Raw genomic sequence first — 115343 nt, 5'->3', positions numbered from 1 at the left:
GATCACCGGGCGGCCGGCGGCGAGGGCGGCGTCGAACAGTTCGGTGCCGTCGGCCTCGGAGAGCTCGGGCAGGCCGTTGCGGGCGATGCGGGCGACGTCCACGTCGGCCAGCGTGCCGATCATGCCGCCGTCGCGCGCCCACGGTCCCCAGGCGAGGGACGTGGCGGGCAGGCCGAGCCCGTGGCGGTGCTCCGCGAGCGCGTCGAGGAAGACGTTGCCGGCGGCGTAGCTGCCCTGCCCCGCCCCGCCGAAGACGCCGGCGACCGAGGAGAACAGCACGAACGCGTCCAGGTCCAGGTCCTTGGTCGCCTCGTGCAGATACCACGCCGCGTCGACCTTCGGCCGCAACACCGCGGCAAGACGATCCGGCGTCAACGACTCGATCACACCGTCGTCCAGAACACCGGCCGAATGCACCACCGCACGCAGATCCGGGATACCCGCGACCAACGCCTCGACCGCCGCCCGATCGCTCACATCACACGCCACCACCCGGCCGGGCAGCCCGTCGGCGCCGGGCGCCTCCGGGCCACGACGGCTGACCAGCACCAGATCGGTCACGCCCAGCCCGGCCAGGTGCCGGGCGATCACCGCACCGATACCGCCGGTGCCGCCGGTGATCAGCACGGTGCCCTCGACAGGCCAGACGAACGGCACGGGACTACCCGCGACGCGGGCCAGGCGCGGCGCGAAGACCTCACCATCACGCACGACCAGCTCGGGCTCCTCCGACGCCAACACCGCGGCAGCCGGCACACCCTCCACCAGCGCGAAACGGCCCGGATGCTCCGACTGCGCCGAACGCACCAGACCACGCACCGCCGCACCCGCCAGATCACCCGGACGCGTCACCACCACCAGCCTCGCCGCGGTGAGACGATCGCCGGAGAGCCGGTCCCGCAGCAGGTCCAGGGCCCAGACGGTCGCCGCGTGCACCGCGGCGACCACGTCGCCGCCGAACTCGGGAACGTGCTCGACGTCCACGTCCGGGACATCCGCGACGGGCAGCGGCACCGGGGTCCACCGCGGCTCGAACAGGTCGTCGCGGGCCGGGCCGGCGGCGCGGCGCAGGGTGAGCGAGCGGACCGCGGCGACCGGGGCGCCGGCCTGGTCGGTGACGGCGACCGCGACCTGGTCGTCGCCGGTGCGCCGGACGTGGACACGTACCGCGGACGCGCCGGTCGCGTACAGGGAGACGCCCTGCCAGGCGAAGGGGACGACGCCGCGGTCGAGGCCGTTGAACGCCGACACGTGCAGGGCGGCGTCGAGCAGCGCGGGGTGCAGGCCGTACGCGGCGGCGTCGGCGCCCTCCGGCAGGGACACCTCCGCCCACACGTCGTCGCCGCGCTGCCAGGCGGCGCGCAGGCCCTGGAAGGTGGGCCCGTACGCGAAGCCGGCCGCCGCCATCCGCTCGTACATGCCGTCCAGTGCGACCGGCTCGCCACCGGACGGCGGCCAGGACTCGGGAGCGGGCGGCGGCGTGCCGGTGCCGGGTACGAGGTGGCCGGTGGCGTGCTCGGACCACGTGCCGCCGGACCCCTCGGGCCGGGAGCGGACACCGACCGGGCGGCGGCCGTCCGCGGCCGCCGCGCCGACCCGGATCTGCAGTTGGACTCCGCCGTGCGCGGGCAGCACGAGGGGCGCGGCGAGCATCAGCTCGTCGATGCGGTCGCAGCCGGCCTCCTCGCCGGCGCGCAGCACCAACTCCACGAAGGCGGTGCCCGGCAGCAGCACCGAGCCGAGGATGGCGTGCTCGGCCAGCCAGGGCTGGGAGCCGACCGCCAGGCGGCCGGTGAGCAGCAGGTCGCCGCCGTCCAGCTCGACGCAGGCGCCCAGCAGCGGATGGTGGGCGCTCTCCAGGCCGGCCGCGCCGACGCCAGCGCCGGCCGGCCTCGGCCAGTAGCGCCTGCGCTGGAAGGCGTAGGTGGGCAGGTCGACCGGGTGCCCGGCGGGTACGGGCCAGTCGACGTGCCGACCCTCGGTGAAGAGCGCGGCGACGGCGGCCAGGAAGGTGGCGACCTCGTCGGCGTCCCGGCGCATGGTGGCGGCGCCGCCGGCCAGCGCCGACAGCACGGCGTCGGGGCCGATCTCGATGAGGCTGCCGGCGTCCGCGGCGGCGACACCGTCGGCGAAGCGGACGGTCTCGCGGGCGTGCCGGACCCAGTAGGCGGGGTCGGTGAACAGGTCGCTCTCGGGGCGGCCCGTGACGGTGGAGATCAGTGACAGGCTCGGCCGGTTCAGCGTCAGCCCGTCGACGACCTGCCGGAAGGCGTCCAGCATCGGGTCCATCAGCGACGAGTGGAAGGCGTGGCTCACCCGCAGCCGGCGGTTCCGTTCGAAGCCGGCGGCGGCCGCCCGTACGGCGTCCCCGGGTCCCGACAGCACGACGGACCGGGGGCCGTTGACGGCGGCGACGGAGACACCCTCGGCCGGCGGGACCTCCGACTCCGCGGCCTGCACCGCGATCATCACGCCGCCCTCCGGCAGCGCCTGCATAAGCCGGCCGCGGGCCGTGATCAGCGTGCACGCGTCCGGCAGGGACAGCACGCCGGCGACGTGCGCCGCGGCGATCTCGCCGACCGAGTGGCCGAGCAGCACGTCCGGGCGGATGCCGAAGGACTCGAGGAGGCGGTAGAGCGCGACTTCGACGGCGAAGATGGCCGGCTGCGCGTTGCCGGTCCGGTCCAGGTCGTCCCAGTCGATGTCCAGGTGTGCGGCGACCTGGTCGAAGGCCGCGCGGTACACCGGGAACCGGGCGTACAGGTCGCGGCCCATGCCGAGGCGCTGCGAACCCTGCCCGGTGAACATGGCGGCGGTGCGCCCCGGCCGTGCCGTGCCGGTGACGACCGCGGCGGCGGGCTCGCCGGCGGCCAGCGCGCGCAGCGCGGTGGCCGCCTCGTCGCGGTCGGCGGCGAACACCACAGCTCGCTCGGCGAGCAGGGTCCGGGTGGTGAGCAGCGAGCGCACCACGTCGACCGGCCGCGGCCCGGCGCTCTCGACGTGGTCGGCGAGCCGGGCCGCCTGCGCGCGCAGGCCGGCCGCCGACCTGGCGGAGAGCACCCACGGCAGGACGCCCTCGGGTTCCGGGCCGGGCTCGGGCGCCTCGCTGGTGGCGCCCTCGAGGATGACGTGTGCGTTGGTGCCGCTGATGCCGAAGGCGGAGACGCCCGCCCGCCGCGGCCGGTCCAGCTCCGGCCAGTCCGCCCGCTCGGTGAGCAGGGACACCGCGCCGGAGGTCCAGTCCACCTCGGACGTGGGCTGCTCGGCGTGCAGGGTCCGCGGCATGACGCCGTGCCGCATCGCCATGACCATCTTGATGATGCCGGCGACGCCGGCGGCGGCCTGCGGGTGGCCGATGTTGGACTTGATGCCGCCCAGCCGCAGCGGCCGGTCCGCCGGACGGTCCGCGCCGTACGTGGCGAGCAGCGCCTGCGCCTCGATCGGGTCGCCCAGCTGGGTGCCGGTGCCGTGCGCCTCGACCACGTCCACGTCGGCGGCGGCGACCTGCGCGTTGGCCAGCGCCGCGCGGATCACGCGCTGCTGCGAGGGGCCGTTCGGGGCGGTCAGGCCGCTGCTCGCGCCGTCGGAGTTGACCGCGGTGCCGCGGACGACGGCGAGCACCTCGTGGCCGAGCCGGCGGGCGTCGCTGAGCCGTTCGACGAGCAGGATGCCGACGCCCTCGGCCCAGCCGGTGCCGTCGGCGCCCTCGGCGAACGGCTTGCACCGCCCGTCCGGCGACAGGCCGCGCTGGCGGGAGAACTCGACGTACAGGTCGGTGGTCGGCATGACGGCTACGCCGCCGGCCAGGGCCATCGAGCACTCGCCGGAGCGCAGCGCGCGTACCGCGAGGTGCAGCGCGACCAGCGACGAAGAGCAGGCGGTGTCGATGGTGACCGCGGGACCCTCGAGGCCCAGCGCGTACGCGATTCGGCCGGAGAGCACGCTGACCGCGCCGCCGGTGAGCAGGTGCCCCTCGGCCTCCTCGGCCTGCCGGGCCAGCTCGCCGTAGTGCGTGTCGGTGCCGCCCACGAAGACGCCGGTCGAGCTGCCGCGCAGCGACGCCGGGTCGATCCGCGCGCGCTCGACGGCCTCCCACGCGGACTCGAGCAGCAGCCGCTGCTGCGGGTCCATGGCCAGGGCCTCGCGCGGCGAGATGCCGAACAGGTCCGCGTCGAAGTCGCCTGCCGAGTCGAGGAAGCCGCCGCGCTTGACGTAGCTCTTGCCCGGCTTTCCGGGCTCCGGGTCGTACAGGTTCCCCACGTCCCAGCCGCGGTCGTCCGGCAGGTCGCCGATCGCGTCGGCGCCGTCGAAGACCAGCTGCCACAGCTGCTCGGGCGTGTGCACGCCGCCGGGGAACCGGCAGGCCATGCCGACGATGGCGATCGGCTCGGCGTCCCGGGCCTCGACGGACTCCAGCCGCTGCCGGGTGCGCCGCAGGTCGGCGGTCACCAGCTTCAGGTAGTCGCGAAGCTTGTCCTCGGAGCTGGGCATGTCGGGGAACCTTCCGTTGAGCTGTTCGGCCGCGGCGCGTGCGGGAGCTACGCGCGGCCGAGTTCCCGGTCGATGAGGTCGAACATCTCGTCGTCGGTCGAGACGTCGAGGTCGTCGTCGGCCTCGGGCGTATTCAGGCCGTCGAGCTTCCACTGCAGGGCCTTGAGCCGGGCGACGAGCTGTGCGCGGCCGGCCGCGTCCAGCTCCGCCCGGCCGACCGCCGACTCCAGGCCGGCGAGCTCGGTGAACACCGGCTCGCCTGATCCGGGCCGCAGCTGGGCCCGCAACTGCCGGGCCAGGCCGATCGGCGTGGGGTGGTCGAAGATGAGCGTGGTGGGCAGCCGCAGGCCGGTGTCCGCGTTGAGCCGGTTGCGCAGCTCGACGGCGGTCACCGACGACATGCCGAGGTCGAGGAAGCCGCGCTCGGCCTCGACCGCGTCCGCGGCGGCGTGCCCGAGCACCGTCGCGACGTGCCCGGCGACCAGCCGCAGCAGCGTCTTCTCCTGCTCGGCCGGACTGAGCGCGTCGAGCCGGTCGGCGAGGCTGTCCGCACCGGCCGCCCGCGCGTCGGCGGCGGCGGGCCGGGTGACGCGGACCAGGCGGCTCAGCAACGGCGGCACGTCGCCGGACGGGCGCAGCAGGACCGGCACGAGCAGGGCCTCGCCGGAGGCGACCGCCGCGTCGAGCATCGCGAGTCCCCGGCCGGTCGGGATCGGCAGCAGGCCGGCCCGGGTCATCCGGGACAGGTCGGCCGCGTCCAGGTCGCCGGTCAGGCCGCTGCGCTGCTCCCAGAAGCCCCACGCGAGCGAGGTGCCGGGCAGCCCGTCCACCCGGCGGCGCTCGGCCAGGTCGTCCAGGACCGCGTTGGCCGCGGAGTATCCGGCCTGCGCCATGGCGCCGGCCACACCGGCGAACGACGAGAACAGCACGAACTGCTTCAGGTCCCGGTCGCGTGTGAGCTCGTGCAGGTGGAACGCGGCGTCCGCCTTGGGCCGCAGCACCGCGTCGAGGCGCGCCGGGGTGAGCGTCTCGATCAGGGCGTCGTCCAGGATGCCGGCCGCGTGCACGACCGCGGTCAGGTCCTCGATGCCGGCCAGCACCTCGGCGAGGCGGTCGCGGTCCGCGGCGTCGCAGGCGGCCAAGGTGACCTCGGCGCCGAGGGACTCCAGTCGGTCGCGCAGCCCGGTCGCGCCGGGCGCGTCCGGGCCGCGGCGCCCGGTCAGCACCAGCCGCGGTATGCCGTGCCGGGTGACCAGGTGCTCGGCGACGAGCGCGCCGAGCGTGCCGGTTCCTCCGGTGATCAGAACGGTGCCGCTCCCCCAGTCCGCGGTGCCGGACGGGGTGGGCGCCCGGTCGAGTCGCGGCAGGAGGGCCCGGCCGCCGCGCAGCCGGATCTGCGGCTCGTCCGACGCGGTGGCGGCGGCGACCAGGTCGTCGGCGGGGTCGGCGTCGATCAGCTGGAAGCGGCCGGGGTGCTCGGACTGCGCGGACCTGATCAGGCCGTGCACGCCGGCCTGGTCGGAGACGATGACGAGCTTGCCGTCCCGGTCGGCGGCGAGCCATTCGCGGACGGCGTCGAGGGCCTCCCCGGTGGCCGCGTGCGCGGCGGCGACCGGGTCGCCGCCGGCGGTGATACGCCGGATCGTGCCGGCCGGCTCGCCCGCCAGGGTCAGCGGTTCCCATTCGACGTGGTAGATCGGCGCGGCACCGCCGGCGCCGAGGACGATCCGGTCGGCCGGGGTGACCGTGACGGCCGCGGCGGTGACCACCGGGGCGCCGGCCGCGTCCACCGCGACCACGGCGATCGTCCCGTCGCCGTTGCGGGCGGTGCGCACGGTGAGCCGGGTGGCCCCGGTGGCGTGCACGGTGACCCCGCGCCACGCGGTCGGCAGGCCGTCGGCGGCCAGCGCGCCTTGTAGCAGGTCGGGGTGCAGCCGGAAGCCGCCGGCCGCGGGCACCGACACCGCGACCGGCGCGCCGTCGGCGGTCACCGGGGCCGGGTCCGCGGCGAGGCGCCCGGTGGCGTGCCGGGTCCACGGATGCCCGGCGTCCGGGCGGGCGTGCACGGTGAACCCGCCGTCGGCGGCGACGACGACCTGCAGGTCCAGGTCGGTGTCCAGGACCATCGGGGCGAGCTCGTCCAGCTCGGCCACCACCGGCAGCCCGGCCTCGTCGCCGGCCCGGACGGCCCACTCCAGGTAGGCGGTGCCGGGCACGACGACCCGGTCGCCGAGGCGGTGGGCGGCGAGCCACGGCTGGGCGGCGACGCCGATCCGTCCGGTCAGTACGGTGCCCGCGCCGCCGGCCAGGTGCACGACCGAGTCGAGGCCGGACGGATCGCGCCGGGCGGCGGGTTCGAGCCAGTAGCGCTCGCGCTGAAAGGCGTACGTGGGCAGGCCGACGATCCGGCCGCCGGCGACCGCCGGTGTCCAGTCGACGGCGACGCCGCGGACGTGCGCCTCGGCGAGCGAGACGAGCAGGCGCTCGCGGCCGCCGTCGTCGCGGCGCAGCGTGCCGATCACCACGGCGTCGGCGCCGGCGGCGGCCGCGGTGTCCTCGATGCTGCCGGTGAGCACCGGGTGCGGGCTGCACTCCACGAACACGTCGTGGCCCTGCTCGATCAGCGCGGCCAGCGACTCCTCGAGGCGGACCGTGCGGCGCAGGTTCTCGTACCAGTACCCGGCGTCGAGTCCGGTGGTGTCCGCCCAGTCGGCCGTGACGGTGGAGAGGAACGCGATGTCGCCGGCGCGCGGCGCGAGGTCCTTCAGCTCGACCAGCAGCAGATCACGGATCCGTTCGACGTGCGCGGAGTGCGAGGCGTAGTCGACCGGGATCCGCCTGGCGCGCAGGCCGTCCGCGACGCAGGCGGCGACCAGTTCGTCGAGGGCGTCCGGATCGCCGGAGACGGCGACCGTGCCCGGGCCGTTCACCGCGGCGACCGACAGCCGGCCGCCGAACCCGGCCAGGCGGGCGTCCACGTCGGCGCGCGGTGCGGCGATCGAGGCCATGCCGCCGAGGCCGGAGAGGGCGCCGGCGATGGCCCGGCTGCGCAGCGCCACCACCCGGGCGCCGTCGGCGAGGGACAGGGCGCCGCTGACGCAGGCAGCGGCTATCTCGCCCTGTGAGTGGCCGAGCACGGCCGCCGGGCGTACGCCGTGTGCCTGCCAGACCGCGGCCAGCGAGACCATCACGGCCCAGAGCGCGGGCTGCACGACGTCGACCCGCTCCAGCAGGTCGGAATCGCCGAGGGCCTCGGTCAGCGACCAGTCGGTGTACGGTGCCAGCGCCTCCGCGCACTCGTGCAGGCGGCCCGCGAAGACGGGGTCGCCGAGCAGGTCACGGCCCATGCCGGCCCACTGTGCGCCCTGTCCGGGGAAGACGAGGACGACGCGGCGCTCGCGGCCGGACGCGGAGCCGGTGACCACGCGCGGTCCTGGTGCGTCCGCGAGGTACGCCCGCAGCGCCTCGGCGGGGTTCTCCCCGACGACCACGAGACGCCTTTCGTGCAGCGACCGGGTCTCCACGAGGGACCGGGCGATGTCGGCCGGCTCGCCCGTGACGCCGAGCAGCGCCTCCGCCTGGCCGCGCAGCGCCGGCGCGGAGCGGGCGGACAGCAGCCACGGAACCGGACCGGTGGCGGCGGTGGCCGGCGACCCGGCGGGCGCGGTGGGCGCCTCCTCGAGGATGACGTGTGCGTTCGTGCCGCTGATGCCGAAGGAGGACACGCCGGCGCGGCGGGTGCGTTCCCCGGCCGGCCACGGTGTCGCCTCGTCGAGCAGGCTCACCGCGGGTGTCCATTCCACGTGCGGGGTGGGCGCGTCGACGTGCAGGCTTCGCGGCAGCACACCGTGGCGCAGGGCCAGGACCATCCTCATGATCCCGGCGACGCCCGCCGCCGCCTGGGTGTGGCCGATGTTCGACTTCACCGAGCCCAGCCGCAGCGGCCGGTCCGCGTCGCGGTCGCGCCCGTACGTGGCGAGCAGCGCCTGCGCCTCGATCGGGTCGCCGAGCCGGGTGCCGGTGCCGTGCGCCTCGACCGCGTCGACGTCCTGAGCGGACAGCCCGGCCGCGGCCAGCGCGGCCAGGATGACCCGCTGCTGCGACGGGCCGTTCGGGGCGCTGAGCCCGTTGGAGGCGCCGTCGGAGTTGACCGCGGAGCCGCGTACCAGGGCGAGGACCCGGTGGCCGTTGGCCTGCGCGTCGGAGAGCCGCTCGACCAGCAGCAGGCCGGCGCCCTCGGAGAATCCGGCGCCGTCGGCCGCCGCGGCGAACGGCTTGCACCGGCCGTTCATGGCCAGGCCGCGCTGGCGGGCGAAGTCGACGACGATGCGCGGGGAGGTCATCACCGTCACGCCGCCGGCGATGGCCAGCTCGCACTCGCCGGCGCGCAGCGCGTTCACCGCCAGGTGCAGGGCGACCAGCGACGACGAGCAGGCGGTGTCGACCGTGACGGCCGGGCCCTCCAGCCCGAAGGCGTAGGCGACGCGGCCGGAGACGACGCTCATCGCGTTGCCGTTGTTGATGTACGGCGCCAGCTCCTCCGGCACGTCCGGCACGCGGGACAGGTAGTCGCTGGAGGAGACGCCGGCGAACACGCCGACCGGGCGCCCGCGTACGGCGTGCGGGTCGATGCCGCCGCGTTCAAAGAGCTCCCACGCGGTCTCCAGCAGGATCCGCTGCTGCGGGTCCATCGCCAGGGCCTCACGCGGCGAGATGCCGAAGAACCCGGCGTCGAAGTCGGCCACCGCGTCCAGGAAGCCGCCCTCGCGGGTGCGCGACGAGCCGGGGCCGTCCGGCACCGCGTCGTAGAGGCCGGCGAGGTCCCAGCCGCGGTCGGCCGGGAAGTCGCCGACGCCGTCGCGGCCGGCGTCCAGCATGGCCCAGAGCTCCTCCGGCGAGCGGACCCCGCCGGGCAGCCGGCAGGCCATCGCGACGATGGCGATCGGCTCGTCGTCGCCGGTGGCGGCCGAGGTGCGCGCGGGCGCGGCGGCGACGCCGTCGGTGAGCTCGGCGAGCAGGTGGGTGGCGAGGGCCTGCGGTGTCGGGTGGTCGAAGACCAGGGTGGCGCTCAGCCGCAGCCCGGTGGCGGTGGACAGCCGGTTGCGCAGCTCGACCGCGGTGAGCGAGTCGAAGCCGAGGTCGCGGAACGCCTGCCCGGCGTCGACCGCGGCGCCACCGGCGTGACCGAGCACCGCCGCGGCGTACGAGATGACCAGGTCCAGCAGCGTTTCCCGGCGGTCCGCGGCGGGCAGCCCAGCGAGGCGCTGCCGCAGGTCGGTGCCGCCGCCGGTCTCGGCGCGGCGGCGGGTGACCGCGCCGAACAGGCCGCGCAGCATCGGCGGCAGCTCCGCCCGCGACCGGCCGCGCAGGCCCGCGGTGTCGAGCCGGACCGGGACGAGCAGGGCCCGCCGGGCGGACAGGGCCGCGTCGAACAGGGCCAGGCCGTCCGCGGTGGACAGCGCCAGGCCCCCGCCGCCCTGCCGGGAGCGGGACCGGTCGGCGTCGCCGAGGTGCCGGGTCATGCCGCTGGCCTGCGCCCACAGGCCCCAGGCAAGCGAGACGCCGGGCAGGCCGGCGGCGCGGCGCCGCTGGGCGAGGCCGTCCAGGAAGGCGTTGGCGGCGGCGTAGTTGCCCTGGCCGGGCGAGCCGAGCACGCCCGCGGCCGAGGAGAAGAGGACCAGCTCCGCGAGGTCGTGCCCGCGGGTGAGTTCGTCCAGGTGCCGGGCGGCGTCGGCCTTGGGCCGCAGCACCGCGCGGATCCGCTCGCCGGTGAGCGCGTCGACGGTGCCGTCGTCGAGCAGGCCGGCCGCGTGCACCACGGCGGTGAGCGGATGTGCGGCGTCGACCAGGGACAGCAGGGCGGCCACGTCGTCGCGTTCCGACACGTCGGCGACGGCCACGGTGACCCGGGCACCGGCCGCGGTCAGCTCGTCGGACAGCGCGCGGGCGCCGGGGGTGTCCAGGCCGCGGCGGCCCGCGAGCAGCAGGTGCCGGACGCCGTGCTCGGCGACCAGGTGGCGGGCCAGGAGGCCGCCCAGCTCGCCGGTGCCGCCGGTGATCAGCACGGTGCCGGCGGGGTCCCAGGGGCGCGGGATGGTGAGCACGATCTTTCCGGTGTGCCGGGCCTGTGCCATGAACCGGAACGCGTCGGTGGCGTGCTCGACGTCCCAGGCGGTGAGCGGCAGGTGGTGCAGTACGCCGGACTCGAAGAGCGCGACCAGCTCGGTGAGCATCTCGCCGATGCGTGCCGGGCCGGCCTCGACGAGGTCGAACGCGCGGTAGGCGACGCCCCGGCCGGCGCGGATCTCCGCCGCGTCGCGGACGTCGGTCTTGCCCATCTCGATGAACCGGCCGCCGTCGCTCAGCAGCCGCAGCGACGCGTCCACGAACTCGCCGGCCAGGGAGTTGAGCACGACGTCGAAGCCGTCCGCGAAGACCTGCCCGAAGTCCGGCGTGCGGGAGTCGGCGATGTGGTCGTCGGCGAAGCCGTCGGCGCGCAGCAGGTGCTGCTTGGGCTCGCTCGCGGTGCCGTAGACGTCGGCGCCCAGGTGCCGGGCGATCTGGGTGGCGGCCATGCCGACGCCGCCGGTGGCGGCGTGCACCAGGATCCGCTCGCCGACGGACAGGCCGGCCAGGTCGTGCAGCGCGTAGTAGGCGGTGAGGAACACCACCGGCACCGCCGCGGCCTGCGCGAAGGTCCAGTGTGCCGGGAACGTGGTGAGCAGGCGGTGGTCGGCGACCGCGTGGGTGCCGATACCGCCGGTGATCATGCCCGTCACCCGGTCGCCGGGTGCCAGCCCGGTGACGTCCCCGGCGACCTCAAGAACCACGCCGGCCGCCTCCGAGCCGAGGAACCGCGCACCCCCGGGGTACATGCCGAGGACGTTCAGCACGTCCCGGAAGTTCAGGCCCGCGGCGCGGACGGCGATCCGGACCTCGCCCGGCCCGAGCGGCTCGGCCGTGTCCGGTGCGGGGACGATGGCGAGGTTGTCGACGGTGCCCTTGGCCGGGATGTCCAGGCGCCACGGCCGCGCCGGGTCGTCGATCGTGAGGCGGGCGCCGACGCGTTCCAGGCGCGGCACGAACCCCTCGCCGCGGCGGACCACGAGCTGCGGCTCGCCGGTGGCGATCAGGCCCGGCAGCGCCGCCAGCGAGGCCGGGGAGCCGTCCAGGTCGGCGATCGTGATCCGGTCCGGGTTCTCCGACTGTGCGGAGCGGACCAGGCCCCAGACCGCGGCGGCGTCGAGGTCGGTGACGGCGTCGCCGGCTCCGCCCTCGGTGACCACGACCAGCCGGTCGTGGCCGGCCTGCAGGTCGGCGAGCACGCCCACCGGGTCGGTGCCGCGGACCAGGGTGTAGTCGCCGGCGGCGGTGCCGGCCGGCGGCACGGGCGTCCAGGCGACCTCGAACAGGGCCTCGCGCTCGATCGCCCGTGCGGTGGTCGCGCCGACCGGGCGTACGGCCAAGGCGTCGATCGTGGCGACCGGGTTCCCGGCGGTGTCGGCCAGGGTGACGGCGACGGTGTCCGGGCCGGTTCCGGTGATCCGCACGCGCAGCGCGGTCGCGCCGGTGGCGTGCAGCGCGACGCCGGTCCAGGAGAACGGCATCCCGGCCCCGCGCTCGGTGGACAGCGGGCCGAGCGTCGCCGGGTGCAGGGCGGCGTCGAGCAGCGCGGGGTGCAGGCCGAAGGCGCCGGCGTCCGGGTCCGGCAGGGCCACGTCGGCGAGGATGTCGCCGCCGAGCCGCCAGGCGGCGCGGACACCCCGGAACGCGGGCCCGTAGCCGTATCCGGCCGCGGCGAGCCGATCGTAGAGGTCGCTGACGTCCAGGGCCTCGGCGCCGGCCGGCGGCCACTCGGTGCGGGCCCCGGCCGCGGGCGCCGGGCCGGTGGGCGCGAGGCTGCCGGTGGCGTGCGCGGTCCAGCCGTCGCCGGTGCTGGAGTGCAGGGTCACCGCGCGCAGGCCGGCGCCGTCCGGCGCGTCGACGGCGATCTGGATCCGCACCTCGCCGCGCGGCGGTACGAGCACCGGCGCGTGCAGGGTCAACTCGTCCACGCGGCCACAGCCGACCTCGTCGCCGACCCGGATGACCGCCTCGAGCAGGGCGGTGCCGGGCACCACGACGGTGCCGGCGACGGCGTGGTCGGCGAGCCACGGGTGGGTGCGCAGCGACCAGTTCGCGGTGACGACCAGGCCGTCGGCGCGGGCGAGCCGCACGGCTGAGCCGAGCATCGGGTGGTTCAGCGCGTCCCGGCCGGCCGGCTCGGTGACCCGCGGCCAGAACCGCTGGTGCTCGAACGCGTACGTGGGCAGGGCGACCCGGGCGGCGCCGGGGAACAGCGTCCCGGCCTCGACGAGGCAGCCGTGGTCGCGCGCCTCGGCGAGCGCGGCGCGGAACCGGGTCAGGCCGCCCTCGTCGCGGCGCAGGGTGACCAGGGCGGCCGCGGCGGCGCCGGAGTCCTCGATGGTCTCGCGCAGTCCGGGCGTGACCACCGGGTGCGCGCTGATCTCGAGGAAGAGGCGGTGGCCGGCGTCGAGCAGCGCCCGGGTGGTGCGCTCGAACTCCACGGTCCGCCGCAGGTTGCGGTACCAGTAGGCGGCGTCCAGCCCGGCGGTGTCGGCGGGCTCGCCGGTCACGGTGGACCAGAACGGCACGTCGGCGCCGCGCGGGGTGATCGGTGCGAGCACGTCGAGGACCTCGGCCTCGATCAGCTCGACGTCCGCGGAGTGCGAGGCGTAGTCGACGTCGATGCGCCTGGCGCGGACGCCGTCGGCGGCGCAGGCGGCGATCAGCTCGTCCAGCGCGCCCGGAACACCCGCGACGACGGTGGAGTGCGGGCCGTTGACAGCGGCCACCGACAGCCGGTCTTGCAAGGGTGCGATCCGCTCGCGGACCTCGGCGACCGGGAGGCCGACGGAGGCCATGCCGCCCCGGCCGGCCAGCGCGGTGAGGGCCCGGCTGCGCAGGGCGACGATGCGGGCGGCGTCGTCGAGGCTCAGCGCACCGGCGACGCAGGCGGCGGCGATCTCGCCCTGCGAGTGCCCGACCACCGCGGCCGGCTCGACGCCGTGGGAGCGCCACAGCTCGGCGAGGGACACCATCACCGCCCAGAGGGCGGGCTGCACCACGTCGACGCGGTCGAACTCGCCGCGGCGCAGCACGTCGACGAGGTCCCAGTCGCAGTGCGGGCGCAGCGCCCCGGCGCAATCGCCGAGCCGGGCGGCGAAGACCGGCGAGGAGTCGAGCAGGTCGAGGGCCATGCCGGCCCACTGCGAGCCCTGGCCGGGGAAGACGAAGACGGGCCGGGTGTCGGTCCGCGCGTACGCGGCCCCGGTCATCGTCTCGAGCGCCGCGATCAGGTCGTCCCGGCCGGTCGCCACCACCGAGCCCCGGTACGGCAGCGCGGCGCGGGCGGTGAGCAGCGAGTACGCGACGTCGCGCGGGTTGTCGCCGCCGTCCCTCAGGTGCGCGGCGAGCCGGAGCGCCTGTGCGCGCACACCCTCGGCGCTGCGGGCGGAGAGCATCAGCGCGACGGGGCCGGACTCCCGCGGGGTGGCCGGCGCGTGCGCGGCCGGGGCCTCTTCGAGGATGACGTGCGCGTTCGTGCCGCTGATGCCGAACGACGAGACACCGGCGCGCCGGGTCCGCGCGCCGGTCGGCCACGGCGTCGCCTCCGCGAGCAACGCGATGCCGTCGCCCCAGTCCACATGCGGGGTGGGCCGGTCCAGGTGCAGGGTCCGCGGCAGCAGGCCGTGCCGCATGGCGAGGACCATCTTCAGCACGCCGGCCACGCCCGCGGCGGCCTGCGTGTGCCCGATGTTCGACTTCACCGCGCCCAGGCGCAGCGGCTCGGGCCGGCCCCGCCCGTACGCGGCGAGCAGCGCCTGCGCTTCGATCGGGTCGCCGAGCCGGGTGCCGGTGCCGTGCGCCTCGACCGCGTCGACGTCCTGTGCGTTCAGGCCGGCGTTGGCCAGGGCCCGCCGGATGACCCGCTGCTGTGCGGGGCCGTTCGGGGCGGTCAGCCCGTTGGAGGCGCCGTCCTGATTGACCGCGGTGCCGCGTACCAGGGCGAGGATCTCGTGGCCGTTGCGGCGCGCGTCGGAGAGCCGCTCGACCAGGACCAGCCCGATGCCCTCGGCCCAGCCGGTGCCGTCGGCGGCCGCGGCGAACGGCTTGCACCGCCCGTCCGGGGCGAGGCCGCGCTGGCGGGAGAACTCGATGAACGCGTACGGCGTGGACATCACGGTGACGCCGCCGGCCAGGGCCAGGTCGCACTCGCCGGTGCGCAGCGAGTTGACCGCCAGGTGCAGGGCGACCAGCGACGACGAGCAGGCGGTGTCGACCGAGACGGCCGGGCCCTCGAGTCCGAACGTGTATGCGACGCGGCCGGACAGCACGCTCATCGCGTTGCCGGTGAGCAGGTGCCCGGCGACCTCGCCGGCGGAGCCCGCCATGATGCTCTGGTAGTCGTTGGAGTTGACACCGGCGAAGACTCCGGTCGCGCTGCCGCGTACCGATTCCGGGTCGATGCCCGCCCGCTCGAACAGCTCCCAGGAGGTCTCCAGCAGCAGCCGCTGCTGCGGGTCCATGGCGAGGGCCTCGCGCGGCGAGATGCCGAAGAAGCCGTGGTCGAAGCCGGCCACGTCGGTGAGGAAGCCGCCCTCGGTGCAGTACGTGGTCCCCGGGTGGTCGGGGTCCGGGTCGTAGAGCCGGTCGAGGTCCCAGCCGCGGTCGTCCGGGAACCCGCCGACGCCGTCCGTGCCGCACTCGAGCAGGTCCCAGAACTCCTCGGGGGAGCTGACGCCGCCGGGGAACCGGCAGGCCATGGAGACGATCGCGATCGGCTCGTCGGAGGCGGCGGGCATCGCGGTGACCGGGTTGGCGCCGGCGTCGCCGGTCGTACCGGCGCGCAGATACGCGGCGACCGCGGACGCGGTCGGGTGGTCGAACAGCAGGGTGGCGGGAAGACGGAGCCCGGTCGCCGCGGCCAGCCGGTTGCGCAGCTCGACCGCGGTGAGCGAGTCGAACCCGAGGTCGCGGAAGGCGCGCCCGGCATCCACGCCGTCCGGGGTGCCGTGGCCGAGCACCGCGGCCACCTGCTCACGGACCAGGGCCAGCAGGTCGCGGTCCGGCCCGGCGGTGTCGGCCCGGCGTGGAGCGGGCGCCCACAGGTCGGCCAGCAGCGGGCTGGGGCGGGCCGCGGTCATCGTGGTGCCGTAGGCGGGCCAGTCGATATCCGCCACGGTGAGCGTGGTTCGGTCGGCGGCGAGCGCGTTCTCCAGCGCGGCGAGCGCCTGCCGCGGGTCGAGCGGGCGCAGGCCGGCGCGGCGTGCCGCGGCACCGGCGGCGTCGCGGGAGGCCATTCCGGCCGCCCACGGGCCCCAGGCCACCGAGGTGGCCGGTCTTCCGGCGGCGCGGCGCCGCTCGGCGAGCGCGTCCAGGGCGGCGTTGGCGGCGGCGTAACCCGCCTGGCCGTGGTTGCCGACGGTGCCGGCGATGGAGGAGAACGTGACGAACATGCTCAGGTCGCCGGTCAGCTCGCTGAGGTTCTCGGCGGCCCGCGCCTTGGCGCGCAGGACCACGTCCAGCCTCGCGGGGGTCAGCGAGGTGAGCAGGCCGTCGTCCAGCACGCCGGCGGCGTGCACCACGCCGTCCAGGTCGAGGCCGTCGAGCAGCGCGGCGAGGGCGTCGCGGTCGGCGACGTCGCAGGCCACCACGCTGACCCGGTCGCCGAGCTCGGCGGCCAGCTCGGCCGCGCCGGGCGCGTCCGGGCCGCGGCGTCCCGCCAGGATCAGCCGCCGGGCGCCGGCGCCGAGCAGCCAGCGTGCCACGTGCGCGCCGAGCGCGCCGGTGCCGCCGGTGACCAGCACGGTCGCCGGGGCTGTCCAGTCGCCCGCCGGGCGCGGCGCGGTGCGGTGCAGGCGGCGGCCGAGCACGCCCTCGGCGCGGACCGCGACCTGGTCCTCTCCCCCGCCCAGCAGGCCGGCCAGGGCGTCCAGGGCCCGGGCGTCCGGGGTGGCGGGCAGGTCGACCAGGCCGCCCCAGCGCTGCGGGAGTTCGAGGGCGGCGACCCGGCCGAGGCCCCAGATCTGTGCCTGCGTGGGGTCGGTGACCGGGTCGGTGCGGCTGGTGGAGACGGCGCCGCGGGTGACGCACCACAATGGCGCGTGCACGTCGAGGGCGTCCAGGCCCTGCAGCAGCTCGGCGGTGTGCCACAGGGCCTCCGGGTCGCCTTCCGCGGCGAGCAGCGACAGCACGCCGTCGAGCGGGCCGGCCGCCGAGATCCGCGCGGCCAGGTCTTCGCCGTGGTTCACCGCGACGACCTCGATGCCGCGGGCCGCGAGGTCGTCGGCGAGACCGCCGTCCTCGTGCCGCACGACCAACCAGCGGCCTCCGGCGGTGGCGGCGATGGCGACCGGTGTCCAGCCGATGTCGTAGGTCAGGATGTCGCCGGCGGGTGCGTCGCGCGGCGGTCCGAGCCAGAACGGCTCCTCCTGGAACGCGTACGTGGGGAGGTCGACGGTCCGGTGCCGGCCGAGGATGGCCGTCCAGTCCATCCGGACGCCGGCGACGTGCAGGGCGCCGACGCCGTCGAAGAGCGCGGTGACCTCGTCGTCGCGGTCGCGGCGCTGCAGGGCGGCGACGGCCGGGGAGCCGGCGGCCGACTCGGCGATCATCGAGACGAGCGTGCCGGCCGGGCCGACCTCGGCGAACGCGGTCGCGCCGAGGTCCTCGGCGGCGCGGACGGCGTCGCGGAACAGCACCGGCTGCCGCACCTGCCGTACCCAGTACTCCGGGGTGCCGAACTCGGGACCGGCAGGCGCGCCCGTGACGCTCGAGACCACCGGCAGGGCCGGCGGCGAGAAGGTGAGCTCGCCGACGACCGCGGCGAAGTCGGCCAGTATCGGCTCCATCAGCGCCGAGTGGAAGGCGTGGCTGACCGCGAGGCGCCGGGTGCGCCCGAAGCGGGACGCGATCGCGATCACGGCCGCCTCGGGTCCGGACAGGACGACCGACTCGGGACCGTTGACCGCCGCGATGGACACGTCGTCCGGCAGGTCGAGGGATTCGGGCGCGGCCCGGACCGCGATCATCGCGCCGCCCGCCGGCAGCGCCTGCATGAGCCGCCCCCGCGCGGCGACCAGCTTCGCGGCGTCGGCCAGGCTGAGCACGCCGGCGACGTGCGCGGCGGCGATCTCGCCGATCGAGTGGCCGCCGACCAGGGCCGGGCGGATCCCCCACGACTCCAGCAGGCGGTAGAGGGCGACCTCGAAGGCGAACAGGGCGGGCTGGGCGTTGCCGGTCCGGTCCAGGTCGTCCCAGTCGACGTCGCCGAGCAGCGCGGCGGCCTCGTCGAAGGCGCGGCGGAAGGCCGGGAACCGGGCGCGCAGGTCGCGGCCCATGCCGGCGCGCTGCGAGCCCTGACCGGCGAAGAGGAACGCGGTGGTCCGCTCGGCGGCGGCGCCGACGCCGCCGCCCCCGGCGGCCAGGGCGGTCAGGGCGGCCCGGCGGTCACCGGTGACGACGGCCCGGTGCTCCATCAGGGCGCGGGTGGTGGCCAGCGAGTAGGCGACGTCGTCGCCGCCGTCGGCGTGCCCGGTGAGCCGGGCGGCCTGTGCGCGCAGCGCCGCCTCGGTGCGGGCCGAGAGCAGCCACGGCAGGCCGGTGTCCGCGGACGGCTCGGCCGGGTCCGGCGCCTCGGCGCTCTCGATGACGACGTGTGCGTTGGTGCCGCTGACGCCGAAGGACGAGACCGCCGCCCGGCGCGGACGGTCGGTGGCGGGCCACGGCGCGGGCCGGGTGAGCAGCCGTGCGTCGCCGGCGGTCCAGTCCACGTGCGGGGTGGGTGCGTCGGTGTGCAGGGTGGCGGGCAGCCGTCCCCGCTGCATGGCGAGGACCATCTTGATCACGCCGGCGACGCCGGCCGCGGCCTGGGTGTGGCCGATGTTGGACTTGAGCGAGCCGATCAGCACCGGCCGGTCCGGGCGCTGCTGCCCGTACGTGGCCAGCAGCGCGGTCGCCTCGATCGGGTCGCCGAGCCGGGTGCCGGTGCCGTGCGCCTCGACCGCCTCGATGTCCGCAGGGCGGAGCCCGGCGTCGGCGAGCGCGGCCCGGATGACCCGCTGCTGTGAGGGGCCGTTCGGCGCGGTCAGGCCGTTCGAGGCGCCGTCGGAGTTGACCGCGGTTCCGCGGATCACGGCGAGCACCGGGTGCCCGTTGCGGCGGGCGTCGCCGAGGCGCTCGACGAGCAGCAGGCCGACGCCCTCGGCCCAGCCGGTGCCGTCGGCGGCAGCGGCGAACGGCTTGCACCGCCCGTCCGGCGCGAGGCCCTGCTGGCGGGAGAACTCGAGGAACATCTGCGGGGTCGACATGACGGTGGCGCCGCCGGCCAGGGCCAGGTCGCTCTCGCCGCTGCGCAGCGAGCGCACCGCCAGATGCAGGGCGACCAGCGAGGACGAGCAGGCTGTGTCGACGGAGATGGCCGGGCCTTCCAGGCCGAGCACGTAGGAGATGCGTCCGGAGGAGACGCTGACCGCGTTGCCGGTCAGCAGGTGGCCGCCGGCCTCCTCGTGGCCGTGGCCGCCGGTGGTGTCGTACCCGCCGTGGCCGGTGCCGACGAAGACGCCGGTGGCCGAGCCGGCGAGCGAGGTCGGGTCGAGCCCGCCGCGTTCCAGGGTCTCCCAGGCGACCTCGAGCAGCAGCCGCTGCTGGGGGTCCATGGCGAGCGCCTCGCGCGGCGAGATGCCGAAGACCGCGGGGTCGAAGCGGTCCGCCTCGTGCAGGAAGCCGCCCTCGGTGGCGTACGTGGTTCCGGGGTGGGCCGGGTCCGGGTGGTACAGGGAGCCGAGGTCCCAGCCGCGGTTGCGGGGAAAGCCGGACACCGCGTCAACGCCCGAGTCGATGAGGTCCCACAGGTCCTCGGGAGTGCGCACGCCGCCGGGGAACCGGCAGCCGGCCGCCACGATGGCGATCGGCTCCCGGTTGCGCTCGGTGGCCTCCCGCAGCTGCTCGCGGCTGTCCTGCAGGTCCGCGACAGCCCGCTTGAGGTATTCGCGGAGCTTGTCCTCGTTCGACATCGGCAGCCTCTCGAGTGCGGAACATCAGGCGGGCCGGGCCCCGCCTGACCACTCTGCAAGATCTGCACTGCGGAATTCCCTAAGGCTTGTCCGCGAGGCCGCCCAGCCACTGGAGCATCAGGGCGGCGGTCTGCTTCGAGTCCTCGCGTACCAGGGACAGGTGGTCGGCGTCGATCGGCCGGACGACCGCGCCGTCGACGATCGGGGTGAGGTCCGCGACGCTGCCCGCGACGCTTTCCCGGGTACACCGGATGGACAGCACCGGCGCGGTGGTGTGCGCGACCTCCATCCGGTTGAGCAGCACCATCCAGCGGCCCATCGCGGACAGCCGGGAGTTGGTCAGCCGCACCGGGGCGGCGTCGCCACCGCCGGCGAAGTTGAGCCGCATCATGCCGCCGTAGTCGACGCCCTCGTCGTCGTTGTGCTGGAAGCTGAGCGTGTCCAGCAGGATGACCGCGCTGGGCCGCACGCCCCAGGTGCTCTCCAGCACGCCCGCCGCGGCGTACGCCAGCGACCCGCCGGAGGAGTGTCCGACCAGGACGAACGGCTTGCCGTCGCTGGCCCTCAGCGCACTCTCCGCGATCACCCGCACGGCGACGTCGGCGTTGTCCGGCAGTCGCTCGCCGGTGGCGAAGCCGATCAGCGGCAGCGCGGACACGTCGCTCTCGCCGCGGAAGTGCGCGGCCAGCCGGGAGTACTGGTGCGGGCCGGAGTTCGCGGTCGGCGCGGGGATGCAGATCAGCTTCGGCGAGCCGGCGCCCTCGGCCAGGTTCACCGGCAGCGGCAGGTCCTCAAGCTCCGAGGCGTACTCGAAGGCCGGGCGCAGCGCGGCGAGGGTGGCCAGCATCCGCTGCGCCTCGCGCACCTTGCCGTCGGCGAGCGCGTCCAGGAACAGCCGCTCCAGCGAGTCGCGTTCCGGCTCGCCGCCGGCCGCCGCGGCCAGGTCCGGGTCGGCGCCCTCCTGGGTGGCCAGCTCGGCGCGGATCCAGCCGGCCAGTTCCGCCGGGGTCTTGCTGTCGAAGATGACCGTCGCGGGCAGCCGCAGTCCGGTGGCCACGCTGAGCCGGTTGCGCAGCTCCACCGCGGTCAGCGAGTCGAAGCCCAGCTCGTAGAAGTTGCGCTCGGCGTCGACCGCGTCGGACGTGGCGTGCCCGAGCACCGCGGCGGCCTCGGTGCGCACGATGTCCACCAGCATCCGGGCCCGGTCGGCGCCGTCCAGCCGGGACAGCTGCCTGGTCAGCGCCGCGCCGCCGGCCTCGGCGGTGGCGGCGGCGCGGCGGGCCGTCCGGACCAGGCCGCGGAACAGCGGCGGCACGAACGCACCTGGGGCGGCGGGGCCCGAGACCATGGCCAGCGGGGCGACGTACGGGCTGTACGAGCCGATCGCCGTGTCGTACAGGTCGAGGCCCTCGTCCACCCCCAGCGGCGGCATGCCGCTGGCCCGCATCCGCTGCAGGTCGGTGTCGGTCATCGCGCCGGTCATGCCGTCCGTGTCGTCCCACGGCCCCCAGGCGAGGGTCAGGCCGGCCAGCCCCTCGCCCTGGCGGTAGTGCGCCAGCGCGTCCAGGAACGCGTTCGCCGCGGCGTAGTTTCCCTGGCCGGGGTTGCCCATCATGGCGGCGCCGGAGGAGAACGACACGAACGCGGCCACGCCCATGTCGCGGGTCAGCTCGTGCAGATTCCACGCCGCGTCCACCTTGGGGCGCAGCACCCGCTCCATCCGCCGCGGGGTCAGCGAGGTGAGGATCGCGTCGTCGAGCACGCCGGCGATGTTGAAGACCGCGGTGAGCGGCTGCGTCGGCGGGATGCCGGCGACGAGCGCGGCGGCCTGCTCCCGGTCGGCCGGGTCGCAGGCCACGATCCGCACCGAGGCGCCCAGCGCGTCCAGCTCTGCCTCCAGCTCGCTCGCGCCCGGCGCGTGCGGGCCGCGGCGGCTGGTGAGCAGCAGGTTGCGTGCGCCGTTGGCGACAAGCCGGCGGGCGAAGTGCCGGCCGAGCGCGCCGGTGCCGCCGGTGATCAGCACGGTGCCCTCCCGGTGCCAGCGGCGGGGCATCTCCAGCACCAGCGGGCCGGCCGCGGGCGTGCGCAGCGCGGCGCGGGCCCGGCGCACGTCCCAGGCGTTCACGACGGCCGGGCGGGCCGGATCCGGGTCGGTGGCGGCGGCCGCCGCCTCGGCCCAGGACCACTGCTGCGGCATCGCGACCAGGGAACCGGCGTCGGCCACCGCGATCGGGCCCACGCCGCCGGCCACCAGGCCCATCACCCGGTCGCCGGGGTTGAAGCCGCACCGGCCGGCGCCGACCTCGGTGACGATGCCGGCCACCGTGCGGCCCAGCGGCCCCTCGGTGTCCTGCTGCGCCGGGCCCAGCGCCGCGGCGAAGACGTCGATGCGGACCATGGACGCGTCCAGCGGCTCCCACACCTCGGGGCACGGGGTCAGCGCCACGTCGTCACCGTGGCGGACCAGCCGCCAGGCGCCGCCCGCCGGGGGCAGCAGGGCGTCGGCCGAGGCGAGGCGTGCCATCCGGCCCACCCTCACCACGCCGCCGCGGACCGCGAACTGCTGGTCGCCGTCGGCGGTGACGCCTGCGAGCAGCGGCAGGAACGCGGCCGGGTCGGCGGTGTCCACGATGAGGAAACGGTCGGGGTTCTCCGCGTACGCGGAACGGACTAGTCCCCACACCGCGGCGGCCGGCACGTCCCGGATCGGCTCGCCCTCGTCGGCGGCGATTGCGCCGTCGGTGACGAACAGCATCCGGGCGTTCATCAGCCGGGTGTCCGCGAGGAATGCCTGTGCCGCGTCGAGCACCCGCCCGGTCACCCGGTGGGTGGAGGCGATCACGTCGGCCAGGTCGCCGGTCACCGGCACCACGACCACCTCGACGTCGGACGGCAGCTCGGCCACCGAGTCGCCGAGCACGGCGTGCCGGACGGACGACGGGGTCGGCGCCTCCACGGCCGGCCAGTCCATCCGGAACAGCGGCAGCCGCGCGGCGGCCGCTACGGTGCGCGGCCGGTGCAGGGTGAGCTCCCGCACCGACAGCACGGGTGCGCCGGTCGGGTCCACGGCGGCGATCTCGACCCGGTCGGCGCCCCGCCGCACGATCCGGGCGCGCAGCGTGGTGGCGCCGGCCGCGTGCAGGGTGACCCCGCCCCAGCGGCCCGGCTGAAGCTCGTCGTCGAGGCCGAGCAGCCCGGTCACGTGGGTGATCGACGCGAGCAGGGCGGGGTGGACGCCGAAGTACTGCGCGTCGCCGGCCACCGGCTCGGGGAGGGCGACCTCGGCGTACGCCTCGTCAGCGTGCAGCCAGACCGCGCGCAGGCCGGTGAAGGCCGGCCCGTGGCCGTGCACCTCGTGGAATCCGTCCAGGTCCGCCTCGGTGGCGTACGGGGGCGGCCAGGCCGGCACCTCGAAGTCGATGCGGTCCCGGCCGGTGGCGAGGCTGCCCCGGGCGTGAAGCACCCACGGGTCGTCGCCGTTCTCCGGCCGCGAGTGCATCGACACCGTGCGCACGCCGGAGGCGTCGGGCGCGCCGACGCGCACCTGCAGGGCGGCGGAGCCGCCGATCGCCAGCGGCGCGTGCAGCTCCAGATCCTGTACGCGTTCCGCGCCGACCTGGTCTCCGGCCCGCACCGCGAGCTCCAGCCAGGCGGAGCCGGGCAGCGTGACCTGCCCGGCGACCCGGTGGTCGGCCAGCCACGGGTGCACGCGCAGCGACAGCAGCCCGGTGAAGACCACCTCGCCGGTGTCGGCCAGGGTCATTGCGGCGCCGAGCAGCGGGTGCATGGCGGCGGTGAGCCCGACCGAGCCGACGTCGCCCGAGTGTGCGAGCGGGCGCGGCCAGAAGCGTTCGTGGTCGAAGGCGTAGGTGGGCAGCGGCACCCGCCGCGCACCCGGGAACCATGCACCCAGATCGAGCTCCACACCCGCGGTCCACAACGCCGCCACCGCACCCAGCAACGCCACGTCCTCGTCACGATCACGGCGCAGCGTCGGCACCACCAGCTCGGCGTCGATCAACGAGGAGAGCACCGCATCCGGGCCCACCTCGACCACCGCGTCCGCGCCCATCGCCGCCACACCGTCGGCGAACCGCACCGTCTCCCGCACATGCCGCACCCAGTACTCCGGGTCGGTCACCTGATCCGCCACCGTCCCGGTCATCGTGGACACCATCGAGATGACCGGCTCCCGGAAGGTCAGCTCCCGCACCACCTCGCGGAAGGCATCCAACATCGGATCCATCAACGACGAATGGAACGCATGACTGACCGCCAACCGCCGGGACCGCTCGAACCCGGCCGCATACGCGAGGACCGGCTCCTCCGGGCCCGACAACACCACCGAATCCGGGCCGTTCACCGCCGCGATCGACACACCGGCCGGCAGATCGATCTCGTCCTCCCCGGCCTGCACCGCGACCATCACACCGCCGGCGGGCAGCGCCTGCATCAACCGGCCCCGCGCCGCGACCAACGCGCACGCGTCCTCCAGCGACAGCACGCCCGCGACATGCGCAGCCGCGATCTCACCCACCGAATGACCACCCACGATGTCCGGCCGAACACCCCACGACTCCAACAGCCGGTACAGAGCCACCTCGACCGCGAAAATCGCCGGCTGGGCGTTACCCGTCTGGTCCAGGTCATCCCAGTCGACATCACCCAGATGCGCGGTCACCGCGTCGAACGCCGCAGCGAACCCGGGGAACCGCTCATACAGGCCCCGGCCCATCCCGGCACGCTGCGAACCCTGACCGGAGAACATCACACCGATCCGGTGCGGGCCGGCGGTGCCGCGGGCCAGCTCGGTGCCGTCGGCGTCGAGGACCGCACGCCGCGCGAACGGCGTGCGGCCGGTGAGCGAGAACGCGACGTCGGCCGGCGCCTGGTGCGGATGCTCGTCGCGCCAGGTGCGCAGCCGGTCGAGCTGCGCGTCAAGGGCGCGGCCGGACCTGGCCGACACCACCAGCGGCACCGGCCTGATGTCCGCTGCCGCCGCCGGAGTCGCCGGAGCTGCGGCCGGCGCCTGCTCGAGGATCACGTGGGTGTTGGTACCGGAGATACCGAACGAGGAGACGCCCGCGCGCCACGGCCGGTCGGTGTGTGGCCAGGCGGCCGGCTCCCGCAGCAGCCGGATGTTGCCCGCCTGCCAGTCGACGTGCGAGGACGGCTCGGCGAGGTGCAGCGAGCGCGGCACCAGCGCGTGCCGCATCGCCATGACCATCTTGATGATCCCGGCGACGCCGGACGCGGCCTGGGTGTGCCCGATGTTCGACTTGATCGACCCGAGCAGCAGCGGAACGTCCCGGTCCCGGCCGTACGTGGCCAGCAGCGCCTGCGCCTCGATGGGGTCGCCGAGCGGGGTGCCGGTGCCGTGTCCCTCGACCACGTCCACGTCCGCGAAGGTCAGGCCGGCCGACGCGAGCGCCTGGCGGATGACCCGCTGCTGGGAGGGGCCGTTCGGGGCGGTGATGCCGTTCGAGGCGCCGTCGGAGTTGACCGCGGTGCCGCGTACGACGGCGAGGATCTCGTGGCCGTTGGCGATGGCGTCGGACTGCCGCTCCACGACCAGCACGCCGACGCCCTCGGCCCAGCTGGTGCCGTCGGCCGCGTCCGAGTAGGACTTGCACCGCCCGTCAGCGGACAGGCCACCGTCGACGCTGAAGCCGGTGAAGCTGACCGGCGTGGCCATGACGGTGACACCGCCGGCGAGGGCCAGCGAGCACTCGGAGTTGCGCAGCGCCGCGACGGCGGAGTGCAGCGCCACCAGCGACGACGAGCAGGCCGTGTCGACGGTGAAGGACGGGCCCTCGAGCCCGAAGTTGTATGACAGCCGGCCGGAGATGACGCTGCTCGCCAGCCCGGTGCCGGAGAGACTGCCGACGTCCTCGCGGGACTGTGCGATGAGCGTGGAGTAGTCCAGGCCGTTGGTGCCCATGAAGACGCCGGTCGGGCTGCCGGCCAGGGTCGCGGGATCGATGCCGGCCGACTCGAACGCCTCCCAGGAGGTCTCCAGCAGCAGGCGCTGCTGCGGGTCCATGGCCATCGCCTCGCGTGGTGAGATGCCGAAGAAGGCCGCGTCGAAGTCGGCGAGGCCGGACAGGAAGCCGCCCTCGAGCGAGGCGCTGCGGCCCTGGCCGTCCGCGCCGCCGGCGGCCAGCTTGTGCAGGTCCCAGCCGCGGTCGGTGGGGAACGCGCTGATGCCGTCGCGCTCCCCCGCGACCAGGCGCCAGAGGTCGTCCGGCGACTGCACGCCGCCGGGCAATCGGCAGGCCATGCCGACGATGACGATCGGATCGGCGGAGGTGCCCCGGGTCGCGCCGAGCGGGACGACCGCTTCCGGCTCCGTGCCGAGGATCTCGGCGAGCAGGTACCCGGCCAGGGCGGTCGGCGTCGGGTAGTCGTAGACCATGGTGGCGCTCAGCCGCAGCCCGGTGACGGCGGAGAGCCGGTTGCGCAGCTCCACCGCGGTGAGCGAGTCGAAGCCGAGGTCGCGGAACTCCGCCCTGGGGCCGACCGCCTCCGGTGAGCCGTGCGCGAGCACCGCGGCGGCCTCGGCACGCACCAGGTCGAGCACCAGGGCGTCGCGGCCATCGGCGGCCATCGGCAGCAGCCGCTCGCGCAGCCGGCCGGTCGCCGTCGCGGTCTGCAGGCGGGCCACGATGGCGGCCTCGACGGCCTCCCCGGCCCGCGGCAGTTCGCGCAGCGCGGCGTTGCCGCGGAGCCCGACGAGCGAGTCCAGGATGTCGGCCTGCGCCAGGTCGAGGACGGTCAGCAGGGGCTCGGCCGCGGTGACCGCCTGCCGCATCGCGGCGACGGCCAGGTCCGGGTGCACCGCGGGCAGCGGGGTGCCGGCCCGCGCGGCGGGGCCGTCCTGCTCGCCCATCCAGGCGCCCCAGGACATCGAGGTGGCCGGCAGGCCGCGGGCGTGCCGGCGCTGCGCGATCGCGTCGAGGGCGGCGCCGGCCGCTGCGCCGGTGGCCCGTCCGGGGCTGCCGACGCTGCCGGCGACCGAGGAGAACAGCACGAACGCGTCGAGGTCGAGGCCGGCGGTGAGCTCGTCGAGCAGCAGCGCGGGTCGCACCCGGGCCGCGGCGACCGCCGCGAAACGCGCCGCGGTGAGGTCGCCGAGCACACCGTCGTCCACGTCGGAGGCGGCGTGCACCACGGCGGTCAGGCCGGGCTCGGCGAGCAGCGCGGCGAGCGTGTCCCGGTCGCCGGCATCACCCGCGATCACGCGGACGTCGGCGCCCAGCGCCCGCAGCTCCGCCTCGAGGGCGGGCACGCCGGGTGCGCCGGGTCCGCGGCGGCTGAGCAGCACCAGCCTCGCGGCGCCGTGTTCGGCCAACCAGCGGGCGACGTGCGAGCCGCGGCCGCCGGTGCCGCCGGTGACCAGGACGGTGCCGCGTGGACGCCAGCCCGCGTCGGCGGGCCCGGCCGGGGCCGGGGTGAGGCGGCGGGCGAGCACGCCGTCCGGGCGCACGGCGAGCTGGTCCTCGCCGTCGGTGCCGGCGAGCGCCGCGCGCAGGTGTCCCGCGGAGGCGTCGTCGAGGGTGGCGGGCAGGTCGATCATGCCGCCCCAGTGCTGCGGGTATTCGAGGGCGGCGACCCGGCCGAGGCCCCACACGGCCGCCTGCGCCGGGTCGGCCGGGGTTTCGCCGATACCGGCGGCCTCGCGGGTGACGCACCACAGCGGGGCCGCGATGCCGGCGTCCTGCAGGGCCTGGAGCAGCACCAGGTTGGCGCCGACCGGATCGTCGCCGGCGGCGAGCACGGAGACGATGCCGGCCGGTTCGCCGGTCACCTCGCGCAGCTGGGCGGCGAGGGCCGCCCGGTCGGCGGCCGGGTGGGTCAGGCTGGTTCCGCCCAGCGCGGCGGCGACGTCGGCGGCGTCGCCCACGACGATCCAGGCGCCGGCGGCGGATCCGGCGGTGCGGCCGGCGAGCGGCCGCCAGGCCTCGTGGAAGCGCAGCGTGTCGAGCAGGGACTGGTCGCGCCGGTGGCGGCGCCAGGTGGCGAGAGCGGGCAGCACCCGGCCGAGGGCGTCGGTGTCGACGGCCATGGCGTCGGCGAGGGTGCGCAGGTCGGCGTTCTCGACGGTGGCCCAGAACTCGGCGTCCATCTCGTCGCGGGGGCGTTCGCGCGGCTCGGGCCAGTAGCGCCGGTGGTCGAAGGCGTAGGTGGGCAGCGGCACCCGCCGCGCACCCGGGAACCAGCCACCCAGATCGAGCTCCACACCCGCGGTCCACAACGCCGCCACCGCACCCAGCAACGCGACGTCCTCTTCACGATCACGGCGCAGCGTCGGCACCACCAGCTCGGCGTCGATCAACGCGGAGAGCACCGAGTCCGGGCCCACCTCGACCACCGCGTCCGCGCCCATCGCGGCCACACCGTCGGCGAACCGGACCGTCTCCCGCACATGCCGCACCCAATACTCCGGGTCCGTGATCAGGCCGGGCTCGACCGGCGCTCCGGTCACGGTCGACACCATCGCAATCGCCGGCTCGTGGCAGGCCAGCCCCCGCACCACCTCGGCGAATTCGGCAAGCATCGGATCCATCAGCGCCGAGTGGAACGCGTGGCTCACCGCGAGCTTCCTGGACCGCTCGAAACGCGACGCCAGCGTCATGACCGGCTCCTCAAGGCCGGACAACACCACCGAGTCCGGACCGTTCACCGCCGCGATCGACACACCGGCCGGCAGCACGATCTCGTCCTCCGCGGCCTGCACCGCGACCATCACCCCACCGGCGGGCAGCACCTGCATCAACCGGCCCCGCGCCGTGACGAGGGTGCACGCATCCTCCAGGGAGAGAACCCCGGCGATGTGCGCGGCCGCGATCTCGCCCACCGAGTGACCACCCACAACGTCCGGCCGGACACCCCACGACTCCAACAGCCGGTACAGAGCCACCTCGACCGCGAAGATCGCCGGCTGGGCATTACCCGTCTGATCCAGGTCGTCCCAGTCGACATCACCCAGGTACGCGGCCGCCGCGTCGAACGCCGCCGCGAACACCGGGAACCGGGCGTACAGGCCCCGGCCCATCCCGGCACGCTGCGAACCCTGACCGGAGAACATCACGCCGACGCGTCGGGGCGCGGCCTCGCCGCGGACGATCGTGTCGCCGGTCAGCACGGCCCGGTGGGCGAACGGTGACCGGGTCACCGCGAGGGAGTGGCCCAGGTCGGCGGGCGAGGCGTCGGGCCGGGCGGCGAGCCAGGCCTGGAGCCGCTCGATCTGCAGGTCGAGCGCGCGCGCCGACTTCGCGGAGACCGGCAGCGGGACCGGTCCGGGTGCCGGCGTGGCCGGCGCGAGCTCGGCCGGAGCCGCCTGCTCGATGATGACGTGCGCGTTCGTCCCGGAGATACCGAACGACGACACACCCGCACGCCACGGCCGATCCACCACCGGCCACGGCAGCGGTTCGGTGACCAACCGCACCGCGCCCGCCGACCAGTCCACGTGCGTCGACGGCCGGTCCACGTGCAACGTTCGGGGAACGACACCGTGGCGCATCGCCATGACCATCTTGATGACCCCGGCCACGCCCGAGGCCGCCTGCGTGTGCCCGATGTTCGACTTCAGCGCGCCCAACAGCAGCGGAACCTCCCGATCCCGGCCATACGTCGCCAGCAACGCCTGCGCCTCGATCGGATCACCCAGAGTCGTACCGGTGCCGTGCCCCTCGACCACGTCCACGTCGCCGGGGGCGAGCCGGGCGGCGTGCAGGGCGCGGCGGATGACCCGCTGCTGGGACGGGCCGTTCGGGGCGGTCAGGCCGTTGGACGCGCCATCGGAGTTGACCGCGCTGCCACGGACCACCGCGAGGATCTCGTGACCGTTGGCGATCGCGTCGGAGAGCCGCTCGACCACCAGCACGCCGACGCCCTCGGCCCAGCCGGTGCCGTCTGCGGCGTCGGCGAACGCCTTGCAGCGCCCGTCCTCGGCCAGGCCGCCCTGCTTGGTGAAGCCGGAGAAGCCCATCGGCGTGGACATCACCGTGACGCCGGCGGCCAGGGCCAGGTCACACTCCCCCGCCCGCAGCGCCTGCGCGGCCAGGTGCAACGCGACAAGCGAGGACGAACACGCCGTGTCCACGGTCACCGCCGGGCCCTCAAGACCCAGCACGTAGGAGACCCGGCCCGAGACGACGCTGGCGGCCAGGCCGGTGCTGGCGTGACCCTCGACGTCCTCCCGCGAGTTCATCACCAGCTGCGTGTAGTCCTGCCCGCCCGCGCCGGCGAAGACGCCGGTCTGGCTGCCGCGCAGGCCGGCCGGGGAGATGCCGGCGTGCTCGAACGCCTCCCAGCTCGTCTCGAGCAGCAGGCGCTGCTGCGGGTCCATGGCCAGGGCCTCGCGCGGCGAGATGCCGAAGAAGCCGGCGTCGAAGTCGGCCACCCGCTCCAGGAAACCGCCGTGGCCGGTGGCGCTGCGGCCGCGCCCGCCGTCGCCACCGTCGCGCAGCGTCGCCAGGTCCCAGCCGCGGTCCGCGGGGAACCCGGTGATCCCGTCGCGGCCGCCGGCGACCAGGTCCCACAGCTCGTCCGGCGAGGTGACGCCGCCGGGTAGCCGGCAGGCCATGCCGACGATGACGATCGGATCGTCGTCGCCGGCGCCGGCCGGTGCCGGGCCGGGGAGGTCCGCCGCCGGCCGCTCGTCGAGCAGTTCGCCGAGCAGGAAGCCGGCCAGGGCCTCCGGGGTCGGGTAGTCGAAGACCATGGTGGCCGGCAGGCGCAGGCCGCTCACGGCGGCCAGTCGGTTGCGCAGCTCGACCGCGGTGAGCGAGTCGAAACCGAGGTCACGGAACTCGCGCCGGGCGTCGACCGCGGCCGCGGCCGCGTGACCGAGCACGGCCGCGGCCTCGGTGCGGACCAGGCCCAGCAGGAACGCGTGACGCTCGGCGCCGGTACGGGACAGCAGTTCCCGGGTGATGCCGGCGATGGTCGCCGCGCCGCCCGGGCTCGTCGCGGCCGCGCGCCGCCCGGAGCGGACCAGGCCGCGCAGGACCGCGGGCACATCGCCGGGCAGCCGCGTGCCGGTGGAGGTCAGGCTGACCGGCACCAGGTACGGCTCATCGACGGTGGTGGCGGCGTCGAAGAGGGCGAGTCCCTGCTCGACGGTGAGCGGCGGCATGCCGGAGGAGGCGCGCTTCAGGTCGTTGTCGCCCAGCGTCGCGGTCATGCCGGCGCCGGGCGCCCACGCGGACCACGCGAGGGACTGTGCGGGCAGTCCGGCGGCGCGGCGGTGCGCGGCGAGGGCGTCCAGGAAGACGTTGCCGGCCGCGTAGTTGGCCTGCCCCGCGGTGCCCATCACGCCGGAGATCGAGGAGAACAGCACGAACGCGTCGAGGCCACGGTCCCGGGTCGCCTCGTGCAGGTTCCAGGCGGCGTCCACCTTGGGCGCCAACACGGCGTCCATACGCTGCGGGTTGAGCGAGGTGACGACGGCGTCGTCCAGCACACCGGCGGTATGGATCACCGCGCTCAGCTCCGGGATGCCCGCTACCAGCGTATCGACGGCGGCCCGGTCGGTGAGATCGCAGGCGACGACTCGGCCCGGCAGCTGATCCGCGCCGGGCGCGTCCGGACCGCGACGGCTGGCCAGTACCAGATCGACACCCTTCGCCGCCAGATGACGGGCCAGCTCGGAGCCGAGGCCACCGGTGCCGCCGGTGATCAGGACCGTGCCGCCACCGGCCCATGGGGACGGGCCGGTGCTGACATCGGCGGGCACGCGATCGAGCCGGCCCACCCGCAGTGCGCCGTCACGCACCACGAACTGCTCGTCGCCGGCGGCGATCAGGGCGGGCAACAGCGGCAGGACGGCGTCCACCTCGGTGTCCGTCTCGGCGTCCAGCAGGGCGAACCGGCCGGGGTTCTCCGTCTGCGCCGATCGGACCAGGCCCCAGACCGCGGCGGCCGCCGGGTCCGCGCCGGTGGTCGCGCCGCAGGTGACGAAGACCAGCGTCGCGTCGCGCGGGCCGGCCAGCCGGCGCTGCACCGTGTCCAGCGTGACCGCCGTGTGCCGGTGCGTCTGGGCGACGACGCCGCCGTCACCGCCGGTGTGGACTCGAACCAGTGCAAGATCGGTCTCCCGCGGGCGGCCGGGCACCGGTTCGGTTTGCGGCGCCACCCACCGCAGGGTGAGCAGGGAGCCGGGGTAGGCGCGGCCGTCCGCCACGGCGAGGGGCGCGCGCACGGTGACCGCGTCGATGGTGAGCACCGGCGCGTCGGCCGGGTCGACGGCCGCGATCCGGATCTGGTCGCCGGCGCGCCGCAGCCGGGCGTGCAGCGTGTTCGCGCCGGCCGAGTGCAGGACGACACCGCTGAACGAGGCCGGCTCGAGGTCGTCGTCGAACAGCGCGGTGAGCAGTGCCGGGTGCAACCCGTAGCTCTGGGCGTCGGCGGTGTCCTCCTCGCGCAGCGACACCTCGGCGCCCTCGCCGGCCGGGTCGGCTGGACGGCCGGCCGCGTTGTCCAGGATGCCGGAGGCGTGCCGCGACCACTTGTCGCCGTCGGCGCGGGCGTGCATGGTGATCCGGCGGGCGCCGTCGGCGTCCGGCGCGTGCACCCGGACCTGTACCGCCACCGGCCGGTCCCCGAGCACGAGCGCGGCGTCGAGGTCGAGGATGCGGACGTGGTCGCAGCCGACCTGGTCGCCGGCGCGGATGGCGATTTCCAGCCAGGCGGCGCCGGGCAGGGTGGCGCGGCCGGCGAGCCAGGGTTGTGCCCGCGGGTCGAGCAGGCCGGTGAGGATGACCTCGTCCGCGTCGGCCACCGAGACGGTCGCGCCGAGCAGCGGGTGGTGTGCGGCGGCCAGGCCGGCACCGGAGACGTCGCCGCCGACGGCGGGGCGCGGCCAGTAGCGCTCGTGGTCGAACGCGTAGGTGGGCAGCGGCACCGCGCCCGCGTCCGGGTACCAGGCGGCGAAGTCGACGTCGACGCCGCCGACGTGCAGGGCGGTCGCGGCGGCCAGCATCGACTCGTTCTCGTCGCGGCCCCTGCGCAGGGTCGGCACCACCAGGTCCGCCTCGATCAGTGATGCGAGGACCGAGTCGGGGCCGGCCTCCAGGAACGCGTCCACGCCGCCGGCGCGCATCGCCGCCACGCCGTCGGCGAACCGGACGGTCTCGCGGACGTGCCGCACCCAGTAGTCCGGGTCGGTGAACAGGTCCGACTCGATCCGCCCGGTGACGTTGGAGACCAGGTCGCGGTCCGGCGGGCTGAGGGTGAGGCCGCGGACGACGGCGGCGAACTCGGCCAGCATCGGCTCCATCAGCGCGGAGTGGAAGGCGTGGCTGACGGTCAGGCGCCGGGTGCGCTCGAAGCGGCCCGCCGCGGCCTCGACTGCTGCCTGGGGCCCGGACAGGACGACGGAGTCCGGGCCGTTGACGGCCGCGATCGACACGCCCTCGGGCAGGTCGATGTCGCTCTCCGGCGCCCGCACGGCGATCATCGCGCCGCCGGCCGGCAGCGCCTGCATGAGCCGGGCCCGGGCGCCGACGAGCGTGCAGGCGTCCGCCAGGGAGAGCACGCCGGCGACGTGCGCGGCGGTGATCTCACCGACGGAGTGGCCGCCGAGCGCGTCCGCGCGCACCCCCCAGGATTCCAGGAGGCGGTAGAGGGCGACTTCGACGGCGAAGATGGCCGGCTGCGCGGTGCCGGTCTGGTCCAGGTCGCCCCGGTCGAGGTCGCCGAGGTGCGCGGCGACCTCGTCGTAGGCCGCGCGGTATACCGGGAACCGCTCGTACAGGTCCCGGCCCATGCCGGCGCGCTGCGAGCCCTGGCCGGAGAAGACCACACCGAGGCGGCGACCGGCGGCGACGCCGCGGACGACCGTGTCACCGGTGAGCACGGCGCGGTGCGGCATCCGGGCCCGGGAGACGGCCAGGGAGCGGCCGACGTCGGCCGGGGAGAGCCCGGGTCGCTCGGCGACCCACGCGCGCAGCCGGGCGATCTGTTCGTCCAGCGCCGCCTCGCTGCGGGCCGAGACCGGCCAGGGTGCGACGGCGGGCGCCGGGGACGGCCGGTACGCGGCGGTGTCACCCTGCTCGAGGATGACGTGCGCGTTGGTGCCGCTGATGCCGAACGACGAGACGCCGGCGCGGGCCGGGCGTTCGGCCGCGGGCCACGGCAGCGGTTCGGTGAGCAGCCGGACCGCGCCCGCCTCCCAGTCCACGTGGGAGGTCGGCGCGTCCACGTGCAGGGTGCGCGGCACGGTGCGGTGGCGCATCGCCATGACCATCTTGATCACCCCGGCCACGCCGGCGGCCGCCTGGGTGTGCCCGATGTTGGACTTGACCGAGCCCAGGTACAGCGGCGTCGCACGGTCCTGCCCGTACGTGGCGAGCAGCGCCTGCGCCTCGATCGGGTCACCGAGCGTGGTGCCGGTGCCGTGCGCCTCGACCACGTCGACGTCCCGTGCCGCCAGGCCGGCCGACGCGAGGGCCTGGCGGATGACGCGCTGCTGCGACGGGCCGTTCGGGGCGGTCAGCCCGTTGGACGCGCCGTCGGAGTTGACCGCCGAACCCCGGACCACCGCCAGCACGTTGTGGCCGTTCCTCCTCGCGTCGGAGAGCTTCTCGACGACCAGCACACCGACGCCCTCGGCCCAGCCTGTGCCGTCCGCGGCGTCGGCGAACGCCTTGCAGCGCCCGTCCGGGGCCAGGCCGCCCTGCCGGGTGAAGCCGGAGAAGCCCATCGGGGTCGCCATCACGGTGACGCCGCCGGCCAGCGCGAGCGAGCACTCGCCGTTGCGCAGCGCCTGCGCGGCCAGGTGCAGCGCGACCAGCGACGACGAGCACGCTGTGTCGACCGTCAGCGCGGGGCCCTCCAGCCCGAGGGCGTATGACACCCGGCCGGAGATGACGCTCGCGGTGAGGCCGGTGGTGGCGTGGCCCTCGGCGTCCTCGCGGGAGCCCATCACCACGCCGATGTAGTCGACGCCGGACGCGCCGGTGAACACGCCGGTGCGGGTGCCGCGCAGGCTCGCCGGGTCGATGCCGGCGTGCTCGAACGCCTCCCAGCTGGTCTCCAGCAGCAGCCGCTGCTGCGGGTCCATGGCGACCGCCTCGCGCGGCGAGATGCCGAAGAAGGCGGCGTCGAAGTCGCCCGCGGCGATGAAGCCGCCCTCGCCGGTGGCGCTGCCGCCCCCGCCGACCAGCGCTGCCACGTCCCAGCCGCGGTCGTCCGGGAACGGGGTGATGCCGTCGCGACCCTCGTCGACCAGCCGCCACAGCGCGTCCGGGCCGTGCACGCCGCCGGGCAGGCGGCACGCCATGCCGACGATCGCGATCGGCTCCTGCCGGCCCGATTCCACCTCTTCCAGGCGGCGGCGGGTCTCGTGCAGGTCGGCCGTGACCCACTTGAGGTAGTCAACGAGCTTGCTGTCGTCGGACATGCGAGCAACCTTCCGTGTCCGGGTAGCGAGTAACGCGACTCAGCGATCGCCGTGGCGGCCGAGTTCGGCGTCGATGAAGGCGAACAGGTCGTCGGCGGACGCGGTACCGAGCCGTTCGGCGACGGCGCCGGTGCCGGGTTCCGTCGCGCGCCAGGCGTCCAGCATTCGGCGCAGGCGCGTGGCGACCGCGGCCCGGGTGACCTCGTCGGGTTCGCTGGCGCTCAGCGCGGCGCCGAGCCGGTCCAGGTCCGCGATCAGGGAGGGGCCCTGGTTCGCGGCGTGCTCGCTGACGAGTTGTTTGGTGAGGTGTTCGGCGAGCCCGGCCGGGGTGGGGTGGTCGAAGACCATGGTGGCGGGCAGGCGCAGGCCGGTCACCGCGGAGATCCGGTTACGCAGTTCGACCGCGGTGAGCGAGTCGAAGCCGAGGTCACGGAATTCGCGCCGGGCGTCGATCGCGGCCGCGGAGGCGTGGCCGAGCACGCCGGCGGCCTCGGTGCGGATCAGGTCGGCGACGTAGCGGGTCCGCTCGTCGTCGCGGCGCCCGGCCAGGTGCTGGGTGAGCACGGCCAGGGTGGCCGCTCCCCCGGCGCTGCCCGCCGCCGTGCGCCGGGCGCCCCTGACAAGGTCCCGCAGCACGGCCGGTACCCCGCCGGGCATCCGGACCCGGGTGGAGGACATGCTGACCGGCATCAGGTAGGGCCGGTCGCGCACCGCGGTGGCGGCGTCGAAGAGGGCGAGTCCCTGCTCGACGGTGAGCGGCGGCATGCCGGAGGAGGCGCGCTTCAGGTCGCTGTCGCCCAGCGTCGCGGTCATGCCGGCGCCGGGCGCCCACGCGGACCAGGCCAGCGACTGCGCGGGCAGGCCCCGCGACTGCCGGTACCCGGCGAGCGCGTCGAGGAAGACGTTGCCGGCCGCGTAGTTACCCTGCCCGGCGCTGCCCATCACGCCCGAGATCGACGAGAACAGCACGAACGCGTCGAGGCCACGGTCTCGGGTCGCCTCGTGCAGGTTCCAGGCGGCGTCCACCTTCGGCGCCAGGACCGCGGCAAGGCGCTGCGGGGTCAGCGCGGTGACCACGCCGTCGTCCAGCACACCCGCGGTGTGCACGATCGCGCTCAGCTCCGGGATGCCCGCTACCAGAGCGTCGACGGCCGCCCGATCGGTCATATCGCAGGCCACGACCCGGCCGGGAAGCAGATCGGCGCCGGGAGCATCCGGCCCGCGACGGCTCACCAGAACCAGGTCGACACCCTTCGCCGCCAGATGACGGGCCAGCTCGGACCCGAGACCACCGGTACCGCCGGTGATCAGGACCGTGCCGCGCGGCGCCCACCGGGCGGATCCGCGCGCGTCGCAGCGGGCCAGACGGGGCACGAGGGTCACCCCGTCGCGGACCGCGAACTGTGCCTCGTCGTCTGGCACCGAGTCCAGCCCGGCGGCGGTGTCGACCAGCAGGAACCGGTCCGGGTGCTCGGACTGTGCGGCGCGGACCAGGCCCCAGACGGCGGCCGCCGCGACGTCGCGGATCGGGTCGTCGTCGCCGGTGCTGACCGCGCCGTCGGTGACGAAGGCGAGCCTGGCGTCGCCGAACCGGTCGGTGGCGAGCCACCGCTGCACCAGTTCCAGGGCGCGGGCGGTGAGCGCGTGCGCGGAGGCGGCTACGTCGCCGGTGTCCCCGGTGACCGGCGCGAGAACCAGGTCGACGTCACCGGGCAGGTCGTCCAGGGTGGTCGCGAGGGTGACCCGTCGTCCGGCGGGTGCCGTGCCGGCGGCGTTCCAGCGCAGGTCGAGCAGGGATCCGCGCGGCGCCTCGGCGCCGGAGACGGCGGCGGGCTCACGCAGGGTCACCGACTCGACGGTGAGCACCGGCGCGCCGGCCGGGTCGGCGGCGGCGATCCGGTAGCCGTTCGCGGCGCGCCTGGTCAGCGTGGCCGACAGCGTGCTGGCGCCGGTGGCGTGCAGGGTGACGCCTGCGAACCCGGCGGGCTCGAGGTCGGGGTCGAGCAGGGCGGACAGCAGCTCCGGGTGCAGGCAGAAGTACCCGGCGTCGCCGGCCAGGCCGTCCGGCAGGGTCGCCTCGACCGGGTCGGGTCCGAGTTCGCCGGGTTCGCCGCCGTCCGGTGCCAACGCGCCGCGGGCGCGCTCGACCCACGGGCCGTCGTCGGCGCGGGAGTGTACGGCGACCGGCCGGACACCGTCGTCGCCGGGCTCGCCGACACGGACCTGCAGCGCCACCGCGGACTGCTCGGTCAGCGCGAGCGGCGCGCCGATCTCCAGGCGTTCGACGCGGTCGCAGCCGACCTGGTCCCCCGCCCGGAGCGCGAGCTCCAGCCAGGTGGCGCCGGGTACCGTCTCGTGCTCGGCGAGCCAGGGGTGCACCCGCAGCGAGAGCAGGCCGGTGAGGATGACCTCGTCCGCGCCGGCCACCGGCACCGCCGCGCCGAGCAGCGGGTGATGTGCGGCGCTCTGGCCGACCGAGGTGACGTCGCCGCCGGTGGAGGCGGGGCGCGGCCAGTAGCGCTCGTGCTGGAACGCGTAGGTGGGCAGGGCGATCCGGCGGGCGCCCGGATACCAGGGTGTCCAGTCGATGTCGACGCCGTTCACGTGCAGGGCTGCCGCGGCGGCCAGCATCGCGTCGGCCTCGTCGCGGTCGCGGCGCAGCGTCGGCACCACAATGTCGGCCTCGATCAGCGACGCGAGGACCGAGTCGGGCCCGGCCTCGACGAACGTGTCGACGCCGAGGCCGCGCATCGCCGCCACGCCGTCGGCGAAGCGGACCGTGCCGCGCACGTGCCGTACCCAGTAGTCGGGGTCGGTGACCAGGCTTGCCGTGACCGGCCCGCCGGTCACGTTGGAGACCATCGGCAGGGTCGGCTCGTGGAACGTCAGCCCCCGCGCGACCTCGCGGAAGGCGTCCAGCATCGGGTCCATCAGCGCGGAGTGGAAGGCGTGGCTGACGGTGAGCCGCCTGGTGCGCGCGAAGCGCGCGGCGGCCGCCTCGACCGCCGCCGTCTCCCCCGACAGGACGACGGCGTCCGGGCCGTTTACCGCCGCGATCGACACGCCGTCGCCGGGCGCGACGTCGGCCTCGCAGGCCTGAACGGCGATCATGGCGCCGCCGGCGGGCAGGGCGGCCATCAGCCGGGCGCGCGCCGCGATCAGGGTGCACGCGTCCTTCAGGGACAGGACCCCGGCGACGTGCGCGGCCGTGATCTCACCCACCGAATGCCCGCCCACGACGTCCGGGCGCACGCCCCACGACTCCAGCAGCCGATACAACGCGACCTCGACCGCGAAGATCGCCGGCTGAGCGTTGCCCGTCTGATCCAGGTCGTCCCAGTCGACATCACCCAGGTACGCGGCCGCCGCGTCGAACGCCGCAGCGAACACCGGGAACCGCCTATACAGGCCCCGGCCCATCCCGGCGCGCTGCGAACCCTGACCGGAGAACATCACGCCGACCGTGTGATCGGCGGCCACCCCCCGAGTGACCGTGTCGCCGGCCAGCACCGCGCGGTGCGGCAGGGCGGCCCGGGTGGTGGCGAGCGAGTATCCGACGTCGGACGGCTCGCCGGCGGCAGCGCGCACGCGGGCGATCTGCGCGTCGAGCCCGGCCGCGCTGCGCGCCGAGACCGGCAGCGGGGCGGGTCCCGGCACCGGAGTGGTCGGCGCGAGCTCGACCGGAGCCGCCTGCTCGATGATCACGTGCGCGTTCGTCCCGGAGATACCGAACGACGACACACCCGCACGCCACGGCCGATCCACCACCGGCCACGGCTCCGGCGAGGTCACCAACCGCACCGCGCCCGCCGACCAGTCCACGTGCGTCGACGGCCGGTCCACGTGCAACGTTCGGGGAACGACACCGTGGCGCATCGCCATGACCATCTTGATGACCCCGGCCACGCCCGAGGCCGCCTGCGTGTGCCCGATGTTCGACTTCAGCGCGCCCAACAGCAGCGGAACCTCCCGATCCCGGCCATACGTCGCCAGCAACGCCTGCGCCTCGATCGGATCACCCAAAGTCGTGCCCGTGCCGTGCCCCTCGACCACGTCCACCTCGGCGGCGGAGAGTCCCCCGCTTGCCAGCGCCTGCCGGATGACACGCTGCTGGGACGGGCCGTTCGGGGCGGTCAGGCCGTTGGACGCGCCATCGGAGTTGACCGCCGATCCGCGCACGACCGCGAGGATCTCGTGGCCGTTGGCCCGCGCGTCGGAGAGCCGCTCGACCACGAGCACGCCGACGCCCTCGGCCCAGCCGGTGCCGTCCGCGGCGTCGGCGAACGCCTTGCAGCGCCCGTCCGGGGCCAGGCCGCCCTGCCGGGTGAAGCCGGAGAAGCTGGTCGGCGTGGACATCACGGTGACGCCGCCGGCCAAGGCCAGGTCGCACTCCCCCGCCCGCAGCGCCTGCGCGGCCAGGTGCAACGCGACAAGCGACGACGAGCACGCCGTGTCCACGGTCACCGCCGGACCTTCGAGGCCGAGCGTGTAGGAGATCCGACCCGAGATGACGCTGGTGGCCAGGCCGGTGCTGGCGTGACCCTCGACGTCCTCCCGCGAGTTCATCACCAGCTGCGTGTAATCCTGCCCGCCCGCGCCGGCGAAGACGCCGGTGCGGCTGCCGGCGAGGCGTTCCGGGTCGATGCCGGCCCGCTCGACGGCCTCCCAGCTCGTTTCGAGCAGAAGCCGCTGCTGCGGGTCCATGGCGAGCGCCTCGCGCGGGGAGACGCCGAAGAAGCCGGCGTCGAAGTCCCCGACGGCGTGCAGGAATCCGCCGTACCTGGTGGCGCTCGTGCTGCGCCGGTCCAGGCCGGCGGCGAACAGCGACCGCAGGTCCCAGCCGCGGTCCTCGGGGAACCCGGTGATCCCGTCGCGGCCGCCGGCGACCAGGTCCCACAGCTCGTCCGGCGAGGCGACGCCGCCGGGCAGCCGGCAGGCCATGCCGACGATGACGACCGGGTCGTCGGCGGCGACGGCGCGGACCGTGGCGGGCTCGTCGGCGTGCTCGTCCATGAGGTCCGCGACGATCCGGCCGGCCAGCGCGGCCGGGGTCGGGTGGTCGAAGACCATGGTGGCCGGCAGGCGCAGGCCGCTCACCGCGGAGATCCGGTTACGCAGTTCGACCGCGGTGAGCGAGTCGAAGCCGAGGTCACGGAACTCGCGCCGGGCCTCGATCGCGGCAGCGGAGGCGTGGCCGAGCACGGCCGCGGCCTCGGTGCGGACGAGGTCGGTGACGAACCGCTGCCGCTCATCGGGTCTCCGGGCGAGCAGCTGCCCGGCGAGGGCGGCGAGGGCCGCGTCACCGCCGGGGCCGGCGGCAGCGACCCGGCGGCCGACCCGGATCAGGTTGCGCAGCACCGGCGGCACGGCCGGCATCGGCGCGCCGGACGACGGCATGCTGACCGGCATCAGGTACGACTCGTCGACGGCGACGGCCGCGTCGAACAGGGCGAGTCCCCGCTCGACCGTGAGCGGCGGCATGCCGGACGCGGAGATGCGGCGCAGCTCCGCGTCGCTCAGAGTAGCCGTCATGCCGGCGCCGGACGCCCAGGCCGGCCACGCCAGGGACTGCCCAGCCAGGCCCCGGGACCGCCGGTACCCGGCGAGCGCGTCCAGGAAGACGTTGCCCGCCGCATAGTTGGCCTGCCCGGCGCTGCCCATCACGCCGGAGGTGGAGGAGAACAGCACGAACGCGTCCAGGTTCGCGGTGGCCGCGTGCAGGTTCCAGGCGGCGTCGACCTTCGGCGCGAGAACCGCGTCGAGACGCTCGGGAGTCAGCGCGCTGACGACACCGTCGTCCAGGACCCCGGCGGTGTGAATGACCGCGCTCAGCTCCGGGATGTCGGCCACCAGGGCGTCGACCGCGGCCCGGTCGGTCAGATCGCAGGCGACGACCCGGCCCGGTAGCCGGTCCGCGCCGGGAGCGTCGGGACCGCGGCGGCTGACCAGGACCAGATCAACACCCTTCGCGGCCAGATGGCGGGCGAGTTCGGAACCGAGCCCCCCGGTGCCGCCGGTGATCAGCACCGTCCCGCGCGGCGTCCACGGTTCGGCACCCGCCGCGTCGGCACGGACGAGACGCGGCACCAGGACCCGGCCGTCGCGGACCCGGAACTCGGTGTCACCGGCGGCCAGGAAGCCCGCGAGCGGTGGCAGTTCGCCGTCCGTCTCGGCGAGCACGAACCGGCCCGGATTCTCCGCCTCGGCGGAGCGGACCAGGCCGTGCACCGCGGCGGCGGCCAGGTCGCCGGCGCGGGTGACGACCAGCAGGCGATCGTCGCTCTCCTCGTTCAGCCACTGCTGGACCGTCGCGAGCGCGGCGGCGGCGAGGCGGCGGGTCTCGGCGGGAACGTCGTCGCCCTCGGACGCGAAGGTCGCGGCGACGAGCGTGGCCTCCGGGCCCTCGACCGGCTCGGCGGCAACCCAGTCCAGGCGCAGCAGCGAACCGGCCGCCTTCGCCACGCCGGCGCGCGCACCGAGGGTGACACCGCGCGCGGTGAGAACGGGCCCGCCGGCCGGGTCGACGGCGGCGATCTCCACGGTGTCGTCGCCGGTCGGGGTGATCCGGGCGTGGATCGTGGTGGCGGCCGAGGCGTGCAGCGTGACGTCGCGCCAGGCGATCGGTCGCCGGTCGCCGGCGAAGAGCTGGTCGAGCAGGTCGGGGCTGACGCCGTACGTCCCGGGCTCAGCGACGGTGAACTCGGCGGTGTCGTCGCCGGCCGGCAGGGCGCCGCTGCGGTGGTCGTCCAGGGTGCCGTGCGCGTTGCGGACCCACTCGCCGCCGGCCACCCGCGACGAGCACGTGATCGGCCGGCGGCCGTCGACGGCCGCGCCGACGCGGACCTGAATCGCGGCCGGCCCGTCCAGCGCGGCGGTGATCTCGAGGTCGCGCACGTGCGGCATGCCGACCTCGTCGCCGGCCCGGAAGGCGAGCTCCAGCCAGGCGGTGTCGCGCAGGGCGGGTACGAGGCCGGTGAAGACCGTCTCGTCGGTGCCGGCCAGGGCGACCGCGGCGCTGAGCAGCGGGTGCCGGGCGGCGGTGAGCCCGGCCGAGGCCACGTCGGCGGCTCCCGCCGGTGCGGGCCAGTAGTGCTCGTGCTGGAACGCGTACGTCGGCAGGGTCACCCGGTGGCCGCCGGCGAACCAAGGGCTCAGGTCCACCGGGACGCCCGCGGTCCAGAGCCGCCCGATCGCGATCGCGGCGGCGGTCTGCTCGTCGCGGTCGCGGCGCAGCGTCGGCACCACGACGTCGGCGTCGATCAGCGAGGCGAGCACCGAGTCGGGCCCGGCCTCGACGAAGGTGTCGACACCCGCCGCGCGCATGGCCTCGATGCCGTCGGCGAACCGGACCGTCTCGCGGACGTGCCGCACCCAGTACCCCGGGTCGGTGAACAGGTCGGTCTCGACCCGGCCGGTGACGTTCGAGACCAGCGGCGTGGCCGGCCGATGGAACGCGATCCCGGCGAGGGCGGCGCGGAAGTCCGCCAGCATCGGATCCATCAACGCGGAGTGGAACGCGTGGCTGACGTTGAGGCGCCGGCTGCGCCCGAAACGGGACGCCGCGGCCGCCACCGCGGCCTCCGTACCGGAAAGGACGACGGAGTCGGGGCCGTTGATCGCCGCGACCGAGACGCCGTCGGCGGGCTCCACCGACGACGGGTCGGCCCGCACGGCGATCATCGCACCGCCCGCGGGCAGCGCGGCCATCAGCCGGGCACGCGCGGTGATCAGCGCACACGCGTCCTGAAGGGACAGGACCCCGGCGACGTGCGCGGCGGTGATCTCGCCGACGGAGTGGCCGCCGAGGATCGCCGGACGCACCCCCCACGACTCGAGGAGCCGGTACAGGGCGACTTCGACGGCGAAGATGGCCGGCTGGGCGTTGCCGGTCTGATCGAGGTCGTCCCAGTCGACGTTCAGGTGCGCGCTCGCCGCGTCGAAGGCGTCCCGGAAGACCGGGAACCGCGCGTACAGGCCGCGTCCCATCCCGGCGTGCTGCGAGCCCTGCCCGGAGAAGACCAGGCCGACGGTGCGGACGGCGGCCTCGCCGCGGACGACCGCGTCGCCGATCAGCGCGGCCCGGTACGGGAACGCGGTACGCCGGCCGAGCGAGAACCCCACGTCCACCGACGAGGCGTCGACGGCGCGCACGGCCGCGATCTGCGCCTCAAGGGCGGCCGCGGTACGCGCGGACACCGGAAGCGGGACGATCGCCGGCGCCGACGGCGCGGGCGTCTCGGCGCTCACCTGCTCGACGATGACGTGCGCGTTGGTGCCGCTGATGCCGAACGAGGAGACACCCGCCCGCCACGGCCGGTCGTGCCGGGGCAGCGGCGTCGCGGCGGTGGCCAGCCGCACCGCGCCGGACGCCCAGTTCACCCGGGACGACGGCCGCGCCGCGTGCAGGGTCGCCGGTACCACGCCGTGCCGCAGGGCGAGCACCATCTTGATCACGCCGGCGACGCCGGCGGCCGCCTGGGTGTGCCCGATGTTCGACTTGATCGAGCCGAGCAGCAGCGGCACGTCCCGGTTCTGGCCGTACGCGGCCAGCAGCGCGTTCGCCTCGATCGGGTCGCCGAGCGGGGTACCGGTGCCGTGCCCCTCGACCACGTCGACGTCGGCCGGCCGCAGTCCGGCGCTGCGCAGCGCCTGCTGGATCGCGCGCTGCTGCGCGGGCCCGTTCGGCGCGGTGAACCCGTTGGAGGCGCCGTCGGAGTTGACCGCCGATCCGCGGATCACCGCGAGGACCTCGTGCCCGTTGCGCTCGGCGTCGGAGAGCCGCTCCAATACCAGCAGGCCGATGCCCTCGGCCCAGCCGGTGCCGTCCGCGCCGTCCGCGTAGGCCTTGCAGCGCCCGTCGCGGGCCAGGCCGCCCTGCCGGCTGAACTCCATCAGGGAACCCGGGGTCGACATCACGTTCACGCCGCCGGCCAGGGCCAGGGTGCACTCGGAGTTGCGCAGCGCCTGCACCGCCAGGTGCAGCGCGACCAGCGACGACGAGCACGCCGTGTCCACGGTCAGCGACGGCCCCTCCAGGCCCAGGGTGTAGGACACCCGGCCGGAGACCGCGCCGGCCGCGATGCCGGTGCCGATGTCGCCGGTGGCGTCGCCGACGTCGCGGACCAGCAGGTACGCGTAGTCCTGCCCGTTGGTGCCCACGTAGACGCCGGTCGGGCTGCGCCGCAACGACGCCGGGTCGATGCCGGCCGACTCGAAGGCCTCCCAGGACGTCTCCAGCAACAGCCGCTGCTGCGGGTCCATGGTGACCACCTCGCGCGGCGAGATGCCGAAGAAACCGGCGTCGAAGCCGGACACGCCGTCCAGGAAGCCGCCCTCCTGGCTGACCTGCGTGCCGCGGGCGTCCACCCCCGCCTCGCGCAGGGCGCCCAGGTCCCAGCCGCGGTCGTCCGGGAACCCGCCGATGGCGTCGCCGCCGTCGATCAGCAGCCGCCACAGGTCCTCGGGCGACCGGACCCCGCCCGGGTACCGGCAGCTCATCCCGACGATCGCGATCGGCTCGGTGCGGTCGGCGACCAGCTGCTGGTTCTGCCGGCGCAGCCGCTCGGTCTCCTTGACCGACGAGCGCAGGGCCTCGACGACCCGGTCACTGGGCGAGGTCATGAGTCTCCCTGCTCCTTGAGCGCCGCCTGGACGAGACTGTCGACGTCCATCGCGTCGATCGAGTCGTCGTCCAGGGACGCCGCTGCGTCGGTGGCGCGGCCGGCCAGCCTCATCAGCGGCTCGAGGACGCCGATCTCGCGCAGCCGGTCCAGCGGGACGGTGGCGAGAACGGCCCGGAGCGCGGACTCGTCGTCGCCCGCGCCGCCGTCCGGCGGGCCCGCGAACAACGACTCGAGGACGTGCTCCGCGAGCGCGGCCGGCGTGGGGTGGTCGAAGACCAGCGTGGACGGCAGGTCCAGCCCGGTCGCCGCGTTCAGCTGGTTGCGCAGCTCGACCGCGCTGAGCGAGTCCAGGCCGTAGTCCCGGAACGCCTTCTCCTCGCCGACCGCGGTGACGTCGGACAGGCCGAGCGTCTCGGCGGCGAGCCGGCGGACCAGCCCGACCACCTCGGCGAGCCGTTCCCCGGCCGGCAGCGCGGCCAGCCGGGCCGTCAGGTCGGCGCCGGCGGCGACTACCGCGGCGGCGGCGGCGGTCATGGCGTCGTAGCCGGGCAGCTCGACCAGCAGCCGGGCCGGCCGGGCCGCGGTGAAGGCCCGGATGAACGGCTGCGGGTCCACGTCGGCGACCAGCGCGACCGGTTCGGGCGCGAGCACGACCTGGCGCAGCGCGGTGACCGCGAGGTCCGGGTCGAGCGGCCTGATGCCGGTGCGCCGGGCCGCCACCGCCGCGCGGGTGTCCGCGGCCATCCCGCCGCCGGCCCAGGCGCCCCAGGCCACCGAGGTGGCCGCGAGGCCGCGGCCGCGCCGCTGCTCGGCGAGCGCGTCCAGCACGGCGTTGGCGGCGGCGTAGTTGGCCTGGCCGGGGTTGCCGACCGCGGCGGACGCCGAGGAGAACAGCGCGAACACGGCCAGGTCGAGGCCGGCCGTGAGCTCGTCGAGCAGCAACGCCGGGGTGACCTTTGCCCGGAACACCGTCGCGAACTGTGCCGCGGTGAGCCCGTCCAGGACGCCGTCGTCGACCACCCCCGCGGCGTGTACGACCGCGGTCAGGTCCGGGATGGCGTCGATCACCGCGGCCAGGCCGGCCCGGTCGGCCGCGTCGCAGGCCGCGATGGTGACCCGCTCGCCCAGCTCGGCGGCGAGCTCGGCCGCGCCGGGCGCGTCCGGGCCGCCGCGGCTGAGCAGCACCAGGTGCCGGGCGCCGGCCGTGGCGAGCCGCCGGGCGACCCGGGCACCGAGGGCGCCGGTGCCACCGGTGATCAGGACCGTGCCGTCCGGGTCCCACTCGCGGGCCGGGCGTTCCGGTACCGCGGCGAGGCGGCGGCCGAATACCGCGGCGGACCGGACGGCGACCTGGTCCTCGCCCTGCGGGTCGGCCAGCACCGCGGCGAGGCGGGCGGCCGCGCCGGCGTCGAGCGTCTCCGGCAGATCGATCAGGCCGCCCCAGCGCTGCGGGTGCTCCAGCGCGGCGACGCGACCGAGACCGTGCACGCCGGCCTGTAGCGCGCCGGGCACCGGCTCGCCCGGGTGTACGGCGACCGCGGCGCGCGTGGCGCACCACAGCGGCGCGGTGACGCCCGCGTCGCCGAGCGCCCGCAGCAGCGAGGCGGTCAGCAGGACGCCTGCCGGCACGCCGCCGGTGCGCTCCTCGGCGAGGGCCAGCAGGGACAGCACGCCGGCGACGTCGCGGCCGCCGAGGTGCTCGCGCAGCCGCGCCGCGATGCCGTCCCGCTCCGCGGCGCCGATCTCGACGCAGGTCGCGCCGGCGCCGAGCGCGGCGACCACGCCGGCGACCCACGCCTCGGCGCCGGTACCGGCCGGGATGACAACGATCCAGGTGGCGGTGGGCGGTCCGCCGGCCGCCCGGTTCAGCGGCCGCCAGGCGATCTGCTGCCGCCAGCCGTCCACCGTGGACTGCGTGGCGCGGCGGCGGCGCCAGTCCGACAGCGCCGGCAGGACCCGGGCCAGCGAGTCGCCGTCCACGCCGAGGGTGCCGGTGAGTGCGTCGAAGTCCTCGTTCTGCACGACCGACCAGAACTCGGCGTCCGCCGCGTCGACCGTCTTCGCCGCCGGGCGCGGCTCGGGCCAGAACCGCCGGCGCTGGAAGGCGTAGGTGGGCGCGTCGGCGCGGCGGGTGGCGGTGCCCGCGAAGAACGCCTGCCAGTCCGGCGTGGTGCCGGCGGCGTGCAGCCGGGCCAGGGCGTGCACCAGGGCGGCCTCGTCGCCGCGGTCCTTGCGGAGCACCGGCACGATGACCGCGTCCGGCGCACTGTCCCGGGCCATCGCGCTGAGCACGCTGTCCGGGCCGATCTCGACGAACGTGGTGACGCCGAGCGAGGTCAGTGCGCCGACCGCGGCGGAGAAGCGCACCGTCTCGCGGACGTGCCGGACCCAGTACGCCGGGTCGGCGACGAGAGCGGCGTCGGCCACGTCGCCGGCCAGGCCGGAGACGAGCGGAATCGCCGGTGCGGCGTACGACACGGTGGCGGCGACCCGGCCGAACTCCTCGAGCATGGCGTCCATATGAGCCGAGTGAAATGCATGACTGACCCGCAAATGCCTAGTCTTGCGCCCGTCGGCGGAGAATCCGGCCGCGATCGCGTCCACCTCGGCGGCGTCACCGGCGATGACGACGGCGCCGGGGCCGTTGACCGCGGCGATCGCCACGCCCGGGGTGAGCCGGGCGGTGACCTCCCGCTCGGTCGCCTCGAGGGCCGCCATCGCCCCACCCGGTGGCAGGGCCTGCATGAGCCGGGCCCGGGCCGAGACCAGCCGCACCGCGTCGTCCAGGGAGAAGACGCCGGCCACGTGCGCGGCGGCCAACTCGCCGATCGAGTGCCCGGCGAGGTGGTCCGGCCGTACGCCAAGGGACTCGACCAGGCGGAACAGCGCCACCTCGACGGCGAACAGAGCGGGCTGGGTCCAGCCGGTCTCGTCCAGGATCTGCGCGTCGTCGCCCCAGACCACGTCGCGCAACCCGTCGAAGTGCGCGCAGACCGCGTCGAACGCCTCGGCGAAGACCGGGAACCGCCGGTACAGCTCGCGGCCCATGCCGAGGCGCTGCGCGCCCTGCCCGGAGAACAGGAACGCGGTGCCGCCGGGCCTGGCGGTGCCGCGCACGACGCGGGCGGACGGCGTGCCGTCGATCAGCGCGGCCAGGCCGTCGCGCAACTCGCCGGCGGTGGCGGCGAGGACGACGGCGCGGTGCTCGAAGTGCGTGCGGGCGCTGAGCGTGCGGGCGAGGTCGGCCGGCGCGATGCCGGTGTCGAGCAGTCGGCGGGCCTGGTCGGCGACGGCCTCACGACCGGGCGCGGAGATCGGCACCGCGACGACCGACGGCGTACCGCCCCCGGTCGTCTCCGGCTCCTCGCCGGGTTGCTCGAGGATGACGTGCGCGTTGGTGCCGCTGGCGCCGAACGCCGAGATGCCGGAGCGCCGCGGCCGGTCCACAACGGGCCAGGCCGTGGCCGCGGAAAGCAGCGACACCGCGCCCGCGGTCCAGTCGACGTGTGCCGAGGGGCGGTCCAGGTGGAGCGTCCTCGGCAGCGTGCCGTGCCGCATCGCCATGATCATCTTGATCACGCCGGCTACGCCGGACGCGGCCTGTGTGTGCCCGATGTTCGACTTCAGCGCGCCCAGCAGCAGCGGGGTCTCCCGGTCGCGGCCGTACGTGGCGAGCAGCGCCTGCGCCTCGATCGGATCGCCGAGCGAGGTGCCGGTGCCGTGCGCCTCTACCGCGTCCACGTCGGCGGCGCGCAGCCCCGCCTGAGCCAGCGCGCGCCGGATGACCCGCTGCTGCGACGGCCCGTTCGGTGCGGTGATCCCGTTGGAGGCGCCGTCGGAGTTGATCGCCGAGCCGCGCAGCACGGCCAGCACGGTGTGGCCGCGGTTCCTCGCGTCGGACAACCGCTCGACCACGAGCATGCCGACGCCCTCGGACCAGCCGGTGCCGCCCGCGGAGTCGGAGAACGCCCGGCAGCGGCCGTCGGCGGCGAGCGCGCCCATCTCGCCGAACTCGACGAAGCCCACCGGGGTCGACATCACGGTGACGCCGCCGGCCAGCGCGATCGAGCATTCGCCGGCCCGCAGCGCCTGCGCGGCCAGGTGCAGCGCGACCAGCGACGACGAGCAGGCGGTGTCCACGGTGACCGACGGCCCTTCCAGGCCGAGCGTGTATGAGACCCGGCCGGCGAGCAGGCTGGCCGACTGCGCCGTCTCGACATGTCCGACGTGGCCGAGGTCGGGGCGGTAGTCGCCGCTGCCGCCGCCGACGAAGACGCCGGCGTCGCCGCCGCGCAGCCCGGCCGGGTCGATGCCGGCCCGCTCCAGGGCCTCCCAGGACGCCTCGAGCAGGATCCGCTGCTGCGGGTCCAGGACGATCGCCTCGCGCGGCGAGATGCCGAAGAACTCCGGGTCGAAGTCGGCGACGTCGTAGAGGAATCCGCCGTTCCGGGTGACGCTGCGGCCCCGGCCGTCGGCGTCGCCGTGCGCGAGGCGGTCCAGGTCCCAGCCGCGGTCGGTCGGGAAGTCACCGATCGCGTCGACCTCGTCGAGCATCAGCCGCCACAGGTCCTCGGGCGAGCGGACCCCGCCCGGGTACCGGCAGGCCATGCCGACGACGACGATCGGGTCGCCGGCGACGCCCGGCGCCGGGGCCGCGATCACGTCGCCGGCGTCGCCGGCGAGCCCGGCGCGCAGAAACCCGGCCAGGGCCTGCGGTGTCGGGTAGTCGAAGACCAGCGTGGCGGGCAGAGCCAGGCCGGTCGCGGCGGCCAGCTGATTGCGCAGGTCCACCGCGGTCAGCGAGTCGAAGCCCAGGTCGCGGAACGGCTGGTTGGCCGGCACGGCGTCCGGGTCCGGGTGGCCGAGCACGGCGGCGGCCTCGGCGCGCACCAAGGCGAGCAGCCGCGCGGTGTCGAGCCTCGCGACCGCCGCCGCCCCGATCGCGGGCGCGGGCTTCGCCACCCGGGCCTCGGGCAGGTCGGCGAAGAGCCGCGCGGGCCGGGTACGGGTGAAGGCCGGCGCGAACCGCTCCCAGGCCACGTCCGCGACGGTGACCGACTTCCCGGCCGAGCGGGCGAGCGCGGTCAGCGCCTTGGCCGGGTCCATCGCCGGCAGGCCGTTGACGCGCAGATGCACGGCGAGGTCGTCCGAGCCGGGCCCGATCCAGGCGCCCCAGGACACCGCGATGGCGTGCGGGTGCCCGGCGGCGACCGCGTCGACGTAGGCGCTGGCGGCCGCCGGGCCGGGCTGGCCCGCGATGCCCCAGACACCGGCGATGGAGGCGAACAGGATGACCCTGTCCGCGGCGTGCAGGACGCCGTCGAGCTGGCCGCGCAGGGCGCCGACGACGGCGGCCGGGTCGTCGCCGCGGGCACCGCCCTCGGCCACGAAGAGCACGGCGTCCGGCGCGAGGCCGTCCAGCGAGGATGCGACGGTGAGCTCGACGCCCACCGCGGCCAGGTCGGCGCGCAGCGCCTCGTCGTCGCCCTCGCCGACGATGACGACGTGGTCCGCGCCGTGCGCGGCGAGCCACCGGGCGGTGGGCACGCCGAAACCGGACAGGCCGCCGGTGACCGCGACCGTGCCGGCCGGCTGCCACGCGGGTCCGTCGGCGGCATCGCGGACCAGGCGGCGGGCGTACACGCCCGAGGCGCGGACCGCGATCTGGTCCTCGTCACCGAGGACCAGCCGGGCCAGGGCCCGCTCGTCCAGGGTCTCGGGTAGGTCGATCAGGCCGCCCCAGGTGGCCGGGTGGTCCAGGGCGGTGACCCGGCCGACACCCCAGATCGCGGCCTGTCCGGGGTCGGCGGCCGGCTCGGAACGGCCGACCGAGACGCCGCCGCGGGTCACACACCAGAGCGGCGCGGTGACGCCGGCCTGGTCGAGCGCCGCGGCAAGCTCGTGCGGCCAGCCGGCCAGGACGGACACGACCTGGTCGTGGTCGCCGGCCGGCAGCGGCGCCCCCACGGTGACGACGTCGCCGCCGAGGGCCGCGGCGACCGCGGCGACCCAGGGGTCGTCGCCGGCGGGGACGATGACCAGCCGCCGACCGGGTGTCGCGGCCGGGGTGACCGGGCGCCAGGTGATCCGGTAGCGCCACGCCGGCTCGTCCTGGCGGTCCCGCCAGGCGGTCAGCGCGGCCAGGTCGCCGCCATCCACGGCGGCCCAGAACTCGGCGTCTGGGCCGGGCGGGGTGGCCGGGGCCGGCTCGGGCCAGTAGCGCTCGCGCTGGAACGCGTAGGTGGGCAGCGGAACGCGCCGCGCGCCCGCCCCGGCGAACAGCACCGGCCAGTCCACGCCGACGCCGGCCACGTGCAGCCGGGCCAGCGCGGTGACGAGCGCGGTCTCGTCGTCGCGGTCCCGCCGCAGCGTCGGCACCACCAGGTCGGTGTCGTGGCCGATCTGCGAGGCCAGCACGCTGTCCGGGCCGACCTCGACGAAGGCGTCGACGCCGAGCCCTCGCATGGCGTGCACCGCCTCGGCGAAGCGGACCGTCTCGCGGACGTGACGCACCCAGTACGCCGGTTCGGTGAACAGGTCGGTCTCGACCCGCCCGGTGACGCACGAGACGAGCGGCATGGCGGGCCGGTTCAGCGTCAGCCCCGCGACCACCTCGCCGAACTCGTCGAGCATCGGATCCATCAGCGCCGAATGGAACGCGTGGCTTACCGCGAGCCGCCTGGACCGCTCGAAACGCGACGCCAGCGCCAGGACCGGCTCCTCAAGGCCGGACAGCACCACGGCGTCCGGGCCGTTCACGGCCGCGATCGACACACCGTCGGTCACCACGACGTCCGACTCCGCGGCCTGCACCGCGACCATCGCACCGCCGGCGGGCAACGCCTGCATCAACCGCCCGCGCGCCGCGACCAACGCGCACGCGTCCTCCAGCGACAGGACCCCGGCGACATGCGCCGCCGCGATCTCACCCACCGAATGACCGCCCACGACCTCCGGGCGGACACCCCACGACTCCAGCAGCCGATAAAGGGCGACCTCGACCGCGAAGATGGCCGGCTGGGCGTTGCCGGTCTGGTCCAGGTCGTCCCAGTCGACGTCACCCAGGTGTTCGGTCACCGCGTCGAACGCCGCCGCGAACACCGGGAACCGCGCGTACAGGCCGCGGCCCATCCCGGCGCGCTGCGAACCCTGACCGGAGAAGAGGATGCCGACGGCGTGGTCGGCGGCGGTGCCTCGCACGACGGTGTCGCCGATCAGCACCGCCCGCCGGGCGAAGATGGCCCGGTCCAGCAGCGAGTACCCGACGTCCACCGGGGACAGGTCCGCCGCGGCCGCGCGGATCCGCTCGATCTGCGCCTCCAGCGCGGCGTCGCCGCGCCCGGAGACGAGCCACGGCACCCGCGCCGGCCTGACCGTCGCCGGCGACGCGGCGCCGATCGCGGCGCCCTGTTCCAGGATGAGGTGCGCGTTGGTGCCGCTGACCCCGAACGCGGAGACGCCGGCCCGGCGCGGGTGGCCGGCCTCGGGCCAGACGCGTGCCTGGTTGACCAGTTCGAGCGCACCGGAGGTCCAGTCGACGCGGCGGGAGGCGGTGTCCGCGTGCAGCGTCCTCGGCATGGTGCCGTGCCGCATCGCCATGACCATCTTGATGATCCCGGCCATGCCGGCGGCGGCCTGGGTGTGGCCCAGGTTGGACTTGACCGAGCCGAGCAGCAACGGCGCCCGCCGGTCCCGGCCGTACGCGGCGATCAGCGCGTTGGCCTCGATCGGGTCGCCGAGCGTGGTGCCGGTGCCGTGCGCCTCGACCGCGTCCACCTCGCCGGGTGCCAGGCGGGCGGCGGCCAGCGCGGCGCGGATGACCCGCTGCTGTGCGCGCCCGTTCGGGGCGGTGAGGCCGTTGGAGGCGCCGTCGGAGTTGACCGCGGTGCCGCGGACCACGCCGAGGATCTCGTGCCCGTGCCGGATCGCGTCGGAGCGGCGCTCCAGGACGATGACGCCGGCCCCCTCGGACCAGGCGGTGCCGTCGGCGCCGTCGCCGAACGCCTTGCAGCGGCCGTCGGGTGCGAGGCCGCCCTGCGCGCTGAACTCGATGAAGGCGTCCGGGCTGGACATCACCGACGCGCCGCCGGCCAGCGCCAGGGTGCACTCGCCGGCACGCAGCGCCTGCACCGCCAGGTGCACGGCGACCAGCGACGAGGAGCAGGCGGTGTCGACCGTGACGGCCGGCCCCTCCAGCCCGAGCGTGTAGGAGACCCGGCCGGACATCACGCTGGCGGTGTTGCCGGTGGCCACGTGACCCCGCACGTCGGCGGTGCCCCGGCGCAGCATCGTCAGGTAGTCCTGGCCATTGGTGCCGACGAAGACACCGGTTGCCGAGCCGCGCAGCCCGGTCGGGTCGATGCCGGCCCGCTCGAGCGCCTCCCAGCTGGTCTCCAGCAGCAGCCGCTGCTGCGGGTCCATGGCCAGGGCCTCGCGCGGCGAGATGCCGAAGAACGGCGCGTCGAACCGTCCGACCCCGTCCAGGAAGCCGCCCTCCGCGGTGGCGGACGCGCCGCGGGCGAGAGCGTCCAGATCCCAGCCGCGGTCTTCGGGGAAACCCGCGATGGCGTCGGCGCCGTCGGCGAGCAGCCGCCACAGGTCCTCGGGCGTCTCCACGCCGCCGGGGAACCGGCAGCCCATGCCGACGATGACGATTCCGTCGTCGGTGACGTCCACGGCGGCGGCCGCGGGCGCTTCGACGTCTGCGAACGTTCCGGACAGCCGGGCGAGCAGGTGGTCGGCCAGGTCCGTCGGGGTCGGATAGTCGAAGACCAGCGTGGCGGGCAGGGTCAGCCCGGTCGCGGCGGCCAGGCTGTTGCGCAGCTCCAGGATCGTCAGCGAGTCGAAGCCCAGGTCGGAGAAGGCCTGGTCGGTGCCGACACCGCTGCGGTCGGGGTGACCGAGCACCGCGGCCGCGCCGGCGCGTACCAGGTCGAGCACGAAGCGGGCCCGGGCCTGGTCGGAGAGGCCCGCCAGCCGGCCGCGCAGGTCGGCGCCGCCCGCGGGCGCGGCGGTCGCGGCCCGGCGGACCTCCGGCAGGTCGGCCAGCAGCGCGCCGGCGAAGATCGCCGCGTACCGCTGCCAGTCCACGTCGGCGACGGTGACGGCGACGTCCTCGCGCTCGACCGCCTGCTCGAGCGCCGCGACGGCCAGCCCGGGCGGCATCGGCGCGAATCCGCCGCGCCTGACCCGCTCCTCCACCTCGGCGCCGGCGGCCATGCCGGCCTCGGCCCACGGACCCCAGGCCACCGCGGTCGCCGGCAGACCGAGCGAGCGACGGTACGCGGCGAACGCGTCCAGCCAGGCGTTGGCGGCCGCGTAGTTGCCCTGCCCGGCCGCGCCGAGCACGCCGGCGGTCGACGAGAACAGCACGAACGCGGACGCCTCGGTGGCGAGCTCGTGCAGGTTGCGGGCGGCGTCGACCTTGGCGCGCCACACCGCGGCGAAGCGGTCCGGGGTGAGCGCGTCGACCACGCCGTCGTCCACCACGCCCGCGGTGTGGAAGACGCCGGTGACGGTGTGGCCGTCGAGGACGGCGGCCAGCGCGTCGCGGTCGGCCGCGTCGCACGCCACGATGGTCGCCCTCGGACCCAGCTCGGCGGCCAGCTCGGCGGCGCCCGGCGCCTGCGGGCCGCCGCGGCTGAGCAGCAGCAGGTGCTCGGCGCCGCGGGCGGCCAGGCGGCGGGCCACGTGTGCGCCGATGCCCCCGGTACCGCCGGTGATCAGCGTGGTGCCGCCGGTCAGGTCGAGCGGAACGGGCGCGGCCGCGCCGCCGGCCGGGGCGTGCACGAGCCGCCGGGCGTAGCTCGCGTGAGTCCGGACCGCCAGCTCGCCGCCGGCGAAGCTGAGCCGGCCGGCCGCCGCCGGGTCGAGGTCGATGAGGCCGCCCCAGCGATCCGGGTGTTCGAGCGCGACGACGCGGCCGAAGCCCTGGATCGCGGCCTGGTCCGGGTCCGGCGCCGGGTCGGAGTCCGTGACCGCGACGGCCCGGGTGGTGACGATCCAGAGCGGCGCGGCGATGCCGGCGTCGCCGAGCGCCTGTACGACCGCCGCCGTGGAGACCACGTCGCCGAGCAGCGAGACGACCCCGTTGACCTCGATGCCGGCCAGCCGCGCGGCGAGCGCGGCGCGGTCCGGGCTCGCGACGGTCACGGCGGTGGCGCCCAGCGCGGTGACCACCTCGCCGGTGTCGCCGGGCGCGACCAGTGCGAGCCACGGGCCGCCACGGCGCTCCGCGCCGGTGACCGGCGACCAGGCGATCCGGTAGCGCAGCCCGTTGAGGGTGGTCGCCTCCTCGCGGCGGCGCCGCCACGAGGTCAGCGTCTGCCGGGTGGGCTCGTCCAGGGGCACCTCGCCGTTCTCCACGGCGGCCCAGAACTCGGCGTCGACGGTGACCGCCAGGTCCGCGGGCTCGGGCCAGAACCGCTGCCGCTGGAACGGATAGGTCGGCAGGTCCACCCGGGCGGTGACCGCGGGGAAGACGGCGTCCCAGTGCACGTCCGCGCCGCGGGCATGCACCCGGGCCAGGGCGGCGAAGAGGGCGGTGACCTCGCCGGTGTCGCGGCGCAGCGCCGGCACGCAGACCAGGCTGTCGCCGGCCGCACCGCTGAGCGTGGCGTCCGGGCCGATCTCCAGGGCGGTGCCGGTGCCGTCGGCGGCCAGCCATGCCACGGCGTCGGCGAACCGGACGGTGGCGCGAACCTGGTCCACCCAGTAGCCGGCAGAGGCAACGCGCTCGGCCGGCACCGGCTCGCCGGTGACCGTGGAGACCAGCGGGATCAGCGGCGAGGTGTAGGTGACCGATTCCGCCACCTCGGCGAAGGCCGCCAGCATCGGGTCCATGTGCGCGGAGTGGAACGCGTGGCTGACGGCGAGCCGCCGGGCCCGGGCGAACCGGGACGCGACCGCGGAGACCGGCCCGTCGTCGCCGGAGAGCACCAGCGAGCGCGGGCCGTTGACGGCCGCGATCGAGACGCCGTCGGTGAGCAGCGGCGTGACCTCGTCCTCGGTCGCCTCCACGGCGATCATCACGCCGCCGGCGGGAAGCTCCGACATGAGCCGGCCGCGGGCCGCGACGAGGGCGCAGGCGTCCGGCACCGACAGCACGCCGGCGGCCACGGCCGCCGCGTACTCGCCGATCGAGTGGCCCGCGACCCGGTCCGGGGTGAGCCCCCACGACTCGACCAGGCGGAACAGCGCCGTCTCCAGCGCGAACAGCGCCGGCTGGGTCCAGCGGGTGTCGTCGAGCAGGGCCGCGTCGGCGCTGCCCGGCTCGGCGGTCAGCAGCTCGCCGAGCGGCCGGTCGAGCAGCTGGTCGAAGTGGGTGAGCACCTCGTCGAGGGCCTGCGCGTAGACGGGGAAGCGGCGGTACAGCGCGTGGCCCATGCGGGCGCGCTGGCTGCCCTGCCCGGTGAACAGGAAGGCCAGGCCGCCGCGCGCCGGCGCGTCGGTGATCAGGGACGGGTCGGCCAGCCCGTCGCGCAGCGCGTCCAGGGCGCGCGCCACCTGGTCGCGGTCGTCGCCGAGCACCGCGGCGCGGTGCCGCAGGGCGGCCCGGGAGGTGGCGAGCGCGGCGGCCAGGTCGGCCAGCGGCAGCTCCGGGCGCTCGTCCAGCACCGACCGCAGCCGGGCGGCCTGCGCACGGAGCGCGGTCTGCGTGCCGCCGGAGAGCACGATCGGCCCGCCCTGAGCCCCCGGCGGGACCGGGGTGACGGCCGGGGCCTGCTCCAGCACGAGGTGCACGTTGGTGCCGCTGAGACCGAACGACGAGACACCGGCCCGGCGCGGGCGGCCCACCTCGGGCCACGCGGTGGTCTCGGTGGCCAGCTCGATCGCGCCGGGCACCCAGTCGACGTGCGACGAGGGCCGGTCGACGTGCAGGGTCGCCGGCACGGTGCCGTGCTGCAGCGCGAGCACCATCTTGATGACGCTGGCGACGCCGGAGGCCATCTGGGTGTGGCCGATGTTCGACTTGACCGAGCCGAGCAGCAGCGGGCGGGTGCGCTTCGCGCCGTACGTGGCGAGCAGCGCCTGCGCCTCGATCGGGTCGCCCAGCCTGGTGCCGGTGCCGTGCCCGTCCACCACGTCGACCTCGTCGGCGTCGACGCCCGAGCCGGCCAGGGCCGCCCGGATGACGCGCTGCTGCGAGGGGCCGTTGGGTGCGGTCAGGCCGTTGGACGCGCCGTCGGAGTTGACCGCCGACCCGCGGATGACAGCAAGGACGGCGTGCCCGTTGCGCTGGGCGTCGGAGAGCCGTTCGACGAGCACCAGGCCGACGCCCTCGGCGAGGCTCATGCCGTCGGCCGCCTCCGAGTACGCCTTGCAGCGCCCGTCCACCGCCATCGCGCGCTGGCGGCTGAAGCCGACGAACGCGCTGGGCGTTGCCATCACGCTGACGCCGCCGGCCAGGGCCAGGTCGCTCTCGCCGTTGCGCAGCGATTGGCAGGCCAGGTGCAGCGCGACCAGCGACGAGGAGCAGGCGGTGTCGAGCGTGACCGCCGGTCCTTCGAGGCCGTAGTGGTAGGCCAGCCGGCCGGACAGCACGCTGGAGATGGTGCCGGTGACCAGGTGGCCCTCGGCGCCGTCCTGCACCGCGGTGCCGGCGCTGTAGTCCTGGTAGCTGGCGCCGATGAAGGTGCCGGTCCGGCTGCCGCGCAGGGTGGACGGCCGGATCCCGGCGCGTTCCAGCGTCTCCCAGCTCGTCTCGAGCAGCAGCCGCTGCTGCGGGTCCATGGCCAGCGCCTCGCGCGGCGAGATGCCGAAGAATCCGGCGTCGAAATCGGCCACGTCGCGCAGGAAGCCGCCGCGGATCGAGTAGGTCTTGCCAGAGCGGTCCGGGTCCGGGTCGTACAGGCCGTCGGTGTCCCAGCCGCGGTCGTCCGGGAATTCGCTGATCGCGTCGCCGCCGCTGAGCATCAGGTCCCAGAGGTCCTGTGGCGACGCGACGCCACCGGGGTAGCGGCAGCCCATGCCGACGATGGCGATCGGCTCGTCGGTGCCGGCCGCGGCGGTCGCCGTGGCCGTCGCTGCGGCCGTACCGACGAGCTCGCCGCGGAGGAAGTCGACCAGGCCGCGCGGGTTCGGGTAGTCGAAGACCAGCGTGCTGGGCAGCGACAGGCCGGTCCTCGCGACCAGGCGGTTGCGCAGGTCCACGGCGGTCAGCGACTCGAAGCCGACATCGCGGAACGCCTTGTGCTCGGACAGCGACTCGGAGGAGGCGTGGCCGAGCGCGGCGGCGGCCTCGCCGCGTACCAGGTCGAGCAGCACGCGGTCCCGCTCGGCCGCGGGCAGCGCGCGGATCCGGGCGGCGAAGCCGCCGTCGGATGCCGGCGCCTCACGCTCCAGCGCGGCGACCTCCGGCACCTCCTCGAAGAGGGTGGTGGGCCGCGACGAGGTGAAGACCGGGTGGTAGAGCTTCCAGTCCACGTCGGCGACGGTGACGACGGTGTCGTCGGACTCCATGGCCTGCGCCAGGCCGGCCAGGGCGAGCGCCGGGTCCATGAAGACCAGGCCGCTGCGCCGGATCATCGACGGGTCGACCCGGCCCAGCAACACGTCGTCGGACCAGATGCCCCAGGAGATCGAGGTGGCCCGGGCACCCCGGGCGCGGCGCTGCTCGGCGAGCGCGTTCAGGTAGGCGTTAGCGGCGACGTACGCGGCGTGCTGCCCGCTGCCCCACATGCCGGCGGTGGACGAGAAGAGCACGAAGTCGTCCAGGTCGTCGCCGAGCAGCTCGTCGAGCAGCCGGGCCCCGCCCACCTTGGCGTGCATGACCCGGTCGAACGCCTCCAGGCTCGTCGCCTCGATGGCGGCCAGCTCGATGACGGCGGCGGTGTGCACGACGGTGCGCACCGCGGCGCCCTCGGCGGCCAGCCGGTCGATCAGCCCGGACAGCGCCTCCCGGTCCGTGACGTCGCAGGCGACCGCCTCGGCGACCCCGCCGAGCGACTCGATGAGCTCGGCCGCGCCGGGCGCCTCGCCGCCGCGACGGCTGATCAGGACGATCCGCTCCGCGCCGCGGTCCGCGAGCCACCGCGCCAGGTGCGGGGCGAGCGTCCCGGTGCCGCCCGTGACCAGGACCGTGCCGGTCGGCGCCCACTGCCGCTTCCGCTCGGCGGGGGCTCGCCGGATGCGCCGGGCCAGCACGCCCGCGGACCGGATCGCGACCTGGTCCTCGCCGGTGGCACCGGTCAGGATCGCGGCGAGTCGCTCCCCCGCCCGCCGGTCCAGCTCGGCCGGCAGGTCGATGACGCCGCCGACGCGCTGCGGGTGTTCCAGCGCGGCGGTCCAGGCCAGGCCGGCGATCTGCGCCTGTACCGGGTTGGTGATCCGGTCCGCGCGACCGCTCATGACCGCTCCACGGGTGAGGAACCAGAGCGGCACGTCGTGACCGGCCTGTACCAGCTCGATGCTGCGGGCCAGGCCCTCGGTCAGGCCCGGGTGGCGCGCGGTGAGCCGTTCCTCGGCGGCGAGCACCGACACCACCCCGGCGAGCTCGTGCCCGCCGGCCTCGTGCACGACGGTGGCGCCGTGCGCGGCGAGCGCGGCGGCCACCTCGGCGTCGTCACCGACCAGCAGCCAGGTGCCGGCGAGTTCGCCGGGCGGCAGCGAGGCGAGCGGCTTCCAGCCGGACCGGTAGCGCCACCGGTCGATGGTGGAGCTGTCCTGGCGGCGCCGGCGCCACCGGGCCAGGGCGGGCAGCACCGGGGTGAGCGCGGCAGCGTCCAGCTCGAGGCCGGCGGCGAGGGCGTCGGTGTCGCCGCCCTCCACCGCGGTCCAGAACGCGTCGTCGGCCGGTCCGGCGCCGTCGGGCTGCCGCGGCGCCCGGATCGCCCAGAGGAACTCGTCGGCGAAGGCGTACGTGGGCAGCGGGATCCGCCGCGCGCCGGTGTCCGCGAACACCGGCCGCAGGTCCACCCGGACGCCGCGGACGAACGCCTCGGCCAGTGAAGTGAGGAAGCGGTCGGACCCGCCTCTGCCGCGGCGCAGCGTGCCGACCACCGCGGCCGGGACGCCGGCCTGCTCGGCGACCGCCTGCACGCCCATGGTGAGCACCGGGTGTGGGCTGCACTCGACGAAGACTCGGTGGTCCTCGTCCACCAGGCCGGCGATGGCCGGTGCGAACCGTACGGTGTGCCGCAGGTTGCGGAACCAGTAGTCGGCGTCCAGCCCGGCGGTGTCCTGCCACGCACCGGTGAGCGTGGAGTAGAACGGCACCGCCGAGGTCCGCGGCCGGATCGGGGCGAGCGTCTCGAGGATCCGCTCGCGGAGCAGGTCGACCGAGTCGGAGTGCGAGGCGTAGTCCACGGCGATCCGGCGTACCCGGACGTCCTCGGCGGTCAGCCGTCCGGCCAGCTCGTCGAGCGGCCCGACCGGTCCGCAGACGACGACGGCGCCGGGCCCGTTGATCGCGGCGAGGGACAGACCGGTCCCCTCGATGCGGCGCGCGGCGTCCTCCGCGGACAGCGCGACGGACATCATCGCGCCGGTGCCCGCGAGGGTGGCGCCGATGGCCTGGCTGCGCAGGGCGACGACGCGGGCGCCGTCGGACAGGGACAGTGCGCCGGCCACGGTCGCCGCGGCGATCTCACCCTGCGAGTGGCCGACCACCGCGTCGGGGCGTACGCCGTGCGCCTGCCACATCGCGGCGAGCGACACCATGACCGCGAACGACGCGGGCTGCACCACGTCGACACGGTCCAGGCAGGGCGCGCCGTCGGCCTGGCGGAGCACGTCGACCAGGTTCCAGTCGCAGAACTCGCTGAGCGCGGCGGCGCACTCGCCGAGGCGCTCGGCGAAGTCCGGCGACTCGTCGAGCAGCCGCGCGCCCATGCCGGCCCACTGGGAGCCCTGCCCGGGGAAGACGAAGACGACCTTGCCGTCCACGTCGGCGGTGCCGGTGACCACGTTGCCGGCGGACCGCCCGCCGGCCAGCGTGGCCGCGCCGGCCAGCAGTTCGTCCGCGCTCGCGCCGACGACGACGGCGCGCTGCTCGAACAGCGCCCGGTCGGTCAGCAGCGAGAAGCCGACGTCGAGCGGGTCGGCGCCGGCGAGCCCGGCCAGGTTGGCGGCCTGCCCGGCGAGCGCGGCCGGCGTACGGGCGGACAGCACCCACGGCAGCGGCCCGTCGTGTTCCGGCCGCGGCGGCAGCGGGGCCGGATCGGGTGCCTGCTCGATGATGGCGTGCGCGTTGGTGCCGCTGATGCCGAACGAGGACACCGCGCCGCGGCGGATCCGCTCGGGCGACGGGTGCCAGCCGGCCGGCTCGTGCAGCAGGCTGATCGTGCCGGACGTCCAGTCGACGTGCGTGGACGGCTGCTCCGCGTGCAGGGTGCGGGGCAGCGAGCCGTGCCGCAGGGCCAGCACCATCTTGATGATCCCGGCGACGCCGGCCGCGGACTGGGTGTGCCCGATGTTCGACTTCACCGAGCCGAGCAGCAGCGGCCGCCCCGGGTCGCGGTCGCGGCCGTACGTGGCCTGCAGCGCCTGCACCTCGATCGGGTCGCCCAGCGCGGTACCCGTGCCGTGCGCCTCGACCACGTCGATGTCCGCGGTGCCGAGGCGCGCGTTGCTCAGCGCCTGCCGGATGACCCGCTGCTGTGCGGGGCCGTTCGGGGCGGTCAGGCCGTTGGAGGCACCGTCCTGATTGATCGCGCTGCCGCGGACGACCGCCAGGATCGGGTGGCCGTTGCGCTGCGCGTCGGAGAGGCGCTCGACGACGACCACGCCGACGCCCTCGGCCAGGGTCATGCCGTCCGCGTCGTCGGAGAACGCCTTGCACCGCCCGTCGGCGGCGAGCGCCCGCTGCCGGCTGAACGCGATGAACGGGTTCGGGTTGGTCATCACGGTGGCACCGCCGGCCAGTGCCAGGTCGGTCTCGCCGTTGCGCAGCGACTGGCAGGCCAGGTGCAGCGCGACCATGGACGAGGAGCAGGCGGTGTCGACGGTGACCGCGGGCCCCTCCAGCCCGAAGAGGTAGGCGAGCCGGCCGGAGAGCACGCTCGGGCTGGTGCCGGTGACGGCGTGCCCGGCGGCGTCGGTGTCCAGGCCGAGGCCGTACTCCTGGTAGGTGGATCCGATGAAGGTGCCGGTGCGGCTGCCGTGCACGTCGGCCGGGTCGATACCGGCGTACTCGAACGCCTCCCAGGTGGTCTCCAGCAGCAGCCGCTGCTGCGGCTCCATCGACAGCGCCTCGCGCGGGGAGATGCCGAAGAAGCCGGGGTCGAACCGGCCCGCCTCGTGCAGGAAGCCACCCCTGGTGGAGTACGTGGTGCCGGCGTGGTCGGGCTCCGGATCGTAGAGGTTCTCGGTGTCCCAGCCGCGGTTGACGGGGAACTCGCTGATCGCGTCGGCGCCCTCGGCGATCAGCTGCCAGAACTGCTCGGGTGTTCGCACGCCGCCGGGGAACCGGCACGCCATGCCGACGATGGCGATCGGCTCGCTGTAGCGGGCCGCGCCGACGCTCACGGCGCCGGCCGGGCCGCCGTCGGTGCCGAGGAGCTCGCCGCGCAGGAGCTCTGCCACGGCGACCGGTGTCGGGTAGTCGAAGGCCAGCGTGCTGGGCAGGGCCAGCCCGGTGCGCGCGACCAGGCGCTTGCGCAGTTCGACCGCGGTCAGCGAGTCGAGGCCGGCGTCGCGGAAGGCGCGGCGCTCGGCCACCTGTTCGGCGGACGGGTGGCCCAGCACGGTGGCCGCCTCGGTGCGCACGAGTTCGACGAGCAGCCGGGTCTGCTCCTCGTCGCCAAGGCCGCGCAGCCGCTCGCCGAGCGCCGAGACCGCGCCGGGCGACTTCTCCTCGGCCGCGTAGAGGGCCTGCACCTCGGGCAGTTCGTCGAACATCCGGCTGGACCGGGCCGCTGTGAAGATCGGGTGGTACGTGGTCCAGTCCACGTCGGCGACGACGACCGTCACGTCCTGTTGCTGCACCGCGCGGCGCAGCTCGGCGACGGCCGAGTCGGGGCGCAGGAAGTTCAGGCCGCTCCGGCTCAGGCTGTCGGACATGGCCTGGTGGGTGGCCATGCCGGCGTCCCCCCACGGTCCCCAGGCGACCGAGGTGGCGGTGAGACCGCGGGCGCGGCGCTGCTGTGCGAGGGCGTCCAGGTAAGCGTTGGCGGCGCCGTACGCGCTCTGCCCCGCGCTGCCCCAGACCCCGGCGATCGACGACACCAGCACGAAGAAGTCGAGCTGGTGCCCGTCGAGAAGGCTGTCGAGGTGCGCGGCGCCCGCCATCTTGGCGGCGGTCGTCGCGGCTACCGCCGCAAGCGGCGTCCCGGTGAGCGGCCCGGCCTGGCCGATGCCGGCGGCGTGTACCACGCCGGTCGGCGGGTACTCGGCGATCACCGCGGCGAGCGCGTCACGGTCCCCGGTGTCGCAGGCGAGCACGGTGACGCGCGGCCCCATCGCCTCCAGTTCGGCGGCCAGTTCGGCCGCGCCGGGCGCGTCCGGGCCGCGGCGGCCGGTGAGCACCAGATGTTCCGCGCCCGCGGCGGCGAGCCAGCGGGCGACGGCCGCGCCGAGCGCGCCGGTGCCGCCGGTGATCAGCACCGTCCCGGAGGCGGTGAACGCGTCCGCGGCGGGCGCCGAGGCGATCGGGTGGCGCTCCAGGCGGGCGGCGTGCAGGCCGGTGTCCCGGATCGCCAGCTGGTCCTCGCCGCCGCGCGCGGCCAGGACGCCGGCCAGCAGCCGCACCGCCGGGGCGTCGAGGACCGCGGGCAGGTCGAGCAGGCCGCTGGCCGGTGTCGGCCGCTCGAGGGCGGCGGCCCGGCCGAAGCCCCAGGCGGCAGCCTGTGCCGGGTTCTCGAGCGGGTCGGCGGGCCCGGTGGAGACGGCGCCGCGGGTGAGGGTCCAGACCGGCACGCCCCAGGTGACGTCGGCGAGCGCCTGTGCCAGGGTGACCACCCCGGCCAGCCCCTCGGGAAGTCCGGCGGCGGCCGCCGGCCGATCGGCCAGGGCGAGCAGGGACAGCAGCCCGGCGGCGTCGCGGTGCTCTTCGAGCGCGGCGGCGACGGCGACCCGGTCGAGCCCGGTCACGTCGAGGGTTTCGAGGCGTGCGCCGTGACCGCGCAGCGCGCCGGTGATCGCGGTGGCGTCGACGTCGCGGGCGGTGACGATCAGCCAGGTGCCGTCGAGCACCGGCGCGGCCGCGGCGCGCACCGGCTTCCACCGCACCCGGTAACGGACGGTGTCCAGGGCCGCGTTCTCGGCGCGCTGCCGGCGCCACGAGGACAGGGCGGGCAGCAGCGCGTACAGCGAGGCGTGCTGCTCGTCGCGCAGGCCGAGCAGGGCGGCCAGGCCGTTGCCGTCGCCGCTCTCCACCGCGTCCCAGAGCGCGGCGTCGGCCGGGTCGGCGGCGGCCGCGGCGGCGCCCGGCGCGACCGTGTCGGGCCAGTAGAGCTCGTTCTGGAAGGCATAGGTCGGCAGGTCGATCCGGCGTGCGGAGGTGCCGAAGTAGGCGGCCCAGTCCACGGCGACGCCGCGCACGTGCAGCCGGCCGAGTGCGGCGGTGACGGCACGCACCTCGTCGCGGTCGCCGCGCAGGCCCGGCACGGCTTCGGCTTCGAGGACGCCCTCGGCCAGCGCGGCGAGCACGCCGTCGGGGCCGGCCTCGACGAGGACGCCGGCGCCGGCGGCGGCGAGACCGTCGGCGAAGCGGACCGCCTCGCGGACCTGCCGCACCCAGTACGCCGGGTCGCCGAACAGGTCGGTCTCCACCCGCCCGGTGACGCCGGAGACGAGCGTGATCCGCGGGGCGTTGAGGGTGAGCCCGGCGACGACCTGCGCGAAGTCGCCCAGCATCGGGTCCATGCGGTGCGAATGGAACGCGTGGCTGACCGCGAGCCGCTTGGTCCGGCGCTCGCCCAGGCCGGCCACCACCGCCGCGACGGCGTCCTCGTCGCCGGACAGGACCACCGACGACGGCCCGTTGACCGCGGCGATCGAGACGCCGCCGGACAGCAACGCCTCGACCTCGACCTCGGTCGCCTCGACCGCGACCATCGCGCCGCCGCCGGACAGGGCCTGCATCAGCCGGCCCCGGGCGGCGACCAGCGTCGCCGCGTCGGCCAGCGAGAACACCCCGGCAACGTGGGCCGCGGCGACCTCACCGATCGAGTGTCCGATCAGCACGTCCGGGCGTACGCCGAGCGAGCGCAGCAGCCGGAACAGCGCCACCTCGAGGGTGAACAGCGCGGGCTGGGTCCAGCCGGTCCGGTCCAGGGCCTCCGCGTCGTCGCCCCAGACCACCTCGCGCAGCCCGTCGAAGTGCGCACACACCTCGTCGAACGCCTCGGCGAACACCGGGAACCGCCGGTGCAGCTCCCGGCCCATACCCAGGCGCTGCGCGCCCTGCCCGGTGAACAGCACGGCGAGCCTGCCGCGCCCGTGGGTGGCGCCGGTGACCAGGCCGGCGGCGGGCTGGTCGGCGGCGAGCGCGGCCAGCCCGCGCAGCAGCTCGTCGCGGCCGCCGACGAGCACGGCCCGCTGCTCGAACGCGGACCGGGTGGTGGACAGCGACAGGCCGACGTCGGCGGTGTGCTGATCGGCGAGGAAGGCGCGCAGCCGGGCGGCCTGGTCGCGCAGGGCGGCGCGGGTGCGGCCGGACAGCGGCCAGGCGACCGGTCCGGCGTCCTCCCGGTGCTCGGCGGCCGGGGCCGCCGGGGCCTGCTCGAGGATCAGGTGTGCGTTGGTTCCGGAGATGCCGAAGGACGACACCGCGGCGCGCCGGGGCCGGCCGGTCGCCGGCCACGCGCTGCGGCCGGCGGCCGGTTGCACCGCGCCGGCCGACCAGTCCACCTGCGACGACGGGCGGTCGGCGTGCAGGCTGCGCGGCACGCTGCCGTGGCGCATCGCCATGACCATCTTGATGATCCCGGCGACGCCGGCGGCGGCCTGGGTGTGGCCGATGTTCGACTTCACCGAGCCGAGCAGCAGCGGACGTTCCTCGGCGCGATCCTGCCCGTACGTGGCGAGCAGCGCCTGCGCCTCGATCGGGTCGCCGAGCCGGGTACCGGTGCCGTGCGCCTCGACCACGTCGACGTCGCAGGTGCCGAGGCCGGCGCTGGACAGCGCCGCACGGATGACCCGCTGCTGGGAGGGGCCGTTCGGTGCGGTCAGCCCGTTCGAGGCGCCATCGCTGTTCACCGCCGAGCCGCGCACCACGGCGAGCACGGTGTGCCCGTTGCGCCGGGCCTCGGAGAGCCGCTCGAGCACGACCACGCCGACGCCCTCGGACCAGCCGACCCCGTCCGCCGCGTCGGAGAACGCCTTGCAGCGCCCGTCCGGGGACAGGCCACGCTGGCGGGAGAACTCGATCAGCGAGGTGGGCGTCGACATGACGGTGACGCCGCCGGCCAGTGCGAGGGTGCATTCGCCGGCCTGGAGGGCGTGCATGGCCCAGTGCAGTGCGACCAACGACGAGGAGCAGGCGGTGTCGACCGAGACGGCCGGGCCCGTAAGGCCCAGGGCGTACGCCACGCGGCCGGAGGCGATGCTGGCCGAGGTGCCGCTGCCCTGGAAGCCCTCGAACTCCCGCCCGGTCAGGAAGGCCGAGTAGTCGTTGTACATGATGCCGGCGAACACGCCGGTACGGCTGCCGCGCAGCGTCACCGGGTCGATCCCGGCCCGCTCGAGCGCCTCCCAGGAGGCCTGCAGGAGCAGCCGCTGCTGCGCGTCGGTGGCCAGCGCCTCGCGCGGGCTCATGCCGAAGAACGCCGGGTCGAACTCGCCCGCGTCGTGCAGGAAGCCGCCGTACCGGGCGTACGTGGTGCCGAGGTGGTCGGGGTCCGGGTCGTAGAGGTGCTCGAGGTCCCAGCCGCGGTTGACCGGGAAGCCGGAGATGGCGTCGGTCTCCTCCTCGACGAGCCGCCACAGGTCCTCGGGCGAGCGGACGCCGCCCGGATAGCGGCAGCTCATGCCGACGATCACGATCGGGTCGTCGGAGGTGGAGGCGAGCGGCGCGGTCGGCGTGGCCGCCCGCGCCGAGCCCATCAGGGCCTCGAGCAGGTGCGCGGCGAGCACGGCCACGGTCGGATGGTCGAAGACCATGGTGGCGCTCAGGCGCAGGCCGGTCACCGTGGACAGCCGGTTGCGCAGTTCGACCGCGGTGAGCGAGTCGAAGCCCAGGTCGGTGAACGGGCGCGCCGGGTCGACGTCCTTCGGGTCGGCGTGGCCGAGCACGGCGGCGACCTGGGCGCGGACCAGCCCGCCCAGGGTTTCGCGGCGCTCGTCGTCGCCGAGGCGGGACAGCTGGTGCACCAGGCCGGCGGCGGCCTCGGTGCCGGAGACCGCGGAGCGGCGCGGCGAGCGGATCAGGCCGCGCAGGAACGCCGGCACCTCGCCGCGGGCGCGCAGCACCGGCAGGTCGAGCCGGACCGGGAGCAGCGTCGCCGCGTCGGCGGCCAGCGCGGCGTCGAGCAGGTCGAGTCCCTGCTCGACGGTGAGCGCCGGGGTGCCCGCGCGGGCGAGCCGGTCGAGGTCGGCGTCGGACAGCTCGCCGGTCATGCCGGACGTGGACGCCCACGGTCCCCAGCCCAGGGACAGCCCGGCCTTTCCTTCGGTACGGCGCAGCTCGGCGACCGCGTCTACGAAGGCGTTCGCGGCGGCGTAGTTCGCCTGTCCGGCCGCGCCGACGGTGCCGGAGAACGAGGAGAAGACCACGAAACCGGCGACGTCGGCGGCCGCGCGGTGCAGATTCCAGACGGCGTCCGCCTTGGGCCGCAGCACCACGTCCAGGCGCTGCGGGGTGAGCGACTCGATGACGCCGTCGTCCAGCACGCCGGCCGAGTGCACCACGGCGGTCAGGTCGGCGATGCCGCCGATCAGGGCCTCGACGGCGGCGGCGTCCGCGACGTCGCAGGCGGCCACGTCCGCGCGGGCGCCCGCGGCGGTCAGCTCGGCGACCAGTTCGGCCGCGCCGTCCGCGTCCGGGCCGCGGCGGCTGACCAGCAGCAGATTGCGCATGCCGCGGGCGACGAGGTGGCGGGCGACGACGGCGCCGAGGCCGCCGGTGCCGCCGGTGATCAGGACGGTGCCCTCCGGGTCCCAGGCCGGCCCGCCTGGTGCGGCGGCGGCCCGGGCCAGCCGGCCGCAGCGGATGTCGCCGCCGCGCAGGCTCAGCTGCGGCTCGTCGGAGCCGAGCGCGGCGAGCAGCCCGTCGGCGCCGCCGGCCGGGTCCAGGTCGACCAGGCCGAAGCGGCCGGGGTGCTCGGCCTGCGCGGAGCGGACCAGGCCGCGCACCGCGGCGGCGGCCGGATCGGTGTCCGCGCCGCGGGTGACGAAGACCAGCCGCCTGGTGTTCGAGGTGTCGGCGAGCCACGCCTGGATCCGCGTCAGGGCGGCCGCGGCGGCGGCGTGCGCGGCGGCGACCGGCTCGTCTCCGGTGACGACCTGGGTGAGCACGATCGCGGCGGTGTCGTCGACCGGCAGGCCGGGCGCGAGGCCGAAGGCGTCCGGTCCGGACAGCGCGACCGCCGGCGGCACGACCGAGGTGCCGCGCAGGGGAACCCAGTCGAGGCGGTAGAGCACATCGCGGCCGGAGGCGGCGCCCGCCGGCTCGCGCAGGGCCAGCGAGCCGATCGACATGACCGGCCTGCCGGCCGGGTCGGCGACGGCGATGGTGACGGCGCCGTCGCCGGCCGGGGAGAGCCGCACCCGGACCGCGGTGGCGCCGGAGGCGTGCAGGGTGACGTCCTGCCAGGCGAAGGGCACGCCGGCCAGGTCCATCAGCGAGGCGGCGTGCAGTACGGCGTCGAGCAGCGCGGGATGGATGCCGAACGCGTCCGCCGCGACGGACTCCGGCAGCGCCACCTCGGCGTACACGTCGTCGCCGTGCCGCCATGCGGCCCGCAGGCCGCGGAATGCCGGCCCGTAGGCGAATCCGGCGTCGGCCAACACCTCGTAGCGGCCGGTCAGGTCGATCGCCTCGGCGCCCTCCGGCGCGACCGCGTCCGTCTCGGTACGTAAGGCGCCCGCGGTGAGCGTGCCGGCCGCGTGCGGCGTCCACGGCTCGTCCTCGGCGCCCTCCGGCCGGGCGTAGACGTCGAGGGTGCGGCGGCCGGTCTCGTCCGGGCTACCCACCCACAACTGCACGTCGACGCCGCCGGTCGCGGGCAGCGCCAGCGGCGCGGCGAGGGTGAGGTCCTCGACCCGGTCGCAGCCGACCTCGTCGCCGGCCCGCACGGCCAGCTCGAGGAAGGCGGTGCCGGGCAGCAGCACGGTCCCTGCCACAGCATGGTCGGCGAGCCACGGGTGCGACCGCACGGCGAGCCTGCCGGTGAGCAGCAGGCCGTCGGAGTTGGCCAGGGACACGGCGGAGTCGAGCAGCGGGTGGTGCGCGGCGCCCAGTCCGGCCGCGGCGCCGCGGACACCCCTGGGCCAGTAGCGGCGGCGCTGGAACGCGTACGTCGGCAGGTCGGCGGGCGCGGTGCCGGTGCCGGTGAACCAGCCGTCCCAGCGCACCGGCACGCCGTTGACGTGCAGCTCGGCCAGCGCGGCGGTGAGGGTGGCGGTATCCGGGCGCCCGGCGCGCAGCGCGGCCGCGACGGTGGCCTCCTCGACGATCCCCCGGGTCATCGCGGCGAGTGTGCCGTCCGGGCCGAGCTCCAGGTACGCGGTGACGCCGTGTTCGCGCAGCCAGGTGACGCCGTCGGCGTACCGGACGGTGGCCCGGACCTGCCCGGCCCAGTAGTCGGCGGAGGTGAGCTGATCGACGGTGGCGAGCGCGCCGGTCACGGTGGAGACGATCGGCAGCGACGGCGCCTGCGCGGAGAGCCCGGCGACGACGGCGCGGAACTCTTCGAGCATGCCGTCCATGTGTGCGGAGTGGAACGCGTGGCTGACCGCGAGCCGCCTGCTGCGGCGCTCGCCCAGCCCGGCCACCACCGCCGCGACGGCGTCCTCGTCGCCGGACAGCACCACCGACGACGGCCCGTTCACCGCCGCGATCGAGACCCCGCCGGAAAGCCGCGGAACGACCTCGACCTCGGCTGCCTCGACCGCGACCATCGCGCCACCGCCGGGCAGGGCCTGCATCAGCCGGCCCCGGGCGGCGACCAGCGTCGCCGCGTCGGCCAGCGAGAACACCCCGGCAACGTGGGCCGCGGCGACCTCACCGATCGAGTGTCCGATGAGGTAGTCGGGGGCGATGCCCTGGTCGGCGGCGAGCCGGTAGAGGGCCACCTCGAGTGCGAACAGCGCGGGCTGCGCGTTGCCGGTCTGCTCGAGGGCGCCCGCGTCGTCGCCCCAGACCACCTCGCGCAGCCCGTCGAAGTGCGCACACACCTCGTCGAACGCCTCGGCGAACACCGGGAACCGCCGGTACAGCTCCCGGCCCATACCCAGGCGCTGCGCGCCCTGCCCGGTGAACAGCACGGCGAGCCTGCCGCGCCCGTGGGTGGCGCCGGTGACCAGGCCGGCGGCGGGCTGGTCGGCGGCGAGCGCGGCGAGCGCGGGGGCCGGGTCGGCGGCGGTGATGGCGGCCCGGTGTTCCAGGGCGGAGCGGGTCGTGGCCAGCGCCCGGGCGATCGCCACCGGGTCTCCGTCGCCGCGCAGGAAGTCGAGCAGCCGGGCGGCCTGCGCGCGCAGCGCGGCGGGACTGCGCCCGGAGACCAGCCAGGGCAGCTCGTCCGGCGTGACGGTGGCCGGCTCGGGCTCCGCCGCGGCGGGCGCCTCCTCGATGATGGCGTGCGCGTTGGTGCCGCTGAGCCCGAACGACGACACGCCGAAGCGGCGCGGCTCGTCGCCGCGCGGCCAGGACCGCTGCTCGGTGAGCAGCCGGACGGTGCCGGCGCTCCAGTCCACGTGGGAGGTCGGCGCGTCGACGTGCAGGGTCCGGGGCAGCACGTCGTGGCGCAGGGCCATGACCATCTTGATGATCCCGGCGACGCCGGCCGCGGCCTGGGTGTGGCTGATGTTCGACTTGACCGAGCCCAGCAGCAGCGGCCGCCGCGGGTCCCGGCCCCGGCCGTACGTGGCAAGCAGGGCCTGCGCCTCGACCGGGTCGCCGAGCGTGGTGCCGGTGCCGTGCGCCTCGACCGCGTCGACGTCGGCGGCGGAGAGGCGCGCGTTCAGCAGGGCGGACTCGATGACCCGCCGCTGAGACGGGCCGTTCGGCGCGGTCAGGCCGTTGGAGGCGCCGTCGGAGTTGACCGCCGAGCCGCGCAGCACGGCCAGGATCGTGCGGCCCTTGCGCCGGGCCTCGGAGAGCCGCTCGAGGACCAGCACGCCGGCGCCCTCGGACCAGCCGGTGCCGTCGGCCGAGTCGTCGAACGAGCGGCAGCGCCCGTCCACGGCGAGGCCGCCCTGGCGGGCCATCTCGACGAAGGTGGTGGGGCTGGACATGACGGTGACGCCGGCCGCTATCGCGGTGCCGCACTCGCCCTGCCGCAGCGACTGCGCGGCCAGGTGCAGGGCGACCAGCGAGGAGGAGCAGGCGGTGTCGACGGTGACGGTCGGCCCGATCGAGCCGAAGAAGTACGCCAGCCGTCCGGAGAGGACACTGGTCGCGTTCCCGGTCAGCACGAAGCCGCGCACGTCGTCCTCGGGCCCGACCCGGTAGTCCTGCGGCATGCCGCCGACGAAGACGCCGGTACGGCTGCCGCGGATCGACGCGGGTGGGATCCCGGCCCGCTCGAACGCCTCCCAGGACGTCTCCAGCAGCACCCGCTGCTGCGGGTCCATGGAGAGCGCCTCGCGCGGCGAGATGCCGAAGAAGTCGGCGTCGAAGTCCGGGGCGTCGTGCAGGAAGCCGCCGGCCACGGAGGCCTCGGCGAGTTCGCCGCCCAGGTCCCAGCCACGGTCCGCGGGGAAGCCCGAGAGGCCGTCCTCGCCCGCCAGCACCATCCGCCAGAGCGCCTCGGGGCTGTCCACGCCGCCGGGATAGCGGCACGCCATGCCGACGATGGCGATCGGCTCGCCGGCCGTGGCCTCCAGCTCGCTCACCCGCAGGCGGGACCGCTGCAGATCCGCGGTCGCGCGCTTGAGGTACTCCCTGAGCTTCTGTTCCCTGTCCACGGCGCCCGTCATGATCGGAGTCTCTGCCGTGGTGGCCGGTGAATTCCCTAGAGAGTACCGGCCGGCGCGGTGACTCTAGGGAATCACCGGGCAGGGTCCGCTGAAGATCGCTTCATGACGACTGGCGTCACGGCGTTACCACCGGAGAAGTTCGCGCCGGATCCGGCGGGAGGGCCCTGCGACCCTCTCGACGACCTGCTCATCACGCTGCTTATCGACCGGACGCTGCGCGCCCGCGATCACCACGCGGCCCGCTGCGAGGCGGGGCTACCGGCCCGCAAGATGGCCTGGGAGTACGCGATGGTGAAGCGGTACGCCGCCCGGCTCGGCCCGAACGGCGCGGAGATAGCCCGGGCGGTCCTGGCGCTGGCACACTCCGGCGAGAGCCTGCCACCCGCCGCATAGGCCACAAACGGCGGCGCCCTCTGTCGAGGGCCCCGCCTTTCGCCGTGTGAGACGTCCTACCAGGCGCCGGCCGGCATCAGGTCGGCGTACTCGTGCTCGCGGGTGACCTGTAGCAGGTCGCAGTCGACCATCATCTGCATGAGCTGGGGGAAGTCCAGGGTGGGCTCCCAGCCGAGCTGCTTCTTGGCGATGGACGGGTCGGCGCAGAGGATCTCGACCTCGGCCGGTCGGACCAGGGCCGGGTCGACGACCACGTAGTCCTCCCAGTTCAGGCCGACGTGCTCGAAGGCGATGCGCACGGCGTCGCGGACCGAGTGCGTCTGGCCGGTGCCGATCACGTAGTCGCCGCACTCCGGCTGCTGCAGCATCAGGTGCATGGCCCGCACGTAGTCGCCGGCGAAGCCCCAGTCCCGAACCGCGTCCAGGTTGCCCAGGTGCAGCTTGTCCTGGTAGCCGCGTTTGATGCGGGCCACCGACATCGAGATCTTGCGGGTCACGAACTCGGCGCCGCGGCGGGGGGACTCGTGGTTGAACAGCATCCCGGACACCGCGTACATGCCGAAGGACTCGCGGTAGTTCTTGGTGATGAAGTGCCCGTAGGCCTTGGCGACGCCGTACGGGCTGCGGGGGTGGAACGGTGTCGACTCCCGCTGCGGGGTCTCGAAGGCCTTGCCGAACATCTCCGACGAGGAGGCCTGGTAGAAGCGGATCTGGGTGCCGCCGTTGCGGGAGTGGTTGAGCCCGCTGACCATCCGGATCGCCTCGAGCACCCGCAGCACACCCATGCCGTTGATCTCGGTGACCAGCTCCGGCTGCTGCCAGGACATCGGCACGAACGAGATGGCGCCGAGGTTGTACACCTCGTCGGGCTGCACCTGCTCGACGGCCGAGACGAGGCTGGACTGGTCCATCAGGTCGCCGTCCACGAAGGACAGCTCGGCGGCGAGCCGGCTGATCCGCATCTTGCGAGGGTTCGCCTGCCCGCGGATCAGGCCCCAGACCTGGTACCCCTCGTTGAGCAGATGCTCGGCCAGGTATGAACCGTCCTGGCCGGTGACTCCGGTGATTAGCGCACGCCTGGCCATTGTCTTCCCTTCACCGTCGACCCTCGACTGAGGCGACGCTACGATCGACGGAACCCGCAGATTCCCTAGATCCGCTACTTGATGAAGTCCTCGATGACCTTCGGCGGCCACACGCCGACGTTGAGCACGCCCATCGAGTAGGCGCGCGAGACCAGCGCGGCGCGGTTCGGCACCTGGAGCTTCCGGAGCAGGCCGGAGACGTGGTACTCGACGCCCTGCCGGCTCAGGTACAGCCGCGCCGCTAGCGGGATGGTGGACAGTCCGGCCGCGATGCCCTCGAGGATCTTCGCGTCGATCTTGCTGAGGATCTTCTTGCGGCCGATGACCGCGGACTCGGCGTCGGCCTCGTGGCCGATGGTGCGCATCAGCACCAGCACGCCGGTCGCGTCCGGGGCGCCGCCCTGCACGGCGACACCGGTCAGGGTGCCGGTCAACGGTTCGGCGCCCAGGCGGACCGCGATCACCCGGCTGGCGAAACGGTGGTGCTTACCCTCGAGCAGCCGGGCGAAGTTCCGCATCATCGGCGTCCGCACGCTGGGGTGGATCAGCTCGGAGAAGCGTCGGCCACACAATTCCGCGGAAGTCTCGCCGAAACGCCGGAAGAACTCCGGGTTGGCGTGCCGGATGGCCAACGCCCGGTCCAGATGGGCCATGCAGACGCCCGGCCCCTCGGTCGCACGGAAGGCGTCGGCGAGGGATTCTTCCTTGAAAACCTCATGATCGTGTGCGACGGATGCGGAAAACATGAAGAGCCCCCATTTACTTCGGCGCCAGATTCGAATACCCGCACCGGCGGGCGACGCCGGGCCCTAAAAGGATTCTCCGGCACGCCCGCGGCCGCGCCGGGATCAATCTGACGCTCATGTTAGGAATGCCAAATGAGGGTGTCAAGCGCGCTGTGGGCCATTCGGCCACGGTTCGTAGTCACCGATCAATGGTTCGGTGGGCGTTCACCGAAGAGCACCTCCCGGTACGGAGCCGACCACCTCGATCCGGTACGCCACGACCTTATTTCAGCAGCTAAACAGGGCTCTACGGAGGCGGCAACGGCATCCGCCGAACCCGCACCCCCGAGTCCACACATCACCACCCGGCGACGGCTCCATTACTCTGCGCATAATTCACGCACCTTCAGTAACACGCTCGAAAAGCATGATGAACTGCGATGTGGGATGTGACACTCAATCGGCAGCCGCCGCAGCGGAGACCTATCGCCGTCAGCCCACACTCCCCCGGTTCACGAAAGCACGAGAGACCTTTCACCTTAATTCACCGCAGCTATTTGATTCCATAGCGGACATTGGCACCTATGCGCGCCGGGCAATGCGGGGAAACGGCCTGACTGGCTATGACCGGTCAGCGTACTTTGCGCGGAAAAGGCTCCCCGGTCAGCGAATCGATCAGCTCGGCCCGACCGGCCACATTCAGTTTTCGATAGCAGCTGGTCAGGTGCTTTTCAACGGCGCGACGGCTGACGTTCAGCAGGGCCGCCGTCTCCTGATTGGTCAGCCCACCGACGACGAACGAGGCGACCAGGCGCTCCGCGGGAGTCAGCGCGGCGTCGATGGTCGACGGGCCGCCGATCGGGGTCGCCCCGCTGAGCCACGGCGCCCCGCCGGCGGCCGCGATCGCGGCGCCCTCGTGACTCGCCGCAATGGCCTCGGCCGTGTCCGGGCACGTCCGGCCCAGTGCCAGCAGGGCCCGGGCGAGCTCCAGCCGGTTGCTGGACCGGCGCAGCACGGCGATCGATTCGCGCAGCAGCTCGGTACCGCGCGGGCCGCCCTCGACCTCGCCCCGGACCCGCAGCACGCGGCCCAGCTGGGACGGCGCGCCCCAGGACAACGCGACCGCGTGTTCCTCGTCGAGCACGGCCACGGCGCCCTGCCGGTCACCGAGCCGGTGCTGCAACACCGCCGCGTGGATGCGCCAGGGCATCAGCAGCGGATTGCGCCAGCCGGCCGCGCGCAGGTCCTCGCCGACCGACAGCACCTCCGCCAGCGCCTCGCGCAGATTTCCGCGCCGGGAGTCCGCGTACGCGCGCAGGTAGCGCCGGACGGCGTCCGGCGCCGGCGAATCGGGGCACAGCCGCGCGGCCACGCTGTCGGCCAGCGTGGCGTCCTGGATCTCCACCGCCACCCAGGCGAGCGCGCCGAGCGCGATGGTCGCCGTCTCCGAGCACGGCGCGGCCTGGTGCGCGGCGCGTTCCGCGCAGAGGCGGGCGGCGGTCAGCCGGCCCCGGCCGAGCAGGACCACCGCCCGCAGCGCGTCGAGGCGGGCCTCGGCGGCCACCGGCAAGCGCGGCCCGGCCGGGCCGGTGCCGGGGAACAACCATCGTGCGGCGGCGTCCAGCTTGTCCGCGGCGGCCAGCGCGAGCACGGCGAGTGTCACGGTCGGCTGCGGGTGCGCCGAGCGCAGCGTCTCGTCCTCGAGGATCTTCTCGCCCAACTCCGCGACCGCCTCGGCGGGTAGCCCGCCGGTCACCACGGCGGCGTGCAACAGCACCGCGACGAGCTGACGCTCCGCCACCGAGTCCCAGTCGGACCCGTCGCCCAGTTCACTCAGCCGGGCCACGGCGCTGTTCAGCTCGTCCGGCTCGTGCAGGCCGGCCTGGCGCAGCCGGGCCTCCAGACCGAGCTGGGCGGCACGGGCGGCGGTGTCGGTCGCCGCCCCGGCGCCGAGATCGTGCGCCACCCGGCGGAACAGGTCGACCACCGACGGCCGGTCCGGGTTCAGCACGCCCGGTGCGATGCGCAGCGCCGCGGCGGCACGGTCGCGCGGATCGTCGAAGAGCGGCACGGCCTGGTCGACCAGCCGCTCGGCGGCCTCCGGGTCGGAGTCGTGCAGGGCGCGGGCCAGGTCCAGCAACAGCCAGGCCCGGTCGGGCCCCATCTCGGAGCTGGTCAGCAGCGCACGCCGCAGATATTGCACCGCGACCTCGGGCGCGCCGCGGTCCTGTGCCGCGCCGGCGGCGGTGCGCAGCACATCCACCGACCAGGGCCGGCGCAGGGTCGGCACCGCCAGCAGGTGCCGGGCCACCTGCTCGGCCGGGTGGCCGCCGCGGTGCAGCAGCTCGGCGGCGGCCTCGTGTGCGCGCAGCCGACCGGCCATCGGCAGGTCGGACTCGGCCGCGGCCCGCACCGCCGGATGCGTGAAGCGCGGACGCCCGGCACGGGCGACCAGACCAAGCTCGCGCAGCGCGCGCAGCCCGGCGACCACGTCGACGGCGTCCGCCCCGGCGAGCCGGCCGATCAGTTCGGGCTCCGCCTGCTCGCCGAGCACGGCGATGGCACGGGCGATCGCGCGCACCGTGTCGCCCTGCCCGGTGAGCAGGCTCGCCAGCCGATCGCGCAACTCCGGCGGTACCGCGTCGCGGATGTCGCCGGCGTGCTCGGCGTCCGGTGGGACTCCGGCGCCGAGCACGTACGTGGCCAGCGCGGTGAGCAGCAGCGGGCTGCCCGCCGCGGACGTGTGGCAGGCGACGGCGAACGTGTCGTCGACCGCCGCGCCGATCGCACCGCGCAGTAGCTGGCGTGCGGCCGCGAGCGACAGCGGTGCCGGGCACAGCACCGCGTCGGCCGCCCCGGTCACCTCCTGTACCAGCGGGTGGTCGCTGTGCGCGTCACCGTCGCGGACCGCGCAGAGCAGCATCAGCCGCAGCCCGTCCCGGCGTACGGCGAGCCGCGCGAGCCAGGCCAGCGACTCCTCGTCGGCGGCCTGCAGATCGTCGACGACCAGCAGCGCCGGATCCGCGCCGTCGAGCAGGCCGAGCAGCGCCTGCGGTTCGCCGTCTCCGGCTGCGGCGACGTCGGCGGAGATCCCGTCGAACAGCTGCTGCACCACCCCGTACGGGATGTCCCGCTCGCCCGCCGTGCCGGCCGCCCGCAGGACCCGCGCCCGGCCGCCGGCGGCCCGGCGCAGCAAGGCGGAGCGGCCGATGCCGGCCGGTCCGCGCACCACCAGCAACTCGGCCCGGCCGGCGCGCGCCGAGTTGAGGCCGGCGCCGATGCGGTTCAGCTCGGCCACCCGCTCGATCAGCACCTCAGCCACTCCCTGCGGCCTGGACCAGCGCCCGCAGTTCACGGCGCCCGCTCAGCCGCATGGCCTTGTAAACGCGGCTCAGGCGCAGCTCGACGGTGCGCTCGGAGACCGACAGCAGCGCCGCGATGTGCCGGGTGCGGTTGCCGCGGCCGGCCAGCACCGCGGTAAGCCGGTCGTTCTCCGAGAGCGTGGCCCAGGCCGGGTGCAGCAGCAGCAGACCCTCGGGTGGCGACCCGGGGGCCGCGACGGCCTGCCGTGCGGCGTGTTGGCGCAGCACGTCGTGCAGAGGGCGCAGCCGCTGCGCCAGCCGGCCGGCCGGGTACCCGGCGGCGATCTCCGCGGCGACGGTGACCGATTGCTGCGCCGCCTCGTGGTCGCCGCGGGCGAGCTGGCCCTGCGCGAGCTCGGCCAGCGCCCAGCCCAGCGAGATCCGGCCATGCGGGCGGCGCAACGTGGCGACCGCCTCGTGTATGTCGCAGATCCCGCCCTCGTCGTCCCGGTCGCCCTGCTGCGCACCACCCGTGTCGGCCAGCAGCCGGGTCAGCTCGGCCCACCCCAGGGCGGCCCGCGAGCCCCACCGGCGGGCCAGCCTGACCTCGTCGGCCGCCATCCGGCGCGCCCTGTCGTGGTCACCCGTCTGTACCGACACGTGCACGGTCAGCGCGCGCCAGGGCAGCAGCGCCGGGTTGGGCCAGCCCTGCCGGACCAGCATCCGTCCGCAGTGGTGCAGCAGCTCGGCGGCGTCGGACGGCCGCCCGTCCGCCCAGGCGGTCATCGCCCGGGCGAAGAGCAGGAACGGCCAGTAGGGCCCCGCCTCGGCACCCGCCGGCACCGGCGACGCGGCCAGCTCGAGGGCGGGCGCGATGCGGCCCGACTCGACGTCGATCATGATCCGCAGGGACAGCAGCTGCGGCAGGGCCAGCGGGTGCCAGCTGCTCATCGGCAGAACCTGTTCGGCGTGGCGCCCGTCGCGGGTGGCCAGATCGATCAGGCCGCGACGCAGATGCAGTTCGGCCCGGGCCACCAGCGCCCGGCTCAGCACCGCGGTGGCGAACCCGCCGCGCAACCTGTCGACCAGGTGGTCGAGGGCCGCCTCGGCGTCGTCCAGTTCATCGGCCAGGACCAGCGCCTGACACGCCGCCAGCCGCGGCATCACCTCGCCGTCCTGCGCACTCAGCGCGCGGCGGGCCAGCGACACCACGACCGGGCGGTCCAGCCCCCGGACGGCGAGGCTCCACGCGCCGGCGCCGGCCTGCATCGGATCCACCGGCGGCGCGGGCAACGCCGGCATGCCGGGCAGGGCCTGCTCGGCCGGGTACGAGCGAACCCCGTCGGCCAGGGCGCCCAGGGCGAGCAGCCGCTCCCGCATCAGACCACCGCCGTGTCCGAGCACGTGCAGCACCGATCGCCGGGCCCGGTCGGCGTCGCCGCGGGCCAGGCACAGGTCGATCGCCGACACCGCGGCCGGTACGGACCCGGAGCTGTCCAGGCGGGCGAGCTCGGTGAGCCGGCGGTCGCTTGCCTCAGGGGCGGTAACCGCCTCGACGCCGGCCAGCTCAATGCCGAGCCGGGTACGCAGCTCCTGGTCCAGGGGCTCGTCGAGGGCCCGGGCCAGGTGCCCGCGGGCGCGCTGGTACCGGCCCAGCCGGCACAACGCGCCGGAGCTCTGGCGCAGCCGGTGCACCGCCCATGGCGCGCCCACCGGGCGGGCCGGCAGCAGGAGGTCGGCCACGAGTTCGTCGGCCGCACCGGCCCGGTGCGCCAGCCCGGCCGCGCGGGCGTGCAGGTCGGCCCGCTCGTCGGCGGGCAGGTCGGCGAGCAGCCGGTCGGTGACCTGCGGTGCGACGATTCGCAGCCGGTCGCCGTCGGCCACGGCGAGCCCGCTCGCGTCCAGCACCGCGCGCATCCGGTCGGCGCTCATCGCGAACGGCTCGACCAGCGTGTACACCAGCGGCAGGTCGAGCAGACCGCCGCAGACCGCCACGGCCCGCAGTGCCGCGGTCGCGTCGTCGCCCAGCTCGCGTAGCACGTACGAGGCGCGCTCGGCCCACGCCGAAGCGGCCGCGCCGTCCAGCTCGGGCACCGCGGCGGACACCGGTTCGCGCCGGCCCGCGCGCAGCAGCCGGAGCATGTCGTCGAGCACGTCCGGGCGGCCCGCGCTGAGCCGCGAAGCGGCGTCGGTGAACCCGGCGTCCGGCGCGGCGCCGAGGGCGGCCTCGATGCCGCGTGCGACGTCGCTCCCGGTGAGATCGCGCAGCTCGACGTCGGCCACCGGGATCAGGTCGTGCAGCGCCCGCACGCCCAGCCAGTCGGCCTCCTCGGCCACGTGTACGCCGCCGTAGAGCACGGCGACACCGCGGCCGGGCAGGCGCCGGACGAAGGCCCGCAGCCAGCGCCGCGAGGGCGCGTCCAGCCAGCGCGAGTCGCGGATGACGACGAGGGCGGGCCGGTGGAGCAGCGCGTCGACGGCCTCGCGCAGGCCGGGCGGCGGGGCCCCCGGCCCGGTCTCGCGGCCGGGGTCGACGCCGGTCAGGCTGCCGATCATGCGGCGCACCCCCGCATACGGCACGCGGTGCTCGGCCCGGCCGGCGCCGGCCTCGAGTACGAGCAGGCCCCGGTCCGCGCCGGCACGGATCAACCGGCTTACCAGGGCGTGCTGGCCGTTGCCGCAGTGTCCGGGCAGCGTCGCCAGGCAGGGCCGGCCCGCAACGGCCGCATCCAGCATGGCGGTGAGCCGCCGCTCGCACTCCTGGCGCCCGGTCAGCGCGGGATCCGCCGCCAGGCCCGTCACGACGCGACCGGCACGGCACGGCGCGTCGCGTACCTGTCACCGACGATCGTCACTCGTCAATTGTGAGGAAAACCGAACCGCGGAATACCCGTAGATCGACCCGACAGGCAGGGGAGCTTACTGACTTCTAGGGGTTGACAATCGACGTCAGAGCGGAATGTTCCCATGGACGCCACGGGCCACGGGTGCGGCGGCAAGCGCCTCGGCGATCTTCAGGCGAGTCTGCGCCGGCTCGATCACCTCGTCGATCAGACCCAGTTCGGCCGCGCGCTCCACCCCGCCGGCGACCTTCTCGTGCTCGACGATCAGCCGCGCCTCCAGCTCGGCCCGCTCGTGCCCGGCCGCGGCGGCCAGCTCGCGACGCTTGAGGATGCCGACGGCCGCCTTCGCGCCCATCACCGCGACCTCGGCGCTCGGCCAGGCGAACACGCGCGTCGCGCCGAGCGAGCGGGAGTTCATCGCGATGTACGCGCCGCCGTACGCCTTGCGCATGTGCAGCGTCACCCGGGGCACCACTGCCTCGGCGAACGCGTGCAGCAACTTGGCGCCCCGGCGCACCACCCCGCCCAGCTCCTGGTCCACGCCGGGCAGGTAGCCGGGCACGTCGACCAGCACCACCAGGGGGACGGCGAACGCGTCGCACAGCCGCACGAACCGCGCCGCCTTCTCCGCGGACAGCGAGTCCAGGCAGCCGCCTCGGCGCAGCGGGTTGTTCGCCACCACGCCGACCGTGCGCCCGCCGAGGCGGCCGAGCCCGATCACGATGTTCGGCGCCCACCGGGCCTGCAACTCCTCAAAGGAGCCGGCGTCCAGCACGGCGTGCGCGACCGGCCGCACGTCGTACGCCCGGCGCACGTTCTCCGGCAACGCCACCGCCGGCATCGGTGCGGCCGCCGCGCCCAGGTCGAATCGCCCCGGTGCGGCGAACAGCGTGACCAGCCGGCGGCACCGCGCGTAAGCGTCCGGCTCGTCGGCGGCGACCACGTGCACGACCCCGGAGTGCCTGCCATGCGACACCGGTCCGCCGAGGCCCTCCTGGTCGATGTCCTCGCCGGTCACGGCCCGGACCACCTCCGGACCGGTGACGAAGATGCGACCGGCCCTGGACATGATCACCACGTCGGTGAGCGCCGGCCCGTACGCCGCGCCGCCCGCCGCCGGACCGACCACGACGGACAACTGCGGCACCCGCCCCGAGGCTCGGACCATTGCGGCGAAGACCTTGCCGACTCCGTCCATCGAGTGCACGCCCTCGGCCAGCCGCGCGCCGCCGGAGTGCCAGATTCCGATCACCGGCAGGCGCTGCGAGACCGCCAGGTCGATGGCCGCGGCGATGCGCACGCACCCGTCGTGGCCCATCGCGCCGCCCATCCGGGTGCCGTCGGTACAGAACACCACCACGTCTCTGCCGGAGATCCGGCCGCGCGCGGCCTGCACGCCGAGGTCGTCGGGCTCGTTCAGCAGCGTCTCGGTGCCGGCGTCCAGCAGCTGACCGATGCGGAACAGCGGGTCGCGTACCTCGACGGTTGGCTCGATGGCATTGATGACCGCTGTCATGACCGCCCGTTCGCTCGGCAACTGTCAGCCTCATGAGACGGCACCGTCGGATAGGCGAATTGCTAGATTCGGCGGGCGAGGTCCGGCAGACCGGACAGACCGGCAACCGGCGCTGTCAAACTGGCGGCCATGACGGCGATCGAGAGCCTGGCGCTGACCAACTACGGGCACTTCACCACCATGCGGGTGGAGGACGGCCGGGTCCGCGGGCTGGGAATGCACCTGGACCGCCTGGTCAGCGACTGCGCCACCCTGTTCTCCGCCGAGCTCTGTCCCGCGAACCTCCGGGAGCGGATCCGCGGTGCGGTGGCCGGCCTCGAGGGACCGGTCACCGTCCGCGTCTCGGTGACCGACCCGGGCCTGTCACTGGCCCGGCCGTCCGCGCCGGCCCACCCGGAGCTACTGATCACCACCCGCCCAGCCCCGCCGGAGGATCAACCACCCCTTCGCGTACGGTCCGCCCGCTACGTCCGTGACGTGCCCGCGGTAAAACACACCGGACTCTTCGGCTCGCTGTTCGAGCGGCGCCGCGCCCAGCTCGACGGCTACGACGACGCGCTGTTCATCGGCCCGGACGGCCTGATCTCCGAGGGCGTTACCTGGAACATCGGCTTCTTCGACGCCAACAACCTGATCTGGCCACTGGCCGACGTGCTGCCCGGCGTGACGGCACGGCTGCTGGCCGCCGCACACGACGGGCCACAGCGCAGCGAGCCGATCAGCCTGTCCGGGCTGGCTGGCATGACCACCGCCTTCGCCACCAACTCGACCGGGGGAATCCGGCCGATCGCCTCGATCGACACGACCTGCTTCGACACCGTGAACCCACTACTCGACCTGCTGCGCAAGCAGTACGTCGACCTCGTACCGAAAGTCATCTGACGGGGAATCCGCGGGGTCGCCGGGCGTTCTGCACCGTCGACCCGGCAATCCTTTTCATGCTCAGCCACCGAGGCTCCGTTGCATTGTCGCGTCTGGCCGCAGGCTGAGCCCGTGGTCCGAGTTTCCGATCAGATCGCTCGGGCGAGTTCAGCAAACGCCGCTGCGACCCGCAGGGCGGGTGGTACGTCCAGTGTGAGCTCGTAGTGGCCGCACCGGAGGTTCTGCATGAACGCGTGTCCGGCGATGACGACGCTGGCAATGCGGTCGGTTCGCAGGCCACGCATCCTGCCCGTACCGGCGCGGCATCTCGTCCGAAGCCCAGCCCATCAGCAGCATCAGGTCACCTTCGTTGCCGCCGTTGAGTTTCCATTCATGAGCAAAGGTGTGCCGCCACCGATGGGCATGCACATGATCTACCCCGGCCGCCTCCCCCAACCGCCGAAGACGCACCTTGATCGCCCCCGGCTGCAACGGACGCAGGCCTCGAACCGACAGCCACAACTGCGGAACCTCCGAGGCACCCTCGCGCCGACCCCGCACACGGACATACCGGCTCACAGCACGAGCGGTGACCGGCCCGAACCGCACCCGGCGGTCCTTGCCTCCCTTACCGTGCAGCCAAACCGACTCGGTGTTCAGATCCACATCGGAGACACACAGGTCACCGATCTCCGTCAGCCGTGCCCCCGTACTGCAGAACATCCGGATGATCGCCTGATCACGGATCTGCGCGAACCCATTGCCATGGCAAACGGCGAGAAGCCGACGCGTCTCGTCGTCGGTCATGATCGGGATCAGGGTCTGCCCCAAGCGAGGCTTCGGCACCACCGCCATCGGCGACGTATCGACCTCTCCCTCCTCAACCAACCAGGCGAAGAACTGCTGCAACGACTTGTGCTTGTTCAACGCCGTCGCCGCCGACCGCGACTCCACCATCCACGCCTGGAACGCGAGCAACTCTCTTCTCGTCACAGACGCCGGATTACCCGCACCGCCCGAGCTGGGATCCTCCCGCCGCAGATAGCCGGCCAACTGCGCAGCCGCGAGCAGATAGATGTAACGGGTGGTCGGCGGATGGTTCTTCGCCCGTAACGTGCGGTCCCAGTCCCGCAACAGCCCGGACCAGACCGTGCTGCTGCGCACGCCGGCCAGCAACCTCGCGATGCTCATCACGCACCTCCCACGGCCCACGACCCGGAAGAAGTTGAATCTTCTGCGTCTCCCCCAGCTTTCCCACGCTGCAGGGTGACATCAAGACACCTCACTCTCCTGGAGTACCGCCCTCTGAACTGCGGAAACAGCCAACAAGAGACGGCAGAAGACGCCGAGTCAAGGGACCAAGCGCGCGTCCCTACAACCACAAAATGAGCTGCCAAAACAGGCGATGACTACCGTCGGAAGTCGGGCCGAGTCAAGGGACCCAATGCGTCCCCTGATCCATCAGCGTGAATGAAAACGAGGTTCCCGCAGGCCATGTGACCTGCGGAAACCTCCGATTGTCGGGCTGACAGGATTTGAACCTGCGACCCCTTGACCCCCAGCAGCTGAAAGGCCCAGCGACGTGCTCGATAACGTTTTACCAGGTCACTGAAAAGTATACTCGGCCGAGTAAAGGTGTCCAGCTCGACCACCCTTTCGAGAGGCAGCGTCAACCACCTGACCTGCATCTTTGCGGCTATGTTTCACCAGAGGGCTCCTCTCAGCAAATCCTGCCATCGCGGTCGAGCCTCTTCGGGAGGCGCGCCACTGTGGTCGAGAGGAATTCGCCGATGAGGCGCCCGGCCTGCGAAGCGCAGCAGACAGTTCCTCTACTGGCTGCCGTCCGCAAGAAGGCTACGGCTGCCCTCATAGGAACTGCAGTGGTGGCGATGTCCATCAAGCGGTCCAGCAGGTACCACCGCGGGGCCATTCTTGGGGCAAGAGCTGATGGAGGAATAGAACAAAGCATTCAATGCTCAGCTGTGGGAATCCCCTGCGCGTTGAGATAGGCCGCGAGGCGCCCTCGGAATTCGATTGGAACGGCTAAGCCAAGAAGGCGGCGCGCTCGGGTCACAGCAACGTAGAGAACACGGATGGACTCGGAGGCACCGATTTGGGTGCCGAGCCATTCTTCCATCGTTGTTGTGGTGTTCTCCGACGGTCTTTGGGGCATACAGACGAGAACGGCTTCTGCTTGGTCGCCTTTGACGTGGTGCACGGTGCTGATTCGAGGCGTTCCTATTGTGCTGGATGCGGGGTTCGGAAGTGTTGCCGTCTTTCGAGCTGTTGCCGGAGCGTTCTTGGGAGTTGACAGCCTTGCGGTTGTGCGACTCAGACCCGTTGTAGGCGGGTGTTCGTTGAGGACCTTGGTGGCAGTGGCGAGCCAGTCTTTGGTTGGCTGGTCTAGGGGCGGCATTGCGGTGCGGATTCGTAAGAACAGACGGTCGAGTGTCGCGAGATCGAGCCCGTGCTCTTTGACAGCTGAGGCAAGCGTCTGGGAGTCGGCTCCGGGGTACCACCAGCGCAACACTGTGCGGGCAAGGATGCTGCGGGCGAGTTCCCTGCTTTTGGTGGGTGCGCCGGGAAACTCGTTGAGGATGCCGGTGGACCAGATGAGCGCGGCGCTGCCGTTGCTGGGTGCTTGGGCGGGGCCAGCATGTTTCTTCGGCAGGGTGGCGCGTGCGTGCGCCAGAATCATGCAGTTTTCTGCGGCGATCTCCCGGCTGGCTGCGTAGCCGAGGAAGTCGTTGACTGCGGCGTCCTGCTGGGCGGCGTTGTACAGAAGGATCGGTGCGTCGTCAGCGTGGTGGTCCGCGATGGCAGTGTCGGCAGGGCGGCTGGTGCTTCGCAGGGTCGCGGCGAGGCGGCAGATGGTGCTGGTACTTCTCCAGTTGCGGGTGATCGTCTGGGGTCCAAGCCGGTCGGTGAGGTTGGTCAGGTTGGTCGCTCCGGCGCCGCGGAAGTCGTAGATGGCTTGGTCTGGGTCGGCGACTACGACCAGCGGGACGCCGTGCTCGTACAGCGTTGTCAGGATATGCAGGTCGGTGGCGGAGCAGTCCTGGGCCTCGTCGACGATGAGTTCGTCGTACTTGGCGGTGAGGATCCGTGCGATGTAGGGGCCGTGATTGCGCAGGTGCCGGCAAGACGCGGAACGTAGTTCCGCGCCGGTGAGGTAGCCCTTGCCAGCCAGCTGGCTTCGGCGGGCGAGGACCGCTTCCTTCCAACCGGGCTTCTCGCCGATCCGTTTAGCTGGCCCGATCAGTCGTACGGAGTAGATGCCGTTGATGTCTGGCTCGAACTGGATGTCTTCGAGCTGATAGGTCGACTGATCGACTCGAACGGGTCGGTACTCGGCTGGGGCGTCGCGCCATGAGTCGAGGCGCTGCCATGGGGTGCCGGTCTTCAAGAAGGGCCGGACGAGGTGGAGCCAGAGGAAGGTGTCGAAGGTGCCGACGAAGTGGGGGTGGTCGGTCAGGTCGAGGCGGTTCTCGGTGTCGCACCGTCGGTTGATCTCTGCGGCGGCGACACGGGTGAAGGAGGTGATGGCGCGCCCTTTGCGGGCGGGGACGGGGCGGTTGATGTGGCGGTCGACGATGAGGCGCGTTTTCCCGGCACCGGGACAGGCGATCACGGCGAACGGCGGATCGGCGGCGGCCAGTTCTGCTTGGGCAGTGATGGCGTGGTGCCGTTCGGCGTCGAGGTCGAGATTCGGGTTCACCGGGCAGGCTCCGCGGTTGACCAGGCCAGCGCGTCGCTGAGGTAGGTGGGCACGGGCCAAGAGGTGCCGGCGGCCTCGAGGAAGTCCTGAGCGAAGTCGCCTTTGCGCAGTTGCGCGTCGGACAGCTTCTTGGCGAAGGCCTTCTTGCGTCCCTCGAGATCTTGGATCGCCTCGATCTCGGTCTTGGCGGTGGTCCAGGCTTTCGGTTGCTGGGCCTTCCAGGCGGCCCAGATGGCGGGGGCGTTGCCTGCGCCCAACAGTTCGGGCTCGAGTGTGGTGGTGGAGTGGAAGACCCGAGCGTGGGCTGAGGCGCCGAGGGAGACGATCAGGTTGTTGAGCGTGCGGATGCGCTCTGCGCCCGTCTGGTTGGCGTTCTGTTGGTCCCCGTCGGTGATCACGGCGACGCGGTGGCCGGCTCGGACACCGTTGGCCGAGGTGAGTAGGACCCGCACGTAGGGTTCGAAGTCGACGCCGTCGATCGGTACAAGGACGGTGCCGAGGAATCGGGCGCGTTCCAGCGAGCCGGCGGGTAGGAGGCGGGTGGCCGCAGCGGGCAGGATCAGTGCGTCGGCGATGCCTTCGACGAGGATTACGCGAGGGCTGAACAGCATGGCGCTGCGGGTGGCGTTCAGGTATCGGTTGAGTTTGCGGATGTGGTCGTCGCCGAGCCGCAGCTGAGCGATCCCGGTGGCGGCTGTCTCGTAGCGCGCCCATTCGCGGACTTTTGCCGCGTTGGTCGTAGGTTCGGTGGCCTCCTTCGGGCGCCGCTGCAGGACGACGAGGTCGGTGACACGGGTCGAGGCTGCCAGGGAGGGTGCGTGGCTGGTGACGATGACCTGGATGTAGCCGCGCCAGTTGTTGCTGGGCGGGTTGGCGCGGCTGGCAGCGGCGGCGTCGCGCAGGTAGTCCATGAGCAGGGCCTGCAGCGGTGGATGCAGGTGCGCCTCGGGTTCCTCGACCAGAAGCAGGGTCAGGTCGGCTTCGGCGGCTGCTTCCAGCTGGGTGAGCACATGGGCGATGTAGAGCAGGTTCGCGTAGCCCATGCCTGAGTCCGCGATGTCGCGGGGGTCGAGGCCGGCGTCGGCCATACGGACGCGCAGTGAGCGGGCGAGGGACTGGATGGTGGCTGCTTCGAAGCCGAGGGCGGTGTCCTGCTCGTAGGCGCCGCGGGTGAGACGCTGTAGCGGTTCGGCTACCTTCCGGGCGGCTGCGCCGAGGAGGTCATGGTTCTGGATCTCCTGGAAGCGGCTTTGTGCGTGAGCAAGTAGTTCGTCGCGTCGGCTGGGCTGGCCTTCGGGCCGGGGCTCTTTGTCGGCGTCGGCGAGCAGGCTCTCGATGATCATTTGCACGCCAGTTGCTGTACTGCTGCCCAGGTCCCGTACGGCGTCTCGGAGGGCGGGCAGGTAGACGTGCCGGATCCGTTCGCGGGCACGAGGGGCCGGGTCGACTGGGTCGGCGCCGTTGCCGGCTGTCCAGTCGATTCGGCCGCGCAGCACGCCCGGCTGCGGTGGGGTGTATCGCAGGGTGAACCGAGCTTCCGGCGTGTCCGGGGCTGTCGCGTGAAGGTACGGGGCGAGGTCTTCGACGCTGCCGCTGTACGCGGCGGTCATCGTGACCGCTTCAGCTCCGGGACGCCGGAAGAGATCATCACTGCTCAGGTAGCGGGTACGGCGTCCGTCGAGTGGTTCGGTGAGCAGCCGAATGGCCTCGATGAAGTTGGACTTGCCGCTGCTGTTCTCCCCCACCAGGACGCTGAGGTCGCGGTCGAGCTTCACCGACGCGCTGGCGATCGAGCGGAAGTCCTCAATCTCGAGGTGGTCGAGGTACATATGCGAGCCCTCGCTTCGGCCAGGTCCCGGCATGAGGGTTCGGCGGGACGTGAGGTGTGCTCGCAGGACGATATGAGATCGGCTGGCGACAAGGGCCGGGATCGCCGGGATCTGTTCGTAAACGGTCTGATTGGCCTGGCGAGATACGGCGATATCGGTGAAGATCATCGGCCTGTCGTCTGGTGGAGGTGCACGTGCGAACGACCGCTATGTGGTGATGATCGATACCCTCGCCCGGGTCACCCGATCGAGTGCCCCGGGCCGACAGCTGATCGGCTCGACGCCGGCGCCCTGCGGAATATCCCGCGAGACCGTGAAACGCTCGGATTTGGCCGACTACGGCTACAGGTACAACCCGCGTCATGAGATAGCCGCGTCGGCGAGAGGTGGTGAGCGCACGCACGGCCGCAGGCGCCCCATCGCACGGCCGTGCTCGCCCGGCACGTTCACCACCTTTACGTCGTGGCCTGCGGATCGTCAGTCGAAGCTGGCGGGGTCCACGAAGGTGTCGGTCGCCCGCAGGTATGGCACGGCGCGCGTCCATTCCCCGAGCAGCTTGGCGAAGCCGTCGGAGTCGGTCGCCGGCGCCGTGCCGAGTGTGCGCATGCCGGATCCGTCGACGTGTTCCTTGACGACCATTGGCGCGAACGGATCGTCCGCCCACTCGCCGCGACGCTTCTGCTCGGGTTGCACGTAAAACACGCGAGCGGCTTGGTCGCCGCGCGGGTCGCCGAAGACCAGGTGTGCTTGCAGAGGATCGTGTTCCGCGTCGGCGCGGCCGCCGGACGCGATACACGCCGCCACGAGCTGCTCAATGCGGACGAGCTGCTCGCGGCATCCCCATCGTCGCGCCGGGCTCTGCTCTCGGCCCCACGCCCGGGTGATCCAGCTCGCGGCTCCTTCGGGCAGCGGTCCGTCCTCACCGGCGCGGGTCGACCGCCCGACCTCGCAAATCTGCCAGACACGGGAGGCAGCGTCGGGGTCGTGGCCGTAGGGGAGCATGCGCAGTGCCTCGGCGCGGGCGGCAGCGTCGGCGGCAAGCTCGTCGGCGATGGTCAGGCGTTGTGTCCGCGAGAGCGCTTGGAACACTTCGGGGGCCTCGGAGCTCAGCAGTCGCTCGAGGTCGGTGTGGCTCGGTTCCGTACGGTGCCGGCACCCGTCGACGAGGTTCACGGGCACTGGGCTGATGGTCTCCTGCGGCTGCCGTAATTGTGCGACGAGACGACTGATCGCGTCCTCGAGGGCCGAGTGGCTGTCGAGGAAGGCGGCCGCGTCCCACCCTGACTCGGAAAGCCCGGTCATCATCGCGGACAGCCGCTGCGCGTCAACGCGGTCGTCCAGAGTGGTTACTTTGGCGCTCTGGTCGCAGTATTCGCCCGACCAGGTAGCGATCACGGTTGTACGTGGGCCGTTCGGGAGCACGCTGTAGCTGGTCATGTGTCAGATCCTCCGGGCACGGATCGCCACAGGGCTTCCGCGCACACGCGCGATCAAACCCTAGGCAAGGTCAAAAAGTGTCTGGTAGCTCCGCAGCACTACTGCAGCGCCGATCCGTGAGGGACACCCTCACACGCGAGCGTGCTGTTCGGCAAGCGCGGCGCGCTGACCAAGCTGCCTGCCTCCCCGGCCGGGACTCGGACGGCGGCGGTCCTGGCGGCTTTGAGGAAGTCCTGGGTCGGCCAGCCGAGAATTCAGGTCGACGCGGTCTTGACGTGGGCGTGCGGAATCACCGATTTCGTCCGATATTCGGGATAAGATGCCACCTGTGCCATCGTTGATCCCGACCGCGTGCCCTCGTGCTGTATCCCGTCCTGGCTGAGCTGGGCCGCTTCGAGCTTCGTACGCACGATGTCTGCGTCGCGTGTGGCATCCTCGTCGCAGGTTTGGTTTTCGGCGCTCAGGTCCGGCGGCGCGCTCGGCTGGGCCGGCCGGTCGACGACCGGATCTGGGTGGTCGTGGCCGGCGCACTCGTCGGTGGTGCGCTGCTCAGCCGCTTGGGCACCTGGCTTCAGCACCTCGATCTGCGAGACAACGCCACCCTGGTCGAGCAGTGGCTGTACGGCAGCCGAAGCATCCTGTCCGGCCTGGTGGGCGCCTACGTCGGCGCGCTGCTGGCCAAGCGGCTGTGCGGCTACCCGGGCCGTACCGGTGACCTGTTCGCCCCGTCGGTCGCGATCGGCATGGCGGTCGGTCGGGTCGGCTGTCTGCTGTCGGAGCTGCCGGGCACCCCGACCGCTCTGCCGTGGGGCGTGACGTTGAGTCCGGCCGAGGCGGCGCAGGTGCCCGGTGGGCTGGCCGGTGTCCCGCTGCACCCGTCGTTCCTCTACGAGATCGCGTTTCACCTGCTCGCGTTCGTGGTGCTGCTGTGGCTGCGCGACCGGATGACCGTGGCTGACGAGGGGGAACTGCTGACGCTCTACCTCATCTGGTACGCCGTTTTCCGCTTCGCGGTCGAGTTCGTGCGCGGCAACGCCGCGGTGGCGGCTGGCTTGACGCGCCCCCAGTTGTTCCTGCTCGCCTGCGCGCCGCTCGCGGTATGGCACGCCGTGCGCCGCCGCCGGGCGTGCGCCGCGGCCCGGTACCGAACGGAGATCAACGCGTGACTGGTTGGCAGCAGAACACTCCGGTGCCGCCACCGCGGCGGCGCCCGATCGAGTTTCGCCGGGTCGCGATCGGGTTCGGGATCGCGATGGGCGTAAACCTGTTGATCCTGGTGCCGATGCTGTTCGGGTTGGGCACCCAGGATGGCGTGATTTTCGGCGGGTTCCTCTACCTCATCCTGCAGGTTCTGCTCGTCCCTGGCCTGCTCGTCACCGGCATTGTGCAGACCATTCGACAGGACGGGGGCATCGGCGTGGGCCTGATGATCGGGTGGGCGATCGGCGGGCTCGTGTCGTTCGGCGGCTGCATCGCCCTGCTGAACGCCGGAGGGGTGTGATGACGACGGGGATGGGCCTGCGCGGCGACAGAATCCGCCGGTACGTCAACGCGTTCTGCCCGCGGTGTCACGACGAACAACCGAACCGTCCGCTGGAGACGGTCGAGCGGCTCTCCGGCTGGCTCGCCGAGCGCGACGAGCGGGTCTGGCTGGAGCGGGGCTGCCGCGCACACGGTCTGGTGCGGACGCTGTACGACGAGTCGCCGGAGATCCTCACCTATCTGGAGCGGTGGACCGCGCCGACGAAGACCCACCAGCCCGATACGCGGGGGAACTTCGAGCCGGTGCCGGCCGCGTACCTTCGTGGGCTGCCGGAGATGCAGACCCAGCACACCTGCATCCTGCTGGCCGACCTCACCGACCATTGCAACCTGCGCTGCCCCACCTGTTTCACCGACTCGTCACCGGCCATTGCCGGCGTGGTCCCGCTGGCGGACGTGCTCGCCAGCATCGACGTCCGGCTGTCGCGCGAGAACGGCCGCATCGACGTCCTGATGCTCTCCGGCGGCGAGCCCACGCTCCACCCGCACTTCGCCGAACTGCTTCGCGAGGTGGTGGCCCGCAACGTCGTCCGCGTACTGGTCAACACGAACGGGGTCACGATCGCCCGCGACGACCGGCTGCTCGACCTCCTCGCGGCCCACCGCGACCGGGTCGAGGTCTACCTGCAGTACGACGGACCGTCGGCGGCGACGAGCCGGCACCATCGCGGGGCGGACCTGAGCCGGCTCAAGGAACGGGCGATCGACCGGCTCAGCGAGCGCGGGATCTTCACCACGCTCACCATGACCGCCGCCCTCGGCGTCAACGACGACGAGATCGGCGCCGTGCTGAAACGGGCGCTGGACACGGCGTACGTCGGCGGAATATGCATCCAGCCGCAGTTCGGCTCCGGCCGATCCCGGCCGATCGACCCGAACGAGCGGCTCACCCACACCGGTGTGCTCGCCCGGCTCGGCCCACAGACCGGCGGGATCGTCACCTGGCCCGACCTCACCGCTCTGCCCTGCTCGCACCCGCACTGCTGCTCGGTCGGCTACCTGCTGCGCGACGACACGGGCGAATGGCGTTCGCTCACCGCGCTCATCGGCCACGACCGCCTACGGGAGTTTCTCGACCTGGAGCCCGACGCGATCGCCAACCGGATCGCGGACACGCAGCTGCCGGCGATGCTGCGCGCGACGGTCAAGGACTCGCTACTCGGTCTGCTCTCCGAGCAGTCCTCGTTGTCGCATCCCAACGTCGGTGAGCTGTGGCGGGACATCTGCGATAACTGCGATCTCGGCATCTCCACGCTGACCACGCTCGCCTCGTCGGCGCTGCCCGGCGGCAGGACGCGGCTGCGCAGGCTGCTCGGCGAGCGGGTCAAGCGGGTCACCGTCAAACCGTTCATGGACATGCACACGATGATCGAGGAGCGGCTGACCCAGTGCTGCGTGCACGTCGCCACCCGCGATCAGGACCGGCACCAGTGCGCGCCGTTCTGCGCGGTACAGGCCTGGCCGGCGCTGTCCGCCCAACGCCTTCCAGGGACCCGGACGTGAGCGGGCCGGGCCAGCCGTACGACCCACTGCGGCTATGCGTATACGCCACTGTGGCACTGATCGCGTGGGTGGCCGGCCCCCTGGCGGTCGTGGCCTTCGCCGCGCTGGGTTTCGCCGGCTATTGGCGGGCCCGGCGCGCTGGGCTGACGCGGTCCCGATGCGTGCTCCGCGACACCCGCCTGGTCCTGGGCTATCTCGGAGCACTCGCCTTGGCGGGCGTGGCTGGCGTTGCCTGGCACATTGCGACGTAGTGACCGGCATTCGACTCGGCGTAGCCGAAATCCGGGAGCCCGTCACCATGGCTGGGCAGTGACAGATATCCACTCGTTGGCCGTCAACCGCTCGGCGCCTTGCCGCCTTCGGGTTACGGCGGCGGGCATCAGCACGCCAGGTAGCCCTGGAGCTCGGCAAGCCGTGCGGTGATGGTGGCCGGGTCGGCGCGGTAGCGCACGAGTTTGCCATCGCGGCTGGACTGGACGAGGCCTCCGCGGCGCAAGATGGCCAGCTGTTCCGAGTTCGTGGACTGGCCGAGCCGGCCTCGCCGCCGCCCGCGCCGCCCGCGCCGCCATGGCCCGGGGCTGGCGGCCGGTCGTGCTCGACGCTTCCGGCGGCGCGGGCGGTTCCTGGCCCCAGTACTACGACAGCCGGGTCCGTTGCGTTGCGGAATCGGCAGACACGCTCAGCCCGCGGGACGCGTTTGGTCAGATCGCGTGGGCGAGTTCGGTGAACGCTGCGGCGACCCGCAGCGCGGGTCGGGCGTCGACTCCGAGCTCGTAGTGGCCGCGGCGTAGGTTCTGCATGAAGGCGTGCCCAGCGATCACGACCTGTGCTGTTCGATCTGTTTGCAGGCCGCGCATCGGTCTCTGCCGACGCTTGAGCTGGCCGTGATCGGCCTCGATCGGATTGGTGGCGTACTGCTCGACGTGATGCCACACCGAGGGCAGCAGTTCATCCAGAACGGCTGGGTAGACCGGAGCCGCGTCAGTCACGACCTCGCCCGGGATCACCTTCAGCGTGCGCAGCGCCCGGGTGAAGAACCGCCGGGCCGACTGGGCGTCCCGGCGGACCGACAGCAGGACGTCGATGACCTGGCCGTACTGGTCGATCGCCCGGTAGGCGTAGCGCCACACGCCGTTGACCTTCACGTAGGTCTCGTCGACGAACCAGCGGTCACCCGGCGCGTGCCGGGCGAATCGGGCGGCGTCGGCCAGCAAGGGATTGAACCGTTACACCCACCGGAAGATCGTCACGTGATCGACCTCGATCCCGCGTTCGGCGAGCAGCTCTCCACGTCGCGGTAGGAGAGGCCGTAGCGCACGTACCAGCGCACCGCCACCATGATCACCTCGGCCGGGAATCGGAAGCCGGCGAACGCCGAGCGGGGAGCAGACCAAGAGCGCGGCCGAACAGCATGCGTCACCGGTCAAGCCAGCCCGGTCTCTCCGATCGGCGAACGCAACGGAGCCCTCGCGCCTAACACTTCATTGCGGCGGCTGTTCAGTGGGATGACGCACGACGCCCAACCAGCCTAGGAACCTAGATGACTGCCATCCACACCATGCAGAGCCTGGGATCGCAACGTCAATTCGCCTTCCCAACTTCGCTTTCATCTCTTCGCGCGGAGCGTCACCGCGTCGAGTTATAAGGACGCGCATTACCTCCGGCCCGATGCGACCATTGGAGGACCGAAAACCAGAACAAAGGATCGATGACCAAAGTGCCTCACGACAGAAATACTCAGGAACGCGACGAACTACTGACTATTAACGAGGTCGCCGATATTCTCAAAATCCCAGTCGGAACCCTTCGAAAGTGGCGCACCGAAGGGAACGGTCCGGAGGGCTTTCGCTTGGGAAAATATGTGCGGTTCCGGCATTCCGCCGTCAACCGTTTCATCTCTGCTCGAGAAGCGGCGAACCAATAACCTGCCGGGTAATTGATAGTACAAAATGGACGAAATCTGACGTACCGCAGTCCCTGAAAGTCGCATGACACAACACCCGCGGCCCGCCGACCGACGTGAAAACCCTACGCAACACGGCAGGTGTCAGCCACCTCAAGGCCTGATGATCTCTTTGAGGCTGGCGAGCGAAACCGGTACAACCCTCAGCGCCAGCAGGTCACCGCGCCTCGTCGGATGGACGACCTCGATCCATTCCCGACCGCCGAACTCGGTCATGCATCGCGGCAACGCCCTCAGATACCGGCGCTCGAAGCCTGCGAAGTAGGGCGTTTCCCGATCGCGAACGTCGCGGCCGTGCGGATGCACCTGCGCGGGGTCGATCCCGCGACCGATCAGGTGCGCGAAAACAGCTCGTCCCGCTCGATGAAGGGGGCTGTTTGGGCTCCACCGACGTTCTAGGTGCTGGCGGGCCAGCGGATGATCGACGTCGTCAACGACCTCGAGGCAGAGTCGCTCCACGGTGAGAGCGCCTTTGTCGATCGCCTCGACGAAGTACTCGCGGTCGGACAGACGTAGCCAGCGCTCCATTCCTTCGAACTGGGGCAACATCGCATGGCGTTCAGCCCTGCCGGCCTCGGGATCTTCCTTGATGGCATGCAGGCGCGTCAGCGCCGTCTCCAAGCTGTCCCCGCGGCGCCACAGCAACGTCAGGTCGAGGTGAGACTGATCGCGTCCTTCGAACATGAAGCTCACGCCCCGTTTACGGCCTACGAGCGCCTGTCGGAAAACACGGCGGGGATCATAGCCGTTGCTCAATCCCTCGATGAATTCGGCGCTCCATCGTTCATCGCGGTCGAACTCCACATTCAGGTCGACGTCACCCGGTTGCAGCGCTCCCCTCGCGAACGACCCAAACACGTACACCTCACGGACCAGCCGCAATGGCCACTCCCCCTGGCCCTCGACAAGACGCTCCAGCACGTCCTCAGTCAGCGCTAGCGCCCGCTGACGTTCCATGACTCACTTCCCTCGTCTCGTCGAGAAGAACGGCCTCCCGCCTCACCCGCCTTCGCTCTGCTACGCGCTTTCGCAGATCGCTCCGCAAGTTGCAGCATGTAAGCCCGCCGCGCATGCTCTGCCATCTTCGCTCGAACCTCGGGCTCCAGGACGCCGAGCGGGTCCACTTGCTTCTCGAAGCGTGCCAGGAACGACGCCGTCGCCTGCGCGGTGCGGCCTTGCCGATCCGCGGTGTTCGCCCACGACGCGTGCGCCGCGATCCGCGCCTTGCGCGTCCGCTGCCGCGGGTTCAGCGCCATCCCGGTCACCTCCTCCTGCTGCTCAGACTCGTTCGCCGATACGCAGCCGCGCATGCATCTGCTGCGCCCGCTCCGCCGCCGCGCTCGCCCCGTACCTGCGGGGCATGTCGTCGGACGCCCAGCCGAGCACCATCATCAAGTCGCCTGTGTCGCCGCCGGCCAGCTTCCACTCGTGCGCGAAGTTGTGCCGCCACCGGTGCGCATGGACGTTGGCCACGCCGGCGGCCTCGCCCCGGCGCCGCAGCATGATCTTGATGCCGTTCGAGGCAAGCGGCGTCTCGCCCTTCTCGGGCAGCCACAACGCCGGCAAACCCGCGGCCCGCCGGCGGGCTCGTAACCGCAGGTACTTACTCAGCGCGCGGCCGGTCCGCGGACCGAAGCGGACCCGGCGGTCCTTCATGCCCTTGCCGTGGAAGAGCAGCGAGTCGTTGTTGAGGTCCGCGTCGTCGAGCTCCAGACCGGCGACCTCCGACAGGCGGGCGCCGGTGTTGTAGAAGACTCGGATGATCGCCGCGTCGCGCAGCGACAGGAAGTCCTTGCCCTTGCACGTCGCCAAGATCTTCGCGGTGTCGTCATCGCCGAGGATCGGGATGAGCCGCTGCTCGGTCTTCGGCTGCCGCACTCGATCCAGCGGCGAACGCTCCAGGTCCTCCTCTTCGACCAGCCACTTGAAGAACTGCTGCAGGCTCTTGTGCTTGTTCAGCGCAGTGGACGCGGAACGGGTCTCGATCATCCATGCCTGGAATACCTCGACATGCCGTTTCTTCACCGCGGTCGGGTCGAGGGCGGCACCGGAGCCGGCGTACTCGGATTCTTCGGAGCACAGGTAGCGGGCCAGCTGGGCGACGGCGAGGAGATAGTTGTAGCGGGTCGTCTCCGGGCGGTTCGCGGCGCGCAGGGTCCGGTCCCAGTCGCGCAGGAAGCCGGCCCAGTCACCGCCCTCGAGGCCTTCGCACAGGGAGTTGAGTTTGAACAGGGGCATGTCTGGTCACCTGCCGAGTCAAGGGGTCTACAAGCGGCGTGCTCGACCCGGCAGAACGTTCCAAGATCGCAAAAGAGGGCCTCTGACCTGCAGAGACCCTCTCGCTGTCGGGCTGACAGGATTTGAACCTGCGACCCCTTGACCCCCAGCCCGTTGAGGTTGGCGTTTCCGCACGTCAAGCGCGATGCGCAGCGTTCGCCACGGGTGTCAAGTGTGGAGGTCCACGCACAGGCATGCATACCGTGCGGTCCCCACTCGGTCCCCGGCACTGGTCGCAACTAGGGGTGATCCGTCGCGTACCCAAGGTGTCATTTACTACGCCTTCATGGAGGAGGTATCGCCCCCCTTCCACTATCATTTCAATTCTGCGGTGAACCTAATTCCGTAGGCAACAAGCAGAAATAGCACAGAAAGGGCAGCAGAAATCCATACGAATGCATTGTCCCATCCGTAGGTCAACGCAAGGCGCGCCGCTTCATAGAGCACAACGGTCGCAAAAGCGAAATCGAATAGCCGATTTTGCACACTCTCCGCAAACTTGAGCAGCCATGCTTTTTCCAAATGATGATATGGAACATTGGTCAGAAGAAGTCCACCCTGGGGCGAGATCGTAACCTCTAAATCGTTGGCGTACATTATCGGAAACCGTTTCATTACGATTCTTGAATACGTGCGACGGCAATTCTCGTAATCGATGTACACGGTGGCAAAGCGTAAAAAGCAGTATGATATAAGAATCGGCGCCCCAAATTGAAGAGCAGTCGGCTTTGCCAACTTAATGCCGAACAACTCAATCTCATTCAAAGTGTTCAACGACAAAAACTCGAAAAGCAAGGCCGCTGCGGTAGCAGCAAATGTGTTCCGCCCCATCCGTCCAACTATCGTCCGCCATACCGACAAAAGTTGTGTCAGGTATTCGCGCAGTAACTCGTCAGTAGCCTCAGGGGATTCGACAAAGGCTTCTACGCGATCTTCAAGAGTTGAATTGTATTCACTTTCAGGGGACTCCGCGGGACGTGGCGTCATGTCATGATTATGTGCGCTGCAAGCAACCCAACACAGCCAAGCCTGCAGGCGGTGGCTGCGCTTAGTCGTGGGGTTTGCGCCCGCGGATGTCGTCCGTGCTCGCGGCGAGGTGCGGGCGGCTATTGGGCGCTGCGGCAGCGCTCGGTGGTCCACCTGCGACAGGGGTACTGCTCATGCTTCGCAGCTGCTTTGCGGCCACCTCAGTCGCTACGAAGATCGCGTTCGGCCAGCCCATGCGGAGCAAGACCTGCTCCTTGATCTTCCCGTGGTGGCGGTTGGCAAGCAGCTCAAAGACGACGAACGACACTGCGAAGAGCGCCATGAACAGCCCTGGGCCCAGGTCCTCGCCATACAGGAAAATCAGTACGACGGCGAGTAGACAGGACATCGCGGCGGATAGAGACCGAAGCAGTTCGGCTGAGCGATATCGCCCTTCGAAGTACAGGAAGGCGTCCCGGTTGTCGGCGAGCCAGTCGACGACCAACTGCTCATCTGCCCGGCCTCGTTCGGCCCGCCGGCGAAGCCGCTCGCTGGACTTTCCGAGAAGGCGCCCGATCGCCGGGGTCGCCAAGTTGACACCGACGCCGATAGGTACCGCCAGAGCGAGTCCAAGCCAGAACGACAGGTCCGAGTCCACGGGAATTCCCCTCCTGACGGGGCGAATGCGGACCACAACTTACACGGGCGGCGATGGACTTCTGTGATTCAGCCCGCGCGGCGGTAGTGCATGGCCACCGCGCCGTTGCGGAGCGGCTCCGCCGAGAGCAGCTCGAGCCGGCGCGTGCCGGGCAGCCCGCCCTGGTACAGCGTCGGGCCGTGGCCGGCGATCCTGGGATGGACGAGCAGCTTGTACTCGTCGATCAGGTCCAGCCGGTCGAGCTCGGTCCCGAGCTTGCCGCTTCCGAGCAGGACCCCGGCCGGCGTCGCGTCCTTGAGCTTCTGCACGCCCTCACGCAGATCGCCGGCGACGTGGTGGCTGTTGGCCCACGGGAAGTCCTTGCGCGTCGACGACACCACGTACTTGGGCTTGCCCTCCAGCTTGACCGCCCACTCGCGCATGGCCGACGGCGCCTCCTCATCGCCGCGGGCGACGGCCGGCCAATAGCTCTCCATCATCTCGTAGGTGACGCGACCCCACAGCATCGCCCCGCCCTCGTCCATAAGCCGGGTGAAGAACGCGTGCGTCTCGTCGTCGGCGATCCCCTCCCGGTGGTCGACACAACCGTCCAGGGTGAGATTGAGGCTGAAGATGAGCAGTCCCATGACCGGCGAGTCTAACGCCACTACGACATCGCATTAAGGACACGGAGGGCTGGGCAATGGTGTGGAACGGTGGGGCGAGGTTCCCCCGCCCCCGCGTAGTCGGTCAGGGAGCTTCCATGCCCCTGGGGCTGGCTGATGGGCCGTTGTGGGGACCATTGACCGTCCGCCTGGGGTCGTGCGGTCTAGCGATGACCTGGTTCGCCAGCGGTGGTAACGACGTGCTGGCGGGGTCCGTTAGACAATGCGGACGCGAGCTCTCACCTGCTCCGGTCAAGAAAGTTGTCTTCACTCCCGGCTTCGGGCAGGTGCGGGCGGTTTCGGGCACTACGGCCGTGCGCCAGGGTAAGAGGTTGCTCCGATGTTCGAGACTGTCACTGTAAGTCCGTCGGCTGCATCCCCGGGTCCCCTGTCGTTGGGGCGCCCGGGTTCGACGTGTCCGTCGTCCTTCGCGGCGAGGGCTGCCGGTCCGCGCCGAACGCGGAGCGGCAAGGCGCGGTCGGCCGACAAGGAGTGGCGGGCGCGCGGCCCGTAGGGCCGCCTTAACTGGCGTACAGAACTCCTCGTTAGACCGCACGACCCCCAGGCCGTTGATGTTGGTGTTTCCGCACGTCAAGCGCGATGCGCAGCGTTCACGCAGATGTCAAGTGTGCGGGTCCGCGCATCGGCGTGCATACCGTGTGGTCCCCAGATAGTCCCCGCCATGGCACGCAGGCGGACGCCTAACTCGTCGAGGTGAGCGACGCGGTCAGGTCGTCTTCAACGGCGACCAGCTCGGCGATCTTGATGGCAATGTCAGCCATCGAGTCATCCGCCGAGTTCAGCCCGTTTCTGGAGGCAAGTAGGGGGCTAATCTTCCGGAGCTCCGCGTAGGTCGTCTCGTGCATGACGGGAATCAGCAGGTCACGTGCAAGAAGCTCTGAGAGCTCCTTGTCAGAGACGCCACCGCTGTCGACGCGTTTTAGTAGCGCCGGGGTGACCAGGACGAGGCCCGTACGCGACTTTGCTAGGCCTCTGTCGATTTCCCGCATGAACGGCAGGCCGAGCACAATGTCCTTCTCGCTGAACCAGACCGACACGCCCTCTGCTACCAGGAGGTCGTGCAACTCCTTAGCAGCACCGCGCCGGTCATCCCACGCGTGGCAGAGGAAGACGTCGCAAAGGTCTGGCTCCTGACGCGCGCGCAACTCGACGGTGCGGCGAACGGGAGTCAGCGCCCGCACCTCGCCAGGCGTGTAAATCACGGACGAGGTGCTCGGCGACCAATGCGGCCGCGTTCTGCCGCTAACGGACCCGCCCCCACCGCTCGCGTTGCCCCCGCTGCTGCTCCGCGGCGTGTAACCCGGCTGCGGGTAGGAGGGCCGGGGCGGTGAGTACCCACGGCGTCGGCCACGGCACGCAGGGCACGCCGCGGCTCCGCTGGAGGTCCGATGGCCCTCGACCGGGGCCGTACATCTACTCATGACCACATCGTAGTCACTGCGGACCCGCGAGCCATCTCGTTGACGTGTAGCCGGGGTCGCCGGCACATTCCAGCAGGTTGCGATCCCTCAGGGGTAACGACGGTCGAGGCCACTCGCAGGCACCTCGACTGTCTGCTCGGCCGCCGCGAACGCACATCGATGCAGGGGCGTCGATGCCAAAGGTGCGAAACTGCCAGGTGCAGTCAGAGCGTTAAAGCGCCTAGTGCAGTAACCAATACGGTCAATGTGGACGGGATAAGGGCGACACTGGGCACGACAAGCATCCGACCGAATTTTGGAACGTCCTGGTGAAAGACGGATACTGACATGTCGAACAACGGCACGTCACCTTCTTCTGGCTCTCGACGCGCGCTGGCCCCGACCGATCGATACAAAGCCCTGAATAGTCGCTCTTGACGTAGATAGTAGGCATCCAGTGCCCAGAATGCCCATGCCGGGATCAACGCTAACGCAATCAGGGGCTGCTGCGAACCGGGCTTTACTGCCGCAGCCGCCAACACCGCCGTCACGAGCGTGACGGACCACCCTCTGACTGTGAATGAATTTTGCGCTAAGCGGTTAACCACGGATTGGATGGCTTCAAGATGTTTAATCTTTGCGTCGATCACATCGACCATTTACGACGCCACCGAACTGCCACTTACACGATCTGCAATCATACGTGAGAGCACCTCGGCATGAGAAGTGGCCTGTTGAAGCAAATCACCTATCGGATCGAAGTTAAGGAAACCACGACCATGCATCTCGTCGAAGGGCGACGGAGCCACGTTAGTCGACCAGATTGGAACAACTTCTCCGGCATCGATACGGGTCTTGTACTGACTTGTCTCAAAGAGTGTCCATCGCTTCTTCCCATACATTTCCCCGAGCACCACTACAACGCAACGCGAGTCGGACGCATAAATTGGCCCCATGTATGCCTCAATATCCTGTCCGAGAAACCGATGCTGCTCAGCATAGTCATAGAACACGGTGTGACCGTTGTCCTCCAAAGCGTTCCTCAAATGCTCTGCGTATGAGCGGTCTTCGCCAGCGAACGACAACGCAAAGTCGTACGTTTCCGCATAGTCAACCTTGGTAAACCCGACTTCCCGCACAAATTCCGGCCATGAGACGTTGCGTAGGTAGAAGATAAGCATTGGATTCTCAATGGCCAGCACTCTCGTATCCGGGTCAAAGTGGAGTATCTTAGAGATATTTTCCTTGTTAGTTAGATTCTCCAAGTAGCCCGCTTCCAGGACGACGCCAACGCTCGCTTTCTCCGTCGGGTGTTTCCTCATTTCATCCGGGATGGAAATACCCCACGAATCCGATTCCGAAAGCCATTTGAGAATGTGGAGGTATGGGGCCCTGCCACCGGGACGGAACTTCGTACCTCGCGCAAAAGCTCGCACAGCCTCACCGAACCGGTCTTTTTGCCGTTCAACTACCCTGCGCTGGATCGCCGAAAAGGATGTAGTTACAGTCACCTCGTCGTCGGGTTTTTCCGTAACCCCCGCTGACACACATGCATCCATGCAAAGGAGTTGCGCGAGATAGAAACTGCCGCGAGCCTTCTCCACCACGTGTTCACTTGCCGAGATCTTGACATTGAATGCGCGCTCACCCGCTGCGACCAGTTCACTGATCTTCGCATCGGGTTCGATCTCAAACTTTACGACGTCGATCCTATTCGACAGATCGGGCGACGACCTAATTAGAGCCTTCCCTGCATCATTGATGCCGATGATGACCAACTTGCGTTTCGGATCCTCTTGATCCGCCGTCACCTTCAACAGGTCCGCAAGGCGCGCTTTCGTTGCGTCTTCAAGGCGGTGAAAGTCGTCAACGACCACAGTGCCGAAGTCACCAAGCTCAGGCAATAGCTCGATGTACTCGACCTCAGCCGGGATCCGGGCGCTCAGCTTCACAACATCTGCCGAAATTTCAAGCTCATCAAGAACCTTCGTAACGGCCGTTGACTTTCCGATACCTGACGGGCCTTCCACGACTACGCCGCGGCCCGGTGTGCGTAACGCAACCTTGAGCCGGCTGAACTCGGACGGCTTGACGAAAGTGTGAGTTGGTACGCCATTGATCTTGAAGACGTCCTCGACAGTGAGCTTGGCCACGGCATCACGATATCGGAGGCGAAGCTGTGCTAGCCAAAGACGTTGCGGCCAGAAGCGTCGGTCATCCCTCGTACTTCCACGTCCGCCTCGCCAGCGAAGCCGCTGCGACATCACTACCGATGGAGGCCCCAAGGGGTCGAGTGACAGCGGACCAACGTGTCACTTCACGTTTCCGCAGGTCACTCTTCGTGGAGTGACCGTAGCGACACCCGGTCGACTACCGGCGTATCACTGCGTCATGGACGAGACCAGCCGCGACCTCAGCGGTGATGCCTCCAGTGTCGATCGAGAGATCCGCCGCGATCGGCTCTGTCTCATCCCACGCTTCCATCCTGGCAGACGAGTCGCCCGTGGCACGGGCGACCACGCGCGCTTCAGCTACCGCGCGCGAACGTCGAGTGTGCAGGGCCCAGGCGCTGGCTGCATAACGTGTGGTCCCCAGATGGTCCCCACCAGTCACCAACTCAGGAAGACATCCCGCAGCCGGTCGGCCGGCTGCTCTGTTGCCCCTCAAGGTCGTACCGTCGTTGCGGGCCTGACACTCATCGCCCGAAGGAGACACCTTGCCAAAGCCCACGTGCTTGACGGGTCACTGCGGTGCCCTCATGGCCGCGCTGAGCGACTACCGTGCACGGGTCTCATCACACTACGACGAAACGCTGCACGAGGTCATCGAGCGGGTCGCGAGCGCGGGAAGTCTGGGAAAGCTTGACATTGGGGCCCTGTACTTCTGGAAACGCATACCGCAGGGCAAGTGGGCCGCAGACCTGATGGTGCTACCGGAGTCCACCGTCCGCGCGATCACGGCGAAGGCAGTCGTGGCCGCCTCGGACCCCACGGCCACTATTCCGAATGCGGGACGCGCAGCGCGTGCAGCACTGCGCCCGCTGCCAGGGTTCAAGACCGGTGATGCCTTGGCATCAGCCGCCATCGTCGCCGCAGCACCCGACCGGATGGCGGTCTACGACCGCCGGGCGCATAAGGGCCTCAAACGACTAGGACTCAAGCTCGCCAACGGCTCGGACCGCTACAGCCGATATATGACCTTGATCGAAGACCTGCGCGCCGAGCTGAACTCGCACGGCTTCGGAACCCGCACAGCGCGCGAAATCGACCTCGCCCTCTACTGGCTCGGCCGCTAGCGGCTCAGCCTTACCTGCACGGCCGCGCCACGTCGCGACGTCGTACCGCTTTGCTGTTCGCCTAGATCTTCCTCTGCATTGCTTCGTCGATATCGACGCCGACGACATCTGCGAAGCGGAGGAGATAGATCATCACGCCAGCGACGCCCGTCGGGTACCGCTCTACCCGTCGGGTTCAGCTCTCGCGTTCCCGACGGCCCCTGGAGTTTGGCAGTGCGAAGGTAGTACCGTCCCTGCCGTGAACGGTGAACAGCTTGCCCTTGCTAGCACATTTGGCCTCGATCCCGACCCTGCACGGGAGCAAATAGCTAGCGCTTTCCTACTCGCCGATCCGCAAGGCATTCGACTCGCGGATGTGTTCCGACGGACTTTCGACTCACTGTATGATGGCCAACACACCGGCCGTTACCGCTGGGATCAGCTAATGAAGACAGAAAAGACCCATTACGGCAGTCTTTTCGAAATCAATTTACGCAGAGCATTTGATGACGTCTTGGACGACGTGCCCGACGAAGATAGCCCGCTCGATTACCGAGTCCTTGGCCATGACATTGACTGCAAATACTCTCAGAGGCTGAACGGCTGGATGCTGCCGCCAGAGTGTTTTAATCACTTGCTCCTTGTCGCAACATCCAGTGACGAGAATGGAACATGGAGCCTCGGTATTGTACGAGCAAGCGAGGCAAACCGCAGAGAGACATCAAACCGCGACAGGAAAACTCAACTCAATCAGCGCGGCGCCTCCCAGATTCAATGGCTATTCCGAAATGCTCAATTGCCGCCAAACATCCTCCTAAGTCTCGACGCCGCCACGATCGCGAAAATCTTCGCATCTTCCTCCGGACAGGCAAGAATCAATAATCTTTGTCGACTAGTTACAGGACGGCGAATTGGACGCAACACAATAGCAACAGTGGCACAGCAAGATGACTACATGGCACGCCTCCGAGATAACGGCGGCGGTGCTCGGACCGTCCTGCGGAAAGAGGGATACCTCATCGCAGGCGACTATGAGGTGCACCGCAGAATCGCTAAGACTCTTGAGCAGCCCGAACCTCAAGCTGGAGAGGTTGTTAGCTTCCGCGTCGTTCCAGCAATGAATTCGGGCCGGCCAACAGTGGAACTTGACGGCAGGCGATGGCGAATCGCCCATGAGGGCGAAGCCGTGACAGAACCCGCGCCAAAACTTCCAGAAATCAAGAAGACCAAGAGGATTTAGATCGACAATTTTCTTTAAGGCCCAGGAACCGCCCGGAGGCCCTACGGCTGGAGGCATTCGATGTGGTCGATCAATTGTGGCTCTAGGCGCGATACCTGACGACTTGCTAGCCCCCGAAATAGGCCTTTACGGCTTCTGCGGCGAGATCGGCTGCGGCACCGGTTCCGAACTGAGTAGTCGCCTGAGCGAGCCACATCTTCACGCGGGAGCCGGGCGAAAGCGGCGGCGCGCCGCCGCTTTCGTCGGCGTCCGCGGCTATGGCGTTGCGCAGGTCGGCAATTGCCACGTCGGAAACGCCGATCTCACGGAGTGCGTGGGTGAGGGATTCCAGGTCTCCACGTTGCACCGTCATGGACTGTTCGAAGTGCGAACTGTCGACAGCCACGTTGGAGTTGCCGTAGAAGTTGAAAGTGTTCGCGACACTCGCGGCGCGTTCTCGTGTTTCAGCAGGCGCATCAGGTTGGCCAACTTCAGCGGAAACTCCTTCAAGTTCGAGGGCGAGATCCAGCGCCCGGTTACGAACTGCGTCCAGCACGCCAACGAATACATGGCGCATGATCGGCCTATGCGCCGAGGCAAGCATCATGTCATCCACGAGAATCCGAGTAATGGTGCCCGAACGCACACCGGAGTTGTAGTAACGCATTGCATCGGACGGCCATGCCATGTTGATGTGGTCTTTATTGGCCATCTCCTCGATGCTGGCGACCGAATCGTGGAGGTTAAGCATGAAAAGCTGGGACTCGCGGATTTCCTCTGGGAATGTGCTCGGCGGGAGTGGTACGTTCTGGGCTGTGCGGCCACCAATGCCGGTGAAGTTCCCGAGTACGATCGTCCCAATCGGACCGCGGTAGGTGGGAATCGGATCACCCGAGGCGTATCCATCGAGCTCCTTCGTGACCCAATCCGCAAGCTTGACGGAGCCTGTCCGGAAAGCGACGATCTTCAACTTACGCAGCACGGTAGGGACCGATGCGTCGCTCGCAGCACCGTCAATGATTTCGGTAATGAGGCTCACCCACACAGCGTAGCGACGCGACGCTAACGCCTCGATCATCGATCATGTACCCATCGCCGCCGCCCGGACGGGCCGCAGGCAGGCGCCCGATCATTACCCGTTCCAAGTCCTCGATCTGCCGGTGTCGGATGATCGAGGTTTCGGCGTATCCGGCGGGTCCCGCAGACGGCACCGCCGGTCCGCGCCGTGAGCGAAGCGGCAAGGCGCGGTCGGCCGGCGAAAGTGGCCCGCGCGCCGCCTTGACTGGCGTACAGAAACCTGCTCGCTCGACCGCACGACTCCAGGCCATTGATGTTGGCGTTTTCACACGTCAAGCGCGATACGGGCCGTTCACTCGCATCTCAAGTGTGCAGGTCTGCGCGCCAGCGCGCACGACGTTCACCTCCGACGTGCCGGTTGACTCGAACGTCGCCCGTGATGGCCACAACTATGAGGGCGGTTGTTGCCGGATCTCTCAGCTTCCGACTCGAAGCTGATCATCCAACCGGCGACCGCCCCTCCCTCAACGCCTCTGCATCACGGAAGGCGAGCCACAGCGAGTCCAGAACGTCACGCGCTGGTCGGTATGCCGACTGCACAGGCTCCCTGATGCTGCGGCCGTCCAACTCCGCATACTCGGTGTGCTTCAGCGACTTGGATGCCGCGACGGTCCGGGTTTTGGGGTTAATCGCCAGTAGTCGGAGATCGAGCAATGTGTGAATATCAGCCCGAAGTAGCAGGCCGTTGGTCACGGTGTTCGAGGCAGGGCCACGGTAGGGCCGTAGATGTGCGGCCTCGAGCACGTCGACCGCGGCGCACCCGGTGACAGCGCACGACCCGGCATACGCCGTCAGCAGGTTCCGGCGGAAGCCGGGCTGACCGCGTCGTTCGACGATCTCCCGGAAGGTTCGCCGCCTGGCGTCGTAGTCGTCATCCGGCGGAGCGTCATGCTCAGCAATAGATCGCTCGGCGTCGCTAATGAGAACTTCCGCGGCGGTGTCACCCCGGGGCCCATCTGGGCCAGCAACGCTTTCGAAGAAGAAGTATCCGTCCTCCCACGCCACCGGCCTGGCTAGGCCCCACACCAAGTACTGGCTGCGACCGCGCACTGGAGCAACCTCGTTCAGCACTCCCACAGGGACAGCATCCCGGATGCAGGCCATCAATCCGAGGTTTGTGAACGCACGGTCGCGCAAGGCCGCGGAGTTGCCCTCTTGGTGGTAGTTGAAGAACCAGCTGCCGTCCTCTCTCCTCCGAATCTCACCGTCCGGGTAGGAACTATGCAGGTTCAACCGGACGCTCAGCGCGTACTCAAGGTCAGCTGGCTTGTAGATCCCCTTGGGCTTGGATACCAGCAGGGACCCGTCGTCCAGAGGTCCGGGCAGAGCACTGACCTCGTCGGCGTGATCGGCGAACCAAGCAAGACGCCGCCGATGACCGTCAGAGAGTTTGCCAATTACCGAAAGAAGTTGGTCCGAGGGCATGGCGTCATCCTGTCACCCCAGATGACGCTGCGTTATCAGCCTTCAAGGTTGAGAGCTACAAGTCTTGCCCTGCTGGAACACTGGCACCGCACGCTCCGTTGTCTAGGTCAACGTGCGTTCAGGACCACCGCGGTTGCGTCGTCGTGCCGCTTTCCTCTCCACCGACCGGGATTCGGGTCATTCTGCTCAGCCACCCGTACGGCTCTGACCAGTCCCTCTGCATTCGTTGAGTCGAACTGCTCGAAAATCGCGGACCAAGTCCAGCCGTAGCGCTCAGCCAGCCGGCTTATGCCGTCCGAGCAGAGCAGAATCCGTCGTACGCCGGCGGCAGGCAAGCTGCCGGTTAACGCGTGCTCGGCGGCCTCGGGAACCGCGCCGAGCACCCAGAAGCCGCCTGGTTTGTTCCGTACGGTCGCAACAAATTCTGGCCTGTACGTCTTTACCGCTCCGTCGGTCACAGGGGCATCGGGGAGGCGGTCTACGCGGTCGTCAATCACAGTGATGTATTCGCCGCCGGGCTGCTCTACAACGACGGCGCAGTCGGCGACAACGAGCCACTCGATATGCGAGCCGGTGTGACGCACCACGGCGCACGCGGCGCCGGGTGAGAGTGGGTCAGTCAAGTCGCAGGTTAGGCCGTGGTCCCGCATGGTCGCGGACACTGCGTCATGGACGAGGTCGGCGAGGCGATCCGCGGATCGTCCGTTGAGGTTCTTGGCGAGGTTTTCGCCGAGCCGAGCCACGACCCAGGTGATCGGATGAATGCACCCGCCCGTCTCGCCGGGATAACGGCCCGCGCCGTCGAGAACCAAGGCCCAATCGCCGCCCACGAGCCACAGATCCTCGTTGGCGCTGCCAGGCGCGGCCTCGGTGACTGCATCGATGACCCGCAAGTGCTCGCCTCTCAGTCTGGAATCTTGAATCGGTAGGCCATCTGGACCATGTCGCCACTGATTACCGCGAGCATGACCTCAACCGCGCGGCCGCTGACGTCGTACGTTGTGCGAGTCAAATCGACGACCGGCGTGCCAGCCGGCAGCGCCAGCGCGACGCTCTCGGGGCCGGTCGGCATGCGTACGCGCCACTCTTCGGAGATCTCGTCAAGCTCGTGGCCGGCGTCCTCGAGCCGCGCATATCCGCCGCCGGGGCCGGTGTTCTCTTCCCTGATCAGGGTGCCCTCGACTACCGGGAGCTCATAGTAGGAGTCGGCCAGCTGATTCGGTCGGCCGTCTACGTGCGTCGTGCGTCGGCGAACCCAAACCGGGGTTCCCTCGGAGATCCCTAGGCGTTCAGCGACGATTTTCGGGGCGGGGACCTCCGCCAGCTCCCGCATCATCTGGCCGGCCGTGTGGCCCTGTGCCTCCGCCTCGGCAGTCAAGATCGCCTTCCCGGACCGCCATCGAGACTTGGCGTATCGCTCGATGCCGTGCCGACGGGCGGACGGGCGCTCTCGGACGAAGTTCCCCTTGCCCTGCTGGGAAACGACTAGGCCTTGCTGTTTCAGCAGGTCAATAGCCTTGCGGACGACTGCCAACGACACCATGTGAGCCGCGGCGAGCTCGTCCAGCGTGGGCAGCCGATCCCCGGGCTTGAGCTGGCCGTTCTCGATCTGAATGCGGATGTCGTCGGCGAGGCGGACCTGAAGCGGGCGGGCGTCAGTGGGGCCAGTGCTCATGGCAGGCCACTTTACGCGATGTCCGTATGTCTGTGTACAGACCCGCTTGACAGAGGTCTCAAAGCCTGTTTACGGTATGACTCGTCTGTAGGTCTGTATACAGACATACGGACATGCTGACGCTCGCGACCCTTCCGGGCCTGTTCATTGACGAATTCCACAGAGGCAGCGTTGACCGGCCTGTACAGCGAACGGTCAGGCGCTCTACCCGGCCCGTCGGGAGACGGCGATGCGGGCGGCGCCAGCAGCACAGCGGCACGGCTAGGCCGTGAGCAGTAATTACTTCGCATTGAGCCGCGTGGCGGTCGAACCCGGTAGGTCCCGGGTGAGCGAGGCGAGCGAGACCCGGAAGCCTGCCGCTGATCACCCTCAGTGCCGCGTCGCGCGGCAGGTCGCATCCCCACGTTGGGTGCGCTGCCGTGCGGCGCTCTCTTTGACCTTTCCGCTTGAGCTGGGAGGCGTTGCTATGCCTGCTCTCGCTTCGATGCTTCGTGTTTCGGCACGTCAGAGCGCCTATTGGCGCGAGTGCACCGGCTGTAGCGGCCTGGCGCCGCTGGCACCGGACGAGACCCACTGCCCGGCTTGCCAGGGTCAGCCGCGACCGCGTATGACGCGCCGCCGGCCGGCTCGGGCTGCCTGACCCGGAAGGATGCACCGACTGATGTCGATCGACTTCGAGACGGGTGGCCCGTCGCTGAGTGATCTGGCTGAGATCGAGGCCGCGTGGCCGCAGATCGAGGCCGATCTCGCCGTCCTGGACGCCGAGATCCGAGCCCTCTACCTGACCACCGGCGGCCCGAGCGAGCTGGACTGGCGGCGCACGCGCCGTAGCGAGGCCGCCCTCACCCGCACCGCGGCCCGCCCGGTGCGGCCGATCAGTGGGCTGCGGTCCGCGGCCTGATGTCCCGGATCCGCGCCGCGTACCGGGACCCCGAAGGCGAACGCTACGGCCTTCCCACGTTCTGGTGGCGCGGCGCGCCCGCGGGCTTCGCCACCCGCCGGCAGCTCCGCGCCCGCGGACTGTGCCCTGGCGGCCAGCCGATCGCTGCGCAGATCCTCTGGCGCGGTGTTGGTGGCGAGCGGGCCGCGTACCTGTACCGGCTCGACCTCGCGCGGCCGAAGCGGACCGCGACTCCCGCCGTTCGAGCGGCGCTCGCCAAGGCGATGCGCGCCCGGCGGACCTGTCCCACCTGCCGCTGCGTGCGGCCCTACGTCATCCCGCGCTCGCTCGGCGAGTGCCTTTCCTGCGCACCCTCGGAGGTTGCCGCATGACCGCACCGAACCCGACGACGGCCGTTCTGACGCCGTCGATCACGAACCTGCTGCCCCGGGCCGTCGACCTCGCTATCGAGCGCGGCGGCCTGCCCCCGCTCAAACAGCTCATGACCCACCTCAGGATCGGCAGGCCGAAGGCCAGCCTGGTCCGCGACGCCCTCGCCCGGGTCAACTGGGAGACCGTCCGCCTGGTCATCGACCACCAATCCGAGTCGCCCGCGCACGTCGCCGACGTGCGGCGTATCGCGCTCGAATCGGTAACCAACGCGGACGAGAGCGGACCCGCCCCGCACCTGCACGTCGTCCCCGACGTCCCGCAGGACCTAGAGACGGAGACCGAGGAGACCTACGACCCCGGCGTCGTCACACCGGTCCCGAACGCGCCGAATCCGGACGACCGCCCGGCCGAGGCCGGACCCGCGGCAACCGCGCCGCCGGACACGCCGGCATCCGCCATTGCCGCGTCGGGGCAGGTCGCCGCGGAGATCACCGAGGTGACCCGTGAGGCCGTGGACGAATCCGCGGCGCTGCCGGCCCGGACGCCCCGCAAGCCGGTGGTCTGGCCGGTGCTGATCCTGTGCCTGCCCGCGTTCGTCGCGATCTGGGGCGGCTGGGTCGAGATGGGACGCCTGACCGGGTTCGGCCGCGTCACGCTGCTGCCCGGCATCTCCGACTTCCAGCTCGACACGGCGATCACCCTGCCGATCGGTGTTGAGACCTACGCCGCGTACGCGCTCTATGTGTGGTTGTCCGGCCGGGTGAACGAGACCGCCCGGCGGTTCGCCCGCGGCTCGGCGATCTCGTCGCTCGTGCTCGGCGGTCTCGGGCAGATCACCTATCACCTGATGGTTTCGGCGGGCTGGGACACGGCCCCATGGCCGATTACCGCGATCGTGGCCTGCATTCCCGTGGCTGTGTTGGGCATGGGTGCCGCTCTGGCCCACCTGATGCACGCAGACCAGCGCTGAGAGGCGATTCCGCAGATCAGTAGCGCCGTGGGACGGCGACCGTGGGGACCGGCCCGGCAAAGCCGGTCCTGCGCGGTGACCGCCAGAACGGCGGCACGGGCGGCCCCTCTCGCCTGGACAGCTCGGGGCCACCCGTCACTCCTGCACAAGGAGCGACCTCATCATGGCATTCAACGCCACCTCCAACCCGTACGGCAGCACGCAGAACGCCGCGGGCCGCGTCATCGCCGACGGCCGCCCGGTCTACGACGCCAGCCGCGGCCACCTGATGCCCGCCGGGCACGACGCGGCCAGCGCACCGCAGCACGGCGCGGCCCGCCGGGGCCAGTCCGGATACCAGCGCCGTGGCTAGGCCCGCGGCCAAGCCGACACGCCGCACGTCGACCGACCCGGCCACAGCCCGGTTGCTGGTCGTCGTCGACTCCGAGTCGCGGCCGTACACCGATCCCCGCGCCAGCTACGACCGTGCCCGCGACGCCCAACGGGCACGCACCGAGGGCGCGTTCCGTCGCGGTCGCCGCTGACCGCCACCGTGCGGAATCCGTTGCCCCGTAACGGGTTCCGTGCGGTGGCTGCCAGCCCTGGCAGTCACACCCGAGCACGAAGGAGGCCACCCATCGTGGCCGGCGAAACCACCATCACCATCGTCGGGAACCTCACCGACGACCCCGAACTGCGCTTCACCCCGTCCGGGGCCGCGGTCTCGAACTTCCGGATCGCCTCGACCCCGCGCTACCTCGACCGGCAGTCCGGCGATTGGCGCGACGGCGACCCGCTGTTCCTGGCCTGCAACATCTGGCGCGACCCGGCCGAGAACGTCGCCGAATCCCTCAAGCGCGGCACCCGGGTCATCGTGACCGGCCGGCTGCGGCAGCGCTCGTACGAGACCAAGGAAGGCGAGAAGCGCACCGTCTACGAGCTCGAGGTCGACGAGATCGGCCCGAGCCTGCGCTACGCCCGCGCCAAGGTCATGAAGCTCACGCGCACCGCCGAGCCCGGCCGCAACGCCGCAGCAGCCCCGCGCGGCGGCTCCGACGATGACCCGTTCTCTGTGCCCACCCCGGCGTCGACGACAGCCGGCCGCAGCGCGCTCGACGACGAGCCGCCCTTCTAGCTCGTCTTGGCCGGTTGCTGCGACGGTGCCGCGGCCAGCTGCAAGCCCCGAACCTCTTGCGAACCGTTCTTCGATCGGAGAAGCCGCTCGTGAGCAAGTGCCATCAACTGAGTGCAGAGCATTGGCGCGTCATCGGCCACCTGTACGACCCGTCCTTGATCAGCCCGGCCTCGCGCCGCCGGGACCCGAGCATGGCCGTGATCTGCATGAAGCAGGACGTCGACCGGGACGCCATCGTCGAGGTCGTCGACCGCGGCCTTGTGCACGCCCGCCTGGACGGCGACGAGGTGCCGCTCGAAGCGGTACGACGGCTGCCGGACAAGGCGATCCGGTTGCGGATCACTAAGGCCGGGATGTACCACGCCAGCCACGACCCGATCCACCTGGTGATGTGCGCCCTGCGCACCCACGCCGATCTGACCCTGCTCACCCTGCTGCGCGGTTTGGTCAGCCCGGTCAGCTTCGGCGAACTGTGCGAGCTGGCCGACCGGCACCTGTTCGACACCTACCTGCTTGGTACCGACACGGAGATCCCGATCCGCGAGATGCGGGACCTGCCGTTGTTCGCGTACGCCCGGCAGACCGCCCGCGGTCGCACCTACGCCGCCAACCACTGACCATGATCACCCGTCCGACCACGAATCGGAGAGCACATCCTGATGAGAACCCTCGAACCCGAGCAGTGGCGTGTCATGGGAACCCTGATCTCCCTGTGCGGCGAACGGGCACTGCTCGACAACATGCTCAAGCAGCAGGACGTCAGCCCCGAGGCTGTGTGCGACCTGGCCGAGCGTGGCCTGATCGTCACCAAGCTCAACGGAGAGGAGATCGACGACCTCACGCCCGGGCTGATCAAGACCTACCGACGCAAGATGTTCCTGACCAGGTCCAAGGCCGGCGAGAGCTACATCTGGAACGACCCGCACCGCGTCCTGCGCTCACCCGGCCGGTCCCGCCACGGCCTGAGCCTGACCTTCATGCTCGGCATGATCTCCTTCGACGACCTGGCCGGCCTAGCCCGCGAAGGCCTGATCTACGCCCTGGCCGAAGACGACCTCGCCCCGGTCGACCTCGCCAACGCGCGTCAACGATGGGCCGGCAGCGCCAAGGTGGTCCTCCCCGGCGGCGCCGAGGTGTGGACCAACGCCGTGATCGTTCGGACCACCAAGGCCGGTCAGCGCTACGTCGAGCGCTACTGACAAAGCCTCCGCGGTGAGGCGTCGTGTCTCGACAACCCGCTGCAGGCACGACGCCTCACCTAGCCCACCCAGCTACCCCGGTGCGAAAGCGCGCCACCTCCGCCCGTTCTGGCGACGCCTCGTGTGTCGCCGGAGGGGCGCGACACGTCGGGTGCAGATGGCCTCGACGCGTCCGCACAGCCGACCACCTCCACCTGGTGAAAGGACCGTGATGGCTCGCCGTCTCATGCCCGACGTCGATATCAAGGACGACGAAGACCTGCTCCACCTGCTCGAAGGCATCCGCACCGTCGGCATCGCCGCCCACGACGAGGTCGACGAGCTGGCCGGGCTGATCCGGATGAAGATCGAGCGCTACGGCCGGCGTAACGGCCTGTCCCGGATGCGGGCGAAGTTCTGGGGCCGGCAGGTCGCCCGGCCGCTGGTGCGCGCCGCGGACGAGTTCCTGGCCGTGGCCGCCTACGCCCGGGTGTGCCGCAACCGGTTTGAGGGATTCCTGGTGGCCCTCGACGACGAGAAGCCCGGCGCCAGCGACTTCACCGTCCGCGGGCGCGACACCGGCCGGCGGGCCGCCTGATGGCCCGCCAGAGTGGAACGTTGCGGGCGGGGGACCTGCGTCGCGGCGCCACCCACGAGGTGAAGGGCAATCCGGCGCCGTACGTGATCCCGCCGGCCGCCGCGGTCGTCAACCTCATCCTCGCTGGCGTCCTGTCGAGGCTGTGGGGTGCCTACGCGAACCCCAGCGTGTGGCAGGTCGCGTGGCGGGCCGCGCTCGTGCTGGCCTGCTCGACGGCGATCGTGTGGTGCACCTACGCCGTCGGTCGCCCCCGGCAGCTCCCGCTGCGCGCGGCGTCGCTGCTGATGTCGACCGCGGCGTGTGCCGGGCTGTTCGTGCTGACCTTTTCCCGCTGGTCCTTCGACAAGATCATGACCTATCTGCTGATCATGGTGACTGCGTCGATCATGCTCGCGGTGACCAAGCTGCTCCACGGCCGCGGCGACGACGCCCGGGCGAACCTGTTCGGCGACCTCGGCGAGCGGGTCAAGGAGTTGCAGGACATCGGCAAGACCGGCAAGCCGAAGGTGCTCGACGGCCGGGTGGTCACGCACACCGAGATGCGGCACGGCGCGGACTTCGGCAGCCTCGCCACCCGCGAGGTGCGCACCGCGATCGCCTCGGCGCTCGACGTGCCGCCCGGCGGGGTGCGGATGGTCCGCAACCACAACACCCCGCGGGTGGGCCGGATCGAGGTGTCCCCGGTCGACATGCTCGAACACCCGCCGATCTGGCCCGGCCTGTCCGCCCCGGGCGGGTCGATCGCCGACCCGATCCGGCTCGCGGTCTACCAGACCGGCTCGATTGTGCCGCTGATCCTGCCCGGCGACCCGGACGCCGAGCGCAACGCGATGGGCGTGCTGATCCTGCTCGGCCAGTCCGGCTCGGGTAAGACCGCGCTGCAAGTCATGCTCGCCTCTGAGGCCCGCTCCCGGCACGACGCCGAGGTCGTCTACATTGACGGCCGCAAGGGACTCCAGTTGCCGAAGGCGTTCCGCGACGCCATGCACGTCATGATCCACGACCCGGCCGAGGGCGAGCGCTACCTCGACGGGCTCGTGCTGGACGTGGCGAGGCGGGCCGCGCAGATCGGCGGTCACGGCCACGATCAGTGGATCGCCGGATGCACGAAGTGCCCGAAGTTCAAGCTGGTCATCGTCGATGAGGCCAGCAAGTTCATCGAGGCCGAGGACACCATGGTCGAGCTGGCCGAGTCGGTGCGCTCGGCCGGAATCGCGCTGCTGCTCGGCCAGCAACGCG

At 72.4% G+C, this 115343-nt stretch carries 45 protein-coding genes and 1 pseudogene (2 of these 46 only partly in view); 18 read left to right on the top strand and 28 right to left on the bottom strand.

What is annotated here, in order from left to right; translation table 11 throughout:
- From BJ971_RS10025 to BJ971_RS10005, 5 genes are all read right to left on the bottom strand, one after another.
- A protein-coding gene (locus BJ971_RS10025; RefSeq protein WP_184991854.1) for a type I polyketide synthase crosses the window boundary here: on the bottom strand, nt 1-4491 show its beginning. 24558 nt of this gene lie to the left of the window's left edge; 4491 of the gene's 29049 nt are visible here — the first part of the coding sequence; the start codon lies at nt 4489-4491; the stop codon falls past the left edge of the window.
- A 47-nt stretch (nt 4492-4538) separates the two neighbouring features.
- Nucleotides 4539-19568, bottom strand: coding sequence for a type I polyketide synthase (locus BJ971_RS10020; protein ID WP_184991852.1), 15030 nt, complete (start codon nt 19566-19568; stop codon nt 4539-4541).
- A gap of 79 nt (nt 19569-19647) precedes the next feature.
- Nucleotides 19648-34977, bottom strand: a complete 15330-nt coding sequence (locus BJ971_RS41025; protein WP_184991850.1) for a type I polyketide synthase — start codon at nt 34975-34977, stop codon at nt 19648-19650.
- A gap of 39 nt (nt 34978-35016) precedes the next feature.
- The gene (locus tag BJ971_RS10010) at nt 35017-44598 is read right to left on the bottom strand and encodes a type I polyketide synthase (RefSeq protein WP_184991848.1); all 9582 of its coding nucleotides are present in this window, start codon (nt 44596-44598) and stop codon (nt 35017-35019) included.
- Nucleotides 44595-71618: a type I polyketide synthase gene (locus tag BJ971_RS10005; RefSeq protein WP_221478768.1), complete on the bottom strand. Its 27024-nt coding sequence runs from the start codon at nt 71616-71618 to the stop codon at nt 44595-44597. Before BJ971_RS10005 ends, BJ971_RS10010 begins: the two co-directional genes overlap by 4 nt.
- A 102-nt stretch (nt 71619-71720) precedes the next feature.
- Here BJ971_RS10005 and BJ971_RS10000 point away from each other — a divergent pair, with 102 nt between their 5' ends.
- Nucleotides 71721-72011, top strand: a complete 291-nt coding sequence (locus tag BJ971_RS10000; RefSeq protein ID WP_184991846.1) for a hypothetical protein — start codon at nt 71721-71723, stop codon at nt 72009-72011.
- A 56-nt stretch (nt 72012-72067) separates the two neighbouring features.
- On the opposite strand, the gene BJ971_RS09995 is transcribed toward BJ971_RS10000, so the two are convergent.
- From BJ971_RS09995 to BJ971_RS09975, 5 genes are all read right to left on the bottom strand, one after another.
- Nucleotides 72068-73096 (bottom strand): GDP-mannose 4,6-dehydratase, encoded by a 1029-nt coding sequence (locus BJ971_RS09995; protein WP_184991845.1) that lies wholly within the window; start codon nt 73094-73096, stop codon nt 72068-72070.
- Between the two features lie 74 nt (nt 73097-73170).
- Nucleotides 73171-73842, bottom strand: coding sequence for a helix-turn-helix transcriptional regulator (locus BJ971_RS09990; protein ID WP_239087479.1), 672 nt, complete (start codon nt 73840-73842; stop codon nt 73171-73173).
- Nucleotides 73843-74452: 610 nt separating this feature from the next.
- On the bottom strand, nt 74453-77143 hold the full coding sequence (locus tag BJ971_RS42015) for an ATP-binding protein (RefSeq protein WP_184991843.1): 2691 nt from the start codon (nt 77141-77143) through the stop codon (nt 74453-74455).
- Nucleotides 77136-79925 (bottom strand): hypothetical protein, encoded by a 2790-nt coding sequence (locus tag BJ971_RS09980; protein ID WP_184991840.1) that lies wholly within the window; start codon nt 79923-79925, stop codon nt 77136-77138. Before BJ971_RS09980 ends, BJ971_RS42015 begins: the two co-directional genes overlap by 8 nt.
- A gap of 147 nt (nt 79926-80072) precedes the next feature.
- Nucleotides 80073-81482: an acyl-CoA carboxylase subunit beta gene (locus BJ971_RS09975; protein WP_184991837.1), complete on the bottom strand. Its 1410-nt coding sequence runs from the start codon at nt 81480-81482 to the stop codon at nt 80073-80075.
- A gap of 129 nt (nt 81483-81611) precedes the next feature.
- Here BJ971_RS09975 and BJ971_RS09970 point away from each other — a divergent pair, with 129 nt between their 5' ends.
- On the top strand, nt 81612-82364 hold the full coding sequence (locus BJ971_RS09970) for an aminotransferase class IV (protein ID WP_184991835.1): 753 nt from the start codon (nt 81612-81614) through the stop codon (nt 82362-82364).
- 147 nt (nt 82365-82511) lie between these two features.
- Here the strand turns inward: BJ971_RS09970 and BJ971_RS09965 are convergent, their stop codons facing one another.
- The 4 genes from BJ971_RS09965 to BJ971_RS09950 all read right to left on the bottom strand — a co-directional run bounded on the left by BJ971_RS09965 (nt 82512) and on the right by BJ971_RS09950 (nt 89327).
- The gene (locus BJ971_RS09965; RefSeq protein WP_203709336.1) at nt 82512-83534 is read right to left on the bottom strand and encodes a tyrosine-type recombinase/integrase; all 1023 of its coding nucleotides are present in this window, start codon (nt 83532-83534) and stop codon (nt 82512-82514) included.
- 778 nt (nt 83535-84312) lie between these two features.
- Entirely contained in the window at nt 84313-86061 is a 1749-nt protein-coding gene (locus tag BJ971_RS09960; RefSeq protein ID WP_184991833.1) for an ATP-dependent helicase, read from the bottom strand.
- Nucleotides 86058-88058, bottom strand: coding sequence for an ATP-dependent nuclease (locus tag BJ971_RS09955; protein ID WP_184991831.1), 2001 nt, complete (start codon nt 88056-88058; stop codon nt 86058-86060). The genes BJ971_RS09960 and BJ971_RS09955 overlap by 4 nt, the downstream gene beginning before the upstream one ends.
- Nucleotides 88059-88367: 309 nt before the next feature.
- The gene (locus BJ971_RS09950; RefSeq protein WP_184991829.1) at nt 88368-89327 is read right to left on the bottom strand and encodes a hypothetical protein; all 960 of its coding nucleotides are present in this window, start codon (nt 89325-89327) and stop codon (nt 88368-88370) included.
- A 359-nt stretch (nt 89328-89686) separates the two neighbouring features.
- Between BJ971_RS09950 and BJ971_RS09945 the strand changes: the two genes are divergently transcribed.
- The 3 genes from BJ971_RS09945 to BJ971_RS09935 are packed head-to-tail and all read left to right on the top strand — an operon-like array spanning nt 89687 to nt 92372.
- Nucleotides 89687-90493 (top strand): prolipoprotein diacylglyceryl transferase, encoded by an 807-nt coding sequence (locus tag BJ971_RS09945; protein ID WP_203709337.1) that lies wholly within the window; start codon nt 89687-89689, stop codon nt 90491-90493.
- Nucleotides 90490-90828 (top strand): hypothetical protein, encoded by a 339-nt coding sequence (locus BJ971_RS09940; protein WP_184991827.1) that lies wholly within the window; start codon nt 90490-90492, stop codon nt 90826-90828. Before BJ971_RS09945 ends, BJ971_RS09940 begins: the two co-directional genes overlap by 4 nt.
- On the top strand, nt 90828-92372 hold the full coding sequence (locus BJ971_RS09935) for a radical SAM protein (RefSeq protein WP_203709338.1): 1545 nt from the start codon (nt 90828-90830) through the stop codon (nt 92370-92372). The genes BJ971_RS09940 and BJ971_RS09935 overlap by 1 nt, the downstream gene beginning before the upstream one ends.
- Before the next feature lie 701 nt (nt 92373-93073).
- Here the strand turns inward: BJ971_RS09935 and BJ971_RS09925 are convergent.
- A pseudogene (locus BJ971_RS09925) lies at nt 93074-93711 on the bottom strand (IS6 family transposase).
- 369 nt (nt 93712-94080) lie between these two features.
- On the opposite strand from BJ971_RS09925, the gene BJ971_RS42475 reads away from it, so the two are divergent.
- Nucleotides 94081-94296: a helix-turn-helix transcriptional regulator gene (locus BJ971_RS42475; RefSeq protein ID WP_184991825.1), complete on the top strand. Its 216-nt coding sequence runs from the start codon at nt 94081-94083 to the stop codon at nt 94294-94296.
- 132 nt (nt 94297-94428) lie between these two features.
- Here the strand turns inward: BJ971_RS42475 and BJ971_RS09915 are convergent, their stop codons facing one another.
- From BJ971_RS09915 to BJ971_RS42010, 9 genes are all read right to left on the bottom strand, one after another.
- On the bottom strand, nt 94429-95292 hold the full coding sequence (locus tag BJ971_RS09915) for a nucleotidyltransferase domain-containing protein (RefSeq protein ID WP_184991823.1): 864 nt from the start codon (nt 95290-95292) through the stop codon (nt 94429-94431).
- The gene (locus BJ971_RS09910; RefSeq protein WP_203709339.1) at nt 95271-95591 is read right to left on the bottom strand and encodes a hypothetical protein; all 321 of its coding nucleotides are present in this window, start codon (nt 95589-95591) and stop codon (nt 95271-95273) included. Before BJ971_RS09910 ends, BJ971_RS09915 begins: the two co-directional genes overlap by 22 nt.
- A 22-nt stretch (nt 95592-95613) precedes the next feature.
- Nucleotides 95614-96573: a tyrosine-type recombinase/integrase gene (locus tag BJ971_RS09905; protein ID WP_184991821.1), complete on the bottom strand. Its 960-nt coding sequence runs from the start codon at nt 96571-96573 to the stop codon at nt 95614-95616.
- A 354-nt stretch (nt 96574-96927) separates the two neighbouring features.
- Complete coding sequence (locus BJ971_RS09900) at nt 96928-97599, bottom strand: hypothetical protein (RefSeq protein ID WP_184991819.1); 672 nt, start codon at nt 97597-97599, stop codon at nt 96928-96930.
- Nucleotides 97600-97660: 61 nt separating this feature from the next.
- A complete protein-coding gene (locus BJ971_RS09895) occupies nt 97661-98236 on the bottom strand; it encodes a hypothetical protein (RefSeq protein ID WP_184991817.1) in 576 nt (191 codons plus the stop codon).
- Between the two features lie 68 nt (nt 98237-98304).
- Nucleotides 98305-98862, bottom strand: coding sequence for a dihydrofolate reductase family protein (locus BJ971_RS09890; protein ID WP_184991815.1), 558 nt, complete (start codon nt 98860-98862; stop codon nt 98305-98307).
- A gap of 719 nt (nt 98863-99581) precedes the next feature.
- A complete protein-coding gene (locus BJ971_RS09885; RefSeq protein WP_239087480.1) occupies nt 99582-100103 on the bottom strand; it encodes a toll/interleukin-1 receptor domain-containing protein in 522 nt (173 codons plus the stop codon).
- A gap of 422 nt (nt 100104-100525) precedes the next feature.
- On the bottom strand, nt 100526-100960 hold the full coding sequence (locus BJ971_RS09880) for a hypothetical protein (protein ID WP_184991811.1): 435 nt from the start codon (nt 100958-100960) through the stop codon (nt 100526-100528).
- Entirely contained in the window at nt 100961-102454 is a 1494-nt protein-coding gene (locus tag BJ971_RS42010; protein WP_184991809.1) for a TIR domain-containing protein, read from the bottom strand. It lies immediately after the preceding gene.
- A gap of 605 nt (nt 102455-103059) precedes the next feature.
- Between BJ971_RS42010 and BJ971_RS09870 the strand changes: the two genes are divergently transcribed.
- Together BJ971_RS09870 and BJ971_RS09865 are read left to right on the top strand one after the other, a co-directional pair.
- Nucleotides 103060-103596 (top strand): hypothetical protein, encoded by a 537-nt coding sequence (locus BJ971_RS09870; RefSeq protein ID WP_184991807.1) that lies wholly within the window; start codon nt 103060-103062, stop codon nt 103594-103596.
- 238 nt (nt 103597-103834) lie between these two features.
- Nucleotides 103835-104815: a NaeI family type II restriction endonuclease gene (locus BJ971_RS09865; protein ID WP_184991805.1), complete on the top strand. Its 981-nt coding sequence runs from the start codon at nt 103835-103837 to the stop codon at nt 104813-104815.
- Nucleotides 104816-104921: 106 nt separating this feature from the next.
- Here BJ971_RS09865 and BJ971_RS09860 read toward each other — a convergent pair whose 3' ends face one another.
- From BJ971_RS09860 to BJ971_RS09845, 4 genes are all read right to left on the bottom strand, one after another.
- Nucleotides 104922-105833, bottom strand: a complete 912-nt coding sequence (locus BJ971_RS09860) for an AbiTii domain-containing protein (protein WP_184991803.1) — start codon at nt 105831-105833, stop codon at nt 104922-104924.
- Between the two features lie 476 nt (nt 105834-106309).
- Nucleotides 106310-107296: an HNH endonuclease gene (locus BJ971_RS09855; protein ID WP_184991801.1), complete on the bottom strand. Its 987-nt coding sequence runs from the start codon at nt 107294-107296 to the stop codon at nt 106310-106312.
- A gap of 107 nt (nt 107297-107403) precedes the next feature.
- Nucleotides 107404-108189: a protein phosphatase 2C domain-containing protein gene (locus tag BJ971_RS09850; protein WP_184991799.1), complete on the bottom strand. Its 786-nt coding sequence runs from the start codon at nt 108187-108189 to the stop codon at nt 107404-107406.
- 11 nt (nt 108190-108200) lie between these two features.
- Nucleotides 108201-108971, bottom strand: coding sequence for a GntR family transcriptional regulator (locus BJ971_RS09845; RefSeq protein WP_184991797.1), 771 nt, complete (start codon nt 108969-108971; stop codon nt 108201-108203).
- Between the two features lie 661 nt (nt 108972-109632).
- Here BJ971_RS09845 and BJ971_RS09840 point away from each other — a divergent pair.
- From BJ971_RS09840 to BJ971_RS09795, 10 genes are all read left to right on the top strand, one after another.
- Entirely contained in the window at nt 109633-109872 is a 240-nt protein-coding gene (locus BJ971_RS09840) for a DUF6284 family protein (protein WP_184991795.1), read from the top strand.
- Entirely contained in the window at nt 109872-110243 is a 372-nt protein-coding gene (locus BJ971_RS09835; protein ID WP_184991793.1) for an RRQRL motif-containing zinc-binding protein, read from the top strand. Before BJ971_RS09840 ends, BJ971_RS09835 begins: the two co-directional genes overlap by 1 nt.
- The gene (locus tag BJ971_RS09830) at nt 110240-111214 is read left to right on the top strand and encodes an ABC transporter permease (protein WP_184991792.1); all 975 of its coding nucleotides are present in this window, start codon (nt 110240-110242) and stop codon (nt 111212-111214) included. The genes BJ971_RS09835 and BJ971_RS09830 overlap by 4 nt, the downstream gene beginning before the upstream one ends.
- Nucleotides 111215-111377: 163 nt before the next feature.
- Complete coding sequence (locus tag BJ971_RS09825) at nt 111378-111566, top strand: hypothetical protein (RefSeq protein WP_184991790.1); 189 nt, start codon at nt 111378-111380, stop codon at nt 111564-111566.
- Complete coding sequence (locus BJ971_RS09820) at nt 111559-111738, top strand: hypothetical protein (RefSeq protein ID WP_184991788.1); 180 nt, start codon at nt 111559-111561, stop codon at nt 111736-111738. Before BJ971_RS09825 ends, BJ971_RS09820 begins: the two co-directional genes overlap by 8 nt.
- 95 nt (nt 111739-111833) lie before the next feature.
- The gene (locus tag BJ971_RS09815) at nt 111834-112328 is read left to right on the top strand and encodes a single-stranded DNA-binding protein (protein WP_184991786.1); all 495 of its coding nucleotides are present in this window, start codon (nt 111834-111836) and stop codon (nt 112326-112328) included.
- A gap of 155 nt (nt 112329-112483) precedes the next feature.
- The gene (locus BJ971_RS09810) at nt 112484-112945 is read left to right on the top strand and encodes a hypothetical protein (RefSeq protein WP_184991785.1); all 462 of its coding nucleotides are present in this window, start codon (nt 112484-112486) and stop codon (nt 112943-112945) included.
- Between the two features lie 42 nt (nt 112946-112987).
- Nucleotides 112988-113527: a hypothetical protein gene (locus BJ971_RS09805; protein ID WP_184991782.1), complete on the top strand. Its 540-nt coding sequence runs from the start codon at nt 112988-112990 to the stop codon at nt 113525-113527.
- 211 nt (nt 113528-113738) lie between these two features.
- Nucleotides 113739-114104: a hypothetical protein gene (locus tag BJ971_RS09800; RefSeq protein ID WP_260414871.1), complete on the top strand. Its 366-nt coding sequence runs from the start codon at nt 113739-113741 to the stop codon at nt 114102-114104.
- 20 nt (nt 114105-114124) lie between these two features.
- Nucleotides 114125-115343: the 5' portion of a hypothetical protein gene (locus BJ971_RS09795; RefSeq protein WP_239087481.1), read on the top strand. It continues 764 nt past the right edge of the window; the window shows 1219 of its 1983 coding nt (coding positions 1-1219); the start codon lies at nt 114125-114127; its stop codon lies beyond the right edge, outside the window.

Source organism: Amorphoplanes digitatis, assembly GCF_014205335.1.
Lineage (GTDB): Bacteria > Actinomycetota > Actinomycetes > Mycobacteriales > Micromonosporaceae > Actinoplanes > Actinoplanes digitatus.
Note: the sequence above shows the minus strand (reverse complement) of the source record. Positions and strands in the feature narration are given on the sequence as shown.

Coding starts and splice junctions, on each gene's coding strand:
- BJ971_RS10020 (WP_184991852.1), bottom strand. CDS start 19,568: ATGTCGAACGAGGACAAGCTCCGCGAATACCTCAAGCGGGCTGTCGCG.
- BJ971_RS41025 (WP_184991850.1), bottom strand. CDS start 34,977: ATGTCCGACGACAGCAAGCTCGTTGACTACCTCAAGTGGGTCACGGCC.
- BJ971_RS10010 (WP_184991848.1), bottom strand. CDS start 44,598: ATGACCTCGCCCAGTGACCGGGTCGTCGAGGCCCTGCGCTCGTCGGTC.
- BJ971_RS10005 (WP_221478768.1), bottom strand. CDS start 71,618: ATGACGGGCGCCGTGGACAGGGAACAGAAGCTCAGGGAGTACCTCAAG.
- BJ971_RS10000 (WP_184991846.1), top strand. CDS start 71,721: ATGACGACTGGCGTCACGGCGTTACCACCGGAGAAGTTCGCGCCGGAT.
- BJ971_RS09995 (WP_184991845.1), bottom strand. CDS start 73,096: ATGGCCAGGCGTGCGCTAATCACCGGAGTCACCGGCCAGGACGGTTCA.
- BJ971_RS09990 (WP_239087479.1), bottom strand. CDS start 73,842: ATGTTTTCCGCATCCGTCGCACACGATCATGAGGTTTTCAAGGAAGAA.
- BJ971_RS09975 (WP_184991837.1), bottom strand. CDS start 81,482: ATGACAGCGGTCATCAATGCCATCGAGCCAACCGTCGAGGTACGCGAC.
- BJ971_RS09970 (WP_184991835.1), top strand. CDS start 81,612: ATGACGGCGATCGAGAGCCTGGCGCTGACCAACTACGGGCACTTCACC.
- BJ971_RS09965 (WP_203709336.1), bottom strand. CDS start 83,534: ATGAGCATCGCGAGGTTGCTGGCCGGCGTGCGCAGCAGCACGGTCTGG.
- BJ971_RS09955 (WP_184991831.1), bottom strand. CDS start 88,058: ATGATCTTCACCGATATCGCCGTATCTCGCCAGGCCAATCAGACCGTT.
- BJ971_RS09950 (WP_184991829.1), bottom strand. CDS start 89,327: ATGACCAGCTACAGCGTGCTCCCGAACGGCCCACGTACAACCGTGATC.
- BJ971_RS09935 (WP_203709338.1), top strand. CDS start 90,828: ATGACGACGGGGATGGGCCTGCGCGGCGACAGAATCCGCCGGTACGTC.
- BJ971_RS42475 (WP_184991825.1), top strand. CDS start 94,081: ATGACCAAAGTGCCTCACGACAGAAATACTCAGGAACGCGACGAACTA.
- BJ971_RS09915 (WP_184991823.1), bottom strand. CDS start 95,292: ATGGAACGTCAGCGGGCGCTAGCGCTGACTGAGGACGTGCTGGAGCGT.
- BJ971_RS09910 (WP_203709339.1), bottom strand. CDS start 95,591: ATGGCGCTGAACCCGCGGCAGCGGACGCGCAAGGCGCGGATCGCGGCG.
- BJ971_RS09905 (WP_184991821.1), bottom strand. CDS start 96,573: ATGCCCCTGTTCAAACTCAACTCCCTGTGCGAAGGCCTCGAGGGCGGT.
- BJ971_RS09900 (WP_184991819.1), bottom strand. CDS start 97,599: ATGACGCCACGTCCCGCGGAGTCCCCTGAAAGTGAATACAATTCAACT.
- BJ971_RS09890 (WP_184991815.1), bottom strand. CDS start 98,862: ATGGGACTGCTCATCTTCAGCCTCAATCTCACCCTGGACGGTTGTGTC.
- BJ971_RS09880 (WP_184991811.1), bottom strand. CDS start 100,960: ATGGTCGATGTGATCGACGCAAAGATTAAACATCTTGAAGCCATCCAA.
- BJ971_RS09870 (WP_184991807.1), top strand. CDS start 103,060: ATGGCCGCGCTGAGCGACTACCGTGCACGGGTCTCATCACACTACGAC.
- BJ971_RS09855 (WP_184991801.1), bottom strand. CDS start 107,296: ATGCCCTCGGACCAACTTCTTTCGGTAATTGGCAAACTCTCTGACGGT.
- BJ971_RS09845 (WP_184991797.1), bottom strand. CDS start 108,971: ATGAGCACTGGCCCCACTGACGCCCGCCCGCTTCAGGTCCGCCTCGCC.
- BJ971_RS09840 (WP_184991795.1), top strand. CDS start 109,633: ATGTCGATCGACTTCGAGACGGGTGGCCCGTCGCTGAGTGATCTGGCT.
- BJ971_RS09835 (WP_184991793.1), top strand. CDS start 109,872: ATGTCCCGGATCCGCGCCGCGTACCGGGACCCCGAAGGCGAACGCTAC.
- BJ971_RS09830 (WP_184991792.1), top strand. CDS start 110,240: ATGACCGCACCGAACCCGACGACGGCCGTTCTGACGCCGTCGATCACG.
- BJ971_RS09825 (WP_184991790.1), top strand. CDS start 111,378: ATGGCATTCAACGCCACCTCCAACCCGTACGGCAGCACGCAGAACGCC.
- BJ971_RS09805 (WP_184991782.1), top strand. CDS start 112,988: ATGAGAACCCTCGAACCCGAGCAGTGGCGTGTCATGGGAACCCTGATC.
- BJ971_RS09800 (WP_260414871.1), top strand. CDS start 113,739: ATGGCTCGCCGTCTCATGCCCGACGTCGATATCAAGGACGACGAAGAC.